The organism is Streptomyces sp. WAC05374, from assembly GCF_004353505.1.
Classification (GTDB): Bacteria; Actinomycetota; Actinomycetes; order Streptomycetales; family Streptomycetaceae; genus Streptomyces.
Genome location: NZ_SMNQ01000004.1, coordinates 339761 through 427195, shown reverse-complemented (window position 1 = coordinate 427195; position 87435 = coordinate 339761). Strand labels below are relative to the sequence as shown.

Here is an 87435-nt window from a genome sequence, read left to right as displayed (position 1 = left end):
CCCACCCCCAGCAGGCACACCAGCCCCAGCACCCGCAGCCGCCCGCGCCCACCCCCGCGTACGGCTACCCCCAGGCCCCTGCCCAGGCCCACACCACCCCGCCGCCCTACGCCGGGCCGAGCCCGGTCACCGGCCCCGTGCCCGCCGCGGCCCCCAGGAAGAAGACCAAGCGGAACGTCCTGCTCGCCCTCACCGCCGCACTCCTGGTCGCCGGACTCGCCGGCGGCGGGGTGTACGCCCTGATGTCCGGCGACGACGGCAAGGGCGGCGGCAGCGCCAAGAGCGGCGACCGGGCAAGCAGCGGTGCCCCGGCCTCCGGTGACCCCACGCCGGAGGAGGAGGCCCCGGCGGACGGCGAGCAGGCCGGCACCACCCCGGCGCCCGGCTCCTCCTCCCAGGCGCCCCCGGAGCCGGTCGCCGACCCGGCGCCCGCCACCTACCAGGGCATCGACCTGACCGACGGCTACCACCTGACGCTCGCCGACGACCCCGTCAAGCCGCTCGGCGACGACGCCAACGTGGACGTCGGCTACGACTGGAACCTGGAGAAGATCTACGTCGAGGACGGGCGGCTCATCCTGCTGCGCACCGGCCAGAAGGGCGACCTGGACACCTGCCGCACCGAGACCCGCTATGCCGACCGGGTCGACCTCGACTCCCTGTCCAAGGGCTCCCAGCTCTGTGTGCTGACCAACGGCGGGCACGTCGGCCTGGTGACCTACCAGGGGAAGTCACCGGAGTCCGACCCCAGCCACTACGTCACGATCGACGTGACCGTGTGGCGCAACGCGATCGCCCCGGAAGCCACCTCCTGAGTTTTCGTCAGAGGAGTGGCGCTCCCCGCCCGCCATGGCGTTAAGTACAGGGACGGGCGCACAACGTAGTGCGGGCGAGGGGCGGGAGAGCTTTTGTTGCGAAGCATGGGACAGAGGCGCGTGGCCGGCAGCGGCGAGGACCCGAGGGTGACGGAGCTGCGCGCCGCCGTCTCCCGCCTCCGCAGGGAACTGGCCGGCCACCCGGCCGACTTCGCCGACCGGGGCATCGCCGAGGACGAACTGGCCGCGCTCGCGGCGATGACCCTCACCGGCGTCCCCGAGGTGCGCCGGCTGCGCCGGTCGCTGCTGCTCATAGCGGGGGCGATCGGTTCGGTGAGCGCACTCGGCGGCGCCCTCACCGGCGTACGCCACGCGGTGGAGCTGTTCGGCGAACCGCACCGCGGCGGCTGAGGGCGGCTAACGGCGGATCAGGCGGCGGGCGGTGGCCGCCGCCACCGCCGCCGTCCGCGAGTCGACGCCCAGCTTGGCGAAGACGTGCACCAGGTGCGACTTCACCGTCGCCTGGCTGAGGAAGAGCCGCTTGCTGATCTGGAGGTTGGACAGGCCCTCGCCGACCAGTTGCAGCACCTCCAGCTCCCGCTTGGTCAGCGCCTGGGCGGGGGTCCGCATCCGGTCCATCAGGCGGTGCGCCACGGCCGGGGCGAGCGCGGACCGGCCGGCCGCCGCCGTGCGGACCGCCGCCGCCAGCTCGTCGGGCGGCGCGTCCTTGAGCAGGTAGCCGCTCGCCCCCGCCTCGACGGCCGCCAGGATGTCGGCGTCCGTGTCGTACGTCGTCAGCACCAGCACCCGGGGCGCCGCGTCACGGGCGGTGATGGCGGCCGTCGCCTCCGAGCCGTGCATGCCGCCGCCGAACTGGAGGTCCATCAGGACGACGTCCACCCCGTGCGCCAGCTCCACCGCGCGCTCCGCCGTGGCGGCCTCCGCGACCACGGTGAAGTCCGGCTCGGTGTCGAGGACGGCACGCAGCCCCGCGCGCACCACGGGATGGTCGTCGGCGAGCAGCAGACGGATGGTCATGCGGCCCCCTCGGCGGGCAGCGGGAGGGACACGGCGACCGCCGTGCCCTGGCCGGGCGACGACTCGACGGTGAACGTGCCACCCAGCGACTCCGCCCGCGAGCGCATCGCCGGAAGCCCGAACCCGCCTCCCGGGGAAGCCGTGCACGAGCGCGGATCGAAGCCCTCGCCGTCGTCCACCACGTCCAGCGTCACCGACGCGTCCATGAAGGTGAGCGTGATCTCGGCCCGCCCCGCGCCCGCGTGCCGCACCGTGTTGGCGAGCGCGGACTGGGCGATCCGCAACAGCGCCACCTCGTACGGCGTGGGCAGCGCGACCGGCGTGCCGCTCAGCGAGAACCGCACCCGCGGACCCTCACCGGCCGGGTCGCACAGCCGCTCCAGCGCCGCCGCCAGCGAACCGCGCGCCAGATCGGCCGGCGTCAGCGCCCGGACGAAACGCCGCGCCTCCGCCAGGTTGTCCTGGGCCGTCCGCCGGGCCCGCTCGATGTGCCCGGCCGCCTCCGGGGAGCCGTCCGGCAGGGCGCGCTCGGCGGCCCGCAGCAGGAGCTGGATCGACGACAGGCCCTGCGCCAGCGTGTCGTGGATCTCCCGCGCCAGGCGCTCCCGCTCGGCCAGCGTGCCCGCGTGCCGCTCGGCCGCGGCCAGCTCCGCCCGCGTGGACGTCAGCTCCTCCACCAGCCGCCGGTGCCGCTCGCTCTCCCGGTACAGCGCCTGGTACCCGAGGACGGTCGCCACGGCGACAGCGGCGCCCAGCAGCGGACCGATGACCGCGCCCGGGTTGAGCGGTGCGCCATGGCGTACGTACGACATGATCGCCGCGCCCGCCGTCCCGGCGACGGCCGGCAGCGACCAGCGCGCGGGCAGCAGGTGCAGGTGCAGGAAGTACAGCGGGAAGGCCAGCCACAGCCCGTCGGGCGTCACGGCCAGCAGCACGAGCCAGGCCGCCGACAGGGCGCCCAGCCACAGGGCGGCGGCGGACCGGGACTCCCGCACGGCGCGCAGGGCCGAGCCCACCGCGTACACCGCGCCCGTCACGGCGGCGGCGGCGACGGCGGCCGCCGTGCCGTCCCGGAGGGCGGCCAGCACCAGCAGCCCCGCCACGAGCAGGTGCAGGCAGACGCGCAGGACGCGCAGGGCGGGGGTGAGCGTACGGGGATCCATGACCCGTCCAGGGTAGGCGGGCCCGGCGCGCACGCCCTCAACCGAAAGTTTGATCAGGGGGCCGTCCGGCGCACGATGCCCGCGCGGGCCGCCCGGCGGGAGGCTGGCCCGCATGTTCGTGGCATGGAGAGACCTACGCTTCGCCAAGGGGCGATTCGCCCTGATGGGCACCGTGATCGTGCTGATCACCCTGCTCGTCGGGCTGCTGTCCGGGCTGACGGCCGGGCTCGCGCGGGAGAACGTCTCGGCGATCACCGGGCTGCCCGCCGACCGGCTCGCCTTCGCGGCCCCGCCGCCCGGCCGCCCGGTGTCGTTCACCGACTCGGCGGTGCCGGACGGGGCCTGGCGGGCGTGGCAGCGGCAGCCGGGCGTCACCGCGGCCGAACCGGTCGGCATCACCACGCTCGACGCGGCCGCCGGTGACCGCACGGCGGCGGTCTCCGCGTTCGGTACGCGGCCGGGCGCGGGGATCGCGCCGGACAGCGCGCGTCTCGGCCCCGGCCGGGTGGTGCTGTCGGCGCCGGCCGCCGAGGAGCTGGGGGCCCGGGCGGGCGACGGGCTGCGGATCGGGCCGCTGGCCGCCACGGTCGCGGCGGTCGCGGGCGACGCCTCGTACAGCCATACGCCGGTGGTGTGGACGTCCCTGGAGGACTGGCGGCGCCTCGGCGGCCGGGGCGGGGCGACCGTCGTCGCGCTCAGGGGGGCGGGCGCGGGCCTGGCGGCGGGCGACGCGGCCGCGGGCACGCGCAGCACGACCGTCGAGGAGGCGCTCGATGCCATCGGCTCCCACCGGGCCGAGAGCGGCTCGCTGGGACTGATGCGCGGCTTCCTGTTCGTGATCTCGGCGCTGGTCGTCGGGGCGTTCTTCACGGTGTGGACGATCCAGCGCAGCGGCGACGTGGCGGTGCTGAAGGCGCTCGGGGCGTCCACGCCGTACCTCCTCAAGGACGCCCTGGGGCAGGCGGTGGTCGTGCTGGGCGCCGGCACGCTGCTGGGCACCGGGCTCGCGGCGGGCGCCGGCGCGCTCGTGGGCCGGGCCGACGTGCCCTTCGTCCTGGAGCCGTCCACGCTCCTCGGCCCGGCCGCCGTGATGACCGTGCTCGGCCTGCTCGGCGCGGCCCTGTCCCTCCGGCGGATCACCGCCGCCGACCCCCTCACCGCGCTCGGGAGCGCCCGATGAGCCTGCACCTCGACGATGTGACCCTGACCTACCCCGACGGCGACGGGCGGCTGACCGCACTGGACGCGGTCGGCCTGGACGTCCCGGCGGGCACCCTCACGGCGGTCGTCGGACCGTCCGGTTCCGGCAAGTCCAGCCTCCTCGCGGTCGCGGCGACGCTGGTGACGCCGGACCGGGGCCGGGTGGTCGTGGCCGGGACCGACACCGGCACGCTGGACCGGGCCGGCAGGGCGGCGCTGCGGCGCGAGCACGTGGGGATCGTCTTCCAGCAGCCGAACCTCCTGCCGTCGCTGACGGCCGCCGAGCAGCTCCGGGTGATGGCGCACCTGTCGGGCCGTCGGCACGGGGACCGGCGGGCCCGGGACCTGCTCGGCGCGGTGGGCCTCGCGGACTGCGCGGAGCGGCGCCCGCACCAGCTCTCGGGCGGGCAGCGCCAGCGCGTCAACATCGCGCGGGCGCTGATGAACGACCCCGCCGTGCTGCTGGTCGACGAGCCGACGAGCGCCCTGGACCACGAGCGCGGCGCGGCGGTCCTGGACCTGCTGGTCACCCTGACCCGCCGGCGCGGCACGGCCACGGTGGTGGTCACCCACGATCGCGCCCACCTGCACCGGGCGGACCGTACGGTCACCGTCCGGGACGGCCGGCTGACGGCCGCCTGAAGCCGCCCGGCGGCCCCGTGCGCCCGGCTGTTCCCCCTGCCGGGCGCCGCGGTGTCAGGACTGGCCGTTGGCGGGGTTGGCCAGGGCCGTGGACAGCTCCTTGGCGATGCCCTGGAGGATCGGGACGATCCGTTCCGTCGCCGCCTCGGTGACCCGGCCCGCGGGGCCCGAGATGGAGATGGCGGCGGCGGTGGGGGAGTCGGGCACCGAGACCGCGATGCAGCGCACGCCGATCTCCTGCTCGCTGTCGTCCACGGCGTACCCGGCCGAGCGGACCAGCTCCAGGGCGTCGAGGAAGCCCTCGGGGGTGGTGATGGTCTTCTCGGTCGCGGCCGGCATGCCGGTGCGGGCGAGCAGCGCGCGTACCTCCTCCGGCGGGGTGTGCGCCAGCAGCGCCTTGCCCACGCCGGTGGAGTGCGGCAGCACGCGCCGGCCGACCTCGGTGAACATCCGCATCGAGTGCTTGGACGGCACCTGGGCGACGTACACGATCTCGTCGCCGTCGAGCAGCGCCATGTTCGCGGTCTCGCCGGTCTCCTCGACCAGCCGGGCGAGGTAGGGCCGGGCCCAGGTGCCGAGGAGGCGGGCGGCGGACTCGCCGAGGCGGATCAGCCGGGGGCCGAGCGCGTACCGGCGGTTGGGCTGCTGGCGTACGTACCCGCAGGCGACCAGCGTGCGCATCAGGCGGTGGATGGTGGGCAGCGGCAGCCCGCTGCTGGAGGAGAGCTCGCTCAGCCCGACCTCGCCCCCCGCGTCGGCCATCCGCTCCAGGAGGTCGAAGGCACGCTCCAGGGACTGGACACCGCCGGTCGCGGCGGCGGGCTTGGCGGCGTCGGTGGTGCTGGCGCTGGACGTCGGCACGTCAACGGTCCTTTCGAGGCGGATGGGCAAGTCAGCAGCCTACCGGGGTCTTCCGTCGGGCACATCGCCCGCAGTGGGGCGTCTTCGCCGGTCAGGCGCTGTTTGTCCGGGTGTCCCCGGGCTTCCGCACAGGTCTGCTGGTGCTCGGCATGTGGGGAGCTACGTTCTCCCTGGTGAAATTCGCTTTCCACTTCATGGAAACATCCAAGTCGTCCGCTCGCCACCCGGCGGTGGGTGGAGGGACTCTTGACGGGGCCGTATCCGGAGTGAAGACTCCTTCAACAGTTCGTTGAAGAATGATGGTCCGACCGGCGATGTGGAAGGCGATGTGGACGGGAACGTGGAGCTGAACGGCAACGTGGAACAGGGTCCGGACGTGGACGCCAACGTGACGCTCGTCCTGCGCTCGACGCGCGTCATCACCCCCGAGGGCACCCGCCCTGCCTCGGTCGCCGTCGCCGGCGGCACGATCGCGGCGGTGCTGCCCCACGACGCCGAGGTGCCCGCGGGCGCCCGGCTCGAGGACGTCGGCGACCACGTCGTCCTCCCCGGCCTGGTCGACACCCACGTCCATGTGAACGACCCGGGCCGCACCGAGTGGGAGGGCTTCTGGACCGCCACCCGCGCGGCCGCGGCGGGCGGCATCACCACCCTCGTCGACATGCCGCTCAACTCCCTGCCCCCGACGACGACGGTCGACAACCTGCGCGTCAAGCAGGACGTGGCCCGCTCCAAGGCCCACATCGACGTCGGCTTCTGGGGCGGCGCCCTGCCGGACAACGTCAAGGACCTCCGTCCGCTGCACGACGCCGGCGTCTACGGCTTCAAGTGCTTCCTGTCGCCCTCCGGCGTGGACGAGTTCCCGCAGCTCGACCAGGAGCAGCTCGCCGCCTCCCTCGCCGAGATCGCCGGCTTCGGCGGCCTGATGATCGTGCACGCCGAGGACCCGCACCACCTCGCCGCCGCCCCGCAGAAGAGCTCGCCCAAGTACGCCGACTTCCTCGCCTCCCGGCCGCGCGACGCCGAGAACACCGCCATCGAGAACCTGATCAACCAGGCCAGGCGCCTCGACGCACGCGTGCACGTGCTCCACCTCTCCTCCAGCGACGCCCTGCCGATGATCGCCGCCGCCCGCGCCGAGGGCGTCCGCATCACCGTCGAGACCTGCCCCCACTTCCTCACCCTCACCGCCGAGGAAGTCCCCGACGGAGCCACCGAGTTCAAGTGCTGCCCGCCCATCCGCGAGGCGTCCAACCAGGACGCGCTCTGGCAGGGCCTGGCCGACGGGACGATCGACTGCATCGTCTCCGACCACTCGCCCTCCACCGCCGACCTCAAGACCCCCGACTTCTCCACCGCCTGGGGCGGCATCTCCTCCCTCCAGCTCGGCCTGCCCGCCATCTGGACCGAGGCCCGCCGCCGCGGCCGCGCCCTTGAGGACGTCGTCCGCTGGATGTCCACCGCCCCGGCCCGCCTCGCCGGCCTGGACCGCAAGGGCGCCATCGAACCCGGCCGCGACGCCGACTTCGCCGTCCTCGCCCCGGACGAGACCTTCACCGTCGACCCGGCCGAACTGCACCACCGCAACCAGGTCACCGCCTACGCGGGCAAGACCCTGCACGGCGTGGTCAAGTCCACCTGGCTGCGCGGCGTACGCATCGCCGACAACGGCACCGTGGCCGAGCCGACCGGTCGGCTGCTCGAAAGGAACAAGTGACACCCGTGACCGTCATACCCTCCTTCACCGGCGACGCCAGCCCGTACGGCGGCGGTGACCCGTACGCGGACTACCGCACCGCCGACTTCCCCTTCAGCGGCCTCGCCGACCTCGCCGACCGCCGCCTGGGCGCCGGTGTCATCGCCGCCAACGACGAGTTCTTCGCCGAGCGCGAGAACATGCTCAAGCCCGAGCCGGCCGAGTTCGACCCGGAGCACTTCGGCCACAAGGGCAAGATCATGGACGGCTGGGAGACGCGCCGCCGCCGCGGTGCCTCCGCCACCGAGCCCCACCCCACGGACGAGGACCACGACTGGGCGCTCGTACGCCTCGGCGCGCCCGGCGTCGTCCGCGGCATCGTCGTCGACACCGCCCACTTCCGCGGCAACTACCCGCAGGCCGTCTCCGTCGAGGCCACCTCCGTGGCCGGCTCGCCGTCGCCCGAGCGGCTGCTGGCCGACGACGTCGAGTGGACGACCCTCGTCCCGCGCACCGCCATCGGCGGCCACGCGGCGAACGGCTTCAGCGTGGACGTGGAGCGGCGCTTCACGCACCTGCGCGTCAAGCAGCACCCGGACGGCGGCATCGCCCGCCTGCGCGTGTACGGCGAGGTCGCCCCCGACCCCGAGTGGCTCGGCGTGCTCGGCACCTTCGACGTCGTCGCGCTGGAGAACGGCGGCCGCGTCGAGGACGCCTCGGACCGCTTCTACTCCCCGGCCACCAACACCATCCAGCCGGGCCGCTCGCGCAAGATGGACGACGGCTGGGAGACCCGCCGCCGCCGCGACAAGGGCAACGACTGGATCCGCTACCAGCTCGTCGAGCAGTCCGCGATTCGCGCCGTCGAGATCGACACCGCCTACCTCAAGGGCAACAGCGCCGGCTGGGCCGCCCTGTCGTCACGTGACGGCGAGACCGGCGAGTGGACCGAGTTCATGCCCCGCACCCGCCTCCAGCCGGACACCAACCACCGGTTCGTCCTGCCGGAGCCGGTCGTGGGCACCCACGTCCGCATCGACATCTACCCCGACGGCGGCATCTCCCGCCTCCGGCTGTTCGGCTCGCTCACGGACGAGGGCGCCAAGCGCCTGGCGGCCCGTCACGAGGAGCTGAGCTGACGTAGACCCGGGCGGCCACGACACCCGCCCGCACAGCGAGGGCGCACCGACCCGACAGCACCGGTGCGCCCTCGCTCCTTTCCGGGCCCCGCCCTACGCGGCGTGGCCGCCGTCCACCGCGAACTCCGCGCCCGTCACGTACGCGGCCTCGTCACCGGCCAGGTAGGCGACCATCGACGCCACGTCGTCCGGCGTGCCGAAGCGGCCGAGCGCCGTCATCGCGCTCTGCCCCTCCGCGTACGGGCCGTCCGCCGGGTTCATGTCGGTGTCGACCGGCCCCGGGTGGACGATGTTGGCCGTGATGCCCCGGGCGCCCAGCTCCCGGGCGAGCGCCTTGTTCAGGCCGGTCAGCGCCGACTTGCTCATCGCGTAGAGCGTGCCGCCCGGGCCCGGCACCCGCTGGGTCATGCACGTGCCGATGGTGACGATCCGCCCGCCCCGCCCCATGCGCGCCGCGGCCGCCTGGGAGGCGAGGAACACGCCCCGCACGTTCACCGCCAGCACCCGGTCGACGTCGGCGAGCGTCAGGCTCTCCAGCGGGCCGAGCACCCCGACCCCCGCGTTGTTCACCAGCACGTCCAGTTGTCCGCCCAGCGCCCCGGCGGCGCGCGCCACGGCGTCCGCCTGGGCCGCCGGGTCCGCCGCGTCGGCGCGCAGCGCGACCCCCCGGCGCCCGGTCGCCTCGATGCCGGCGACGACCTTCCGGGCCGCCGCCTCGTCCCGGACGTAGGTGATCGCGACGTCCGCGCCCCGCCGCGCCAGCCGCAGCGCGGTGGCCGCGCCGATGCCGCGGCCGCCGCCGGTGACCAGAGCCGTCCTGCCGTTCATGGTGTTCCTCCGTGCCTCGTTGCCTCATGGCCACGTACAGAAGTGGTTGACGGATCAATCACACCGGAGGGGCGGTCGTGGCGCTGGCGGGAATCGGACGCCGAACCCGGTGCCCGCCGACCGATGAGTTCCGTGCGCAGGCGCGGTCAGGACTGGTGACCCACGATGGAGAAGACCCGGAAGAAAGGCACCCGCCATGGCCACGCTCACCCTCACCACCTTCATGACGCTCGACGGCGTGATGCAGGCCCCGGGCGGTCCCGAGGAGGACCGCACCGACGGCTTCGTGTACGGCGGCTGGAGCGTGCCGTTCGCGGACGAGGACTTCGGCAGCTTCATGGACGAGGTGTTCGGGCGGGTGGACGCCTTCCTGCTCGGCCGCCGGACGTACGAGATCTTCGCCTCGTACTGGCCGAAGGTCACCGACGAGAACGACCCGATCGCGAGCCGTCTCAACGCCCTGCCCAAGTACGTGGTCTCCCGGACCCTCGAGAAGGCGGACTGGAACAACTCCACCGTCATCGGCGGGGACCTGACCGAGGAGGTCAACCGCCTCAAGGAGCGGTCCGGCCGGGAGGTCCAGGTCCACGGCAGCGCCCGGCTCGCTCAGAGCCTCATCGCCCTCGGCCTGGTCGACGAGCTGAATCTGCTGGTGTTCCCGGTCTTCCTCGGCAAGGGCCGCCGCCTCTTCCCCGACGGCGGCGCCCCCACCGCCTTCGCGCTCACCGGCCACCGCACCACGTCCACCGGCGTCACCATCCAGACCTACCGGCCCACCGGCCCCGCGCAGTTCGGCACCTTCGCCCTCGACGAGTGAGACCCGCGCGGATACCCAGGAGCGGATGGGTACGGATACTCATCCGCGCCCCCCGCTCCGCGGCCACATTGGGTGCATGACCGACCCGCCCTCCCGGCCCGTCCTCCGCAACGCCGGCCTGATCCTCGCCCTGCTGCCCCTGAACGCGCTGATCGCGGGGTACGCCTTCCTCGCCGTGGGCATGGAGGGCTGGGCGGCCGGGAAGAACGGAGAGGCCCCCGAGCCCCCGGTCGCCGAACTGCTGGTGTGCGCGGGCCTGACCACCGGCATCGGTGTGGCGCTGTGGCCGGCGCGGGCGCGCGGAGCCGCCCTCTTCCAGGTGGTGCCGCTGCTCTTCCTGGCCCTGCTCGCCTGAGGGGCGCCGGCCGCCCTACGCCGTGCGCATCCGGTCCGAGGTCATCAGGACCGCGAACCCGACCACCGCGATCACGATGTTGGCGAACAGCTCCCGCCCGTGCAGGAAGCCCACGTTCTCCGTCAGGAAGCGGGTGACGCCCATGAAGGGGAACCATCCCGTCAGCTCGCGCAGCACCCCGCACACGCCGACGATCAGGACCAGGCTGCCGATGACTTCGAGGATCTTCTTCATGACGACCATCGTCGGCCCGGCCGCGGGGCCACCGCGTCCGACGTCGGCATGCGGGCCGGGTCCGGAAGTATGAGCCCGCGCGACTTCGGTAGCGGACCGCCGCTCGCGGACCGCACCGCACCAAAAGCCCGCATAGCTTGGTCGGCATGACGCGTGCGGAGTACCCCTGGCTGCTGCCCTCGGACCTGGCCGACCCGGCCGACCCGGGCGGCTCCGGCGACCCGGAAGGCCGCCGTGCGCGGCGGCGCCGCCGTACCGTGCGCGACTGGATCGTCGACACGACCGCCTTCGTCCTCGCCTCGGTCGTCGGCCTCCTCGCGGTCGACGCGAGCAGCCGGCTCGGCAACTCCGAGGCCGTCGTCGTCGCCGACCAGCTCCTCGGCGCCGCCGCCTGCTGCGCGCTCTGGCTGCGCCGCCGGTGGCCCGTCGGCCTGACCGTCACCCTGTCCGTACTCAGCACCATCGCACCGGCCGCCGGCGGGGCCCTCCTGGTGGCCCTCTTCGGCGTCGCCGTACGCGTGCCGTTTCGGCGACTCGCCCAGGTCGGCGGGCTCGTGCTCGTGTGCGGCGCCGTCCAGGCGTTCGTCCGCCCCGACCCGACCCTGCACCGCCTGGCGTCGATCGCCGTCAGCGTCCTCCTGGTCCTCCTGGTCACCGGCTGGGGCATGCTCGTCCGCGCCCGCCGCCGGCTCGTCGCCGCCCTGCGCGAACGCGCCCGCCGCGCCGAGTCCGAGGCCGAACTGCGGGCCGAACAGGCCCAGCGCGCCGCCCGGGAGGCCATCGCCCGCGAGATGCACGACGTCCTCGCCCACCGCCTCACGCTGCTCAGCGTCCACGCCGGCGCACTCGAGTTCCGGCCCGGCGCGCCCCCGCCCGAGGTCGCCCGCGCCGCCGGTGTCATCCGGGACAGCGCCCACGAGGCCCTCCAGGACCTGCGCGAGATCATCGGCGTCCTGCGCGCCCCCGGCGACCGCGAGGACGGCGACCGCCCGCAGCCCACCCTCGCCACCCTCGACACGCTGATCGCCGAGTCCCGCCGGGCCGGCATGAAGGTCACCCTCGACCACGGCATCGCCGACCCGGCCGGCGTTCCCGCCGCCACCGGCCGCACCGTCTACCGCATCGCCCAGGAGGGCCTGACCAACGCCCGCAAACACGCCCCCGGCGCCGAGGTCACCGTCACCGTGCGGGGCCACCGGGGCGACGGGCTCACCGTCGGCGTCCACAACCCCGCCCCCACCGGCCCCGTCCCGCACGTCCCGGGATCGGGCCAGGGGCTCATCGGGCTGACCGAACGCGCCACCCTCGCCGGCGGCCGCCTCACCCACGGGCCCGCGCCCGACGGCGGGTTCGCCCTCCGGGCCTGGCTACCGTGGCCCTCATGACCATCCGGCTGCTCATCGTCGACGACGACCCCCTCGTGCGCGCGGGACTCACCTTCATGCTCGGCGGCGCCGACGACATCGAGATCGTCGGGGAGGCGGCCGACGGCGCCGACGTCCCCGCGCTCGTGGACCGGGCCGCGCCCGACGTCGTCCTCATGGACATCCGCATGCCGCACGTGGACGGCCTCACCGCCACCGAACGGCTCCGCGCCCGCCCCGGCGCCCCCGACGTCGTCGTCCTCACCACGTTCCACGCCGACGAGCAGGTGCTGCGCGCCCTGCGGGCCGGCGCCGCCGGGTTCGTCCTGAAGGACACCCCGCCCGCCCGGATCGTCGACGCCGTACGGCGGGTGGCGGCCGGCGACCCGGTCCTCTCCCCGGCCGTCACCCGCCAGCTCATGACCCATGTGGCCGGGCACCCCGACCGCGCGGCCACCACCCGCCGCGCCACGGCCGCCGCACGCCTGGACACGCTCGCCGAACGTGAGCGGGAGGTGGCCCTCGCCATCGGCCGGGGCCACTCCAACGCCGAGATCGCCGCCCGCCTCTACATGAGCGTCCCGACCGTCAAGACCCACGTCTCCCGCGTCCTCGCCAGACTCGGCTTCAACAACCGTGTCCAAATAGCGCTGCTGGTCCACGACTCCGGGCTGCTCGACGGGGAGGACGCCACATAGGGTGGACCGATGGCCACGGTTGATCTGAGCGCGTACGGCGAGGAGTTCACCGCCGACCCCTACCCGTACTACGCGAAACTCCGCGAGAACGGACCCGTCCACCATGTGCGCACGACCAAGGACAGCGAGGCCTGGCTGATCGTCGGCCACGGGGAGGCGCGCGCCGCGCTCGCCGACCCCCGGCTGTCCAAGTCGCCCGCCACGGCCGGGTTCCAGATGCTCGACGAACAGGTCATCGGCCCCAACCTGCTGGTCCTCGACCCGCCCGACCACACCCGGCTGCGCAAGCTGGTCGCCGGCGAGTTCACCGGGCGGCGCGTGGAGGCCCTGCGCCCGCGCGTCCAGCGCATCACGGACGAGCTGATCGACGCCATGGCACCGCACGGCCGGGCCGACCTGGTGGCCGCGCTCGCCTTCCCGCTGCCCATCACCGTGATCTGCGAACTGCTCGGTGTGCCCGCCGGCGACCGGGACTCCTTCCGCGCCTGGTCCACCGAGGTCGTGGCGCCGACGAGCGCCGAGGCGGAGAGCGAGGCCGTGCACGCCCTGGCGCGGTACCTGGACGAGCTGATCGAGGACAAGCGGTGCGCAGGCCCCGCCGACGACCTGCTCTCGGCGCTGCTGCGCACCAGCGCGGAGGACGGCGACAAGCTGTCGGCCGCCGAACTGCGCGCCATGGCGTACCTGTTGCTCATCGCCGGGCACGAGACCACGGTCAACCTCATCGCCAACGGCGTCCGGGCGCTGCTCGGTCACCCGGACCAGCTCGCCGCCCTGCGCGCCGACATGGGCCTGCTGGACGGGGCGGTGGAGGAGATGCTGCGCTACGACGGCCCGGTCGAGACGGCCACGGTCCGGTTCGCCCGCGAACCGGTCCCCGTCGCGGACGTGGTGATCCCGCGCGGTGCCACCGTCCTGGTCGGCCTCGGCGCGGGCGACCGGGACCCGGCCAGGTTCCCGGACCCGGACCGCTTCGACATCCGCCGCGACACCGCCGGGCACCTGGCCTTCGGCCACGGCATCCACTACTGCCTCGGCGCCCCGCTGGCCCGCCTGGAGGGCCGGATCGCGGTGCGCGCCCTGCTGGAACGCTTCCCCACGCTGTCCCTCGACCCCGACGCAGGTCCGCCGGACTGGCTGCCCGGCCTCCTCATACGGGGCACCCGCCGCCTTCCCGTCCGGTGGTGACCGCCGGGCGGTGAGCGGCTCCTGTACGCACCTCGCCCGCCAGTCCCCGGCGGCCGGCCCTTCAGCCGGCTCGCCGGCACCCGGGGCGTCAGAGGGCTGACGGCACCTCGTCCAGCCGCACCGGGCGGCGCTCCCGGCGCGACAGCTCGCACGCCTCGGCCACCCGCAGGGCCTGGAGGGCCTCGCGGCCGTCGCAGGGGTTGGCCAGCTCGCCGCGCGCCAGGTGGACGAAGGCGTCGAGCTCGGCCTCGTACGCCGGGGCGAACCGCTCCAGGAAGCCCGGCCACGGCTTGTCCGCCGGGGGAGGGCCGAGCGGTTCGGTGGACGTGATCGGCGTGCGGTCGTCCAGGCCCACCGCGATCTGGTCGAGCTCGCCCGCCAGCTCCATCCGTACGTCGTACCCGGCGCCGTTGCAGCGGGTGGCCGTCGCCGTGGCGAGGGTGCCGTCGTCGAGGGTGAGCAGGGCCGCCGCCGTGTCCACGTCGCCCGCCTCGCGGAACATGGCGGGGCCGCCGTCCGAGCCGGCCGCGTACACCTCGGTGACCTCGCGGCCGGTGACCCAGCGCAGGATGTCGAAGTCGTGGACCAGGCAGTCGCGGTAGAGGCCGCCGGAGAGCGGGAGGTAGGCCGCGGGCGGCGGGGCCGGGTCGGAGGTGATGGCCCGGACGGTGTGCAGCCGGCCCACGCGCCCGGAGCGGACGGCGTCGCGGGCGGCCCGGTAGCCGGCGTCGAAGCGGCGCATGAAGCCGAGCTGGAGCTGGTTGCCGGCGGCCGCGACCTCGCGGAGCGCGCCGAGGGTGCCGGCCAGGTCGAGGGCGATGGGTTTCTCGCAGAAGGTGGGCAGGCCCGCGCGGGCGGCGCGGGCGATCAGCTCGGCGTGGGAGGAGGTCGCCGAGGCGATGACCACGGCGTCCACGCCCCAGGCGAAGACGTCGTCGACGGTCGGCGCGGCCGTGCCGCCGGTGAGTTCGGCGACCTGGGCCGCCCGGCCGGGGTCGGCGTCGGCGACCACGAGAGCCCCCACCTCCGGGTGGCGGCTGAGCACGCCCGCGTGGAAGCTCCCGATACGTCCCGTTCCGATGAGTCCGATGCGCATGGCCCCCAAGGTGGTGCCGCCGCCGTCGCCCTGTCAAGCGTTTGTCCTGACAACATGACTTCACAACTTCCCGTCATCATTTCCTCTGGATAGGCTCGGCGCGTGCCCAAGCAGACCCGAGCAGCCAGAGAAGAGACCGACCCCGTCGTGCGGCTCCCGCTGAGCGTGGACCGCACCAGCCCGGTCCCGCTCTACTTCCAGCTCTCCCAGCAGCTCGAGGCGGCCATCGAGCGCGGGACGCTCACCCCGGGCAGCCTCCTCGGCAACGAGATCGAGCTGGCCGGCCGGCTCGGCCTGTCCCGGCCGACCGTCCGCCAGGCCATCCAGTCCCTCGTCGACAAGGGGCTGCTGGTGCGCCGCCGGGGCGTCGGCACCCAGGTGGTGCACAGCCAGGTCAAGCGCCCGCTGGAGCTCAGCAGCCTGTACGACGACCTGGAGGCGGCCGGCCAGCGTCCCGCCACCACCGTCCTGGCCAACCGCGTGGAGCCGGCGTCCGCCGAGGTCGCCGCCGCCCTGGGCGTGCCGGAGGGTGCCGACGTCCGGTTCGTGGAGCGGCTGCGGTTCGCGCACGGGGAGCCCATGGCCCGGCTGCGCAACCACCTGCCGCCCGGCCTGCTGGACCTGGACACCGAGCTGCTGGAGGGCACCGGTCTGTACCGGATGATGCGGGGCGCGGGCATCACCCTGCACAGTGCCCGCCAGTCGGTCGGGGCGCGGGCGGCGACGGGCCCGGAGGCGGAGCTGCTCACCGAGGAGGCGGGCGCCCCGCTGCTGACGATGGAGCGGACCACCTTCGACGACACCGGCCGGGCGGTGGAGTTCGGCTCGCACATCTACCGGGCGTCGCGGTACGCCTTCGAGTTCCAGCTCCTGGTGCGGCCCTGATGCCCCGCCGCGCCGCGTAAGAATGTTCGGACAAAGTATTGACGGGTCCGCCCCGCCCCCGTAGAAACTCACCCAGCCGCAATCGGGCGGCGCCGGGGAGACAAGGCGGACCACGATGCGTACCACCCGTACGGCGGCAGCGGCCCTGCTGACCGCAGTCGCACTCACCGTCACCGCCGCCGGATGCAGCAGCTCGGGCGGCAAGGACTCCGAGGACAGGCCCCCGGGCGCGTCCGGCGGCGGCAAACCCGCCGCCACCGCCCGTATGACCGTCGCGATGGTCACCCACTCCGGCGAGGGAGACACCTTCTGGGACATCGTCCAGAGCGGCGCCAAGACCGCCGCCGCCAAGGACAACGTCGAGTTCCTCTACGCCGCCCACAAGGAGGGCAAGGAGCAGGCCGCCCTCATCGACTCGTACGTCGCGAAGAAGGTCGACGGCCTGATCGTCACCCTCGCCAAGCCCGAGGCCGTCAAGGCGTCCGTCGCCAAGGCGGTGGCCGCGGGCATCCCGGTCGTGACGATCAACTCCGGCGGGCAGCACTCCAGGGCCTTCGGGGCGCTCAGCCACATCGGCCAGGACGAGGCCGTGGCCGGCGAGGCCGTCGGCGAGGAGCTGACCGCACGCGGGAAGAAGAAGGCGCTCTGCGTGATCCACGAGCAGGGAAACGTTTCCCTCGAGGAGCGCTGCGCCGGGGTCAGGAAGACCTTCAAGGGCACCGTCGAGAACCTCAACGTCGAGGGCACCAACATGCCCGCCGCGACCTCCTCCATCGAGGCCAAGCTCCAGAGCGCCAAGGACATCGACGCCGTCGTCACCCTCGGCGCCCCGTTCGCCGCCGCCTCGGTCAAGGCCCGGCAGAGCGCCGGCTCCGACGCCGAGATCGACACCTTCGACCTCAACGCCGCCGTCGTCGCCCAGCTCAAGGCCGGGCAGATCGGCTTCGCCGTCGACCAGCAGCCCTACCTCCAGGGGTACGAGGCGGTCGACCTGCTGTGGCTCCACAAGGACAACCTCAACGTCCTCGGCGGCGGCAAGCAGGTCCTCACCGGCCCCGCCCTCGTCACCGGGAAGGACGTACCCGTCCTCGAGGAACTGACCGCCCGCGGTACCCGATGAAATCCGGGCACATCACCATGACCGATACTTGGCCGGTACAGCGAGCAGGACGGCAAGAAGGGCACGGCGTCGTGGCAAGGGTTCGGACAGGGGTACGCGCGCTGCGCGCGGTGCTGGCGACGGTGCTCGGGGTCTGCCTCGCGGGGACGGTGGCCGGGTGCAGCGCCACCGGCGGCAAGCGCGCCGAGGACGCCCGCAAGGCGGCCGCCGCCGAGGGCCGGGCCGCCGTGAACACCCCGAGGTGGACCATCGCCATGGTCACCCACTCCGGAGACGGCGACACCTTCTGGGACATCGTCCAGAACGGCGCCAAGCAGGCCGCCGCCAAGGACAACATCAACTTCCTCTACGCCCACAGCGACGAGGGCCAGCAGCAGGCGCAGCTCGTCGACTCCTACATCGACAAGAAGGTCGACGGCCTGATCGTCACCCTCGCCAAGCCCGACGCCATGAAGGCGTCCGTCGCCCGGGCCGTCAAGGCGGGCATCCCCGTCATCACCGTCAACAGCGGCTCACAGCAGTCCAAGGCCTTCGGCGCCCTCGCCCACATCGGCCAGGACGAGACCATCGCCGGCGAGGCCGTCGGCGACGAGCTCGACGAGCGGGGCCGCAAGAAGGCCCTGTGCGTCCTGCACGAGCAGGGCAACGTCGGCCACGAGCAGCGCTGCGCCGGAGTGGCCAGGACCTTCGGCGGCGACGTCCAGAACCTGTACGTCGACGGCACCAACATGCCCGACGTCCAGGCGTCCATCGAGGCGAAGCTCCAGACCGACCGGTCCATCGACGCCGTCGTCACCCTCGGCGCGCCGTTCGCCGACGCCGCCGTCCAGGCGAAGAGGACCGCCGGGTCCGGCGCCGAGATCGACACCTTCGACCTCAACGCCAAGGTGGCCGCCGGGCTGCGGAGCAAGCAGCTCGGCTTCGCCGTCGACCAGCAGCCCTACCTCCAGGGGTACGAGGCGGTCGACCTGCTGTGGCTGTACCGCTACAACGCCGACGTCCTGGGCGGCGGCAGGCCCGTGCTCACCGGGCCGCAGATCATCACCGAGAAGGACGCCGCCAAGCTGACGGAATTCACGGAGCGAGGAACCCGATGACCGCGACCGCACCACCCGTGAAGGACGGCGCCCCCGCCGACGAGCGCCTGCTGCGCACCTCACCGCTGCGCACGCTCCTCGGCCGCCCCGAGCTCGGCTCCGTCGTCGGCGCCGTCGCCGTCTTCCTCTTCTTCTCCCTCGTCGCCGACAGCTTCCTGCGCGCCTCCAGCTTCGGCACGGTCCTCTACGCCGCCTCGACGATCGGCATCATGGCCGTCCCCGTCGCGCTGCTGATGATCGGCGGCGAGTTCGACCTGTCGGCCGGTGTGCTGGTGACCAGCTCCGCGCTGATCTCCTCGATGTTCAGCTACCAGATGACGGCCAACGTCTGGGTCGGCGTCGGCGTGTCGCTCCTGGTCACGCTCGCCGTCGGCGCCTTCAACGGCGTCATGCTGACCCGTACGAGGCTGCCGAGCTTCATCATCACGCTCGGTACGTTCCTGATGCTGACCGGCCTGAACCTGGGCCTGACCAAGCTGATCAGCGGCACGGTGTCGACGAAGACCATCGCCGACATGGAGGGCTTCGCCTCCGCCCGCGCCCTGTTCGCCTCCCAGTTCTCCCTGGGCGGCGTCGACGTCAAGGTCACCATCCTGTGGTGGTTCGCCCTGGTGGCCCTCGCCACCTGGGTCCTGCTGCGCACCCGGTTCGGCAACTGGATCTTCGCGGTGGGCGGCGGCGCCGACGCGGCCCGCGCGGTGGGCGTCCCGGTGCGCGCCACGAAGACCGGCCTCTACATGGGCGTGGCCTTCTGCGCCTGGGTGTCGGGCCAGCACCTGCTGTTCTCGTTCGACGTCGTCCAGTCCGGCGAGGGTGTCGGCAACGAGCTGATCTACATCATCGCCGCCGTGATCGGCGGCTGCCTGATCACCGGCGGGTACGGCTCCGCCATCGGCTCGGCGGTCGGCGCGTTCATCTTCGGCATGACCAGCAAGGGCATCGTCTACGCCGAGTGGAACCCGGACTGGTTCAAGTTCTTCCTCGGGGCGATGCTCCTACTCGCGACCCTGCTCAACGCCTGGGTCCGCAAGCGCGCGGAGGCGACCAAGTGACGGCACTGGTGGAGCTCGACCACGTCAGCAAGTACTACGGCAACATCCGCGCCCTCGAAGGGGTCTCCCTGGAGGTCCACGCCGGGCAGATCTCCTGCGTGCTGGGCGACAACGGCGCCGGCAAGTCCACCCTCATCAAGATCATCGCCGGGCTGCACGGCCACGACGCCGGCACCCTGCGCATCGAGGGCGAGGAGACCACCCTCTCCTCCCCGCGCGACGCCCTCGACCGGGGCATCGCCACCGTCTACCAGGACCTGGCCGTCGTCCCGCTCATGCCCGTCTGGCGGAACTTCTTCCTCGGCTCCGAGCCCACCAGGGGCGCCGGCCCCTTCAAGCGCCTCGACGTCGCGTACATGCGCGAGACGACCCGCGCCGAGCTGGCCCGCATGGGCATCGACCTGCGGGACGTCGACCAGCCCATCGGCACCCTGTCCGGCGGTGAGCGCCAGTGCGTGGCCATCGCCCGCGCCGTCCACTTCGGCGCCAAGGTCCTCGTGCTCGACGAGCCGACGGCCGCGCTGGGCGTCAAGCAGTCCGGCGTGGTGCTCAAGTACGTGGCGGCCGCCCGCGACGCCGGGCTCGGCGTGGTGTTGATCACCCACAACCCGCACCACGCGTATCTGGTCGGTGACCGGTTCGTGCTGCTGAAGCGCGGCGCGATGGCCGCGAGCCACACCAAGGACTCCGTCACGCTCGACGAACTCACCCGCCAGATGGCGGGCGGCAGCGAGCTCGAGGACCTCCGCCACGAGCTGGAAAGGGCCCCCGCCCCGGCCCGCGTCGGCGGCCACGACGTCCCGCCCGCCCCGGCGCCCTGACCACGGCGCGCCCCCGCCCCCGGCGCCGCAACTGGCAGAATCGGGGGCGGCGGGCGCCGTCCGCCGCCGGACCCCCCACCGCCCGGCCCCCCACGACCAGGGACGACAGGCCTCGTGAGCACGTACCGCGACTTCGCCCTCCCCCGAGCTCTCACGGCTCGCGCGGCGGGGACCTCCGGCGGCGCCGCACGCGCCACCGTCCTGCGCACCGTCTCGGCCCGCGAGCGCCGCTCGCACCTGACGGCGCCCCGCGTCCCCACCGTCGGCATCGACATCGGCGGGACGAAGGTGATGGCGGGCGTCGTCGACGCCGACGGGCAGATCCTGGAGCAGATCAAGACCGAGACGCCGGACAAGTCCAAGAGCGCCAAGGTCGTCGAGGACACCATCACCGAGCTGGTCCTCGACCTCTCCGACCGGCACGACGTGCACGCCGTCGGCATCGGCGCGGCCGGCTGGGTCGACGCCGACCGCAGCCGCGTCCTGTTCGCCCCCCACCTGGCCTGGCGCAACGAGCCGCTGCGCGACTCCCTCCAGGCCCGGCTCGCCGTCCCCGTCATGGTCGACAACGACGCCAACACCGCCGCCTGGGCGGAGTGGCGCTTCGGCGCCGGCCGCGGCGAGGACCACCTCGTCATGATCACGCTCGGCACCGGCATCGGCGGCGCGATCCTGGAGGACGGGCAGGTCAAGCGGGGCCGGTACGGCGTCGCCGGCGAGTTCGGCCACATGCAGGTCGTGCCCGGCGGCCACCGCTGCCCGTGCGGCAACCGCGGCTGCTGGGAGCAGTACAGCTCCGGCAACGCCCTCGTCCGCGAGGCCCGCGAGCTGGCGGCGGCCGACTCGCCGGTCGCGTACAACATCATCGAGCGCGTCAAGGGCTCCGTCCCCGACATCACCGGCCCGCTGATCACCGAGCTCGCCCGCGAGGGCGACGCGATGTGCGTCGAGCTGTTCCAGGACATCGGCCAGTGGCTCGGCGTCGGCATCGCCAACCTGGCCGCTGCCCTCGACCCGTCCTGCTTCGTCATCGGCGGCGGCGTCAGCGCCGCCGACGACCTGCTCATCGGCCCCGCCCGGGACGCCTTCCGGCGCCACCTCACCGGCCGCGGCTACCGCCCCGAGGCCCGGATCGCCAAGGCCCAGCTCGGGCCCGAGGCCGGCATGGTCGGCGCCGCCGACCTGGCCCGGCTCGTCGCCCGCCGCTTCCGCCGCGCCAACCGCCGCCGCCTGGAGCGCTACGAGCGCTACGAGCGGTACGCCCAGGCCATCCGCAACGGCCGTACGACCACCACCCAGGAACCGTAGTCATGTCAGCGATCTCCGTGCTGAACCAGCCCGCCTCCCCGGAGGAGCGGCGGCGCATGATCCGCCGCCGATTCCTGACCGCCGTCGTCATCGTGCTGCTCATCGGCATCCCGGCCGGCTACCTGGTCATCTCCGCCCAGCAGTCCCGCGCCAGCGGCCGCGACAAGGAGGCCGAGTCCTCCGTCACCGGCCTCCAGGACAGTTGGCCCTCCAAGATGAAGCGCCGCGTCTTCGAGGTGCCGATCCCGTCCGGCTCCACCGAGGTCGCCTACTTCGAGACGAGCAACTGGAAGACCAGCAGGCTGTACGTCGAGTTCACCACCACCGGCACCGGGCTGGACGACTTCCTCAACGACGTCGGAACCAGCCGCGCCGCCCTCGACGCCCAGGACGTCACCATCGGCGAACGCGACGCCCGCACCGTCGGCTGGACCTTCCCGGCCGACCGCGACTGGTCGGCCACCACCCACCGCCAGAAGGACCCCCGCCCCACCCGCGACATCACCGTCGACCTCAGCGACCCCGCCGCCCCACGCGTCTACGTCGTCTCCACCGCCACCCCCTGACCGGGCGGGGCCGGTTCCGCTCGCTACCCTGGAGCGAGTGAGCCAGACGCAGACGACCGAACCGCAGCCCGCAGCGCCCATGACCCTCCAGTACCGGTCCGACGGCCCCGAGGACGCCCCCGTCCTGATCCTGGGGCCCTCACTGGGCACCACCTGGCACATGTGGGACCGGCAGATACCCGAGCTGGTGCGTCAGTGGCGGGTCATCCGGTTCGACCTGCCCGGTCACGGCGGGGCCCCGGCGCACCCCGCCACCTCCGTCGGCGAGCTCACCGACCGGCTGCTCGCCACCCTCGACGAGCTGGGCGTCCAGCGCTTCGGGTACGCCGGCTGTTCCATCGGCGGGGCCGTCGGCACCGACCTGGCGCTGCGCGCGCCCCACCGGCTCGCCTCGCTGGCCCTGATCGCCTCCTCGCCCCGCTTCGGCACCGCGGACGAGTTCCGCCAGCGCGGGGTGATCGTCCGCACCAACGGCCTCGACCCGATGGCCCGCACCGCGCCCGAGCGCTGGTTCACGCCCGGCTTCGCCGCCGCCCAGCCCGCGATCGTCGAGTGGGCCGTGCAGATGGTCCGTACGACCGACGCCGGCTGCTACGTCGCCGCCTGCGAGGCGCTCGCCGCCTTCGACGTCCGCGCCGACCTCGGCCGCGTGGGCGTCCCCACCCTCGTCCTGGTCGGCTCCGAGGACCGCGTCACCGGCCCCGCCGAGGCGCGCCACCTGGTGGCCGGCATCCCCGACGCCCGCCTCGCCGTCGTGCCCGGCGCGTCCCACCTCGCGCCCGTGGAGCAGCCGGCCGCGGTGACCGACCTGCTCGTACGGCACTTCTCCACGAGCTGGCAGGCGGTGTCCGACTCCTCGACCGGGATGACCGCCCTCGCCGCGCCGCCCGTGGTGCCCGCCATCGCCGCCCCCGTCGCCCCGCAGGTCGCCGTCCCGCCCGCGCCGGCCCCCGACACCGCCGCCCCCGTGCCCGGCGCCGTCCCGCCCGGCATCGTCCCGCCCGGCATCGTCCCGCCCGGCATCGTCCCGCCCGGTGCCGTGCCGCCCGGTGCCGTCCCGTCCGTCGCGGCCCACGTCGCCGGGCCCGTCGCTCCCGCCCCCGCGCCCGCCGCCGAACCGGCCGGCCGGCCCGACCCGTACGACGCGGGCATGAAGGTGCGCCGCGAGGTGCTGGGCGACGCCCACGTCGACCGGGCCATGGCCGGCGCCGACGACTTCACCGGCGACTTCCAGGAGCTGATCACCCGGTATGCCTGGGGCGAGGTCTGGACCCGCGACGGCCTGGACCGCCGCACCCGCAGCGCCGTCACCCTGACCGCCCTGGTCGCCGGCGGCCACCTGGACGAGCTCGCCTTCCACACCCGCGCCGCCCTCCGCAACGGCCTCTCGCCCGCCGAGATCCGGGAAGTGCTCCTCCAGACGGCCATCTACTGCGGCGTCCCGGCCGCCAACTCGGCGTTCCGGGTCGCCCGGAAGGTCATCCTGGAGGAGACCACACCGGAAGTGTGACCCGACCGGGGGAGGATGCCTCCATGAAGCTGATCAAGAAGTCCCACGCGTGCGTGCGGCTGGAGAAGGACGGGCGCACGCTCGTCGTCGACCCCGGCGGATTCAGCGAGCCGGACGCCGCGCTCGGCGCCGACGCGATCCTCGTCACCCACGAGCACCCCGACCACTTCGACGAGGGGCGGCTGCGGGCCGCCCTGGAGGCCGACCCGGGCGCCGAGATCTGGACGCTGCGCAGCGTCGCGGAGAAGATCTCGGCGGCCTTCCCCGGCCGGGTCCGCACGGTCGGCCACGGCGACACCTTCACCGCGGCCGGCTTCGACGTCCAGGCGCACGGGGAACTGCACGCCGTGATCCACCCGGACATCCCCCGGATCACCAACATCGGCTTCCTCGTCGACGGGGCCGTCTTCCACCCCGGCGACGCGCTCACCGTCCCCGACCAGCCCGTGGACACCCTGATGCTCCCGGTGATGGCCCCCTGGAGCAAGATCTCCGAAGTCATCGACTACGTGCGAGAGGTCGGCCCGCGGCGGGCCATCGACATCCACGACGCGCTCCTCACCGACCTGGCCCGGCCCATCTACGACCGCCAGATCGGCGCCCTGGGCGGCACGGACCACGGACGGCTGACGCCCGGCGACGCGACGGAGGTCTGACTGTCACAGGGCCCCATTAGGCTGTGGGGCATGCGCATCGCCACCTGGAACGTCAATTCGATCACCGCCCGGCTGCCCCGGCTGCTGGCCTGGCTGGAGAGCAGCGGCACGGACGTGCTGTGCATCCAGGAGACCAAGTGCACCGCGGAGCAGTTCCCCACCGACGAGCTGCGCGAGCTGGGGTACCAGTCGTCGGTGCACGCCACCGGCCGGTGGAACGGCGTGGCCCTGGTCTCCCGCGTCGGCCTGGAGGACGTCGTCCACGGCCTGCCGGGCGGCCCGGAGTACGACGGCGTCGCCGAACCGCGGGCCATCTCCGCGACCTGCGGCCCGGCCCGTGTCTGGTCGGTGTACGTGCCGAACGGCCGTGAGGTGGCGCACGAGCACTACGCCTACAAGCTGCGCTGGCTGGAGGCGCTCAAGGACGCGGTCGCCGAGGACGCGGCGGGCACCCGCCCCTTCGCGGTGCTCGGCGACTTCAACATCGCGCCGACCGACGACGACGTCTTCGACCGCGCCCTGTTCGAGGGCTCGACGCACGTCACCGAGCCCGAGCGCGCAGCGCTCGCGGGGCTGCGCGACGCCGGGCTGTCCGACGTGGTGCCGCGCCCGCTGAAGTACGACCACCCGTTCACCTACTGGGACTACCGCCAGCTCTGCTTCCCCAAGAACCGGGGCATGCGCATCGACCTGGTGTACGGCAACAAGCCGTTCGCCGGCGCGGTCACGGACGCCTACGTCGACCGCGAGGAGCGCAAGGGCAAGGGCGCCTCCGACCACGCCCCGGTCGTCGTCGACCTGGACGTCTAGCGCGCGCCCTGTAGTGCGTCCGGTGGGTTCGGTGCGACGCTGGGCGGTATGAACATCCCTTTCCTGGACGCCTGGCGCAAGCGGCACGGTGACGGGCGGTCCGCGGTCCCGCGCGCCGCCGCCGAGAGCGACCCGGAGGGCGTGGCGGACATGCTCGCCGAGTGCGACCTGCTGCGCGCCCGGGTCCAGGAGTACGGGGTGCAACTGGACGACACGCCGCGGTCCTTGGAGGCGATCGACCAGCTCCCGCCCCGCTGGCGGGACGACCCCGAGGAGCTGCCCTGGCTGGGCAACGACGCGGGTCTGTACCTCGGTACGGTCATCGTACGGACGGTGCCCGGCGCGCACTGGCACCTGACACCGGGCGGTCACCCGGTCGTCCGGCTGGTCTCGGGCCGGGAGATCCACGTCGTCGAGGCCGGACTGGACTGGGCGATCAGCGGCTCCCCCGAGCTCTCCCAGGTGTACGCGGAAGCCGCCGAGGGGTAGCCGCTCCAGGTGGTAAATACGGCTTATGCCCCCTTTATGCGTGTCGGGGAGCTGAAGTCCCTTTCCGGGCTGGATAGTTTGCGCTGACCTCGTCACGGCTGAGAAGGGGGCAGGGCAGCGTATGGCCGTCGATCCGTTGATCGAGCCGCGTGACGCCGCTCCGGGACGGGTGCCGGCGGACCCGATGAGCCAGGCCCGACCGGCGGCGGCCGGAGATCACTCCTCGCGCAGCGGCACCGACACGTACGACGGGTCGGACGACGGCGAGGAGAAGGTCAGCCGCGCGCCGGACGGGTTGTGCTCGATGTACAGCGGGTCGACGGTGTCGACGACCAGGGCGAGCCGGTGGCCGGCCGGGACGTCGTAGGCGGTGGAGAACAGCTCCAGGTCCACGCTGAACGGCCGCCCCGGCGTCTTGCCGTGGAAGGTGTACGGGGCGTTGCTGACCAGCTTGCCGACGCCGAGCGGGCCCACGTCGTAGAGGTACGCGACGAGGGTGCCGCTCGACGCGGTGCTGGTGACCGTGGTGTGCAGCTTCGCCGTGCCCCGCACGCGCTGCGGGGAGCCGTACCGCTCGGACTGCCAGACGGCCGCGAAGGAGCGGGGGAGCAGGGGGATGGAGGCCATGGGCGGCAGCTTCAGGAACTGGTCGAGGGTGTTGGAGAGCATCACGATGCCGCCGTTGGCGCCCGAGTCGACGTTCGCGTACACCTTCCGCTCGTCGGCGAGGGCGATCTTCCGCTGGGTGGCGCCGACCGACTTCCAGTCGGGGTAGCCCTCGTAGCCGCTGGAGGAGCGGGACGCGAGCTGGACCGGCTGCTCGCGGTCGATGCCGTTGTCCGCGCCCTTGAGGTGGTGGTCGAACCAGCGGTGGGCGTTGGTCCAGGTGTCGTTGGGCAGGCCGAGCAGGCCGGTCGCCTCGGCGGTGGCGTGGTCGCCGGGCCGCAGTTCCAGGCGCTTGGGGCCGGTGAGCTTCTCGTAGAAGGAGGCGTACTGGTTGGGCGGGAAGATGGTGTCGCCCCAGGCGTTGCCGAGCATGATGGCGGCGCCGCCCGCGTTGATCCGGTCGAGCGCGAAGGCGGGGGAGCGCTTGGCGCCCCACGCGATCATCTCCTCCTCCTTGTCCAGGTTGGAGGCGAGGAAGTCCTTCAGGGTCTGCTGGAGTTCGGGGCTCGGGCGGCCGGTGAGGTAGCCGGTGCCGCCGAGCATCGCGGCCGCCTGGAGGTGCTGGGTGCGGCCGCTGTAGATGGAGTCGATGAGGTCGGCCCAGCCGCTCATCGCGACGACGGCCCGGACGCGCTTGTCGTGACCGGCGGCGAGCAGGCTGATGCCCGCGCCGTAGCTGACGCCCGCCATGCCGACCCGCTGGGGGTCGGCGGGGGTGTGGGCCAGGGCCCAGTCGATGACCTTGGAGGCGTCGGCGACGTCCGCCGGGCCGGCGACCTCGATGTGGCCGCCGGACTGCCAGAAGCCGCGCGAGTTGTAGCTGACGACCACGTAGCCGGAGTCGGCGAGCTTCCGGGCCTGGGCGAGGTACTCGACCTGCGGCATGGACCAGCTCGTCGGCAGCACGATCACGGGGTAGCGGCGGGTGCCGTCGGAGTCCGCCGGGGTGACGACGTTGGCCTTCAGGACGGTGCCGCCGTCGCCGGTGATGTCGACGAACCGTATACCGCCGGTCATGACCGTGTCCGTGCCGGTGGCGGCGGCGGGCGGGGCGAAGCCCAGGGCCGTCCCGGCCAGCAGGGCGGCCGAGACGGCACCGGTCGTCGTCGTACGCAGGGCTGTGCGCGGCTTTCCCACGGTTCGTTCCCCCATTCGCCGGTCACGCTTGAAAGGTGAACCGAAGGAAACCATGGGGGCCTTACCGGAGGTAACCCATCAGTAAGTTACGTGCCGGTAACGATTGTTGGACGTCGTGTCAACGAGCCTCGTGCCCAGGCGTCAGCGCAGGGCGCTCTTCGCCTGCCACTCCGCCCACGACAGGTTCCACTCGCCGTACCCGTTGTTCAGCGCCTGCGTGCCCTTGGCGTCGGCGCCCTCCACCTCGAAGGGGTCGCCCACCTGCACCTGGTCGTACACCCACCGGGCGTCCGGGGTGTCCATGCCGATGCAGCCGGAGCTCTTGTTGGCGCTGCCCATGTACCGGGCGTTCCAGGGCGCGGCGTGCGCGTACATCCCGGACCAGGTCAGCCGCATCGAGTAGTCGACCATCTTGTCGTACGCGTCACCCAGGCCGACCGTCTCGGAGCGCATGTTGATCGTGCCCTCCTTCGACATCAGCACGGTCTTGCCGCGCCACGACGCCTTGTCGCCGCCCGGCGTGCCGCCCGACATGGGGATGTCCTTGATCTCCTGGCCGTCCTGCAGCAGCTTCAGCCGGTGGTTGTCCAGGTCGGCCTTGACCACCTGGTTCTTCCCTATGGTCACGTCGGTCGTGTAGTCCCGTACGAACCAGCCGCCGGCCTCGCCCGAGTCGACGCCGTTCAGCTCGGCCCGGAGGGTGACCTTGGTGCCGGGCTTCCAGTACTTCTCCGGCCGCCAGTCGACCCGGTCCTTGCCCGACCAGTCCTGCATCCAGCCCCACGAGCCGACCGTGTTGTTCGACGTCGTCACCTTGAGGTGCTTCTCCACCTCGGCCTTGTTCTTGACCGGGTGGTCGAAGACGATCGACAGCGGGTGGGCGATGCCGACCGTGCTGTTCTTGCCGGGGGCCAGCGTGAGCTTGTTCACCTTCTCGGGCGCGGCCGTGGCGAAGTCCGCCGTGGCGGTGCCGCCGTCCGTGGTGCGCGCCTCGACGGTGTAGCCCGTGCCGGGGGCGGCCTTGCGGGCGGAGGTCCAGGTCAGGCCGTCGCCGGAGACCGTGCCGTCGAGCGTGGCGCCCTTGGAGTCGGTCACGGTGACCTGCTGGAGTTTGCCCTCGGCGAGGGTCACCTTCACCGGCTCACCGGCCTTCGCCTGCTTGCCGGTGAGGTTCACCGAGATCCGGGTGTCCGGCTTGGTGCCCTTCTCGTCGGCCTTCGCGGGGCCCGAACCGCCCGAGCACGCGGTCAGGGCGGCCGCGGCGAGGACCGCGGTGCCGGCCAGGGCGGCGGTGCGGAAGGGGCTGCGCGGGCGTGTGCGGCTCAACTGGAAACCTCCGATGCGTTCTTTCGTCCCCAGGTGAGAGGGGCGTCGGAGGGTGCGGGTTGCCTAGGGGGCGCCGGAAATTTCCGGCTGTGCCGGATCGGTCCGCGCCTCGGCCTGTGGCGCCGGTGACAGTGCGGCCCGGGTCACGTCCGCGACCAGCTCCACGACGTCGGGGCCGTACGCCTGCGAGTTCACCACCTTCAGCAGCAGCACGAACGAGCCGTCGGTCCCGTACTTCCGGGCCAGCTTCTCGTGGTGCCGGACCAGGTAGCGGGTGGCCGCCTGGTTGGTGATCGCGCGCTGGCCGCAGAAGAGGAACACGGGCCGCGCGCCCTCACCGGCGGTGAGCCTGGCGAGTATGACGTACTCGGACGATCCCCCGTCCTCCCGGTAGCGCTCGGCGCCGATCGTGAACGCGCCGCGGTCGGGGCCCGGCTCCACGTCCACGTTGACGTCGACGCCCGGCAGCAGGGTGGCCAGATGCGCGGCCGTCCGCCGGTTGGAATACGGTCCACCGAGGCAGAACTCGGTTCGCTCGCCGAAGCCCTGCTGGGTGGCGTCGTGCGGCACGATCCGCGCGTGCGAGCCGCAGTCCTTGATGAGGGCCGCCAGTTCGAGGAGCGCGAAGACGTCGTAGCGGCGCACCGCGCCGTCGCTGCCCGCGTCGCGGTTGACCACCAGCACGCATTCGGCGTTCCCCGGCAGCCCGAAGAACGCCTGCTTGCGGCGGAGCCCGCGGCGCCACAGGGCGGTGCGGGCCAGCCAGCCGAGCGACGCGCTGACTCCGGTGGCGATGACACCGAGCACGATGTTGAGCAGGTCTTCATACATGGGCGCGCATGGTAGCGGGGGAGCGAAACGTGGCCAGAGGCGGTCCTGGCGGGGGGCTGCCCGCGAAGTTAGGCTGCGCGGACGGTCGTTGACTGGAGGTACGGATGCGTCGGTCCCACGTACGTAACGTCTCGCTCGCCGCTGTCGCCGCCACGGTCCTCTCCGTCGGCGCCGCCGCGCCGCCCACGGAACGTACGACGCCCGTCAAGGAACCGGTGGCGGTGGGGTACGGCGGCGCCGTCGCGAGCGTGGACGCCGACGCCTCCGCCGCCGGGATCGAGGTGCTGCGGCGGGGCGGCAACGCCGTGGACGCGGCGGTCGCCACGGCCGCGGCGCTCGGCGTCACCGAGCCGTACTCGGCGGGCATCGGCGGCGGTGGCTACTTCGTCTACTACGACGCCAGGACCCGCAAGGTCCACACCATCGACGGCCGCGAGACGGCGCCGATGTCGGCGGACGCGTCGCTGTTCCTCGGCGAGGACGGCAAGCCCCTGCCCTTCGAGGAGGCCATGACCAGCGGGCTGAGCGTCGGCACCCCCGGCACGCCCGCCACCTGGGAGGCCGCGCTCGGCGCCTGGGGCAGCAAGTCGCTGCGGGACCTGCTGAAGCCGGCCGAGCGCCTCGCACGGGACGGCTTCACCGTCGACGCAACCTTCCGCGCGCAGACCGCCGCCAACGAAGCCCGGTTCCGGGACTTCCCGGCCTCCACGGAGCTGTTCCTGCCCGGCGGGCGGCTGCCCGTCGTCGGGTCGGTCATCACCAACCCCGACCTCGCCCGCACGTACGAGAAGCTCGGCCGCCAGGGCGCCGGGGCCCTGTACCGGGGCGAACTGGCCCGCGACATCGTCCGTACGGTGCAGGACCCGCCCGTCCGGGAGGGCGCCACCCGCAACGTACGCGCCGGGGACCTGACGGAACGCGACCTGGCCCGCTACGAGACGAAGCGGCAGCGGCCCACGAAGATGTCGTACCGGGGCCTGGACGTCTACGGCATGGCACCCTCGTCGTCGGGCGGCACCACCGTCGGCGAGGCCCTCAACATCCTGGAGCGCACCGACCTGTCGTCCCTGCCGAAGGCCCGGTACCTGCACCGGTTCATCGAGGCGAGCCGCATCGCCTTCGCCGACCGGGGGCGCTGGGTCGGCGACCCGGCCTTCGAGGACGTACCCGTCAAGGGCCTGCTGTCGCAGCGGTTCGCCGACTCGCGCGCCTGCCTGATCCGCGACGACGCGGTGCTCACCAGCCCGCTCGCCCCGGGCGACCCGCGCCGGCCGCGGCCGTGCGCCAGTGGCGGGACGGCGGCGCCGACGACGTACGAGGGGGAGAACACCACCCACCTCACGGCGTCCGACAAGTGGGGCAACGTCGTCGCGTACACGCTGACCATCGAATCGACGGGCGGCAGCGGCATCACCGTGCCCGGACGGGGCTTCCTGCTCAACAACGAGCTGACCGACTTCTCCTTCGCCCCCGCCAACCCGGCCGTCCACGACCCGAACCTGCCCGGCCCCGGCAAGCGTCCCCGCTCCTCCATGTCGCCCACCATCGTCCTGGACGACCGCGCCCGCCCGGTGCTCGCCCTCGGCTCCCCGGGCGGCGCGACCATCATCACGACCGTGCTCCAGACCCTGACCGGCGTCGTGGACCGCGACCTCCCGCTCGTCGAGGCGATCGCCGCCCCGCGCGCCAGCCAGCGCAACCAGACCACCACGGAGCTCGAACCGGCCCTCTACAACAGCCCGTTGCGCACCGAGCTGGAGGCCCTGGGCCACGCCTTCCGCCAGAACCCCGAGATCGGCGCCGCGACCGGCGTCCAGCGCCTCCCGGACGGCCGCTGGCTCGCCGCCGCCGAGAAGACCCGCCGCGGCGGTGGCTCCGCCATGGTCGTCCACCCGGCCGGGCGGCCGTAGGGCGCCGGTCACGGCCGCGCGGCCGGTTCACCGGGTCAGTACGTACCAGTCGGGTGAATCAGGGTCGCCGTACTCGTAGTTCAGCTTCGGGTCGGCGGCCGTCCCGCCCAGGGTCCAGCGGCCGGGCCAGCAGTCGCCGACGGCGATGTCGACAGCCTGGAGCCAGGTGCTGTCGTCCGGCGTGAAGCGCCAGGTGCCGGAGCCCGCGCACCGGCCCTCCGGCTCCCCGGCACGGTCGCCCCAGGTGCCCACGGCGACCGCGCGGCCGTCCGCCCCCAGCCGCAGGGTGCCGCCCCGGCCGTCGCTCCACGTACCGGCCAGGTCCGAGCCCCGCACCCGGGGCGGGGCGTACTCGTCCACCAGCCCGGTGCCGTACACCAGGGCGCCCAGGGCGACCACGCCGGCGGCCGACAGGGCACCGGCCCCGACGACGGTCCGGTACGGACGCTCACGGGTGAGGGCCCAGCGCGTCAGCAACGCCACCGCCGACAGCGCCACCGTCCCGCCCAGCCACGTCCACCACCAGACCGCCGGGCCGCCTCCGGCCACCGCGGGCCACGGCGCCACCACGGCCGCCCCGCACCCGGCCACCACCGGCACCCACCACCAGGCGTGCCGGCCGGTGTACCTGCGCCCCGCCCACCGCGCGGCCGACAACGCCGGCAGGACCGCGAACACCGTGCAGGCCAGCGCCACCGGCCCCCCGCCGCAGAACAGGAAGGGAAGGGCCGGCAAGGACATGCCCGGGCCGTCAGCGCGCATCGGAGACTCGTGGGCCATCTCCACGAAGCCCGCGATCTCGATGGCCGACGGAGCCATCAGCAGCACGGCCAGCGTCGAGACGAGGATCGGCCTGGTGCTCCACACGGCGTGCGGGGCCACGGGCGGCCGCTCACTCCACCGCACCGGCCACGGTCCCCGCTCGTTCACACGTCTGTTCACAGGCACGGGATCCTCGCACGGGGCGGACGGCCCGGCCGGGGCGGGTGCGCCTTCCGGACGCCCGGACCGGTCGGCGAAGATTGAGGCTGTCAGCAACACGGCGGCAGTACGAGCAGCGAGGAGCGTCCACGCAGATGGCCACTTCCGGTTCCGGAGCACGGCCGCCCACGATCGCCGACGTGGCCCGCGCCGCGTCGGTGTCACGGACGACGGTGTCGCACGCCCTGAACGGGATCGGCAAGGTCGACCCCCGGACGCGCGAGCGCATCAAGCAGGTCGCCGCCGAGCTCGGCTACCGGCCCAACCTGCGGGCGCAGCGGCTGCGGCGCGGGGAGGCGAAAGCCATCGCGCTGGCCTCCTCCATGCCCTTCGCGGTGGCCGGCGGGCCGTCCCGGCTCGGGTTCTACATGGAGGTCGCCGCCGCTGCCGCCGAGCGGGCGCTGCTGCACGGGTACGCCCTCGTGCTCGTACCGCCCGTGCAGGACGGGACGGCGCTGTACTCGGTGGACATCGACGGCGCCATCGTCGTCGAACCCGACCGGGACGACATGGCCGTGGCGCAACTGCGCGAACGGGGCCTGCCGTACGTGGCGCTCGGGCGCCCCACGGCGGAGGGGGACGACGCCCCGTACGTCGACCTGCGCGGCGGCCAGGTCGTCGACCTGCTCCTCGCCCACCTGCGCGAACAGGGCGCCCGGCGCCCGGCGCTGCTCATCGGCGCGGGCTCCCGGCACTCCGCCGTCGACGCCCGCGCCGCATACCTGCGGGCCGCCGCCGAGGACGGCCGGCCACCGGTCGTCGCCACGGCGCCCGAACAGGGCGGCGAACAGGCCGGGTACGACGCCTGCGCCGCCCTGCTCGCCGAGCACCCCGACACCGACGCCGTCTGCGCGCTCGTCGACGCCTTCGCGGTCGGCGCCGTCCGGGCGATCCACGACAGCGGGCGGCGCATCCCCGACGACATCCTGGTCGTGACCCGGTACGACGGGCTGCGCGCCCGGACCTGCGAGCCGCCGCTCACCGCCGTGGACCTGCACCTGGACCGGGCCGCCGGCGACGCCGTCGAACTGCTCCTCGCCCAACTGCGCGGCGACGTCCCGGCGGCGACGGCCACGGCGCCCGAACCGCGCGTCGTCCCCCGCGCCTCGTCGCTGCGGGCCGCCTCGCACCGGGACACGGCCCAGATGTGAGCCCACCGGGCCCGTCACAGCCCGAGCATCAGCCCCGTACCCGAGACGAGCGCGAAGACCAGCACGAACAACCGCATCCGGCGCGCGTCGAGCCGCTGGTGCACCAGCCGGCTCAGCCACGCCCCGGCGGCCAGGGCCGGCAGCAGCGCGACCGCCCAGCCGAGCTGGGCCGCGCTGCCCCGGCCGGTGGCGAACAGCAGGGCCAGCGAGGCCACTTCGCCGACGAGGAAGCACACGGCGACCGTGGCCCGCAGCTCCGCCGGCGGCCGGTGCTGGTACACCAGCGCCAGCGGCGGGCCGCCCACCCCCGTCGCCGTCTCCGTCAGCCCGGTGACCACCCCCGCGCCCACGTACGCCCCCCGTCCGGGGATGAACGCGGGTGCCGCGAGGCTCACCACCGCCGCCAGCACGGTCGCCACGCCCACGAACAGCCCCAGCCGCCGGTCGGGGATCACCCACAGCAGCACCAGGCCGCCCGGGGTGGCCGCCAGGCGCGCCGCGGTGATCCACCCGGCGCCCCGCAGGTCCAGCGCGGCCCGCTCGCGCCAGGCGACGTACAGGTTGAGCGGGACCATCGACGCCAGGACGAACACGGGCACCAGGCCCGCGTCCAGCAGCCCCGCCACGGGCGCGACGATCAGGGCGAAGCCCAGACCGCTCGCGCCCTGCACGAACGCCGCGAGGGCGACCGTGACGGCGAGGACGGCCACCGTCTCCGCACTCACGAGCAGGCCGCCCAGGCGTCGCCCGACGTGGGGTGGACCCGGGTCACCGGCGCCCGGAGCACCACCTCCCGGGCCAGTTCGCCCGCCCGGCGCACCAGCGCGGGACCGTCCCAGCCGGTCGGCCACCCGCGCCACAGCCGCAGCCGGCCGGCCACGAACACGGCGCTGATCTGATCGCGGTTGCCGCGCCGCACCAGCTCCCAGGGCAGGTCCCAGGACAGCGCAGTCTCCGGCGCCGACACGTCGACGAGCAGGAAGTCCGCGGCGGCGCCCGCCACGATCCGCCCGGTACGGCGGCCGAGCCCGACCGCGTCGGCACCGCCCCGGGCGGCCCGGTCCAGCCAGGTCCAGCCGGCGCCGCACGAGGAGTCGCCGGTGGCGAGCCCGTACGCAAGGCGCTGCGCGAACTCGGCGGCGTCGGCCAGCCGGAACCCGTCACCCCGCGTGCCGTCCGTCCCCAGCCCGAACCGGATGCCGCGCTCGGCCATGGTCGTCGCCGGGGCGACGGCGTTGCCCTTCCAAGCACTGGCCACCGGGTTGTAGCTGACGGCGGCACCGCTGCCGGCCAGCAGGCTCACCTCCCGGGGCGTGACCAGCGTGGCGTGCGCGGCCAGCAACTGCGGCCCGAGAGCGCCCACTTCGTGCAGGTACTCCAGGGGCCGCAGCCCGTGTTCCACCAGGGAGCGTTCCACGGCGGCGAGGTGCTCGTTGACGTGGATCTGGACGACCGCGCCCGCTTCGGCCGCCAGGCGGGCGGTGTGGCGCAGGGTGCGGGCGGTCGCGGCCTCCGGGACGGAGACGGCGAGGGACGGGTGGATCAGCTCCTCGGTGCCGTACCGGGCGAGGTGCTTCTCGGCGTTCGCCAGGACCGTGCCGGTGTCCCCGTCCACGTCGTTGCAGACCAGGCCGAGGACGCACCGGACGCCGGCGTCCCGCGCGGCGGCGGCCACCAGCTCCACGTCCACGGAGGCGCGGGTGCCCGCCTCGGCGACCGTGGTGAACCCGCCGCGCAGCGACTCGAGGGCGGCCAGCTTCGCCGCCACGTACACCGCCTCCTCGTCCAGGGCGCCCTCGAGCGGCACCCACACCCGGCGGAAGATCTCCGACGGCTCCCCGAAGGCGAGCGCGGCGCCGAAGCTCTGCGTGAGGTGGTGGTGGGCGTCGACGAAGCCCGGCATCAGGACGTGCCCGGGCAGCCGGACGGGCGTGAGGCCCGGGTGCTCCCGCGCCAGTTGCCCGGCCGGTCCGACCGCGCGGAAGGTGTCACCGGCGACGACGGCCGCGTAGTGGTCCTTCAGCCCGTCGGGCGTGAGCACCGCGTCGGGGGCCAGCAGGAGTCCGTTGCCGCCGGCGCGCAGACGGTCGGGGGTGAGCTCGTTCATCGGTCGCTTTCGGTACGGGTACGGGTGTGGGTACGGGGGCGGGGGAGACGGACGTGGTGGAAGAGGACGTTCAGGACGGCGGCCGTGACGGCGCCGACGGCGACGCCGCTCTCCAGGAGGATGCGGGCGTTGGGCGGGAAGCCGCCGTAGACACCGGGGATCAGGATCGGCAGCAGCCCCAGGGCGAGGGCGACGGCGCAGATGAAGGTGTTGGTGTGCCGGTCCAGCTCGCCGGCCCGCCCGAGCATCTGCACGCCGAGCACCGTGATGACGGCGAAGACGACCATGGCCGTGCCGCCCACGACGGCCGACGGGATGACGCTGATCGCCCGGGTGACGGGGGCCAGGAAGCCGATGACGATCAGGACGGCCCCGGCGGCGGCGGTGACGTACCGGCTGCGTACGCCGGTCACGCGGACGATGCCGATGTTCTCGCCGCTGGTCACCATCAGCGGCAGGCCGAAGAAGCCACCGAAGAGGGAGGTGACCGCGTCGCCCCGGATGGTCTTCGGCACGTCGGCCTTCTTGTCGATCTCCTTGCCCACCGCCTCCGCGTTGATCACCGTCTGGCCGGTCGCCTCCGCCATGGAGGCGAGGCTGTACAGCATCAGGGGCAGGGCGGCGAGCAGGTTGAACTCGGGTGACCCGAACGGCAGGGCACGGGGCAGGTTCAGCAGTCCGCCCTCGGTGGCCGTGCCGAAGTCGACGCCGCCGAGGAGGAAGGCGAGGACCGTACCGGCGATCAGGCCGAGCATCACGGCGAGCTGGCGCAGCACACCGGTGAACAGCCAGTAGAACGCGACGGTGAAACCGATCGTCGCCATGCCGAGGAGCAGGTTGACGGGGTCGGCGAACCCGGGCGTACCGGGGCGGCCGGTGACGAGCACGGCCCCGACCTTCACCAGGTTGACGCCGACGATCACGATCATCGTGCCGATGACCAGGGCGGGGAAGAACGCCAGAAGCCGGGAGAACACCGGCAGGACCACGAAGTAGAACGCGGCGGTGAGGATCACCGCCCCGGTGGCGGTGGGCAGCCCGTGCTGCTCGGCGATGGCCAGGAACAGGATGAGCGGCGCGCCCCCCGGCAGCATGACGAACGGCAGCTTCGGCCCGAACTTCCACGGCCCGAACGACTGGATCAGGGAGCCGATCCCGGACAGGACGAACGCGGCCGAGAGCAGGTCGACCGTCAGCCCCGGGTCGAGCCGGAGCGTGGCGCTCATCAGGAAGATCGCCGAGATGGGTGTGGCGGCCATGACCAGCACGTGCTGGAGCCCGAAGAGCAGGATGCGCCCGAGCGGCCGGGACTCGTCCACGGGATGGGGCGCCGCGTCCCCGGTGGACGTGGAACGGTCCCCGGCGGACGGGGGGCGGTCGCCGGTGGACGTGGAGCGGTCGCCGGTGGACGGCGGGCCCGGGGGTTGGGCGGGGGTGTCGGGGGATTCCAGGGCGTCGGGGGCTTCGGGGGCTTCGGGGGCTTCGGGGGCTTCGGGGGAGCGGGGGGCGGACGCCGGGGCGGCGTGGTCGGCGGACCCCGGTGGGGAGGGGACGCGGGGCGTGGGGCGGGGACTGGACACGTTCGAGCTCCGTTCGGCTCGCTCCGGTTTTGGCCGCGCTCCACCCGAGACGGGGGCGGAATCGCAGGGGCCAAATCGATTTGGCCGCCAGTATGTGAGGGCGGGCGGGGCGCGTCAAGGGATCGGTACGGCTCCGGTCCCGCGAACGGGCGGCCCGATTGCCGGGGGCATGGGGGCCACGTTTGATGGAAAGGGAGGCCCGAGCGGCCCGTTGGCCGGAAGGAGAGGCGACCGTGGTTCTCGTACTGCGCCCAGGAAGGCCGGACGACGCCCAGGAGTGCGGCAGGATCTGTTTCGAGGCGTTCGACGGCATCGCCCGCGCACACGGGTATGCGTCGGACATGCCCGGTGCCGAACCGGCCGCGCAGATGTTCCGGATGGTGCTGGACCACCCGGGCTTCTACGTCGTCGTGGCCGAGCAGGACGGGCGGATCGTGGGCAGCAACTGCCTGGACGAGCGGTCACCCGTCGCCGGCGTCGGACCGATCACCGTCGACCCGGCCGTACAGAACGGGGGCATCGGACGCCGGCTCATGCTGGACGTCATGCGGCGGACGGCCGAGCGCGGGGCGCCCGGCATCCGGCTGTTGCAGAGCGGGTACCACTGCCGGTCGTTCGCGCTCTACGCCGGGCTCGGCTTCGAGTTCCGCGAGACGGTCGCCTGCCTCCAGGGCCCGCCCATCGGCGGGGCGGTGCCCGGCCGCGAGGTGCGGGCGGCCACGGACGCGGACCTGGCGGCCTGCAACGACCTGTGCCGGCGGGTCCACGGGGCGGACCGCGGCGGGGAGCTCGCCGACGCGCTCAAGGCGGGCACCGCCCGGGTGACCGAGCACGACGGGCGGATCACCGGATACGCGACGGACCTGTCCTTCTTCGCCCACGCGGTCGGCGAGAGCACCGACGACGTCCGGGCGCTCATCGCCGCGGCACCCTCCTTCGGCGGCCCCGGCATCCTCGTACCGGCGCGCGACAGCGCCCTGTTGCAGTGGTGCCTCGGCAACGGGCTCAAGGTGCGGCAGCTCATGAGCCTGATGACGATCGGCCTCTACAGCGAGCCCGCCGGCGCGTACCTGCCGTCCATCCTGTACTGACCGGCGCCGGCGGTCGCCGTGCCGTCGGGGCGCACGGGCCGTCCGCGCTGCCGGCGCCGCCCGCACGTGCGGCCCGTCACCGCTACCGTGCCGCCCGCACATGCGGGCCGTCCGCGCTACCGTGCCGCCAGCACGTGCGGCCCGTCACCGCTACCGTGCCGTCAGCACGCGCGGCCCGTCCTCCGTGATGGCGACCGTGTGCTCCACGTGCGCCGCGCGGCTGCCGTCCCCGGTGCGGACCGTCCAGCCGTCCTCGGCCGTGACGTGGTCGTCGCCGCCACCGGCCACCAGCATCGGCTCGATGGCCAGCACCATGCCGTGCCGCAGCGGCATTCCCCGCCCCGGGCGCCCCTCGTTGGGCACGCCCGGGTCCTCGTGCATCCGGCGGCCGATCCCATGGCCGCCGAACCCGTCCGGGATGCCGTACCCGGCGGCACGGCAGACGCGGCCGATCGCGTGCGCGATGTCCCCGACACGGTTCCCGACGACCGCCGCGGCGATGCCCGCGTCCAGCGCCTCGTACGCCGTGCCGATCAGCCGCGTGTCCGCCGGGCGGGCCCGCCCCACCGTGAAGCTGATCGCCGCGTCGCCGGCCCAGCCGTCCAGGACCGCGCCGCAGTCGACGCTCACCAGGTCGCCGTCCCGCAGCCGGTAGCCGTCCGGTATGCCGTGCACGACGGCGTCGTTCACCGACGTGCAGATCACCGCCGGGAACGGCACCGGCGCCCACTCCGGGCGGTAGCCGAGGAAGGGCGACCCGGCGCCCGCCCCGCGCAGCACCTCGCGTGCGGTCCGGTCCAGTGCGGTCAGCGTGACACCGGGCGCCGCGGCCGCCCGTACCGCGGCCAGCGCCTCCGCGACGACCCGGCCGGAGGCGCGCATGGCCTCCAGGGAGGCGTCGGTCTTGATCTCCACCATGCCAATTACTATACCGGTATTAGTGTGGGGTCATGGTCCGAACCCCCCTCACCCCCGAAGAGCGCGAACGCGGCGAGCGCCTGGGGCGGTTGCTGCGCGAGGCGCGCGGCCCGCGCAGCATGGTCGAGATCGCGGCGGCGGCCGGGCTCTCGGCGGAGACGCTCCGCAAGATCGAGACCGGCCGCGCCCCGACCCCCGCCTTCTTCACGGTCGCCGCGCTGGCCGGGGTGCTCGGCCTGTCGATGGACGACCTCGTCACCCGGTGCGCGCCGGTGCCCTCCTGAGCGGAGGTCCGCGGAGGTCTCAGGAGCGCCGGTACAGCTCCGGCACCGAGACCTTGACCGGCTCCCGGGTGGTGCGGGCGATCACGACGACCACGGGCTCGTCCGGGTCGGGGTTCTCCTCGCGGTGCGGGACGAACGGGGGGACGAGGAAGAAGTCCCCCGGCCCGCCGGCGAGCCGCACCTCCTGGGTGCCGTCGTGGTACACGAACACCGGGTGCCCGCTCACCACGTAGATCCCGGCCTCCGAATCACCGTGGTGGTGGTTGTCCGTCCTGCTCGACGGGGGGTTCTCCACCAGGCCCATCCAGAGCCTGCTCGAGCCGGTCGTGCCGCCGCTGATGGCGGCGTGGCCGTCCTGGTCGCCGGACCGGACGTGGTGGACCCGGTCGTTCGGCGGTGTGCCCCCATCCGTGCCCCGAGCGGTCCCGGAGTTCTCGTACGCGGTCATCGTTGCCCTCCCGTTTCTCGTCGGCCCGGTCTCGTCGGCCCGGTTCCTCCCCGGTGCGACGGGAACCAGGCTGCGACACGCGCCCCGGCGCGCCAACCGCTGTTGCCGTTACGGCAATACGCGCGTTCGGGGCCTGGGGGCGCGCGGGACCGGGTCGGGGGCGTAGGGTCGCGGCCGTGATACCTGAAGGGTTGCGGCACGGCCGCTATGTCAGCCTGACCACGTTCCGCAAGGACGGCACGGGGGTCGCCACACCGGTCTGGTACGCCGTCGACGGCGACGAGATGTACGTCTGGACGCGCGCCGACTCCTGGAAGGTGAAGCGGCTGCGCCGGGACAGCCGGGTCGTCGTCACCGCGTGCGACGTGCGGGGCCGGGTCGCGGAGGGTGCCGCCCGCGCCGAGGGCACGGCGCGGCTGCTGGACGACCTCAAGGGCGTACGGAAGCTGCTGTCCCGCAAGTACGGCGTGCAGTTCTGGCTGGTCGACCTGCCGGCGGCGCTGGTGCGGCTGGGGAAGCGGCCGCACGTGGGCATCGCCGTGAAGTTCGCGCCCGAAAAGCTCCCGTAGCCCGGCCGTAACACGGCTGCGGTCGAATGCCTCCGGACCGGAGGATTCCCGTCGGCTGTGGGGCAGGGGCGTACATGACGGTGCATCACCTCCCGGAGGAGGTTGCGGCGTTCGCGCGCCGCCTCGGCGGGCTGGTCGCGGAGCTGGACGAGGGTGCCGGATGGTACGGCGTCTTCCGGCAGCGCGACCCCGACGGCATGCGGGCCTGCCTCGACGGCACGGAGGTGCCGCCCTGGGACGTCGTCGAGGCGCTGCTCCAGGACCTCGCGGCGGCCCGGGAACGGACGGCCGGCGCGGGAACGGTACCTGCCGAGACGGTACGCGTCCGGGAACTGCACGCCGCCGCGGTCGCCGCGTACGACCGGCGCCCCGGCGGGCGGGCGGCCCTGCACCGGAGGCTGGCCCTGATGGAGCGCGAACAGGCCGGCGCCGCCCGGCGCGGCCAGGAGCTGGTCGCCCTGCTGGCGACGGTGCCGGAGGGGTCGCCGGAGGCGGACCGCCTGGCCCACGACCTTGCCTGGGTGCGCGACGACCATGCGAGGGCGACGGCGCGGGTCGAAGAGCTGGGCGCCCGCCTGGCGGCCCTCCCCGAACCGCCCGCGCCGCCCCCGCCCCCGCCCGCCCCCGCTCCGGCCCGGCCCGCCCGCCGACGCCCCCGGGGCGCCCGGTACGCCTGGCTCGACGACGAGGACGACGCGGGCACGGACGCCCCCGACCCCGTCCCCGCTCCCGAGCCCGTGCCCGACCTGCCCGCGACCGCCCCCGCCCCGCGCGGCGCCCGCTTCGGAGGCGGCGCCGCAGCCCACGAAACCCCGCACCCCACCGATCACCCCACGCCCCACACCACCCCCCACCACGCCGATCACCCCACCCCCGCCACCCCCACGCCCCACGACACCGTCACCGCGCTGCTGCGCCTCCGGGCCGAAGGCCGGAGCGGTGAGGCGCACGCCCTGCTCTGCGAGGCCGCCACCTGGCCCGCCGCCCGGCTGCCCGAACTCGCCGCGGCACTCGACCGGGCCGGGCTGGGCCCCGACTGGGCCACCCTCCTGTGGGAGGCCGCCGCAGCGCTCCCGCCCGAGCGGCTCGTCGACCTCGTCGGGGCGCTGAGCGCCGACGGCAGGGACCTGGACGCCCGGCAACTGCTGCACCAGGGCGTGGCCCGGCCCACGGCCGAGACGGCGGCCGCCGTGCTGGCGCTCGACGAGAGCGGCCGCACCGAGGAGGCCCGGGTGCTGATCGCCGCGTTCGTCCGGAGCCGTACCGCCGAGGACGCCGCCCGCCTCGCCGCGTACGCCCCCCACCGTCTGGTGCCGCACCTGCTGGCAGCCGCCCGGGAGGCGGCCGCCACCTCGCCGTCGCACGAGCGGGACCTCGTGCACGCCCTGCGCGTCGCCGGCCTGACCGCGCCATGAGGCCCCCGCCCGCCGACGGCACAACCGATCACGAGGCTCCCCGCCCGCCGCGTACCTGACCACCCCGTGAAGCCCCCGCCCACCGCGCGCGTGACCGCCCCACACGCCACCCCGTGCGTGACCGTCCGAGTCGGCCCGGAAGCTTGCGCCTGTGGACCAGTCGGGTACGAAACATGATCGACTCCGACGGTTGACGGCGGCGGTCTTGCCCAGGGGTGTGACGAGGCTTACGTTCGCTTTCTACGCACCTGGTCTACGTGCGTAGAGGCTCTCTGACGCCGTGCCGAAGGAGCAGCTCATGTCCCACATCGTGCGCGCCGCCCTCGTCCAGGCGACCTGGACGGGCGACACCGAATCCATGATCGCCAAGCATGAGGAGCACGCCCGGGAGGCGGCCCGGCAGGGCGCCAAGGTCATCGGTTTCCAAGAGGTCTTCAACGCTCCGTACTTCTGCCAGGTCCAGGAGCCGGAGCACTACCGCTGGGCCGAGTCGGTACCCGACGGCCCGACCGTCCGGCGCATGCGGGACCTCGCCCGCGAGACCGGCATGGTGATCGTCGTCCCGGTCTTCGAGATCGACACCCCGGGCTTCTACTACAACACCGCCGCCGTGATCGACGCCGACGGCACCTACCTCGGCAAGTACCGCAAGCACCACATCCCGCAGGTCAGGGGCTTCTGGGAGAAGTTCTACTTCCGGCCCGGCAACCTCGGCTGGCCGGTGTTCGACACCGCCGTGGGCCGCGTCGGCGTCTACATCTGCTACGACCGCCACTTCCCGGAGGGATGGCGCCAACTCGGTCTGAACGGCGCCCAGCTCGTCTACAACCCCTCCGCCACCCACCGGGGCCTGTCCTCCCACCTCTGGCAGCTCGAGCAGCCCGCCGCCGCCGTCGCCAACGAGTACTTCGTCGCCGCCATCAACCGCGTCGGCCGCGAGGAGTACGGGGACAACGACTTCTACGGCACCAGCTACTTCGTCGACCCGCGCGGCCAGTTCGTCGGCGACCCCGCCTCCGACAAGGAGGAGGAACTGCTCGTCCGGGACCTCGACTTCCGGCTGATCGACGACGTACGGCAGACCTGGGCGTTCTACCGCGACCGGCGCCCCGACGCGTACGAAGGGCTGGTGAAGCCCTGATGGCCGACCTCCACACCACCGACCTGTACGCACGCCACAAGGCCGTCATCCCCGACTGGGTCTCCCTCTACTACCGGGACCCGATCGAGATCACCCACGGCGAGGGGCGGTACGTCTGGGACGCAGGCGGCAAGCGGTACCTCGACTTCTTCGGCGGCATCCTCACCACCATGACCGCCCACGCCCTCCCCGAGGTCACCAAGGCGATCAGCGAACAGGCCGGGCGGATCATCCACTCCTCCACCCTCTACCTCAACCGCCCCATGGTGGAGCTCGCCGAGCGCATCGCGCACCTCTCCGGCATCCCCGACGCCCGGGTCTTCTTCACCACCTCGGGCACGGAGGCGAACGACACCGCCCTGCTGCTGGCCACCGCGCACCGCCGCACCAACCAGATCCTGGCGATGCGCAACAGCTACCACGGCCGGTCGTTCTCGGCCGTCTCGGTCACCGGCAACCGCTCCTGGTCGCCGACCACCCTCTCCCCGCTGCAGACGCTGTACGTGCACGGAGGCGTCCGGGGCCGCGGCCCGTACGCGCACCTGACCGACGCCGGGTTCATCGAGGCGTGCGTCGCCGACCTCGAGGACCTGCTCGGGCACACCGGTGACGTCGCCGCGCTGATCGCCGAGCCGATCCAGGGCGTCGGCGGCTTCACCTCGCCGCCCGACGGGCTGTACGCCGCCTTCCGTGACGTCCTCGCCCCGCGCGGCATCCTCTGGATCAGCGACGAGGTGCAGACCGGCTGGGGACGCACCGGCGAGCACTTCTGGGGCTGGCAGGCGCACGCCGCGAGCGGCCCGCCCGACATCCTCACCTTCGCCAAGGGCATCGGCAACGGCATGTCCATCGGCGGCGTCGTCGCCCGCGCCGAGGTCATGAACTGCCTGACCGCCAACTCCATCTCCACGTTCGGCGGCTCGCCCATCACCATGGCCGCCGGCCTCGCCAACCTCTCCTACCTCCTCGAACACGACCTCCAGGGCAACGCCCGGCGCGTCGGGGGCCTCCTGTTGGAGCGGCTGCGCGCCATCGGGGCGAGCAGCGACCTCGTGCGCGAGGTGCGCGGCCGCGGCCTGATGGTCGGCATGGAACTGGTGAAACCCGGTTCGGACGAGGCCAACCCGGAGGCGGCCGCCGCCGTCCTCGAAGCGGCCCGCGAGGGCGGCCTGCTCCTCGGCAAGGGCGGCGGCCACAACACCAGCGCCCTGCGCATCGCCCCGCCCCTCTCCCTGACCGTCGCCGAGGCCGAGGAGGGCGCGGCGATCCTCGACCGGGCCCTGCGCTCCATCCAGCCGAAGGGGGCGACCCACCCATGAGCACCACCCGCACCCTCGTCCGGGGCGGTCTCGTCATCACCGCCACCGACGAGACCCACGCGGACATACTGATCGAGGACGGCCGCATCGCCGCACTCGCCGCCCACGGCTCCACCGTCTCCGCGTCGTGGACCGCCGAGCGGGTCATCGACGCCACCGGCAAGTACGTCATCCCGGGCGGCGTCGACGCCCACACCCACATGGAACTGCCCTTCGGCGGGACCTTCGCCTCCGACGACTTCGAGACCGGCACCCGCGCCGCCGCGTGGGGCGGCACGACCACCATCGTGGACTTCGCCGTCCAGTCCATCGGCCACGCGCTCCGCGACGGGCTGGACGCCTGGCACGCCAAGGCCGACGGCAAGTGCGCCATCGACTACGGCTTCCACATGATCCTCTCCGACGTCGACGAGTCCTCCCTGAAGGAGATGGACCTGCTCGTGGAGGAGGGCGTCACGTCCTTCAAGCTCTTCATGGCCTACCCCGGCGTCTTCTACAGCGACGACGGGCGCATCCTGCGCGCCATGCAGCGCGCGTCCGTCAACGGCGGACTGGTCATGATGCACGCGGAGAACGGCATCGCGATCGACGTCCTCGTCGAACAGGCCCTCGCCCGGGGCGAGACCGACCCCCGGTACCACGGAGAGGTCCGCAAGGTCCTGCTGGAGGCGGAGGCCACCCACCGCGCCATCCAGCTCGCGCGGGTCGCCGGCGGCGCCCCGCTGTACGTGGTGCACGTCTCCGCCGAGGAGGCCGTCGCCGAGATCGCCGCCGCCCGGGACAAGGGCCTCGACGTCTTCGGCGAGACCTGCCCCCAGTACCTCTTCCTGTCCACCGACAACCTGGCCGAGCCCGGCTTCGAGGGCGCCAAGTACGTGTGCAGCACGCCGCTGCGACCGCGCGAGCACCAGGCGGCGCTGTGGCGGGGCCTGCGCACCAACGACCTCCAGGTCGTCTCCACCGACCACTGCCCCTTCTGCTTCACCGGTCAGAAGGAGCTGGGCCGGGGCGACTTCTCCAAGATCCCCAACGGCCTGCCCGGGGTGGAGAACCGCATGGACCTCCTCCACCAGGCCGTCCTCGACGGCCACATCAGCCGCCGCCGCTGGATCGAGATCGCCTGCGCGACCCCGGCCCGCATGTTCGGCCTCTACCCGAAGAAGGGCACCCTGGCGCCCGGCTCCGACGCCGACGTGGTCATCTACGACCCGCACACCGAGCAGACCATCTCCGCCGCCACCCACCACATGAACGTGGACTACTCCGCCTACGAGGGGAAGACCGTCACCGGGCAGGTGGAGACCGTCCTCTCGCGCGGCCATGTCGTCATCGACCGGCGCACCTACACCGGCCGGCCCGGTCACGGCATCTACACCCCCCGCTCCACCTGCCAGTACCTCGACTAGGAGGCGACGAAGTGGACTTCGGACTCGTTCTCCAGACCGACCCTCCCGGCTCCGCCGTCGTCGGCCTGATGCGGCGCGCGGAACGCAACGGCTTCCGCTACGGCTGGACCTTCGACTCCGCCGTGCTGTGGCAGGAGCCGTTCGTCATCTACAGCCGCATCCTGGAACACACGAGCAGACTGATCGTCGGTCCGATGGTCACCAACCCGGGGACCCGGACGTGGGAGGTCACCGCCTCCACCTTCGCCACCCTCAACGACATGTACGGCAACCGCACCGTGTGCGGCATCGGGCGCGGCGACTCCGCGATGCGCGTCGCGGGCCGCAAGCCCAACACGCTGGCCCGGCTCGGCGAGGCCATCGAGGTCATCCGCGACCTCGCCGAGGGCCGCGAGGCGCTCGTCGACGGCAACCCGGTCCGCATCCCCTGGGTGAAGGAGGGCCGGCTCCCCGTCTGGATGGCCGCGTACGGCCCGAAGGCCCTCGCCCTGGCCGGACAGAAGGCCGACGGCTTCATCCTCCAGCTCGCCGACCCGTTCCTCACCGAGTGGATGATCAAGGCGGTGCGCAAGGCGGCCGAGGAGGCCGGCCGCGACCCGGCCTCCCTCACCATCTGCGTCGCCGCCCCCGCGTACGTCGGCGACGACCTGGAGCACGCCCGCGACCAGTGCCGCTGGTTCGGCGGCATGGTCGGCAACCACGTGGCGGACCTGGTGGGCCGGTACGGCGAGCACTCCGGGCTGGTGCCCGAGGCCCTCACCGACTACATCAAGGCCCGGCAGGGCTACGACTACAGCCACCACGGCCGCGCCGGGAACCCCTCCACCGACTTCGTCCCCGACGAGATCGTCGACCGCTTCTGCCTGCTGGGCCCGCCGGCCGCCCACATCGCCAGGCTCAAGGCGCTCCGGGCCCTGGGCGTCGACCAGTTCGCGGTGTACGACATGCACGACGCCAAGGAGGCGACGATCGACGCGTACGGCTCCGAGATCATCCCCGCGCTGACCGCGTAGACGCGTAGACGCGTACGGCTCCGAGATCATCCCCGCGCCGACCGCCTGGACGCGCACCGGACACGAACCCCCCCCCACGCCCCGCACGGCCTCGTTCCGTCCCCGAGCGAAGGGTTCCGCCGTCATGACCGAAACCGCTCCGATACGCGTCGGCCTCGCCTCCCACGACATCCCCGCCGACAGCCCGTTCGTGAACGAGGACCTGCTGCCCGTGCCGGTGGAGCGGCGCCGCTGGACCACGTACAACTTCGCGGCCCTCTGGGTCGGCATGGCCCACAACATCCCGTCGTGGATGCTCGCCTCGGGGCTGGTGGCCCTGGGCATGGACTGGAAGCAGGCCGTTCTCACCATCGCGCTGGCCAACGTCATCGTCCTCGTACCGATGCTGCTCACCGGCCACGCCGGCCCCAAGTACGGCATTCCCTTCCCGGTCCTGGCCCGGGCGTCGTTCGGGCTGCGCGGTGCCAACCTGCCGGCGCTGATCCGGGCCGGGGTGGCGTGCGCCTGGTTCGGCATCCAGACGTGGATCGGCGGTCAGGGCGTCTTCGTGCTGGTCGGCAAGCTCGTCGGCGGCGACGGCTGGGCGGAGGCGGCGCGGATCGGCGGCCAGCCGTGGACGCTCTGGCTGTGCTTCCTGCTCTTCTGGGCGCTCGAACTCGCCATCATCCTGCGGGGCATGGAGGCGCTGCGCCGGTTCGAGAACTGGGCGGCGCCCTTCGTCATCGTCGGCGCGCTGGTGCTGCTGGTGTGGATCACGGTGAAGGCCGGCGGGTTCGGCCCGCTGCTGGACCAGCCGTCGGCGCTCGGCTGGGGAGCGGACTTCTGGCCGGTCTTCTTCCCCTCCCTCATGGGCATGATCGCCTTCTGGGCGACCCTGTCCCTGAACATCCCGGACTTCACCCGCTTCGGCGCCGGACAGCGCGCCCAGGTGCGCGGACAGGCCCTCGGACTGCCCACGACCATGACGCTGTTCGCGCTGCTGTCCGTCCTCGTCACCTCCGGCTCGCAGGTGGTGTACGGGGCGGCCGTCTGGGACCCGGTGGCGCTCGCCTCCCGCACGGACAGCGTCTTCGGGCTGCTGTTCGCGCTGGTGACCGTGCTGGTCGCCACCATCTCGGTGAACATCGCGGCGAACGTCGTCTCGCCCGCGTACGACCTGGCCAACCTCGCCCCCAGGCTGATCGACTTCCGTACGGGCGCGCTGATCACGGGGGTGGTCGGGGTGCTGATCATGCCGTGGAAGCTGACCGAGACGCCCGAGCTGTACATCTTCACCTGGCTGGGGCTGGTGGGCGGCATGCTGGGGACGGTGGCGGGCATCCTGATCGCCGACTACTGGCACGTGCGCCGCACCGTCCTGGACCTCCCCGACCTGTACCGGCGCGGCGGCCGCTACTGGTACGCGGGCGGCTGGAACCCGGCGGCGGTGGCGGCGTTCGTCGTCGGGGGCGTGCTGGCGGTGGGCGGGTCGCACTCGGCGCCGGGCAAGGGCCCCTTCCCGCGGGACGGGCTCATCCCGCCGCTGAGGCCGCTCGCGGACTACGGGTGGGCGGTCGGGCTGGCGGCGTCACTGCTGCTGTACGTGGTGCTGATGGTGCCGAAGGTGCGGCGGACAACCCCCTGACAGCGTACTTACTCTCCAGTAGCCTGCCTGCCATGTCCTTCGACGGAATCACGTCCATGCGCGCTGCCCTGACGGCGGGTCAGGTCACCTCGGCCTCCCTCGTGCTCGACTCGCTCGAACGGATCGAGGCCACCCAGAGCACGCTGAACGCCTTCCGCTGCGTCCGCGCCGAAGCCGCCCTCGCGGAGGCCGAGGACGCCGACCGGCGCATCGCGGCGGGGGAGACGCTGCCCCTCCTGGGCGTGCCGGTCGCCGTCAAGGACGACACCGACGTGGCGGGGCTGCCCACCCGCTTCGGCTGCGCCGGCGACATACCGCCCGCCGCGTCGGACGGCGAGGCTGTGCGCCGGCTGCGTGCCGCCGGGGCCGTCGTCGTCGGCAAGACCAACTCCTGCGAGCTGGGCCAGTGGCCGTTCACCGAGGGCCCCGCCTTCGGCGCCACCCGCAACCCCTGGAACCACGGCCACACCCCGGGCGGCTCCTCCGGCGGCTCGGCCGCCGCCGTCGCCGCCGGGCTCGTGCCCGCCGCCCTCGGCTCCGACGGCGCGGGCTCCATCCGCATCCCCGCCGCCTGGACCCACCTGGTCGGCATCAAGCCGCAGCGCGGCCGGGTCTCCGTCCACCCGTACACCGACTGCTTCGAGGGGCTCACGGTCAACGGCCCGCTCGCCCGCACGGTCGCCGACGCGGCCCTCCTCCTCGACGCGGCCGCCGGACCGCACCGGTCCGAGTCGCAGGGCCCCGCGCCCATCGACGCCTCGGCCGCCGCCCGCCGCGAGCCGGGCCGACTGCGCATCGCCCTGGCCTGGCGCTCCCCGTTCACCGCCACGCACAACCCGCTGCACCCCGGTATACGCCGGGCCGTCACCGAGCTGGCCGAGGCCCTGGCCCGCCTCGGGCACACGGTCGAGGAGGCCCGCCCCCGCTACGGCCTCATCGGCCTGAGCTTCCTGCCCCGCGCCACCGCCGGGATCGCCGCCTACGCCGACCGGCACCCCGACCCCTCCCTGCTGGACCCCCGCACCCGCAGCGCGACCCGCACCGGCCGCCGCCTCGGGGGCCGCCTGCTGCGGGCCGCCCGGGCCCGCGAGGCCCACCAGCACCGCCGGATCGGCGCCCTGTTCGCCACGTACGACGTCCTCCTCGCCCCCACGACGGCGGCGCCCCCGCCCCGGATCGGCGCCTTCGACGCCCTCCCCGCCTGGCGCACCGACCTCACCATGGCCGCCGCCTGCCCCTACGCCTGGCCCTGGAACGTCCTGGGCTGGCCGGGCGTCAACGTCCCCGCCGGGTTCACCCCGGACGGCCTGCCGGCCGGTGCCCAGCTCCTGGGGCCGGCGGGCAGCGAGGAGCGGCTGATCTCCCTGGCCGCCCAGCTCGAGGCCGACCGCAAGTGGTACGAGCGGACGCCTCCGGCCGCCGGTCGCTGAGCACGCGCGCGCCTCGGCGGGGCGGCCCGTTCACGGCAGGGGGCGCGACGCGGCGGGCGGCGGCCGGTCCGCGGCGCCCGCACCGGTGTCCGCGTAGACGGACGCCTCCTTCGCGGTGGCCGCGATGCCGTTCGCGCCGTGGAAGATGCGCCGGCCCCACGTGGTCAGCGCGGCCGGGTCGAAGCCGGCGGCCATGTCGAGGTACTCGACGCCGTCGGTGTTGCCGCTCCACGACCAGCCCAGGTAGCCCACGCCCAGATCCTCGGCGGTGGCCAGCACGGCCTCCTCGTCGGGGTCGCCGTCGGTGTGCTCGTGGCCGAACTCGCCCACGACCACCGGGAGCCGGGCCGCGACGAAATGGCTCAGATAGGCCCTCACCTCGGCGGCCGTGTCGAAGACGCCGTACATGTGGACGGAGAAGACGGTGTTGCGCTCCGGGTCGGCCGCCAGGACGGACGCCGCGTTGTCCCGCATGGTGAAGGTCCAATCCTGGCCCCAGTCCGGCGCGTCCACCATCAGGGTGTGGGTGAACCCGGCCGCGCGCAGCTTCTGGACGGCGGCCTTGGTGTCGGCGGTCCAGCCGCTCGCGCCGGTCCTGCCGTACGGCTCGTTGGCGACGTTGATGATGACGTACCGCTCCTGGCCCGTCAGCGCGCTCCTGACCCCGATCCAGTAGTCCACCGCGCGGGAGAGCGGGACGGCGCCGCTCTCCTCCCCGTACCCGGTGGTGTCGTGGACGTCCAGCACGCAGATGAGCCGGTTCGCCCGGCACCGCTCCACGACGGCCGCGACATCGGCCGCATCGCTGCGCGTCCACCGGTCACCCGTCCCGAGCACCACCCGTACCGTGTTGGCGCCCAGCGACTTGACGTCCGCCATGGACGCACCCGTCCGGCCCGGGTACCAGGCGTGGGCCAGGTTGACGCCCCGCATGACGAAGTCGCTGTCGTCGGACTCGACGAGGCGGCCGCTGTCGCTGACGCGGAACCCGTCCGGGGCGGTGGGCGCGGCGGCGGGGGTCGTACCGCCCGGGGCGGACACGAGCAGTGCCGCCAGCAGGGCGGCCACGGCGAGAACGGCCGCCGAGAGGGCTCGGGGGTTCATGCGCGCTCCTGTGGGGGTGGGTCGGCCGCCCGGCCGCGCACCGGGCGTCCCCACTGACCCTTGTACCCCGCTACGACACGCCCGATCGCACCGCGGGCCTCCCTTCCGGAGCCGTGGGAGCGATCCCGTGCCGCGCGGTGACCGGACCGTGCCACAGGGGCGTCACGGCACCCGAGCGGTCCACTCCGGCGAGCCGAACTTCACCCGCGCCAGCTCACGCGCGCGTGCCATCTCCTCGTCCGTGACCCCGCCCTCCGACAGGCCGTACCGCTCACGGAACGAGCCGATCATCCGCTCGATCACCGTCCCGCGCGGCAGACCGGTCTGGCGGCGCAACGGGTCCACGCGCTTCTTGGCGCTCTTCGTGCCCTTGTCGGAGAGCTTCTCGCGGCCGATCCGCAGCACCTCCGTCATCTTGTCGGCGTCGATGTCGTACGCCATCGTCACGTGGTGCAGCACGGCCCCCTCCCCGCCGGCCAGCCGCTTCTGCGCCGCCCCGGCGATCTTGCCCGCGTCGGTGGCGATGTCGTTGAGCGGCTGGTACCAGGCCTTGATGCCCATGTCGCCGAGCGCGCCCAGCACCCAGTCGTCGAGATACGCGTAGCTGTCCGTGAACGACAGCCCCTGCACCAGGGCGTCCGGCACGGAGAGCGAGTACGTGATGGTGTTGCCCGGCTCGATGAACATGGCGCCGCCCCCGCTGATCCGCCGTACGACCGTGATGCCGTGCCGCTCGGCCGCCTCCGCGTCCACCTCGTTGCGCAGCGACTGGAAGCTGCCGATCACCACGGCGGGCGCGCCCCACTCCCACACCCGCAGCGTCGGCGGGCGGCGCCCGGCGGCCACCTCGGCCGTGAGCACCTCGTCGAGCGCCATGTGCAGCGCGGGCGGCTGGGCCCCCTCGTGGACGAGCTGCCAGTCGTAGTCGGTCCAGTCGGTGGCGTGCGCCAGGGCCCGCCGCACGGCGACCCCGATCCCCTCGGTGGTGAGCCCGAACATCTGCGTCCCGGGCGGCAGCGCCGCGTCGATCCGCGCCGCCAGCCCCGACGCGTCGGTGTCGGCGGGCGCGCCCTCCAGCGCCCGGTCGATGGCGAGCAGAGCCTCGTCGGGCTCCAGGAAGAAGTCCCCGCCGACCCGCACACGGCGCAGTACGCCGTCCTCCGTGTCGAGGTCGACGACCACGAGCTTGCCGCCCGGAACCTTGTATTCGCCGTGCACGTCCGCGTCTCCCGTCCCAGAACCGACCGTCATGTCAGCCTATGCCCGACTCCCGGAGGGCAGGAAGTCGCAACCGAGGGGCACGGGCAGCTCCGTACGGCGGGCGCCACCGCCGCCCCCGCCGCCCCGGACGGCTCCGCCCGGCCGATAGCCTGCCCGCCACGAGACCCACCGGACCCAGCCCCCGGGGGCCACGCGAACCACCGCGTCGACACAGCGAGGTGACGGGCCGTAATGTTCACCACCCGACCGACCCTCCAGGGCACCTTCGGGATGGTGTCCTCCACCCACTGGCTGGCCTCGCAGTCGGCCATGGCCGTCCTGGAGGACGGCGGCAACGCCTTCGACGCCGCCGTCGCCGCCGGGTTCGTCCTGCACGTCGTCGAGCCGCACCTCAACGGACCGGCCGGTGAGGTGCCGGTCCTCCTCGCACCGGCCGGCGGCGAGGTGCGGGTGCTGTGCGGACAGGGCCCCGCCCCCGCCGGGGCGACCATCGACCACTACCGGTCGCTCGGGCTCGGCCTGGTACCCGGCACCGGCCCGCTCGCCGCCGCCGTGCCCGGCGCCTTCGACGCGTGGATGCTCCTGCTGCGCGACCACGGCACCAAGCCGCTCGCCCAGGTGCTGCGGTACGCCATCGAGTACGCGGAGGCCGGGCACGCGCCCGTGCGGCGGGTCGGCGAGACCGTGGAGACCGTACGGGCCCTGTTCGTCAACGAGTGGACCTCCTCCGCCGACCTCTACCTCCCGGACGGCCAGCCCCCCGCCCCGGGGCGGCTCTTCCGCAACCCCGCGCTCGCCCGCACCTGGCGCCGACTCGTCGACGAGGCGACCGCCGCCGCCGGCGACGACCGGACCGGCCAGATCGAGGAGGCCCGCCGGATCTGGCGCGCGGGCTTCATCGCCGAGGCCCTGCTGCGGCAGTCCGCGCGGCCCACCATGGACACCAGCGGCGGCCACCACACCGGCACGCTCACCGCCGCCGACCTGGCGGGCTGGTCCGCGACGTACGAGAACCCCGTCACCCACGACTGGAACGGCTGGACCCTCTGCAAGGCCGGCGGGTGGAGCCAGGGCCCCGTGTTCCTCCAGCAACTGGCCCTCCTGCCGGCCCGCCTGCCCCCGTACGGCTCCGCCGACTACGTGCACGTGCTCGTCGAGGGCTGCAAGCTCGCCATGGCCGACCGCGAGGCGTGGTACGGCGACGCCGCCGACGTCCCGCTCGACACGCTGCTGTCGGCCGCGTACAACGCCGGGCGCCGCGCCCTCGTCGGCGACCGGGCCTCCCACGAGCTGCGCCCCGGCAGCCCCGACGGCCGTACGCCGCGCCTGAGCGCCCACGCCGCCGCCGTCGCCGCCGGGCGGCCGGGCCCCGGCGCCCCGGCCGTCGCGGTCGCCGCCGGGGCCGGTGAGCCGACCGTCGCCGGTGACGTCCCGGGCACCGGCGGGCCCGCCGTCGGCCGCGACGGCACCACCCGGGGCGACACCTGCCACGTGGACGTCGTCGACCGGTGGGGCAACATGGTCGCGGCCACGCCCAGCGGCGGCTGGCTCCAGTCCAACCCCGTGGTGCCCGAACTCGGCTTCCCGCTCGGCACCCGGCTCCAGATGGCCTGGCTGGACCCGGGCCTGCCCAACTCCCTGACGCCCGGCCGCCGTCCGCGCACCACGCTCACCCCGACCCTGGCGCTGCGCGACGGGGTGCCGGTCATGGCGTTCGGCACACCGGGCGGTGACCAGCAGGACCAGTGGCAGCTCCACTTCTTCCTCGCGCTCACCCACGGCGGACTGGACCTCCAGGCCGCGATCGACGCGCCCAACTGGCACAACGAAAGCTTCCCCGGCTCCTTCCACCCGCGCGGCATGCGGCCCGGCGGGCTCACCGTCGAGTCCCGCATGGACCCGGCCGTCGTCGAGGAGCTGCGCCGCCGGGGCCACGACGTCACGGTCGGCGGCCCGTGGACCGAAGGACGGCTGTGCGCCGTCGCCAGGGACCCGCGCACCGGCATCCTCTCGGCGGCGGCCAACCCGCGCGGCATGCAGGGGTACGCGGTCGGCCGGTGACCTCCCCGGTTCCCCGGTCCCTTTCCGCGATGTCAGTGGGCCGTGCTTAGCTGGACGCATGATCGATGAACTTCTCGACGGTTCCGGGTCCCAGTCCGATGCGGCGTCCGCCGCGGTCGAGGAGGCGGTGCGCAAGGCGGCCGCCGCCGAGATCGTGCCGCGCTGGCGGCAGCTCGCCACGCACGAGATCGTCGAGAAGAGCGGCCCGCACGACCTCGTGACGGTCGCCGACCGGGCCGCCGAGGCGCACCTGACCGCCTCGCTCACCGCGCTGCTGCCCGGCTCCGTGGTGGTCGGCGAGGAGTCCGTCCACGCCGACCCGGAGGTGTACGAGGCGCTGAAGGGCGACGCGCCGGTGTGGATCGTCGACCCGGTCGACGGCACCTGGCACTTCGCGCACGGCGACCCCGGGTTCTGCACGCTCGTCGCGCTGGCGGTGCGCGGCGAACTGCTGGCGTCGTGGACGTACGCCCCGGCGCGCGAGGAGATGGCCGTGGCGGTGCGCGGGCGCGGCGCGCGGCTCAACGGCGCGTCGATACGGTCCGGGTCGCCCGAGCCCGGCGCGGCGCTCCGGGTCGCCACGTCCCACCCCGACTACACCACCGCCGACCAGAAGGCCGCGCTCCTGGGCCTGGACACCGAGGGCGTCCACGCCCGCCCGTGCGGATCGGCCGGGCTGGAGTACCTGGCGGTCGCCCGGGGCGAGCTGGACGCCGTCGCGTTCTCGTGGGAGTACGCCTGGGACCACGCGGCGGGCCTGCTCCTGGTCGAGGAGGCGGGCGGCGCCCACGCCACCCTGACGGGCGCCCCGTTCCGCGTCACGGGTGCCAACGCGCTGCCGTTCACCGCCGCCCGCGACCGGGCCACCGCCGACCGGATACGGACGCTGCTGGCCGCCCGGTAGGCACAGGCGCCCACCGGCCCAATATCCTGAGACGACGTGGCGATCGGCTGACGAAGGAGTCCCAAGGTGCCGTCGATGCTGGATGCCGTCGTCGTGGGGGCGGGGCCCAACGGACTGACCGCTGCCGCCGAGCTGGCGCGCCGGGGGTTCTCCGTCGCCGTGTTCGAGGCCCTCGACACGGTCGGCGGCGGGGCCAGGACCGAGGAGCTGACGCTGCCCGGCTTCCGGCACGACCCGTGCTCCGCCGTGCACCCGCTGGGCGTCGGCTCGCCCGCCTTCAAGGACATGCCGCTCGACCGGTACGGCCTCGAGTGGCTGCACGCCGAGCTGCCGATGGCGCACCCCTTCGACGACGGCACGGCCGCCGTGCTGTCCCGGTCCGTCTCCGAGACGGCGGCCTCCTTCGGGCCCCGGGACGCCGGCGCGTACCGCCGCCTCGTCGCGCCCTACCTCGGCACCTGGGACACCCTCGTCCGCGACTTCATGTCCCTGCCCCTGACCGCGCTTCCACGGGACCCGGTCACCCTCGCCCGCTTCGGCGTCGACGGCCTGCCGCCCTCCACCTGGCTGATGCGCCGGTTCCGCGACGACCGGGCCCGCGCGCTGTTCGCCGGGCTCGTCGCCCACGTCATCGCCCCGCTCGGCGGACTCGCCACCGGCGCCATCGGGCTCGTCTTCGCGCTCGCCGCGCACACGGGCGGCTGGCCGCTCCCGCGCGGCGGCTCCCAGGCGATCTCCGACGCCCTCGCCGCGTACGTGAAGGACCTCGGCGGCACCATCCACACCTCCTACGAGGTCAAGCGCCTGGACGACCTGCCACCCGCCCGCGCCTACGTCTTCGACACCTCGCCGACCGCACTGGCCCGCATCGCCGGTTTCGGCCGGTTCTACGACCGGTACCGCTACGGCGCCTCGGTCTACAAGATCGACTACGCGCTGGACGGCCCCGTGCCCTGGACCGCCGCCGAACCCCGCCGCGCCGGCACCGTGCAGATCGGCCCCGGCAGCCGCGAGATCGGTGCCGCCCTGCACCAGGTCTCCGTCGGCACGCCGCCGCGCACACCGTTCCTGATCACCGCTCAGCCCAGCCTCGTCGACCCCTCCCGGGCCCCCGGGGGCAAGCACGTCTTCTGGGCCTACGGCCACGTCCCGCACGCCTGGGAGGGCGACCTCACCGAGGCGATCGAGCGGCAGATCGAGCGGTTCGCCCCCGGCTTCCGCGACCTGATCCTCGCCCGCGCCACCGCCGGCCCGCCCCAACTCGCCGCGCGCAACGCCAACTACGTCGGCGGCGACATCGCCTGCGGCGCCGCGAGCGGCCTCCAGCTCCTGCTGCGCCCCCGGATCTCCCTCTTCCCGTACCACACCCCCCACCCGGCCGTCTTCCTCTGCTCCTCCGCGACCCCGCCCGGCCCCGGCGTGCACGGCATGTCCGGGCACAACGCGGCCAAGGCGGTCTGGCGCCACCTGCGAAAGGCCCGACGGTGAACATCACCCTCGTACGCGGCGACATCACCGAGCAGCACGCCGACGCCATCGTCAACGCCGCCAACTCCTCGCTGCTGGGCGGCGGAGGCGTCGACGGCGCCATCCACCGCAAGGGCGGCCCCGACATCCTCGCCGCGTGCCGCGCCCTGCGCGCATCCCACTACGGCCGCGGTCTGCCCACCGGTCAGGCCGTCGCCACCACCGCCGGCCGCCTCGACGCCCGCTGGGTGATCCACACCGTCGGGCCCGTCCACTCCCCGGACGAGGACCGCTCCGCGCTCCTCGCCTCCTGCCACCGCGCAGCCCTCCGCGTCGCCGACGAACTCGGCGCCCGCACGGTCGCGTTCCCCGCCATCTCGACCGGCGTCTACCGCTGGCCGGTCGACGACGCCGCCCGGATCGCCGTACGAGCCGTACGGGAGGCCGAGACCTCCGTGGAGGAGGTCCGGTTCGTCCTCTTCGACGAGCGCGCCTACGAGGCGTTCGCCGCGCACGTGCGCTGAGCGGCGCCGCGCTACCCGGTCACGTACAGCGCGCTGGGCGTGCTGGCGATGAGCGACGGCACCGGCGGACCGGGCGGCCCCGCGAGACGCAGGCGCGGGAACCGCTCGAACAACGCCCGCAGCGCGACGCGCAGTTGCAGTCGGGCCAGCGGGGCGCCCACACAGAAGTGCGGCCCGTGCCCGAAGCCCAGGTGCCGTGCGCGCTCACCGTCCCGGCCGGTGTCGAACCCGCCCGGGCCGAGACGCGGGTCCCGGTTGGCCGCCGCGAAGCACAGCAGCAGCGCGTCCCCCGCGCGCAGCGGCCTGCCGCCCAGCTCCACGTCCTCGGTGGGAAAGGCGAAGGGCAGGGCGTACACGCTCGAGTCGTGGCGGAGGCCCTCCTCCACCACCGCGTCCCAGCCGGCCTCGCCGCTCAGCACCCGGCGCAGCTCCCCGGGGTGGGTGAGCAGGGCGTGGGCCGTGTTCACCAGCGCCCCGGCCGTCGTCTCGAACCCGGCGCCCAGGAACAGCCACAGCATGTCGAGGAGTTCGGTTTCGGACAGACCGTCGGGGCCGCCGCGCAGCAGGTCGCTGACGAGGTCGTCGCCGGGTGCCGCCGACCGGCGCCCGACCAGGTCCGCCAGGTACGCGTTGATGTCGCCCGTCAGCCGCGCCGACTCCTCCGCGCTCAGCGTCGAGCGCGCGAACGCCCGGCCGACCAGCGCCACGACGTCCGGCTGCTCCTCGGCCGGGATGCCGAACAGGGCGCAGAGCGTACGCAGCGGAAGCGGCAGCGCGTACGCCGAGCGGAGGTCCGCCGGGCGGCCGTCCGCCAGGGCCGGCTCCAGGCCGGCCAGCAGCGCGTCGACGGTCCCGGTGATCGCGGGCGTGAGCCCCTCGACGCGGCGCGGGGTGAACGCCGCCGACACCGCGCGCCGCAGCCGCCGGTGGTCCGCGCCGTCGGCGGTCAGCATCCACCGCCGGGTCAGGTGCGCCAGCATCGGCCAGTCCCGCGCCACCTCACCGTCCCGCAGCGCCCGCCAGTGCGCGGGGGAGCGGGCGAACCGCGGATCGGTCAGCACGGTCTCCAGCTCGGCGTGGCCGGTGACCGCCCAGCAGTGGACCCCGCCCGGCCACTCGGCCGGAGCCACCGGCCCGCCCCGCCGCAGCTCCTCCGCCTGCGCCCGGTGGTCCGTGGTGCGGGGGTCGAGGAGGACCCGTTCGGTCGTCCGCTCGGTCATCATGCATCCCCTGGGGTGTCGTGGATCGCGACGTGCCGTGACGGGATGATCCCACGCCGTGACCGGCGCCGACCCGGGGATCGTGAGGTGAAACGGCGCACCGCTGGCAGCGGGACGTTGATGTCGTTTTCCCGCCAGCGCCCGCCCCTCGCCGTCCCCGATGCTGGACCCATGCACACCGACACCGAGCGCTGCGTGCGGGCCGTCCGGTCCAAGGACGCCCGATTCGACGGATGGTTCTTCACCGCCGTCCTGACCACCCGCATCTACTGCCGGCCCAGTTGCCCGGTCGTGCCGCCGAAGCCCGAGAACATGGTGTTCTACCCGAGCGCCGCAGCCTGCCAGCAGGCCGGGTTCCGCGCCTGCAAGCGGTGCCGGCCCGACACCAGCCCCGGCTCGCCGGAGTGGAACGCCCGCGCCGACACCGTCGCCCGCGCCATGCGCCTCATCCGCGACGGCGTCGTCGACCGCGAGGGCGTGCCCGGTCTCGCCGCACGGCTCGGCTACTCCACCCGGCAGATCGAGCGCCAGCTCCTCGCCGAACTCGGCGCCGGACCGCTCGCCCTGGCCCGCGCCCAGCGCGCCCAGACCGCACGCGTCCTCATCGAGACGACGGACCTGCCGATGGCGGACGTGGCGTTCGCCGCCGGATTCGCCTCCGTACGCACCTTCAACGACACCGTCCGCGAGGTCTTCGCCCTCACACCGGGCGAGTTGCGCACCCGCGCCGCCCGGCCCGCCTCGGCCGCGCCCCGGACCCCCGGCGTCATCGCGCTCCGCCTCCCGTACCGGGCGCCGCTCAACCCCGACAACCTCTTCGGCCACCTGGCCGCGACCGCCGTCCCCGGCGTGGAGGAGTGGCGCGACGGCGCCTACCGGCGCACCCTGTCCCTCCCGCACGGCCACGGCACCGTCGCGCTCACCCCGCACCCCGACCACATCGCCTGCCGCCTCTCGCTCACCGACCCCCGCGACCTGACCCTCGCCATCAGCCGCTGCCGCTGGATGCTCGACCTGGACGCCGACCCCGTCGCCGTCGACGACCAGCTCCGCACCGACCCGCTGCTCGCGCCCCTGGTCGACAAGGCGCCCGGCCGGCGCGTCCCGCGCACCGTGGACGCCGCCGAGTTCGCCGTACGCGCCGTCCTCGGCCAGCAGGTGTCCACCGCCGCCGCCCGCACCCACGCGGCCCGCCTGGTCACCGCGCACGGCACCCCGGTCGACGACCCCGGCGGCGGGCTCACCCACCTCTTCCCCGGACCCGAGGCGCTCGCCGCGCTCGACCCGGAGGCGCTCGCCCTGCCGCGCAGCCGCCGCACCACGCTCACCACGCTGGTCGGCGCCCTCGCCGACGGCTCGCTCCGGCTCGGCCCCGACAGCGACTGGGACCGGGCCCGCGCCCAGCTCGCCGCACTGCCCGGCTTCGGCCCCTGGACGGTCGAGGTGATCGCCATGCGCGCCCTCGGCGATCCCGACGCCTTCCTCCCCACCGACCTCGGCGTCCGGCGCGCGGCCGCCGGTCTCGGCCTGCCCGCCACCCCCGCCGCCCTGACGGCCCGCGCGGCCGCCTGGCGGCCCTGGCGCGCGTACGCCGTCCAGTACCTGTGGGCGACCGACAGCCACCCCATCAACCACCTGCCCGCGTAACCCCGTCAAGGAAGCCCGCCCATGAACCGCCGGCACACCGTCACCGACAGTCCCTACGGCCCGCTCACCCTCGTCGCCACCGACGGCGTCCTCAGCGGGCTCTACATGACCGGCCAGCGCCACCGCCCGCCCGAGGAGACCTTCGGCGACCCCGACCCCCGCCCCTTCGGCGAGGTGATCCGCCAGCTCGACGCCTACCACGCCGGCGAACTCACCGAGTTCGACCTGCCGCTGCACCTCGCCGGTACGCCGTTCCAGCGCGGCGTCTGGGAGCTGCTGCGCACCATCCCGTACGGCGAGACCCGCTCGTACGGCGAACTCGCCGAGGCCCTCGGCAAGCCCGCGGCGTCCCGTGCCGTCGGCCTCGCCAACGGGAAGAACCCGATCGGGATCATCGTTCCGTGCCACCGGGTCATCGGTACCGGCGGCGGCCTCACGGGATACGGCGGCGGCCTGGACCGCAAACGGAGCCTGCTCGTGTTCGAAGGCGCCCTCGGCAGCGGTGTCCCCGCCGGTGACGCGCTCTTCTAGAGCCGCTTCGGAGCCGACACCCGCACGCAGCAACCCCGCTCGGGACCGGGCCCCGGCCTCTCGCACGTACGGCCCGGTCGCCGCACCTGCCCGGGCTCCGGGTCAGGCCGCCCCGCGGCGCCTGAGGGCGTAGACGGTGATGCCGCCGAGCAGGAGGACCCCGGCGCCGGCACCGGCCGACAGCGCGAGCGTACCCACAGGAGAGTCGTCGTCCTTCGCGGCAGACGGTGTGCCGCCGGTCCCGGCCTGTTCGCCGGTTCCGTTCGCACCGGACGGCGAGGGGCCCCGGGCGGTGTCGTCACCGAAGAAGAACACCGGGCCCTTCTCGGAGCGCGGCGTGCCGGAGACGTCCACGGTCAGCGACATCGGTACGACGACGCCCTTCGCCTCGTCGTCCGGCTCGGCGACCTGCGCCTGGATGTAGTACGTGCCCGGCACGTCGTATCCCTTGGGGTCGGCGTTCCCCGCGTCGTCCCGCTCGGTGATCTCCCAGGGCCCGCAGACCCGCTCGATGCGGCCGGTCCTGCCCGCGAACAGCTCGGTCACGCCGTTGTCATTGCACTGCGTCTCCTGGCGCTGGGCGTTGTAGAGGGTGACGCCCCATCCGGTGGTCCCGGAGTCCGGGAAGCCGTCCGGGATGTCCACACTGCCCTTGACCGTCAGTTTCTGGCCCGGCTTCAGCTCCACCCGCCAGAAGGGGGCCTCACCGACGGCGATGGACTGCCGGTGCGTGCCCGGCCCGATGGGGGTGGCGCTGTTGAAGGAGAACCCGCCCTCGGCGTCGGCTCCGGTGCGGGGTTCCGGAGCCCGCGCGCCGGCCTCCTGGGTCGCCTTGTCGGCGATGCCGACCAGAAGCTCGACGGGCATCGGCCTGTCGCCGGACCCGGTCACGTCGTTCTCGACCCTGATGCATCCGATGTCGTCCGGCGCGGGCTTCTCGTTGCCCGCTCCGGGCCTGCTGCGCCCCCCGGTGGTGATGATGTTCGCCCACCCCATCGACTGGTCGAACTCGCGCAGCCAGTCCCGGGGTTCGCCGTCACCCGCGGGGCCGGCCGCGACCGTGATGATCGAACCGCGCGGGTAGCCCTGCTCGGCGACGGCGGTGGCGCTCACCTGGAGCCGCTGGTCCGGCCGCTTCTTGACCCGGTAGTAGAGGTCGCGTCCGCCGGTGAACGTGTCCAGGTACTGGCCGGGTGTGACCAGCGGAGCCCCCTGGCAGCCCTCCCTGGAGCCTTCGACCGGCTTTCCGGTGGCGTGGTAGGTCCGCCACCCCTTGCGGAACAGGGCGCCCAGGTCGGCGGTGAGCGAGTCGGCGTCGTCGGCGTCCGCGTACGACCCGTCGGTCACGTCGGCGATGCACTTCAGTTGCGCCCGTGCCGAGGAGGGCGCCCGGAACCCGACCACGTCCACGGCGAGGTCGACGCCCTGCGCCTTGAGCTCGCGGGCCACCTCACAGGGAGGTGGCGGCGCACAGGTGTCGTCACCGTCCGAGACCAGGATGATGCGGCGCTCGCCCGTCGCGCCGAGGTCCTTGGCGGCTTCGCGCAGCGAGACGCCGATCGGTGTGAAGCCGACCGCCTTGAAGCCCGCGACCCGCTCCTTGGCATCGGCGCGCGCGGCCCGGTCCATCGGAGTGACCGGCAGGACCTGCTGTGTGTCGGCGCAGCCCTGCTTCTTGTCCCGCCCGGGATACGTGGCGCCGTAGACGCGCAGTCCCAGCGGGGCCTGTTCGGGGGCGCTGTCGATGATCCGGGTGACCGCCTGCTTGGCGGCGGCGAGGCGGGTCCGGCCGCCGGCGTCGTTCTCGTTCATCGAACCGGACAGGTCCAGAACCAGGTTGATCCGGGCGGGCTCGGGTGCCTCGGGTGTCGCGGGTGCCCCCGGGGAGGCGCTCGCGGTCGCCGCCGGGGACAGGAGCGCGCCGAGCGACAGGACGGATACGGCGGCGAGCACGCGTCGTCGGCGTGGTCTCGGGTACATGAAGGTGATCTCCACGGGATTGGTCCGTCGGCCCTTGACCCGTGCCAGTGGCGGAACGGGCGCCTGGGGACGGGTGGGACGTGTTCCGGGTCCGGACGCCGGCGGAGCGGACATCCCGCGCCGGCCCGGTCTTCGGGCGCTGCCGGGTCCGGGCGGCCCGGAGCGCTGTGCCGGGCAGGGCACCCCACGGCGTGGGCAGCGGGCGGACCCGGAACGAGTCTTGCCCTGTGTGATCAACTTTTCCAGGGTCTGTCGGTGCAGATAATGGGGGCCGCCTCGGCCACCGCCCGGGCGCAGCCCGAGTGAAAGGTGCCGGATGAAGCTGTCGGCCAGTGATCGGGGCCGCCTCAAGGCGCTCCTTCAGGCACGCCGAGCCGCGATCGACCCTGTGAGGCTGGGGTTCCCCGAGCGCAGGCCCGGTCCCGGTCGGCGGGCTTCCGGTCTGACCCAGGAACAGATGGACGTGCTGCTCACGCGCACCCCGGGCACCTACAACCGGTTCGAGAACGGTCAGATCGCCGGCCCCGGCGCCGATCTCCTCACCGCCGTCGCCAGGACGCTGCAACTGGACGAGCAGGAGTGGGCGTTCCTGTGGCTGATCACCCGCCGGGCGAGCCCGCCCCATGCCCTGCACGGCAGCTCCGGGACGTCCATAGCCGGAGCGTGGCAACGGGTCGCCGACCACATCCACGGTGCGTTGGCGTTCGTCAACGACGCCGAATGGAACGTCGTCGTCCACAACGAGGACTTCCGGCGGCTCTTCCCTCGCGGAGACACCCCCGCCAACATCATGCGCTGGATGCTCCTGGACCCCGAGGCCCGCACCGACGTCCTGATGCATTGGGAGACCCACTGGGTTCCGGCCATGATGCCCCACCTGAAGCACAGCGTGGAGCTGCGTCCGGAGAACCCCGCGCTCGGCCGTCTCGCGCACGACGTCCTCCACGACCCCGTGGCCGGACCGCTCTATCGAGAACACGCCGTGGCCCCGATTCCCTATTTCGACGGCTCGGAGCTTCCCGTCCGCCACGCCGTGCACGGACCCGGCCGGCTGACGACCTGCCTCGCCGAACCCGTCACAGCACCCGGAGCCCGCCTCAATCTCAGCTTCTACACACCGGGGGAGCCCGTTCCGCGGAACTGACGGGTCGAAGGGGCGCCGAGGAGCCGCGCACGGTTCCGCGGTGAACAGGGCCGGCTCACGGTGAGCGGCCCACGCAGTCGGAGCCGGCCCCGGAGAGGGACGCTTCCGGACGCTGAACGGCAACCGGCTCAGAGCACGACAAGCGGCTCAGAGCCGCTTCAGCAGCGCCGGCAGCGCCGTCCCGATGGGCTCGCGCACGACCTCGTCCGCCAGCTCGTCGTACGGCGTCGGTTCGGCGTTCACGACGATCAGCCGCGCCCCGTGCTCCGCCGCCATCCCGGCGAGGGACGCGGCGGGCTGCACCTGGAGCGACGAGCCGACCGCGACGAACACCTCGGCGGCCTTGGCGATGCCCATCGCCTCACCCAGCACCACCGGGTCCAGCCGCTGGCCGAACATCACCGTCGCCGGCTTCAGGATGCCGCCGCACGCCTCGCACGCCGGGTCCTGTTCGCCCGCGTCGACCCGGGCCAGCGCCTCCTCCATCGACGAGCGCGCGTGACACCCCGTGCACACCACCGCCCGTGCGGTGCCGTGCAGTTCGAGGACCTTGCGCGGGGGCATCCCGGCGAGCTGGTGCAGCCCGTCCACGTTCTGCGTGAGCACGCGCACCGCGAACCCCGGCGTCCGCTCCAGCTCAGCGACCGCCCGGTGCGCCGCGTTCGGCTCGGCCCGCAGCGCCGGGGTGTCGCGCCGCATCAGCCAGGCCCGGCGCCGGATCTCCGGGTCGGCCATGTAGAAGTCGTAGGTGACCAGCTTCTCGGCCTCCGGGTCGCGCCGCCACAGCCCGGCCGGACCCCGGTAGTCGGGAATGCCCGAGTCGGTGGAGATACCGGCACCGCTGAGGATCGCGACGAGAGTCATGCCGCCGAGGTTACGCAGCGTGTCCCCGCCCCCGCGAACGAATTGAGCGGGCCCCGTCGCTCACCCCACGGGGCGGCCGTTCTCCAGTTCCAGCGCGCCCCGGCCGGTCGCGAGGGCGTCCAGCGAGGCCGCCACCCGGAACGCCAGCGAACCGAGCAGATACGTCGCCAGCTCCTCGGGCTCCACCAGCTTCCAGGAGATCAGCTCCTCCTCCTGGACCCGGATCGCCCGGAACTGCTCCCCGCTCAGCACGCCGCCGTCGTACACGTACGCCACGATCGGCGGACGGCCCGTCCCGTGCACCCAGTCCACCGCCAGCAGCCGGCCGGGCTCCACGTCCAGACCGATCTCCTCCAGCGTCTCCCGCCGCGCGGCCTGCCGCGGGGTCTCGCCGGTGGCCGACTCGATGGTGCCGCCGGGCAGCGCCCAGCCCTCCCGGTAGTTGGGCTCGACCAGCAGGACACGGCCCTCGCCGTCGCGGAAGAGCGCTGCCGCTCCGGCCAGCACCCGGGGGAGCCCGGCGATGTACGACGCGTAATCGTTCGTGGTCACGCTGTCAGCTTAGTGCGAGAGTCCGCTCGGCCAGATCACCGATCCGGGCGCCGTCGAAGCCGAACACCGCGCTGCGCACCCGGTCCTCGAGCGGGTCCGTCCAGTGGCGGGGGATGCCGGACGCCCCGCACAGCACGCCCGCGACCGACCCGGCCGTCGCGCCGTTGGAGTCGGTGTCCAGGCCGCCGCGGACCGTCAGGGTGATCGTGCGGGTGAAGTCGCCGCCCCCGTACAGCAGGCCCGCCGTAATGACCGCGGCGTTCGGCACGGCGTGGATCCAGTGCAGCCCGGCCGTCTCGCGTTCCGCCTCGGCCAGCGCGTCGGACCAGGTCACGCCCGCGTCGTGCAGCGCCACCATGTGCCGGACCGTGCGGGCCAGGCGGCAGCCCGCGGGGACCTGCTCCAGCGCCGTCTCCACGGCGGCGCGCGGGCCGGGCGCGGTGAAGGCCGCCGCGACCAGCGCGGCCGCCCACATCGCGGCGTACACGCCGTTGCCGGTGTGGGACAGCACGGCGTCACGGCGGGCCAGGGAGGCGGCGCGGCCGGGGTCGCCGGGGGAGGTCCAGCCGAACACGTCGGCGCGGATGAGGGCGCCGATCCACTCCTGGTGGGGGTTTTCGTGGGTGGCGGTGGCCGGGGGTACGAGGCCGTTGGCGAGATTGCGGTAGGCGGCCCGCTCGGCGGTGAACGTCTGGAGGTAGGGCAGGCGCAGCAGCCACACTTCGCCGACCTGCCCGGTCGTGAAGGCGAAGCCGTACGTCTCCAGCAGGTGCAGGGCGAGAATCGCGTAGTCGACGTCGTCGTCCCGGCAACTGCCGTGGACGCGGCCGCGGACGCACTCCCGCCACTCGGGCCGCAGCTCGAAACCGCCTCCGCCGGCCGGAGGGCCGGGCAGGTAGTCGGCCAGCGGGAGGGCGCCGGTCGCCCGCAGGTAGCGGTCGATCCGGTCACGGGTCCAGTAGTCGCCGCGCTCGACGGGCTTGCCGAGCATGTTCCCGGCGATCCGGCCCGACCAGCCGCCCAGGACCCGGTCCCGCGCGTCCGGCCGCGCCCGTCCGGAGGCGGTCTCCGCCCGTACGGTCACGGCCGCGCTCAGGGAGACGGCAAGGAGGGGGAGGGCACGACGGCCCCGCCACCCGCCCGTACGGCCTCCACCACGGCCTCGTGCAGATCCCTGCTGTCCTTCTCCGAACCGCACGGCACGGGGCTGCCCGTCATGGTGAACCAGTCGGACGCCCCGCTGTACTGGACGGCGATCTGTGCCTCGCCGCCCGCGAATGTGGTGTGCACGGTGACATTTCCCGTGACGATTCCGAGCTCGTCGGTCCGAACCCCGCCACGCCCCGTGTACACATCGGTCGTCGTCCACGATGCCCACGTCATGATGGCAGCGTCACACGAATGGCCCATGCCCGCGACTCGGGCGGCAGGCGCTTCGAAAATCCGTGGCGCTCGAACACGTGCCTGCCTAGAGTCGTGGACGTCCAGGTGCGAAGGCAGGACCTACTTCCACTCATCATGGGGCGGCCGCGGGTTCGAGTCCCGTCATCGGCTTCGGGCCGGTGTAGCTCAGCAGGTAGAGCACCTTTGTCGGTTCCGCCGGCCCTGAACTCTGGACACCTGTACACCACGCACCTCCCGGTGCGCGGGCCACGGCTCCTTCTTTCCCTGAAACGACGCCGCGGCCACCTTGATCTCGGGAGGCGTGGTGGACGGGGGCCCGGTGCGCGGGCGACGGGAACTTCGAGGGGACAGCAGGTCGCGGGTCGAATCCCGCCTCCGGCGCACGCCGGTGTGGCTCAGCGGTGAGAGCGGCCGTTGTGACGACCGTCGCCGGCTTGTCGACCCCGGGCCCTCCCTCCACCGCGCGTCCCCACCGAATTCGGGGGGATTCACATGGCACGTTTCAACATCCGCCGGGCCGCGACGGCCGCCGGCCGCGCGGTCTCGCCCGTCCGGTCGACCGCGCCCACCACCACCCACCAGGGCGGCGCCGGTGTGCTGCGCGACCCGCGTTCCGAGCTGTTCCTGCTCGCCGTCGCCAACTTCGTCACCCAGACGACCTTCTACGAGTCCGGCGGCGCCCGCGACGACCGGTTCAGCGCGCTCGTCCGCGAGCTCGCCGTCGAGGACCCCGAGTGGACCGCCGGCCTGCTGCGCTGGCTGCGCGGTGAGGGCAACATGCGGACCGCCTCGATCGTCGGCGCCGCCGAGTACGTCAAGGCACGCCTGGAGGCCGGCGCCGGTGACGGGCCCACGGGCCGCCAGGTCGTCGCCTCCGTCCTCCAGCGCGCGGACGAGCCCGGTGAGCTGCTGGGCTACTGGACCTCCCGGTACGGGCGCAACGTGCCCAAGCCCGTCAAGCGGGGCGTCGCGGACGCCGTCCGGCGCCTGTACACCGCCCGGTCGCTGCTCAAGTACGACACGGCCGGCAAGGACTACCGCTTCGGCGACATCCTCAACCTGGTGCACGCCTCGCCCGACCCGGCGAAGCAGCCGTGGCAGGGCGAGCTGTTCCGGTACGCCCTGGACCGCCGCCACCACCCCGAGACCGCGCTCACGCCCGCCTCCAGCCGGATGCTCACCGCCCACCGGGCGCTGATGGAGCTGCCGGTCGCCGAGCGGCGAGCCGTGGTCACCGGCCCGGACGGCGCGGCGCGGCTGGCGGAGGCCGGCATGACCTGGGAGGCCCTGGCCGGCTGGCTCCAGGGCCCGCTGGACGCGGCCGCCTGGGAGGCCGTCATCCCCTCCATGGGCGTCATGGCGCTCCTGCGCAACCTGCGGAACTTCGACGAGGCGGGCGTGAGCGACGAGGTCGCGGCGCGCGTCGCGGCGAAGCTCTCCGACCCGGGGACCGTCGCCGCGTCGCGCCAGTTCCCGTTCCGCTATTTGGCCGCGTACCAGCACGCGCCCTCGCTGCGCTGGTCGTACCCCCTGGAGCGGGCCCTCGGCCACTCGCTGGCCAACGTCCCGGAGCTCCCCGGCCGCACCCTGGTCCTGGTGGACCGCTCCGGCTCCATGTGGGCGCCGCTGTCGCAGCGCTCCCGGCTGAACCGCGCCGACGCGGCCGCCGTCTTCGGCACGGCGGTGGCCATGCGCGCCGCCGACGCCGACCTGGTGGAGTTCGGCACGAGCAGCGCCCCCGTGCCCCACCGGGCGGGCGAGTCCGTCCTCACGGTGCTGGGCCGCTTCCACCAGTTGGGCGGCACCAACACGACCGAGGCGGTACGCGCCCACTACCGCGGCCACGACCGGGTGCTGATCGTCACCGACGAGCAGGCCTCCTTCAGCCACTACGGCAACCCCGTGCGGCAGGTCCCGCCGCACGTGCCGGTCTACACGTGGAACCTGGCGGGCTACCGCCCTGGCCACGCCCCCTCCGGCAACGCCGGCAGGCACACCTTCGGCGGACTGACGGACACGGCGTTCCGGATGGTACCGCTGCTGGAAGCGGGGCGAAGCGCCCACTGGCCGTGGTCGGCGGCGGCCTGACCAGCGGGTCCGTACGCCGGACAGGGGTGGCACAGCGTCTCACCCTCCGGATAGGGTCGGCTCGGCGCGACTGCCTGTTCGAAAGCAAGGGATGCAAGGGTGACGGACGGAGCAGTAACTGAGGCCGCGCGCGTGCTCGTCGCGGCTGACAAGTTCAAAGGTTCGCTCACGGCCGTACAGGTCGCGGAGCGGGTGACGGCCGGGCTCCGGCACGTCGTCCCCGGGCTCGAGGTGGAGACCCTGCCCGTGGCCGACGGCGGTGACGGCACGGTCGCCGCCGCGGTGGCCGCCGGGTTCGAACGGCGTGAGGTACGGGTCACCGGCCCGCTCGGCGCGCCGGTGACCGCCGCGTACGCACTGCGCGACGGGACGGCCGTGGTGGAGATGGCCGAGGCCTCGGGTCTCCAGCTCCTCCCGGAGGGCGTCTTCGCACCGCTCACGTCCACCACGTACGGCTCCGGCGAGCTGCTGCGCGCCGCGCTGGACGCGGGCGCCCGCACCATCGTCTTCGGCGTGGGCGGCAGCGCGACCACGGACGGCGGCGCCGGCATGCTGGCCGCGCTGGGCGCCCGGTTCCTGGACAAGGACGGCGAGCCCGTCGGGCCGGGCGGCGGGGGCCTGCGGGACCTCGCGACCGCCGACCTGTCGGGCCTCGACACCCGCTTCGCGGACGTGGACCTCGTCCTCGCCAGCGACGTGGACAACCCGCTGACCGGCCCGAAGGGCGCGCCCGCGGTGTACGGGCCGCAGAAGGGCGCCTCGCCGGAGGACGTGGCGGAGCTGGACGCCGCCCTGGCCCACTTCGCGGCCGTCCTCGCCGGCGCGATCGGCCCCAGGGCCACCGAGCTGGCCGAGTCGCCGGGCGCCGGCGCGGCGGGCGGCATCGGGTACGGGGCGCTCGTCGCCCTGGGCGCGAGCTTCCGCCCCGGCATCGAGGTCATGCTGGACGTCCTGGGCTTCGCCCCGGCCCTGTCCCGCGCCACGCTGGTCATCACCGGCGAGGGTTCCCTCGACGAGCAGACCCTGCACGGCAAGGCACCGGCCGGCGTCGCGGCGGCGGCCCGCGCGGCGGGCATCGAGGTCGTCGCGGTCTGCGGCCGCCTCGCCCTGCCGCCCGAGGCCCTGGGCAGGGCCGGCATCCGCCGCGCCTACGCCCTGACCGAGCTGGAGCCGGACCCGGCCAGGTCCATGGCCGAGGCCGGCCCGCTGCTGGAGCGCCAGGCGGCGAACATCGCCCGCGACTTCCTGTCGTAGGAGCGTCGCGACCCGCTTCCGGATCCCCCCGCACCGACGGGTGCGGGGGGATCCCGTCGTTTCCAGCGGCCCCCGGTGAGCCTGGCCGGTGTCGCCGCCCTCGGCCCGGCCCCGGCCCGCCGGCTGCCGCTCACGGGCCCGAGTGCCCCGCCGTCAGCCGGAAGGCGTCCAGAGCCAGCGTCATCTCCGTCAGGTCCCGCGGCCGGGAGAGCGACCGGGACGTGAGCTGCTCCAGGCGGCGGAGGCGGTTGAACACCGTGTTCCGGTGGCAGTACAGGCGGGCCGCCGCCCTGCCCGCCGAGCCCTCGCAGTCGAGCCACACGTCCAGCGTCTCCATCAGCACCGCCCGGTCCGCCGGGTCCAGCTCCAGCAGAGCGCCCAGCACCTCCGCGACCAGCAGGGACGACAGCTCCGGCTGGCTCACCACCAGCGCGCCGGGCATCCGGCGGTCCAGCCGGACGATCGCGGGCGCCTCGGCCGGGCACGTACGCAGGGCCAGTTCGGCCAGGCGGCGCGCCCGGCCGAGCTCCGTCAGGCCCACCACCACCGGGCTGATCCCGCCCGGCCCCGGGCACCGGCCCGCCATCAGCTCCGCCAGCGCGTCGAGCCCCGTGCCCTCGTCCAGCGACACCACGCCGACCTCGCAGTCGGTCCGCATGCGCCACACGAACCGCAGCCCCTCCGCCGCCAGCCGCCGGTGCGTCAGGTCCCGCCTGGCGGTGCGCAGCACCACCACCGCGTAGCGCCCCCGCTCCGGCAGGTCCAGCCCCGCCGCCGCCCGCGCCGCCACCTCCGCCGACCGGCCGCCCTCCAGCAGCGCGTCGAGCAGCGCCTGGAGCTGCTCGTCGGTACGGCGCCGCAGCTCCAGCTCCGTCACCCGGTACGCCTCCGAGGCCGTGTCCGCCTGGGTGTCCACCGCCGACCACACCATCGTCGCCGCCTGCATCAGCGCCGCGAGCCGCCGCGCGTCGGCCCCGGCGTCCTCCAGCAGCGTGTCCCACACCAGGTGCCCGGCCAGCCGGTAGGCGTGCACCACCAGCTCCAGCGGCAGCCCCTGTTCCGCCCGCCGCCGCCCCAGCCACTCCGCGTGCTCCAGGTCGCGGCGCGGTGCCGCCCTCGGCGCCGAGATCATCTCGATGCCGATCCGCATCGCGTCCCGCGCCTCCTGCCAGTGCTGGTCGTAGCCGATGACCCGCCCGTAGGCGGGGGAGTACGCGTGCAGCTCCCGCACGTGCTCGTCCACCAGTTCCGGCAGCCGCTCGAGCAGCGCCGTACACGCCCGGCCGAGCAGCTTCCAGTCGTCTCCGCTACGCGGTCCACGGGCTCCCATGGCCCGGAGGATGCCACCTTCGCCCCCGGTCCGGCACGCCCCTGACACGCGGTCTTGTGCGCGTGCACAACCCGCCGCCACGCCCGCTGGGCACCGGCAGCGATTCCCGCCGCGAACGTGGACGTGCGGCCGGGCCCGGTGCTGGGGTGAGCGCCACCGAACAGACAGACGAGGGGAAATCCATGAGCGCTGCCGCCCTGCACGTGCGGGGGCTGACAGCCGGGTACGGTCCGGTGACCGCCCTGCGTGACGTTTCGCTGGACGTACCGGAGGGCGCCTGCGTCGCCGTCCTCGGCGGCAACGGTGCCGGCAAGTCCACGCTGCTGCGCGCCCTGTCGCGCACGCTCGCGTTCCACGGCGGCGCGGCCCGCGCGGGCACCGTCACCTTCGCCGGCCGCCCGCTGCACGGCCTGCCGCCCGACCGGATCGTCGTCGCCGGGCTGTGCCACGTCCCCGAAGGACGCCAGGTGTTCGCCCGCATGACGGTCGAGGACAACCTCCGCGCCGGCGCGCTCACCGCCGCCCGCAGCGGACGGGCCGCCGCCCTGGCCCGCGTCCACGAACTGTTCCCCGTCCTCGCCGACCGCGCCCGCCAGCGCGCCGGCCTGCTGTCCGGCGGTGAACAGCAGATGCTCGCCGTCGGCCGCGCCCTGATGGCCTCCCCGCGCCTGCTGCTGCTCGACGAGCCGTCCCTCGGCCTCGCCCCGCTGATGGCCGCCCGGATCGCCGACACCGTCCGCGAGATCAACGCCCAGGGCACCTCCGTCCTGCTCGTCGAGCAGAACGCCGCCCTCGCGCTGCGCCTCGCCTCCCACGCGTACGTCCTGGAGGTGGGCGAGGTCGCGGCCGAGGGACCCGCGGCGGAACTGGCCGCCTCCGACGAGGTGCGCCGCCGCTACCTCGGCGTCGTCGACGAACAGGCCGCCGCCGACTCCGCACCCGCCCGGGTCCCCCACCTTGCCCGCTGGGAGGACGCATGACGACCCTCGACGTCCGCGGCCTCACCGTCCGCTTCGCCGGCCTCACCGCACTCGACCAGGTGGGCTTCACCGTCGAGCCGGGCACCGTCCACGCCGTCATCGGCCCCAACGGCGCCGGCAAGTCCACCACCTTCAACGTGCTGTCCGGCGTCTACCGCGCCACCTCCGGCAGCGTCCGGTTCGACGGCCACGAGCTGACCGGACTGCCCCCGCACCGCATCGCCGCCCTCGGCGTCGCCCGGATCTTCCAGAACCTCGCCCTGCCTCCGTACGCCACCGTCGCCGAGGCGCTGATGCTGGGCCGCCACCGCCTCACCCGCGCGGGCTTCCTCGCCACCGGACTGCGGCTGCCGTCCGCCGCCCGCGAGGAGGCCCGCCACCGCGCCCGCGTGCGCGAGATCGCCGACTTCGTGGGCCTCGCCGACAAGCTGGACCACCCGGCGGCCTCCCTCCCGTACGGCCAGCAGAAGCTCGCCGAACTGGCCCGCGCCCTGTGCATGGAGCCCAGGCTCCTCCTGCTCGACGAACCGGTCGCCGGCATGACCGGCGACGAACGCCGCCGCACCGCGGCCGTCATCGCGGGCGTCCGCGACAGCCTCGGCATCTCCGTCGTCCTCGTCGAGCACGACATGGGCGTGGTGATGCGCCTCGCCGACCACGTGACCGTCCTCGACTTCGGCCGCCGCATCGCGGACGGCGCCCCCGCCGACGTACAGAGCGACCCGGCCGTCGTCCGCGCCTACCTCGGACAGGAGACCGCCGAGTGACCACCTTCGCCGAACTCCTCCTGGGCGGAGTGGCCCTCGGGTCCGTCTACGCCCTCATCGCCCTCGGCTTCGTGATCATCTTCCGCGCCACCGAGGTCGTCAACTTCGCGCACGCCTCCCTGCTCCTCGCGGGCGGGTACGTCACCGCCGTCCTCCACGAGCGTCTCGGCTTCTGGCCGGCGCTCGCCGCCGGCGTCGCGGGCGCCGCGCTCGTCGGCGCCGCCGTCGAGTTCCTGGTGATACGCCGCTACCGGGGGCGGGACCACAGCGTGCTGGCCATCGTCACGATCGGCGTCGACATCCTGCTGACCACCGAACTCACCCGCCGCATCGGCACGGACGTGCTCTCCCTCGGCGACCCCTGGGGGGACGCGGTCGTCACCATCGGGTCCGTCACCGTCGCCCAGACGCGGATCGCCGCGTTCCTCGCCGCCGCGCTGCTGATCACCGCGTTCCTGCTGGCCTTCCGGTTCACCTCCTGGGGCGTCGCCATGCGCGCCGCGGCGGAAAGCCCCCCGACGGCCGCCCTGATGGGCGTCCGGCTCGGCCGGGTCTCGCTCGGCGCGTGGGCCGTCGCGGGCGGGCTCGCCGCCGTCGCGGCGCTCTTCCTCACCGTCTTCCCGACACCCGGGCTGGAGCGCTCCACCTCCCTCGCCGCCCTCAAGGCCTTCCCCGCCGCCATCCTCGGCGGACTCGACTCCACCACCGGGGCGCTCGTCGGCGGACTGCTCGTCGGCATCACCGAGTCCCTCGCCACCGGCTACCAGGGCGACCTGACCTTCCTCGGCCGCGGCATCGGCGACCTGGCGCCCTACCTCGTCATGGTCGCGGTCCTGCTGATCCGCCCCGCCGGACTCTTCGGCACCAAGGAGCTCGCCCGTGTCTGAGACCTTCTCGAAGAGGCTCACCCGGCCCCGTACGCTCCTGTGGGCGCTCGGCGCCGTCCTCCTCCTCGCCCTGCCCTTCTACCTCGAACGCTTCTGGCTCCAGGCCGGGCTGTTCGCGATGGCCGCCGCCATCGGCGCGATCGGCATCAACCTGCTGACCGGCGCCACCGGCCAGTTGTCCATGGGGCACGCCTTCTTCCTCGCCGCCGGCGCGTACGGCTACTGCGCGTTCGCCGGCGACGGGAGCGACGGACTGAGCGGCCTCGGCCTGCCCGGCTGGCTCGCCGCGGTGGGCGCGGTCGCCCTGGCGGGCGTGGCGGGCGGCCTGTTCAGCCCGATCGCGGGCCGGCTGCGCGGCGCGTACCTCGGCATCGCCACCCTGGCACTGATCTTCATCGGCCAGCACGTGCTGTTCAACGCCCACGACCTGACCGGCGGCTACAACGGCCGCGCCGTCCCGCCGCTGAGCCTGTTCGGCATCACCTTCGACGAGAGCGAACTGCTGGTCGCCCGGGTGCCCTTCGGTGCCGCCGAGAAGCTCTGGTACCTCGGCCTCGCGCTGCTCACCGGCTCCGCCCTGTTCGCCCGCGGCGTGCTGCGCGGCCGGCCGGGACGGGCCCTGAACGCCGTCCGCGACCACCGCGTGGCGGCCGGCGTCCTCGGCATCCCCGTCGCCCGCTACCGCGCCGCCGCGTTCGTGCTGTCGTCCATGTACGCCGGGCTCGCCGGCGTCCTGCTGGCCCTGGTGTTCCAGCGGACCGTGCCGGAGTACTTCGGCATGCTGCTCTCCCTCGAGTACCTCGCCATGATCGTCATCGGCGGCCTGGGCTCGGTGGCGGGCGCGGTCGTCGGGGGCGTCTTCGTCTCCCTGCTGCCGCAGCTCCTCAACCGCTACAGCGACGCGCTGCCCCTGGTGTCCGCCCCCGGAACGGGCGGGATCGCACCCGGCGAGGCGTCGCGCTACCTGTACGGCGCCGCCGTGGTGGCCGTCGTGCTCTTCCTGCCCGGGGGCCTGGTCCGGCCGGCCTCCAGGCGTCCCGCACCACCCTCAGGCACCACAGCGGAGGAACGATGACCATGCGCAGACACCGGCGGCTCGCCGCCGCCCTCACCGCGCTCGTCGCACTGACGGCGGCGGCCGGATGCAGCTCCAAGGCGAAGACCGGCGACGACTCCGGCGGGCAGGGCGCCGACGGGGTGAGGGCCGGCAAGGGCGTCGACGCCAGGACGATCCGGCTCGGCGTCCTCACCGACATGACCGGGGTGTACGCCACCCTCGGCAAGAGCGTCACCCAGGCCCAGCAGCTCTACGTGAAGCAGATGAACGCCGCGGGCGGCGTGTGCGGGCGCACGGTGGAGCTGACCGTCCGCGACCACGGCTACGACCCGCAGAAGGCGCTCGCCGCCTACACCGAACTGGAGCCCGAGGTGCTGGGCTTCCCCCAGTTCATCGGCTCGCCGTTCGTCGCGGCCGTCAAACAGCGCGTCGACGGGCAGGACAAGGGTCTCGTCCTGCCCCAGGCCTGGTCGGCCTCCCTGCTGGGCAGCGAGCACATCCGGGTGATCGGCTCGACGTACGACATCGAGACGATCAACGCGGTGGACTTCCTGCTGAAGGAGAAGGGGCTGAAGAAGGGCGACAGGCTCGGCCACGTCTACTTCGAGGGCGACTACGGCGAGAACGCGCTCAAGGGCTCGAAGTACGCGGCGGGGAAGGCGGGGCTCACGGTCGTCGAGCAGAAGATCAAGCCGACCGACAACGACATGTCGGCGCAGGTCGCCGCCCTCAAGCAGGCCGGGGTGAAGGCGATCGTCATCAGCGCCGGTCCGCGCCAGGCCGCCTCGCTCGTCGGCGTGGCCGCCGCGGTGAAGCTTACCGTCCCGGTGATCGGCAACAACTCGGCCTTCGCCCCGCAACTGCTGGCCACCCAGGCGGGGCCGGCGCTGGAGCGCATGTACCACGTGGCCACGCCCAGCCTGCCGATCGGCGCCGACACCCCGGTCGCCAGGAAGCTGGTCGCCGACTACCGGGCGGCCTACCCCGAGGACGCCCTCGACAACGGCGTCGTCGCCGGCTGGTCGGCCGCCCAGGTCTTCGGCGAGGCCCTGAAGAAGGCGTGCGCGGCCAAGGACCTGACCCGCGAGGGCGTCGGCAGGGCGCTGCTGACGCTGGACTCCCACGACGCGGGCTTCGGCATGACGCACGACTTCTCCGACCCCCAGGCGCCCTCCTCCCGGCAGAGCGCCATCATCCGGCCCGACAAGTCCGTCCCCGGGGGCGCCCGGGTGGCGCGCGGCCCGCAGGTCTCCGACGCGGCCGAGACCTTCACACCGGGTGGCTGAGCGGAAGGGATGACCCCGTCATACCGGCGAAACGCCGCCGTGTGAAGCTCTGATCATGAGCGACGACCTTCGCACCGAGTACCGGATCGAGCCCCTCACCGCCCAGCAGGTCCACGACCGGGCGGCCGAGGGGCTCGCCCTGTTGCTGCGGGACGCCGTCGACGGCGGTGCCTCCGTCGGCTTCCTGGCCCCGCTCGGCCACGCCGAGGCGGCCGCCTGGTGGCGCGGCGTGGCCCGGCAGGCCACCGAGGGCGTGCGGAGCGTCTGGGCGGCGTACGGGCCCGGCGGAGCCCTCTCGGGCGTGATCACCCTCGTCCGCGCGAGCATGCCGAACCAGCCGCACCGCGGCGACATCGCCAAGCTGCTGGTCCACCGCGACGCCCGCGGCCGGGGGCTGGGCTCCCGGCTGCTCGCGGCGGCCGAGGCGGGGGCGAGGGAGGAGGGCCTCACGCTGCTGGTGCTGGACACCGAGACCGGCAGCGCCGCGGAGGGCCTGTACCGCAAGGCGGGCTGGACGCGCGCCGGGACGATCCCGGACTACGCCCTCGACCCGTCCGGCACCCCGCACCCGACGACGTACTACTACAAGCGGCTGACCCGGGGCTGAGGACGCGGAAGGGCCCGGGCGCTTCCCCGAAGCACCCGGGCCCTTACCTCATCCATGTCCCTGCCGTGCGGCTACGGGAGCTGTGCCGCCCGCGCCTCCCGGCTCTCGCGCCGGTTGTCACGGAAGGTGTTCACGCGCCGGGCCGTCGCGAAGAGGGGGATCACGGCGCCCAGCACCACCTGGAGCGCGCAGCCCGTCTGGAGCAGGAGCTGGCCGCCCGGGGCGTCGAACGCCCAGGCCGCCAGCAGCCCCATCGCGCCGACGATCCAGCTCAGCATCGCCACCGCGAGGACACCCCGCGGCTTGGGGTACTCGACCCGGCTCACCATCAGCCACGCCGTACCGATGATCGCCAGCAGCGTCGGGATGAACGGCAGCTCCAGCAGCACGATCGAGACGACCGTCAGCGCGCCGAAGGGGGACGGCATGCCCTGGAACATGCCGTCCTTCATGGTCACGCAACTGAATCTGGCCAGCCGCAGCACCACCGCCAGCAGCACCACGATCGCCGCCACCGCGGAGACCCGCTGGTGCGCGTCGTCCGCGACCATCCCGTACACGAGCACGAAGTAGGCCGGGGCCAGACCGAAGCTGATCAGGTCCGACAGGTTGTCGAGCTCGGCTCCCATCGGCGAGCTGCGCAGCTTGCGCGCCACGAGCCCGTCGAAGAGGTCGAACACGGCCGCGCAGAGCATCAGGATCACGGCGGTCGCGGCGGAGTGCCGCGCCATGCCGGTCTCGTCACTCCCCGTGAGGTGCGGGATCAGGATGCCGGTGGTGGTGAAGTACACCGCCATGAAGCCGCAGGTGGCGTTGCCCAGCGTGAGGGTGTCCGCTATTGAGAGACGCAGCGACAGCGGCATCTCCTCGGCTTCCTCGGCGATGTCCGCCTCGGCGTCGGCGACCCAGTCGGCGGCCCGTGTGTCGGGATCAATCACGGTCAATTCGAGTCACCCCCGCGGTCGTGGTCTGACCGACCTCGACAGCGACGTCGACACCTTCCGGAAGGTAGATGTCAACGCGCGATCCGAAGCGGATCAGACCGATGCGCTCGCCCTGCTCGACCTTGGTCCCCTGGGGGATGTACGGCACGATGCGGCGGGCGACCGCACCCGCGATCTGCACCATCTCGATGTCGCCGAGCTCGGTGTCGAAGTGCCAGACAACGCGCTCGTTGTTCTCGCTCTCCTTGTTGAACGCCGGCACGAAACCGCCCGGCACGTGCTCGACGGACGTCACCGTGCCCGCGAGCGGGGCGCGGTTGACGTGGACGTTCAGCGGGCTCATGAAGATGGCGACCCGGGTGCGACCGTCCTTCCACGGCATGATGCTCTGCACCACACCGTCGGCGGGCGAGATGACCCTGCCCTGCGCGATCTCGCGCTCGGGGTCGCGGAAGAACCACAGCATGCCCGCCGCCAGAGCGGTGGTGGGCACAGCGATGGCCGCTGCGCGCTTGGAACGGCGCGAGCGGGCAAGACTGAGTGCGGCGGTGGCGACGGTCGGCAGAAGCCACGGCGATGCTCCGCGAGCGATACGTACGCCAAGGAGGCTGTCGCGAGGTGCAGAGGTTTGGCTGTGGGGCATGGATGACCTTCGTAGCGGATGATGCCGCGCGGATGCGGGGGACGGCGGCTTTTCGGCGATGCTATCGGTTGCGGGCGGCAACTGGGCAAGCCAGAAGCCGAGTCGGCGGCCGGAAGACGATGACAGGGTGTGATCTTCTTCGCGGCCGAACCGACTCAAAAGCGACAATCACCCCTGGAATCGGTACTCCTCGAGCAACCGACGCCCAATGATCATTTTCTGGATCTCGGCGGTACCTTCGCCGATGAGCAGCATGGGTGCCTCCCGGTAGAGACGCTCGATCTCGTACTCCTTCGAGAACCCGTAGCCGCCATGGATACGGAAGGCGTCCTCGACGACCTCCTTGCAGTATTCGGACGCGAGGTACTTCGCCATCCCTGCTTCGAGGTCGTTTCGCTCCCCGGAGTCCTTTTTGCGTGCTGCGTTCACCATCATGGCATGAGCGGCCTCGACCTTGGTAGCCATTTCGGCCAGCTTGAACTGGATCGCCTGGTGCTGGGCGATCGGCTTGCCGAAAGTGTGGCGTTGCTGGGCATACGAGATGCCCAGCTCGAACGCACGCTGTGCCACGCCGCAACCACGTGCCGCTACGTTCACGCGGCCGACCTCGACGCCGTCCATCATTTGGTAAAACCCTCGGCCGGTGACCCCGCCGAGGACACGATTGGCCGGAATGCGCAGTCCGTCCATGATGAGTTCGGTGGTGTCGACCCCCTTGTAACCCATCTTGTCGATCTTCCCGGGGATGGTCAGGCCGGGCCGGACCTCTCCGAAGCCGGGCTCCTTCTCGACCAGGAAGGTCGTCATCGACTTGTGGGGCGCGCTGCCCTCGGGGTGTCCTTCGTCACTTCGGACGAGAACGGCGACGAGCGTTGACGTGCCGCCGTTCGTCAGCCACATCTTCTGGCCGTTCAGGACGTACTCGTCGCCGTCCTTGACCGCCTTGGACGTGATGGCCGACACATCCGACCCGAGGGCCGGCTCCGACATCGAGAACGCGCCGCGCACCTCGCCGGCCGCCATCCGGGGCAGGAAGGTGTCCTTCTGCTCCTGCGTGCCGTGCTGCTTGAGCATGTACGCGACGATGAAGTGGGTGTTGATGATGCCGGAGACCGACATCCAGCCGCGCGCGATCTCCTCCACGCACAGCGCGTACGTGAGGAGGGACTCGCCCAGACCCCCGTACTCCTCCGGGATCATCAGCCCGAAGACACCCAGCTCCTTGAGCCCGTCGACGATCTCCTGCGGGTACTCGTCACGGTGCTCCAGCTCCGTCGCGACCGGAATGATCTCCTTGTCCACGAAGTCCCGGACCGTGGACAGGATCTCCTGCTGGACGTCGGTCAGACCGTGGGTCTGCGCGAGTCGGGCCATGGCTACTTCTCCTGCGCCTTCAGTTCCGGGCGGCCGGGCTGCTCGCCGCCGCGCTCCTTGATGTACGTCTCGGTGGGGACCATCACCTTGCGGCGGAACACGCAGACCAGGGTGCCGTCCTGCTTGTAGCCCTTGGTCTCGACGTACACGATCCCGCGGTCGCTCTTCGACTTCGACGGAGTCTTGTCGAGGACGGTGGTCTCGCCGTAGATGGTGTCGCCGTGGAAGGTCGGCGCCACGTGCCGCAGCGACTCGATCTCCAGGTTGGCGATCGCCTTGCCGGAGACGTCCGGCACGGACATGCCCAGCAGCAGCGAGTAGATGTAGTTGCCCACGACGACGTTCTTCCCGAAGTCCGTCGTCTTCTCCGCATAGTTGGTGTCCATGTGGAGGGGGTGGTGGTTCATGGTGAGCAGACAGAAGAGGTGGTCGTCGTACTCGGTGACCGTCTTCCCGGGCCAGTGCTTGTAGACCGCGCCGACCTCGAACTCCTCATAGGTGCGTCCGAACTGCATGGTGCTCAGGCCTCCGGGGCTTCGAACTTCGAGGTACGGGTCATGCCGGCGGCGCGGCCCTTGCCGGAGATGACCAGGGCCATCTTGCGGCTGGCCTCGTCGATCATCTCGTCGCCGAGCATCGCCGAGCCCTTCTTGCCGCCCGCCTCGGACGTGTAGTACTCGTACGCGTCCAGGATCAGCTCGGCGTGGTCGAAGTCCTCCTGCGAGGGCGAGAAGACCTCGTTGGCGGCGTCGACCTGGCCCGGGTGCAGCACCCACTTGCCGTCGAAGCCGAGCGCGGCCGCGCGGCCGGCCACCGCGCGGAAGCCGTCCACGTTCTTGATCTGGAGGTACGGGCCGTCGATCGCCTGGAGGTCGTTGGCGCGCGCCGCCATGAGGATCTTCATCAGGATGTAGTGGTACGCGTCGGCCGGGTAGCCGGGCGGCTGCTCGCCGACGACCAGCGACTTCATGTTGATGGAGGCCATGAAGTCCGCCGGGCCGAAGATGATCGTCTCGATGCGCGGCGAGGCCTGGGCGATCGCGTTGACGTTGTTGAGGCCCTGGGCGTTCTCGATCTGCGCCTCGATGCCGATGCGGCCGACCTCGAAGCCCATCGTCTTCTCGATCTGCGTCAGCAGCAGGTCCAGCGCCACGACCTGCTCGGCGTTCTGGACCTTCGGCAGCATGATGCAGTCCAGGTTCGGACCCGCGCCCTCGACGACGGTGACGACGTCGCGGTAGGTCCACTCCGTCGTCCAGTCGTTGACCCGCACGACCCTGGTCTTGCCCGTCCAGTCACCCTCGTTGAGGAACTTGACGATGGTGTGCCGGGCCTCCGGCTTGGCCAGCGGCGCGCACGCGTCCTCCAGGTCGAGGAAGACCTGGTCCGCGGGCAGGCCCTGGGCCTTCTCCAGGAACCGCGGGTTGGAGCCGGGGACCGCCAGGCAGGAACGGCGCGGGCGGAGACGGTTGACGGTCGTCATGCGGGGACCTCCGTGCTTTCGAGGTGGTTGAGCTTGTTGGCTGTACGGATCTCGTCGACGATACGGCCGATGATCTCCGTGATGCCGAAGTCCTTCGGCGTGAAGACGGCGGCCACTCCGGCCCGCTTCAGTTCGGCGGCGTCGGCGCTCGGGATGATTCCGCCGACGATGACCGGAATGTCGGCGGCGCCGGCCGCGCGCAGCCGGGCCAGCACGTCCGGCACCAGCTCGGCGTGCGACCCCGACAGGATCGACAGCCCCACGCAGTGCACGTCCTCCGCGAGCGCGGCGTTCACGATCTGCTCGGGGGTCAGCCGGATGCCCTGGTAGACCACCTCGAAACCAGCGTCACGCGCGCGTACGGCGATCTGCTCGGCGCCGTTGGAGTGACCGTCCAGGCCCGGCTTGCCGACCAGCAGCCGCAGCCGCCCGGCGCCCAGCTCGTCGGCCGTCCGCGCCACCTTCTCGCGCACGGCGGCCAGTGGGGTGCCCGCCTCGGCGGCGATCGCCACCGGTGCGGACGACACACCCGTCGGCGCCCGGAACTCGCCGAACACGTCCCGCAGCGCCCACGACCACTCGCCGGTGGTGACGCCCGCCCGGGCGCACTCCAGGGTGGCCTCGAACAGGTTGGCGTCCCCGGCGGCGGTGGCCTTGAGGCGGGCCAGCGCCTCCTGGGCGCGGGTCTCGTCACGGTTGTCGCGCCACTCGTGGAGCCCCGCGACCACCCGTGCCTCGTTGGCCGGGTCCACCGTCATGATCGCGGTGTCCAGGTCCGCGGTCAGCGGGTTGGGCTCGGTCGACTCGAAGCAGTTGACGCCGACGATCTTCTCCTCGCCGGCCTCGATCCGGGCCCGCCGCTCGGCGTGCGAGGACACGAGCTGCGACTTGAGGTAGCCGGACTCGACGGCCGCCATCGCGCCGCCCATCTCCTGGATGCGGTCGATCTCCGCCAGGCACTCCTCGACCAGGGCGTCCACCTTGGCCTCGATGACGTGCGAGCCCGCGAAGATGTCCTCGTACTCCAGCAGGTCGCTCTCGTGCGCCAGGACCTGCTGGATGCGCAGGCTCCACTGCTGGTCCCAGGGCCGGGGCAGGCCCAGCGCCTCGTTCCAGGCCGGGAGCTGGACGGCACGCGCGCGTGCGTCCTTCGACAGCGTCACGGCCAGCATCTCCAGCACGATGCGCTGGACGTTGTTCTCCGGCTGCGCCTCGGTCAGGCCGAGGGAGTTGACCTGCACGCCGTAGCGGAAGCGGCGGTGCTTGGGGTCCTCGATCCCGTACCGCTCCCGAGTGATCTTGTCCCAGATGCGGCCGAAGGCGCGCATCTTGCACATCTCCTCGACGAAGCGGACGCCCGCGTTCACGAAGAAGGAGATCCGGGCGACCACATCCCCCCGGCGGTCCGCCGGGACCTGGCCGGAGTCGAACACCGCGTCCAGGACGGCGATGGCCGTGGACATGGCGTACGAGATCTCCTGGACCGGGGTGGCACCCGCCTCCTGCAGGTGGTAGCTGCAGATGTTGATCGGGTTCCACTTGGGGATGTGGTTCACCGTGTAGGTGATCATGTCGGTGGTCAGCCGCAGCGACGGACCGGGCGGGAAGACGTGCGTCCCGCGCGACAGGTACTCCTTGACGATGTCGTTCTGCGTCGTCCCCTGGAGCTTGCCGATGTCCGCGCCCTGCTCCTCGGCCACGACCTGGTACAGCGCCAGCAGCCACATGGCGGTGGCGTTGATGGTCATGGACGTGTTCATCTGCTCCAGGGGGATGTCCTGGAACAGTCGGCGCATGTCACCGAGGTGGGAGACCGGGACCCCGACCCGGCCGACCTCGCCGCGGGCGAGGATGTGGTCGGGGTCGTAGCCGGTCTGCGTCGGGAGGTCGAACGCGACCGACAGGCCGGTCTGGCCCTTGGCGAGGTTGCGGCGGTACAGCTCGTTGGACGCCTCGGCCGTGGAGTGGCCGGCGTACGTCCGCATGAGCCAGGGGCGGTCCTTCTTCCGCTCGGCCGCCGGACGCTCCACGGCCGGACGTTCCGCCGTCGGACGTTCCGTCATCAGATGTTCCGGAAGCGGTTGATGGCGTCGATGTGCTTGTCGCGCATCTCCTGGTTCTTCACGCCCAGGCCCTCCCCGGGGGCCAGGCACAACACGCCGACCTTGCCCTGGTGGAGGTTGCGGTGGACGTCGTACGCGGCCTGGCCGGTGTCGTCCAGCGAGTACACCTTGGACAGGGTGGGGTGGATCTTGCCCTTGGCGATCAGGCGGTTGGCCTCCCAGGCCTCGCGGTAGTTGGCGAAGTGGGAGCCGATGATGCGCTTGAGCGACATCCACAGGTAGCGGTTGTCGTACTCGTGCATGTAGCCCGAGGTGGAGGCGCAGGTGGTGATGGTGCCGCCCTTGCGGGTGACGTAGACCGAGGCGCCGAAGGTCTCCCGGCCGGGGTGCTCGAAGACGATGTCGATGTCCTCGCCGCCGGTGAACTCGCGGATGCGCTTTCCGAAGCGCTTCCACTCCTTGGGGTCCTGGGTGCGCTCGTCCTTCCAGAACTTGTAGCCCTCGGCGCTGCGGTCGATGATCGCCTCGGCGCCCATGGACCGGCAGATGTCCGCCTTCTGCTCGCTGGAGACGACACAGATCGGGTTGGCGCCGCCGGCCAGTGCGAACTGCGTCGCGTAGGAGCCGAGGCCGCCGGAGGCGCCCCAGATGAGGACGTTGTCGCCCTGCTTCATGCCGGCGCCGTTGCGGGAGACGAGCTGGCGGTAGGCGGTGGAGTTCACCAGGCCCGGTGCCGCGGCCTCCTCCCAGCTCAGGTGGTCCGGCTTGGGCATGAGCTGGTTGGACTTGACCAGGGCGATCTCGGCCAGGCCGCCGAAGTTGGTCTCGAAGCCCCAGATGCGCTGCTCGGGGTCGAGCATCGTGTCGTTGTGGCCGTCGCTCGACTCGAGCTCGACGGACAGGCAGTGCGCGACGACCTCGTCGCCGGGCTGCCAGGCGTTGACGCCGGGACCCGTGCGCAGGACGACGCCCGCCAGGTCGGAGCCGATGATGTGGTACGGCAGGTCGTGGCGCTTGGTGAGCTCGGAGAGCTTGCCGTACCGCTCCAGGAAGGAGAAGGTCGAGACCGGCTCGAAGATCGACGTCCACACGGAGTTGTAGTTGACCGAGGACGCCATCACGGCCACCAGGGCCTCGCCCGGGCCGAGCTCGGGCAGGGGCACGGTGTCGACGTGCAGCGACTTGCGCGGGTCCTTCTCCCGGGTGGTGAGACCGGCGAACATCTCGACCTCGTCCTTGTGCACGGTCACCGCGCGGTAGGACTCGGGGAGGGGCAGGGCGGCGAAGTCCGCGGACGTGGTGTCCGACGACTGAATCGCGTCCAGGATTTCCTTCACGGTGTTGCCTCCGGCGAGAAACGTCTTGAGGACAGACGTTGAGGGGAACGTCGGGGAAGTACTGCTGTGGAGGTGTGCCGTCGGTTCGGCCGGGGTGGTGCTGGCAGCGCTGGGTGGTGCGCGGGGGTGCCTGTGACGCAGGCGTCCGGGCGCGCGAGGCGCGATGGCCTTGCGGGGACAGCCGGCGTACGAGAGATCTCTGCACGCCGGCCGCCCGGACAACATCAACGTATGACACCGCGTGCCAGGCCGCAAGACACTGAGTGCCAACAATTTTCCTCAGATGTCATCCGCCGTTCACAGATGAGCGATGATCGATCGACCGGGGGGAGGAAAACGGGCCGAAGAGCAACAGAACGCCCGCTCCTCCCGGCGGACAGCGTCGGGAGGAGCGGGCGTCGACAGGGGGCCGCCGGGGCGGCTCAGCGGGCCTTGAGGGTCTGCTCGATGGTCCGCATGATCTCGTCCAGCGGCGCGTCCGTGCGGGCCACGGTGACCAGCACGTCGCCGGTGGTGCTCGCCGTCGCGGCGGGGGGCTTCGAAGGGGCCGTCGCGCCGGCGGCGCGCCCCGCGCCTATGCCCGTGCCGAACGTGTCCCGCACGATCGCGAAGGCGTGGTCGAGCTGTGCCTCCACGTCCCCCTGGCCACCGGCCCTCAGCCAGCGGCGCAGCACGTGGTTGTGCGCCGTCACCACCGCGGACGCCGCCACCTCCGCCAGCAGCGGGTCGTCATTGCCGTCGTGGTGGTCCCGCTCGTCGAAATGGCCCAGCAGATACCGCGTGAACAGCCGCTCGTAGCGGGCCACCGAGGCGATCTCGCGCTCCCGGAGGGTGGGCACCTCCCGGGTGAGGCGGTACCGCTCCACCGACACCGCGGGGGACGCCGCGTACATCTTCATGACTTCCTTGATCCCCCGGCACACCGTGTCGAGCGGGTGCTCGTGGGCCGGTGCGGCGTTCAGGACCGCCTCCGCCCGCACCAGGGTGTCGTCGTGATCGGGGAAGATCGCCTCTTCCTTGGAGCGGAAGTGGCGGAAGAAGGTGCGCCGGGCGACTCCGGCCGCGGCGGCGATCTCGTCGACCGTCGTCGCCTCGTACCCCTTCGTCGCGAACAGTTCCATGGCGGCGGCGGCCAGTTCGCGGCGCATCTTGAGCCGCTGGGCGGCGGCACGGCTGCCCGCGGCGCTCTCGGGGGCATCGGACGAGGCGGTGGCACGGGAGGGCCGGCGGGCGGAGTCAGCGGGCTGGGACATGACCTGAACGTACTGCATCCGTGCAGGAGACCGCGCCTGTGGGGCCGACCGGGAGGCCGGGCCGCCCGCACCGTCGAGCAGCCCGCCCCACTCCCCGTACGGCTCAGCGCCGGGCATATTCGCGGAAGCCGCGCCCCGTCTTGCGCCCGAGGCAGCCCGCCGCCACCAGGTGCTCCAGGAGCGGCGCCGGGGCCAGCCCCGGATCGCGGAACTCGCGGTGCAGGACCCGCTCGATGGCCAGCGACACGTCCAGCCCGACCACGTCCAGCAGCTCGAAGGGTCCCATCGGGTACCCGCCGCCGAGCTTCATCGCGGCGTCGATGTCGTCGAGCGAGGCGTAGTGCTGCTCGACCATCTTGATCGCGTTGTTCAGGTACGGGAAGAGCAGCGCGTTCACGATGAAACCGGCACGGTCGCCGCAGTCCACCGGGTGCTTGCGGATCCTGGCCGTGACCTCGCGGACGGTGGCGTGGACGTCGTCGCCGGTCAGGACCGTACGCACCACCTCGACCAGCTTCATGGCCGGGGCCGGGTTGAAGAAGTGCATCCCGATCACGTCCTGCGGGCGCGAGGTGGCGCGGGCGCAGGCGACGACGGGCAGGGAGGAGGTCGTGGTGGCCAGCACCGCGCCCGGCTTGCAGACCTTGTCCAGGGTCGCGAAGAGCTGCTGCTTGATCTCCAGGTCCTCGGCGACCGCCTCGACCGCCAGATCGACCTCGGCGAAGGCGTCCAGCGAGCCGGCCGGGGTGATGCGGGCCAGGGTCTCGTCCCGCGCCTCGGCCGTCATCCGCCCCTTGTCGACGGAGCGGGCCAGGGACTTGGCGATCCGCGCCGCGGCCGTCTCCGCCTTCTCCAGGGAACGGGCCGCGAGCACCACGTCGTAACCGGCCTTGGCGAACACCTCCGCGATGCCGCTCGCCATGGTGCCGGACCCGGCGACGCCCACCGAGCGGACCTCGCGGGCCGCCGCGCCCGTACCGGCCGCGTCCAGCGGGGTCAGCGCGTCGCGCACCACCACGCCGCTGCCCGGCGCCTCGTACGTGTAGAAGCCACGCCCCGACTTGCGGCCGGTCAGACCGGCCTCGCTGAGCTGCTTCAGGATCGGCGCGGGCGCGTGCAGCCGGTCGTGGGACTCGGCGTACATGGCGTCGAGCACGGTACGGGCGGTGTCGATGCCGATCAGGTCCAGCAGGGCCAGCGGCCCCATCGGCAGGCCGCAGCCCAGCTTCATGGCGGCGTCGATGTCCTCGCGGGAGGCGTACTTGGCCTCGTACATCGCCGCGGCCTGGTTCAGGTAGCCGAAGAGCAGCCCGTCCGCCACGAATCCGGGCCGGTCGCCCACCGCGACGGGCTCCTTGCCGAGCTGGTGGGCCAGGTCGGTGACGGCGGCGACGGCCTGCGGGGCGGTCAGCACCGAGGAGACCACCTCGACGAGCTTCATCGCCGGCGCGGGGTTGAAGAAGTGCAGGCCGAGCACGCGCTCCGGGTGCGCGGAGTCGGCCGCCAGCCGGGTCACGGACAGGGCGTTCGTGCCGGTGGCGAGGATCGCGCCGGGGCGGACGATGCCGTCCAGCGCCCGGAAGACCTGCTGCTTGACCTCGTACGACTCGGGCACGACCTCGATGACCAGGTCGGCGTCGGCCGCCGCCTGGAGGTCGGAGAAG

General features: G+C 73.2%; 81 protein-coding genes and 1 pseudogene (1 of these 82 running past the window's edge). 49 read left to right on the top strand and 33 right to left on the bottom strand.

Annotated features, from left to right (window positions below; translation table 11 throughout):
* Both E2B92_RS32650 and E2B92_RS12360 read left to right on the top strand, forming a co-directional pair.
* Nucleotides 1-815, top strand: a pseudogene (locus E2B92_RS32650) (serine/threonine protein kinase); the annotation flags it as partial.
* Between the two features lie 105 nt (nucleotides 816-920).
* The gene (locus E2B92_RS12360; RefSeq protein ID WP_185923816.1) at nucleotides 921-1226 is read left to right on the top strand and encodes a DUF5955 family protein; all 306 of its coding nucleotides are present in this window, start codon (nucleotides 921-923) and stop codon (nucleotides 1224-1226) included.
* 6 nt (nucleotides 1227-1232) lie between these two features.
* On the opposite strand, the gene E2B92_RS12355 is transcribed toward E2B92_RS12360, so the two are convergent.
* Together E2B92_RS12355 and E2B92_RS12350 are read right to left on the bottom strand one after the other, a co-directional pair.
* Complete coding sequence (locus E2B92_RS12355; RefSeq protein ID WP_126889510.1) at nucleotides 1233-1853, bottom strand: response regulator; 621 nt, start codon at nucleotides 1851-1853, stop codon at nucleotides 1233-1235.
* Nucleotides 1850-3016, bottom strand: coding sequence for a sensor histidine kinase (locus E2B92_RS12350; protein WP_126889509.1), 1167 nt, complete (start codon nucleotides 3014-3016; stop codon nucleotides 1850-1852). Before E2B92_RS12350 ends, E2B92_RS12355 begins: the two co-directional genes overlap by 4 nt.
* A 112-nt stretch (nucleotides 3017-3128) precedes the next feature.
* Here E2B92_RS12350 and E2B92_RS12345 point away from each other — a divergent pair, with 112 nt between their 5' ends.
* Together E2B92_RS12345 and E2B92_RS12340 are read left to right on the top strand one after the other, a co-directional pair.
* Nucleotides 3129-4196, top strand: a complete 1068-nt coding sequence (locus E2B92_RS12345) for an ABC transporter permease (RefSeq protein WP_133087511.1) — start codon at nucleotides 3129-3131, stop codon at nucleotides 4194-4196.
* Complete coding sequence (locus E2B92_RS12340) at nucleotides 4193-4858, top strand: ABC transporter ATP-binding protein (RefSeq protein ID WP_126887947.1); 666 nt, start codon at nucleotides 4193-4195, stop codon at nucleotides 4856-4858. Before E2B92_RS12345 ends, E2B92_RS12340 begins: the two co-directional genes overlap by 4 nt.
* 54 nt (nucleotides 4859-4912) lie before the next feature.
* Here E2B92_RS12340 and E2B92_RS12335 read toward each other — a convergent pair whose 3' ends face one another.
* A complete protein-coding gene (locus E2B92_RS12335; protein ID WP_126887948.1) occupies nucleotides 4913-5719 on the bottom strand; it encodes an IclR family transcriptional regulator in 807 nt (268 codons plus the stop codon).
* A 328-nt stretch (nucleotides 5720-6047) separates the two neighbouring features.
* On the opposite strand from E2B92_RS12335, the gene allB reads away from it, so the two are divergent.
* Together allB and alc are read left to right on the top strand one after the other, a co-directional pair.
* Nucleotides 6048-7436 carry an allantoinase AllB gene (gene allB, locus E2B92_RS12330; RefSeq protein ID WP_235023794.1) on the top strand — a complete coding sequence of 463 codons (1389 nt, stop codon included), beginning with the start codon at nucleotides 6048-6050 and terminating at the stop codon, nucleotides 7434-7436.
* Nucleotides 7437-7441: 5 nt separating this feature from the next.
* Nucleotides 7442-8554, top strand: coding sequence for an allantoicase (alc, locus tag E2B92_RS12325; protein WP_126887949.1), 1113 nt, complete (start codon nucleotides 7442-7444; stop codon nucleotides 8552-8554).
* A 93-nt stretch (nucleotides 8555-8647) separates the two neighbouring features.
* On the opposite strand, the gene E2B92_RS12320 is transcribed toward alc, so the two are convergent.
* Nucleotides 8648-9382, bottom strand: coding sequence for an SDR family oxidoreductase (locus tag E2B92_RS12320; protein ID WP_126887950.1), 735 nt, complete (start codon nucleotides 9380-9382; stop codon nucleotides 8648-8650).
* A gap of 196 nt (nucleotides 9383-9578) precedes the next feature.
* Between E2B92_RS12320 and E2B92_RS12315 the strand changes: the two genes are divergently transcribed.
* Together E2B92_RS12315 and E2B92_RS12310 are read left to right on the top strand one after the other, a co-directional pair.
* Nucleotides 9579-10199: a dihydrofolate reductase family protein gene (locus E2B92_RS12315; protein ID WP_126887951.1), complete on the top strand. Its 621-nt coding sequence runs from the start codon at nucleotides 9579-9581 to the stop codon at nucleotides 10197-10199.
* A 76-nt stretch (nucleotides 10200-10275) separates the two neighbouring features.
* Nucleotides 10276-10554, top strand: coding sequence for a hypothetical protein (locus tag E2B92_RS12310; RefSeq protein ID WP_126887952.1), 279 nt, complete (start codon nucleotides 10276-10278; stop codon nucleotides 10552-10554).
* 15 nt (nucleotides 10555-10569) lie between these two features.
* On the opposite strand, the gene E2B92_RS12305 is transcribed toward E2B92_RS12310, so the two are convergent.
* Complete coding sequence (locus E2B92_RS12305; RefSeq protein WP_126887953.1) at nucleotides 10570-10788, bottom strand: hypothetical protein; 219 nt, start codon at nucleotides 10786-10788, stop codon at nucleotides 10570-10572.
* Nucleotides 10789-10934: 146 nt separating this feature from the next.
* Between E2B92_RS12305 and E2B92_RS12300 the strand changes: the two genes are divergently transcribed.
* Genes E2B92_RS12300 through E2B92_RS12290 form a run of 3 tightly spaced genes read left to right on the top strand, consistent with a single transcriptional unit; the run spans nucleotide 10935 to nucleotide 14038 of the window.
* Complete coding sequence (locus tag E2B92_RS12300; RefSeq protein WP_126887954.1) at nucleotides 10935-12173, top strand: sensor histidine kinase; 1239 nt, start codon at nucleotides 10935-10937, stop codon at nucleotides 12171-12173.
* Nucleotides 12170-12850, top strand: coding sequence for a response regulator transcription factor (locus E2B92_RS12295; RefSeq protein WP_126887955.1), 681 nt, complete (start codon nucleotides 12170-12172; stop codon nucleotides 12848-12850). The genes E2B92_RS12300 and E2B92_RS12295 overlap by 4 nt, the downstream gene beginning before the upstream one ends.
* A gap of 9 nt (nucleotides 12851-12859) precedes the next feature.
* The gene (locus E2B92_RS12290; protein WP_126887956.1) at nucleotides 12860-14038 is read left to right on the top strand and encodes a cytochrome P450 family protein; all 1179 of its coding nucleotides are present in this window, start codon (nucleotides 12860-12862) and stop codon (nucleotides 14036-14038) included.
* 88 nt (nucleotides 14039-14126) lie between these two features.
* Here E2B92_RS12290 and E2B92_RS12285 read toward each other — a convergent pair whose 3' ends face one another.
* A complete protein-coding gene (locus E2B92_RS12285) occupies nucleotides 14127-15134 on the bottom strand; it encodes a Gfo/Idh/MocA family protein (protein ID WP_126887957.1) in 1008 nt (335 codons plus the stop codon).
* Nucleotides 15135-15299: 165 nt separating this feature from the next.
* On the opposite strand from E2B92_RS12285, the gene E2B92_RS12280 reads away from it, so the two are divergent.
* From E2B92_RS12280 to E2B92_RS12230, 11 genes are all read left to right on the top strand, one after another.
* Nucleotides 15300-16019, top strand: a complete 720-nt coding sequence (locus tag E2B92_RS12280) for a GntR family transcriptional regulator (RefSeq protein WP_126887961.1) — start codon at nucleotides 15300-15302, stop codon at nucleotides 16017-16019.
* Between the two features lie 115 nt (nucleotides 16020-16134).
* Complete coding sequence (locus tag E2B92_RS12275) at nucleotides 16135-17139, top strand: substrate-binding domain-containing protein (RefSeq protein WP_126887958.1); 1005 nt, start codon at nucleotides 16135-16137, stop codon at nucleotides 17137-17139.
* Between the two features lie 71 nt (nucleotides 17140-17210).
* A complete protein-coding gene (locus E2B92_RS12270; RefSeq protein ID WP_126887959.1) occupies nucleotides 17211-18236 on the top strand; it encodes a sugar ABC transporter substrate-binding protein in 1026 nt (341 codons plus the stop codon).
* Entirely contained in the window at nucleotides 18233-19288 is a 1056-nt protein-coding gene (locus E2B92_RS12265; RefSeq protein ID WP_133087510.1) for an ABC transporter permease, read from the top strand. The genes E2B92_RS12270 and E2B92_RS12265 overlap by 4 nt, the downstream gene beginning before the upstream one ends.
* Nucleotides 19285-20109, top strand: coding sequence for an ATP-binding cassette domain-containing protein (locus tag E2B92_RS12260; RefSeq protein WP_133087509.1), 825 nt, complete (start codon nucleotides 19285-19287; stop codon nucleotides 20107-20109). Before E2B92_RS12265 ends, E2B92_RS12260 begins: the two co-directional genes overlap by 4 nt.
* A gap of 114 nt (nucleotides 20110-20223) precedes the next feature.
* On the top strand, nucleotides 20224-21417 hold the full coding sequence (locus tag E2B92_RS12255) for an ROK family glucokinase (protein ID WP_399432258.1): 1194 nt from the start codon (nucleotides 20224-20226) through the stop codon (nucleotides 21415-21417).
* 2 nt (nucleotides 21418-21419) lie between these two features.
* Nucleotides 21420-21983, top strand: coding sequence for a hypothetical protein (locus E2B92_RS12250; RefSeq protein WP_235023793.1), 564 nt, complete (start codon nucleotides 21420-21422; stop codon nucleotides 21981-21983).
* Between the two features lie 79 nt (nucleotides 21984-22062).
* Nucleotides 22063-23493, top strand: coding sequence for a bifunctional 3-oxoadipate enol-lactonase/4-carboxymuconolactone decarboxylase PcaDC (gene pcaDC / locus E2B92_RS12245; protein WP_133087514.1), 1431 nt, complete (start codon nucleotides 22063-22065; stop codon nucleotides 23491-23493).
* A gap of 23 nt (nucleotides 23494-23516) precedes the next feature.
* Nucleotides 23517-24149 carry an MBL fold metallo-hydrolase gene (locus E2B92_RS12240; RefSeq protein ID WP_126888173.1) on the top strand — a complete coding sequence of 211 codons (633 nt, stop codon included), beginning with the start codon at nucleotides 23517-23519 and terminating at the stop codon, nucleotides 24147-24149.
* Between the two features lie 30 nt (nucleotides 24150-24179).
* Nucleotides 24180-24959, top strand: a complete 780-nt coding sequence (locus tag E2B92_RS12235; RefSeq protein ID WP_126888172.1) for an exodeoxyribonuclease III — start codon at nucleotides 24180-24182, stop codon at nucleotides 24957-24959.
* A gap of 48 nt (nucleotides 24960-25007) precedes the next feature.
* The gene (locus tag E2B92_RS12230; protein ID WP_126888171.1) at nucleotides 25008-25448 is read left to right on the top strand and encodes a DUF6278 family protein; all 441 of its coding nucleotides are present in this window, start codon (nucleotides 25008-25010) and stop codon (nucleotides 25446-25448) included.
* Nucleotides 25449-25664: 216 nt separating this feature from the next.
* Here E2B92_RS12230 and E2B92_RS12225 read toward each other — a convergent pair whose 3' ends face one another.
* The 3 genes from E2B92_RS12225 to E2B92_RS12215 form a co-directional block, all read right to left on the bottom strand.
* Nucleotides 25665-27251 (bottom strand): CocE/NonD family hydrolase, encoded by a 1587-nt coding sequence (locus E2B92_RS12225; RefSeq protein ID WP_126888170.1) that lies wholly within the window; start codon nucleotides 27249-27251, stop codon nucleotides 25665-25667.
* Nucleotides 27252-27392: 141 nt separating this feature from the next.
* Complete coding sequence (locus E2B92_RS12220) at nucleotides 27393-28577, bottom strand: L,D-transpeptidase (RefSeq protein WP_126888169.1); 1185 nt, start codon at nucleotides 28575-28577, stop codon at nucleotides 27393-27395.
* 63 nt (nucleotides 28578-28640) lie between these two features.
* On the bottom strand, nucleotides 28641-29408 hold the full coding sequence (locus tag E2B92_RS12215) for a hypothetical protein (protein ID WP_126888168.1): 768 nt from the start codon (nucleotides 29406-29408) through the stop codon (nucleotides 28641-28643).
* 104 nt (nucleotides 29409-29512) lie between these two features.
* Between E2B92_RS12215 and ggt the strand changes: the two genes are divergently transcribed.
* Nucleotides 29513-31318: a gamma-glutamyltransferase gene (gene ggt, locus E2B92_RS12210; protein ID WP_185923716.1), complete on the top strand. Its 1806-nt coding sequence runs from the start codon at nucleotides 29513-29515 to the stop codon at nucleotides 31316-31318.
* Between the two features lie 27 nt (nucleotides 31319-31345).
* Here the strand turns inward: ggt and E2B92_RS12205 are convergent, their stop codons facing one another.
* Nucleotides 31346-32260, bottom strand: a complete 915-nt coding sequence (locus E2B92_RS12205; protein WP_126888166.1) for a hypothetical protein — start codon at nucleotides 32258-32260, stop codon at nucleotides 31346-31348.
* Nucleotides 32261-32394: 134 nt separating this feature from the next.
* Between E2B92_RS12205 and E2B92_RS12200 the strand changes: the two genes are divergently transcribed.
* On the top strand, nucleotides 32395-33450 hold the full coding sequence (locus tag E2B92_RS12200) for a LacI family DNA-binding transcriptional regulator (RefSeq protein WP_126888165.1): 1056 nt from the start codon (nucleotides 32395-32397) through the stop codon (nucleotides 33448-33450).
* A 14-nt stretch (nucleotides 33451-33464) separates the two neighbouring features.
* On the opposite strand, the gene E2B92_RS12195 is transcribed toward E2B92_RS12200, so the two are convergent.
* The 3 genes from E2B92_RS12195 to E2B92_RS12185 are packed head-to-tail and all read right to left on the bottom strand — an operon-like array spanning nucleotide 33465 to nucleotide 36816.
* Entirely contained in the window at nucleotides 33465-34175 is a 711-nt protein-coding gene (locus E2B92_RS12195) for a sulfite exporter TauE/SafE family protein (RefSeq protein WP_126888164.1), read from the bottom strand.
* Nucleotides 34172-35557, bottom strand: coding sequence for an amidohydrolase family protein (locus E2B92_RS12190; protein ID WP_126888163.1), 1386 nt, complete (start codon nucleotides 35555-35557; stop codon nucleotides 34172-34174). The genes E2B92_RS12195 and E2B92_RS12190 overlap by 4 nt, the downstream gene beginning before the upstream one ends.
* Nucleotides 35554-36816 carry a uracil-xanthine permease family protein gene (locus E2B92_RS12185; RefSeq protein WP_443070279.1) on the bottom strand — a complete coding sequence of 421 codons (1263 nt, stop codon included), beginning with the start codon at nucleotides 36814-36816 and terminating at the stop codon, nucleotides 35554-35556. The genes E2B92_RS12190 and E2B92_RS12185 overlap by 4 nt, the downstream gene beginning before the upstream one ends.
* 554 nt (nucleotides 36817-37370) lie before the next feature.
* On the opposite strand from E2B92_RS12185, the gene E2B92_RS12175 reads away from it, so the two are divergent.
* Nucleotides 37371-38228 (top strand): GNAT family N-acetyltransferase, encoded by an 858-nt coding sequence (locus E2B92_RS12175; RefSeq protein WP_200836954.1) that lies wholly within the window; start codon nucleotides 37371-37373, stop codon nucleotides 38226-38228.
* Nucleotides 38229-38378: 150 nt separating this feature from the next.
* Here E2B92_RS12175 and map read toward each other — a convergent pair whose 3' ends face one another.
* Entirely contained in the window at nucleotides 38379-39146 is a 768-nt protein-coding gene (gene map, locus E2B92_RS12170) for a type I methionyl aminopeptidase (protein ID WP_126889469.1), read from the bottom strand.
* A gap of 32 nt (nucleotides 39147-39178) precedes the next feature.
* On the opposite strand from map, the gene E2B92_RS12165 reads away from it, so the two are divergent.
* Nucleotides 39179-39430 (top strand): helix-turn-helix domain-containing protein, encoded by a 252-nt coding sequence (locus tag E2B92_RS12165; protein WP_126889470.1) that lies wholly within the window; start codon nucleotides 39179-39181, stop codon nucleotides 39428-39430.
* Nucleotides 39431-39449: 19 nt separating this feature from the next.
* Here E2B92_RS12165 and E2B92_RS12160 read toward each other — a convergent pair whose 3' ends face one another.
* A complete protein-coding gene (locus E2B92_RS12160) occupies nucleotides 39450-39878 on the bottom strand; it encodes a cupin domain-containing protein (RefSeq protein ID WP_126889471.1) in 429 nt (142 codons plus the stop codon).
* 176 nt (nucleotides 39879-40054) lie between these two features.
* On the opposite strand from E2B92_RS12160, the gene E2B92_RS12155 reads away from it, so the two are divergent.
* From E2B92_RS12155 to E2B92_RS12120, 8 genes are all read left to right on the top strand, one after another.
* Entirely contained in the window at nucleotides 40055-40447 is a 393-nt protein-coding gene (locus E2B92_RS12155) for a PPOX class F420-dependent oxidoreductase (RefSeq protein WP_126889472.1), read from the top strand.
* Between the two features lie 74 nt (nucleotides 40448-40521).
* Entirely contained in the window at nucleotides 40522-41862 is a 1341-nt protein-coding gene (locus E2B92_RS12150; RefSeq protein WP_133087508.1) for a hypothetical protein, read from the top strand.
* 298 nt (nucleotides 41863-42160) lie between these two features.
* Nucleotides 42161-43003 carry a nitrilase-related carbon-nitrogen hydrolase gene (locus E2B92_RS12145; RefSeq protein WP_126884305.1) on the top strand — a complete coding sequence of 281 codons (843 nt, stop codon included), beginning with the start codon at nucleotides 42161-42163 and terminating at the stop codon, nucleotides 43001-43003.
* On the top strand, nucleotides 43003-44322 hold the full coding sequence (locus E2B92_RS12140) for an aspartate aminotransferase family protein (protein WP_126884304.1): 1320 nt from the start codon (nucleotides 43003-43005) through the stop codon (nucleotides 44320-44322). The genes E2B92_RS12145 and E2B92_RS12140 overlap by 1 nt, the downstream gene beginning before the upstream one ends.
* Nucleotides 44319-45728 (top strand): dihydropyrimidinase, encoded by a 1410-nt coding sequence (hydA, locus tag E2B92_RS12135; protein WP_126884303.1) that lies wholly within the window; start codon nucleotides 44319-44321, stop codon nucleotides 45726-45728. Before E2B92_RS12140 ends, hydA begins: the two co-directional genes overlap by 4 nt.
* Before the next feature lie 11 nt (nucleotides 45729-45739).
* Nucleotides 45740-46741 carry a TIGR03842 family LLM class F420-dependent oxidoreductase gene (locus E2B92_RS12130; RefSeq protein ID WP_126884302.1) on the top strand — a complete coding sequence of 334 codons (1002 nt, stop codon included), beginning with the start codon at nucleotides 45740-45742 and terminating at the stop codon, nucleotides 46739-46741.
* Nucleotides 46742-46865: 124 nt separating this feature from the next.
* Nucleotides 46866-48365 carry an NCS1 family nucleobase:cation symporter-1 gene (locus E2B92_RS12125; RefSeq protein ID WP_126884301.1) on the top strand — a complete coding sequence of 500 codons (1500 nt, stop codon included), beginning with the start codon at nucleotides 46866-46868 and terminating at the stop codon, nucleotides 48363-48365.
* Nucleotides 48366-48397: 32 nt separating this feature from the next.
* Nucleotides 48398-49795: an amidase gene (locus tag E2B92_RS12120; protein ID WP_126884300.1), complete on the top strand. Its 1398-nt coding sequence runs from the start codon at nucleotides 48398-48400 to the stop codon at nucleotides 49793-49795.
* Nucleotides 49796-49825: 30 nt separating this feature from the next.
* On the opposite strand, the gene E2B92_RS12115 is transcribed toward E2B92_RS12120, so the two are convergent.
* Together E2B92_RS12115 and E2B92_RS12110 are read right to left on the bottom strand one after the other, a co-directional pair.
* Nucleotides 49826-50899 (bottom strand): glycoside hydrolase family 5 protein, encoded by a 1074-nt coding sequence (locus E2B92_RS12115; protein WP_126884299.1) that lies wholly within the window; start codon nucleotides 50897-50899, stop codon nucleotides 49826-49828.
* A gap of 162 nt (nucleotides 50900-51061) precedes the next feature.
* The gene (locus tag E2B92_RS12110; protein ID WP_185923539.1) at nucleotides 51062-52117 is read right to left on the bottom strand and encodes a lipoate--protein ligase family protein; all 1056 of its coding nucleotides are present in this window, start codon (nucleotides 52115-52117) and stop codon (nucleotides 51062-51064) included.
* A 234-nt stretch (nucleotides 52118-52351) separates the two neighbouring features.
* On the opposite strand from E2B92_RS12110, the gene E2B92_RS12105 reads away from it, so the two are divergent.
* From E2B92_RS12105 to E2B92_RS12090, 4 genes are all read left to right on the top strand, one after another.
* Nucleotides 52352-54181 carry a gamma-glutamyltransferase family protein gene (locus E2B92_RS12105; RefSeq protein ID WP_126884297.1) on the top strand — a complete coding sequence of 610 codons (1830 nt, stop codon included), beginning with the start codon at nucleotides 52352-52354 and terminating at the stop codon, nucleotides 54179-54181.
* A 58-nt stretch (nucleotides 54182-54239) separates the two neighbouring features.
* Entirely contained in the window at nucleotides 54240-55085 is an 846-nt protein-coding gene (locus E2B92_RS12100) for an inositol monophosphatase family protein (RefSeq protein WP_126884296.1), read from the top strand.
* A 66-nt stretch (nucleotides 55086-55151) separates the two neighbouring features.
* Nucleotides 55152-56573 carry a phytoene desaturase family protein gene (locus E2B92_RS12095; protein ID WP_133087507.1) on the top strand — a complete coding sequence of 474 codons (1422 nt, stop codon included), beginning with the start codon at nucleotides 55152-55154 and terminating at the stop codon, nucleotides 56571-56573.
* The gene (locus E2B92_RS12090; protein WP_133087506.1) at nucleotides 56570-57076 is read left to right on the top strand and encodes an O-acetyl-ADP-ribose deacetylase; all 507 of its coding nucleotides are present in this window, start codon (nucleotides 56570-56572) and stop codon (nucleotides 57074-57076) included. The genes E2B92_RS12095 and E2B92_RS12090 overlap by 4 nt, the downstream gene beginning before the upstream one ends.
* An 11-nt stretch (nucleotides 57077-57087) precedes the next feature.
* Here the strand turns inward: E2B92_RS12090 and E2B92_RS12085 are convergent, their stop codons facing one another.
* Nucleotides 57088-58296, bottom strand: coding sequence for a cytochrome P450 family protein (locus tag E2B92_RS12085; protein ID WP_160159749.1), 1209 nt, complete (start codon nucleotides 58294-58296; stop codon nucleotides 57088-57090).
* A 171-nt stretch (nucleotides 58297-58467) separates the two neighbouring features.
* Between E2B92_RS12085 and E2B92_RS12080 the strand changes: the two genes are divergently transcribed.
* Together E2B92_RS12080 and E2B92_RS12075 are read left to right on the top strand one after the other, a co-directional pair.
* On the top strand, nucleotides 58468-59943 hold the full coding sequence (locus tag E2B92_RS12080; protein ID WP_126884293.1) for an AlkA N-terminal domain-containing protein: 1476 nt from the start codon (nucleotides 58468-58470) through the stop codon (nucleotides 59941-59943).
* Nucleotides 59944-59964: 21 nt separating this feature from the next.
* Entirely contained in the window at nucleotides 59965-60474 is a 510-nt protein-coding gene (locus E2B92_RS12075; RefSeq protein ID WP_126884292.1) for a methylated-DNA--[protein]-cysteine S-methyltransferase, read from the top strand.
* Nucleotides 60475-60576: 102 nt separating this feature from the next.
* Here E2B92_RS12075 and E2B92_RS12070 read toward each other — a convergent pair whose 3' ends face one another.
* Nucleotides 60577-62427, bottom strand: a complete 1851-nt coding sequence (locus E2B92_RS12070; protein WP_160159748.1) for a vWA domain-containing protein — start codon at nucleotides 62425-62427, stop codon at nucleotides 60577-60579.
* A 343-nt stretch (nucleotides 62428-62770) separates the two neighbouring features.
* On the opposite strand from E2B92_RS12070, the gene E2B92_RS12065 reads away from it, so the two are divergent.
* On the top strand, nucleotides 62771-63598 hold the full coding sequence (locus E2B92_RS12065) for an MmyB family transcriptional regulator (protein ID WP_126884290.1): 828 nt from the start codon (nucleotides 62771-62773) through the stop codon (nucleotides 63596-63598).
* Between the two features lie 147 nt (nucleotides 63599-63745).
* Here E2B92_RS12065 and E2B92_RS12060 read toward each other — a convergent pair whose 3' ends face one another.
* The 4 genes from E2B92_RS12060 to E2B92_RS12045 form a co-directional block, all read right to left on the bottom strand.
* The gene (locus E2B92_RS12060; RefSeq protein ID WP_126884289.1) at nucleotides 63746-64462 is read right to left on the bottom strand and encodes an SIR2 family NAD-dependent protein deacylase; all 717 of its coding nucleotides are present in this window, start codon (nucleotides 64460-64462) and stop codon (nucleotides 63746-63748) included.
* A gap of 60 nt (nucleotides 64463-64522) precedes the next feature.
* Nucleotides 64523-65014: an NUDIX domain-containing protein gene (locus E2B92_RS12055; protein WP_126884288.1), complete on the bottom strand. Its 492-nt coding sequence runs from the start codon at nucleotides 65012-65014 to the stop codon at nucleotides 64523-64525.
* Between the two features lie 4 nt (nucleotides 65015-65018).
* Nucleotides 65019-66005: an ADP-ribosylglycohydrolase family protein gene (locus tag E2B92_RS12050; RefSeq protein WP_235023797.1), complete on the bottom strand. Its 987-nt coding sequence runs from the start codon at nucleotides 66003-66005 to the stop codon at nucleotides 65019-65021.
* A gap of 101 nt (nucleotides 66006-66106) precedes the next feature.
* Nucleotides 66107-66397 (bottom strand): hypothetical protein, encoded by a 291-nt coding sequence (locus E2B92_RS12045; protein WP_126884287.1) that lies wholly within the window; start codon nucleotides 66395-66397, stop codon nucleotides 66107-66109.
* Between the two features lie 513 nt (nucleotides 66398-66910).
* On the opposite strand from E2B92_RS12045, the gene E2B92_RS12040 reads away from it, so the two are divergent.
* Together E2B92_RS12040 and E2B92_RS12035 are read left to right on the top strand one after the other, a co-directional pair.
* Complete coding sequence (locus tag E2B92_RS12040; RefSeq protein ID WP_126884286.1) at nucleotides 66911-68506, top strand: TROVE domain-containing protein; 1596 nt, start codon at nucleotides 66911-66913, stop codon at nucleotides 68504-68506.
* A 99-nt stretch (nucleotides 68507-68605) separates the two neighbouring features.
* Nucleotides 68606-69760 (top strand): glycerate kinase, encoded by a 1155-nt coding sequence (locus tag E2B92_RS12035; RefSeq protein ID WP_126884285.1) that lies wholly within the window; start codon nucleotides 68606-68608, stop codon nucleotides 69758-69760.
* Nucleotides 69761-69890: 130 nt separating this feature from the next.
* Here the strand turns inward: E2B92_RS12035 and E2B92_RS12030 are convergent, their stop codons facing one another.
* Nucleotides 69891-71090: a PucR family transcriptional regulator gene (locus tag E2B92_RS12030; RefSeq protein ID WP_126884284.1), complete on the bottom strand. Its 1200-nt coding sequence runs from the start codon at nucleotides 71088-71090 to the stop codon at nucleotides 69891-69893.
* 182 nt (nucleotides 71091-71272) lie between these two features.
* On the opposite strand from E2B92_RS12030, the gene E2B92_RS12025 reads away from it, so the two are divergent.
* Genes E2B92_RS12025 through E2B92_RS12000 form a run of 6 tightly spaced genes read left to right on the top strand, consistent with a single transcriptional unit; the run spans nucleotide 71273 to nucleotide 76674 of the window.
* Nucleotides 71273-72070: an ABC transporter ATP-binding protein gene (locus E2B92_RS12025; RefSeq protein WP_126884283.1), complete on the top strand. Its 798-nt coding sequence runs from the start codon at nucleotides 71273-71275 to the stop codon at nucleotides 72068-72070.
* Nucleotides 72067-72837 carry an ABC transporter ATP-binding protein gene (locus tag E2B92_RS12020; protein ID WP_126884282.1) on the top strand — a complete coding sequence of 257 codons (771 nt, stop codon included), beginning with the start codon at nucleotides 72067-72069 and terminating at the stop codon, nucleotides 72835-72837. Before E2B92_RS12025 ends, E2B92_RS12020 begins: the two co-directional genes overlap by 4 nt.
* The gene (locus E2B92_RS12015; protein ID WP_126884281.1) at nucleotides 72834-73724 is read left to right on the top strand and encodes a branched-chain amino acid ABC transporter permease; all 891 of its coding nucleotides are present in this window, start codon (nucleotides 72834-72836) and stop codon (nucleotides 73722-73724) included. Before E2B92_RS12020 ends, E2B92_RS12015 begins: the two co-directional genes overlap by 4 nt.
* On the top strand, nucleotides 73717-74799 hold the full coding sequence (locus E2B92_RS12010) for a branched-chain amino acid ABC transporter permease (protein WP_126884280.1): 1083 nt from the start codon (nucleotides 73717-73719) through the stop codon (nucleotides 74797-74799). Before E2B92_RS12015 ends, E2B92_RS12010 begins: the two co-directional genes overlap by 8 nt.
* Nucleotides 74796-76067, top strand: a complete 1272-nt coding sequence (locus E2B92_RS12005) for an ABC transporter substrate-binding protein (protein WP_126884279.1) — start codon at nucleotides 74796-74798, stop codon at nucleotides 76065-76067. Before E2B92_RS12010 ends, E2B92_RS12005 begins: the two co-directional genes overlap by 4 nt.
* A 55-nt stretch (nucleotides 76068-76122) precedes the next feature.
* Complete coding sequence (locus tag E2B92_RS12000) at nucleotides 76123-76674, top strand: GNAT family N-acetyltransferase (RefSeq protein ID WP_126884278.1); 552 nt, start codon at nucleotides 76123-76125, stop codon at nucleotides 76672-76674.
* Nucleotides 76675-76745: 71 nt separating this feature from the next.
* Here E2B92_RS12000 and pssA read toward each other — a convergent pair whose 3' ends face one another.
* The 9 genes from pssA to E2B92_RS11955 all read right to left on the bottom strand — a co-directional run.
* Nucleotides 76746-77612 carry a CDP-diacylglycerol--serine O-phosphatidyltransferase gene (gene pssA / locus E2B92_RS11995; RefSeq protein ID WP_126884306.1) on the bottom strand — a complete coding sequence of 289 codons (867 nt, stop codon included), beginning with the start codon at nucleotides 77610-77612 and terminating at the stop codon, nucleotides 76746-76748.
* Nucleotides 77605-78261, bottom strand: a complete 657-nt coding sequence (locus E2B92_RS11990) for a phosphatidylserine decarboxylase (protein ID WP_126884277.1) — start codon at nucleotides 78259-78261, stop codon at nucleotides 77605-77607. Before E2B92_RS11990 ends, pssA begins: the two co-directional genes overlap by 8 nt.
* Before the next feature lie 168 nt (nucleotides 78262-78429).
* Entirely contained in the window at nucleotides 78430-79635 is a 1206-nt protein-coding gene (locus E2B92_RS11985) for an acyl-CoA dehydrogenase family protein (protein ID WP_126884276.1), read from the bottom strand.
* Between the two features lie 2 nt (nucleotides 79636-79637).
* A complete protein-coding gene (locus E2B92_RS11980; RefSeq protein ID WP_126884275.1) occupies nucleotides 79638-80150 on the bottom strand; it encodes a MaoC family dehydratase in 513 nt (170 codons plus the stop codon).
* Between the two features lie 5 nt (nucleotides 80151-80155).
* On the bottom strand, nucleotides 80156-81118 hold the full coding sequence (locus E2B92_RS11975; RefSeq protein ID WP_126884274.1) for an HpcH/HpaI aldolase/citrate lyase family protein: 963 nt from the start codon (nucleotides 81116-81118) through the stop codon (nucleotides 80156-80158).
* Nucleotides 81115-83103, bottom strand: coding sequence for a protein meaA (locus E2B92_RS11970; protein WP_235023796.1), 1989 nt, complete (start codon nucleotides 83101-83103; stop codon nucleotides 81115-81117). The genes E2B92_RS11975 and E2B92_RS11970 overlap by 4 nt, the downstream gene beginning before the upstream one ends.
* A 77-nt stretch (nucleotides 83104-83180) precedes the next feature.
* The gene (gene ccrA / locus E2B92_RS11965; protein WP_126884272.1) at nucleotides 83181-84518 is read right to left on the bottom strand and encodes a crotonyl-CoA carboxylase/reductase; all 1338 of its coding nucleotides are present in this window, start codon (nucleotides 84516-84518) and stop codon (nucleotides 83181-83183) included.
* 422 nt (nucleotides 84519-84940) lie between these two features.
* Nucleotides 84941-85771, bottom strand: a complete 831-nt coding sequence (locus E2B92_RS11960) for a TetR family transcriptional regulator (protein ID WP_126884271.1) — start codon at nucleotides 85769-85771, stop codon at nucleotides 84941-84943.
* A gap of 103 nt (nucleotides 85772-85874) precedes the next feature.
* Nucleotides 85875-87435 carry the 3' portion of a 3-hydroxyacyl-CoA dehydrogenase family protein gene (locus E2B92_RS11955; protein ID WP_126884270.1) on the bottom strand. 224 nt of this gene lie beyond the right edge of the window, so the window shows 1561 of its 1785 coding nt (coding positions 225-1785); the start codon falls outside the window, past its right edge; the stop codon is at nucleotides 85875-85877.

Excerpts from the sequence above, each read along its gene's own strand:
- E2B92_RS12240 (WP_126888173.1), top strand. The coding sequence starts at position 23,517 with ATGAAGCTGATCAAGAAGTCCCACGCGTGCGTGCGGCTGGAGAAGGAC.
- E2B92_RS11985 (WP_126884276.1), bottom strand. The coding sequence starts at position 79,635 with ATGGCCCGACTCGCGCAGACCCACGGTCTGACCGACGTCCAGCAGGAG.
- E2B92_RS12360 (WP_185923816.1), top strand. The coding sequence starts at position 921 with ATGGGACAGAGGCGCGTGGCCGGCAGCGGCGAGGACCCGAGGGTGACG.
- E2B92_RS12185 (WP_443070279.1), bottom strand. The coding sequence starts at position 36,816 with ATGGCCGCCACACCCATCTCGGCGATCTTCCTGATGAGCGCCACGCTC.
- E2B92_RS12355 (WP_126889510.1), bottom strand. The coding sequence starts at position 1,853 with ATGACCATCCGTCTGCTGCTCGCCGACGACCATCCCGTGGTGCGCGCG.
- E2B92_RS12060 (WP_126884289.1), bottom strand. The coding sequence starts at position 64,462 with ATGACTCTCGTCGCGATCCTCAGCGGTGCCGGTATCTCCACCGACTCG.
- map (WP_126889469.1), bottom strand. The coding sequence starts at position 39,146 with ATGGTGGAGATCAAGACCGACGCCTCCCTGGAGGCCATGCGCGCCTCC.
- E2B92_RS12300 (WP_126887954.1), top strand. The coding sequence starts at position 10,935 with ATGACGCGTGCGGAGTACCCCTGGCTGCTGCCCTCGGACCTGGCCGAC.
- E2B92_RS12285 (WP_126887957.1), bottom strand. The coding sequence starts at position 15,134 with ATGCGCATCGGACTCATCGGAACGGGACGTATCGGGAGCTTCCACGCG.
- E2B92_RS11975 (WP_126884274.1), bottom strand. The coding sequence starts at position 81,118 with ATGACGACCGTCAACCGTCTCCGCCCGCGCCGTTCCTGCCTGGCGGTC.
- E2B92_RS12040 (WP_126884286.1), top strand. The coding sequence starts at position 66,911 with ATGGCACGTTTCAACATCCGCCGGGCCGCGACGGCCGCCGGCCGCGCG.
- E2B92_RS12100 (WP_126884296.1), top strand. The coding sequence starts at position 54,240 with ATGATCGATGAACTTCTCGACGGTTCCGGGTCCCAGTCCGATGCGGCG.
- E2B92_RS12295 (WP_126887955.1), top strand. The coding sequence starts at position 12,170 with ATGACCATCCGGCTGCTCATCGTCGACGACGACCCCCTCGTGCGCGCG.
- E2B92_RS12190 (WP_126888163.1), bottom strand. The coding sequence starts at position 35,557 with ATGAACGAGCTCACCCCCGACCGTCTGCGCGCCGGCGGCAACGGACTC.
- E2B92_RS12075 (WP_126884292.1), top strand. The coding sequence starts at position 59,965 with ATGAACCGCCGGCACACCGTCACCGACAGTCCCTACGGCCCGCTCACC.
- E2B92_RS12120 (WP_126884300.1), top strand. The coding sequence starts at position 48,398 with ATGTCCTTCGACGGAATCACGTCCATGCGCGCTGCCCTGACGGCGGGT.
- E2B92_RS12065 (WP_126884290.1), top strand. The coding sequence starts at position 62,771 with ATGAAGCTGTCGGCCAGTGATCGGGGCCGCCTCAAGGCGCTCCTTCAG.
- E2B92_RS12275 (WP_126887958.1), top strand. The coding sequence starts at position 16,135 with ATGCGTACCACCCGTACGGCGGCAGCGGCCCTGCTGACCGCAGTCGCA.
- E2B92_RS12030 (WP_126884284.1), bottom strand. The coding sequence starts at position 71,090 with ATGGGAGCCCGTGGACCGCGTAGCGGAGACGACTGGAAGCTGCTCGGC.
- E2B92_RS12250 (WP_235023793.1), top strand. The coding sequence starts at position 21,420 with ATGTCAGCGATCTCCGTGCTGAACCAGCCCGCCTCCCCGGAGGAGCGG.
- E2B92_RS12150 (WP_133087508.1), top strand. The coding sequence starts at position 40,522 with ATGACGGTGCATCACCTCCCGGAGGAGGTTGCGGCGTTCGCGCGCCGC.
- E2B92_RS12345 (WP_133087511.1), top strand. The coding sequence starts at position 3,129 with ATGTTCGTGGCATGGAGAGACCTACGCTTCGCCAAGGGGCGATTCGCC.
- E2B92_RS11990 (WP_126884277.1), bottom strand. The coding sequence starts at position 78,261 with ATGCCCCACAGCCAAACCTCTGCACCTCGCGACAGCCTCCTTGGCGTA.
- E2B92_RS12085 (WP_160159749.1), bottom strand. The coding sequence starts at position 58,296 with ATGACCGAGCGGACGACCGAACGGGTCCTCCTCGACCCCCGCACCACG.
- E2B92_RS12310 (WP_126887952.1), top strand. The coding sequence starts at position 10,276 with ATGACCGACCCGCCCTCCCGGCCCGTCCTCCGCAACGCCGGCCTGATC.
- E2B92_RS12020 (WP_126884282.1), top strand. The coding sequence starts at position 72,067 with ATGACGACCCTCGACGTCCGCGGCCTCACCGTCCGCTTCGCCGGCCTC.
- E2B92_RS12125 (WP_126884301.1), top strand. The coding sequence starts at position 46,866 with ATGACCGAAACCGCTCCGATACGCGTCGGCCTCGCCTCCCACGACATC.
- E2B92_RS11960 (WP_126884271.1), bottom strand. The coding sequence starts at position 85,771 with ATGTCCCAGCCCGCTGACTCCGCCCGCCGGCCCTCCCGTGCCACCGCC.
- E2B92_RS12050 (WP_235023797.1), bottom strand. The coding sequence starts at position 66,005 with ATGCTCGGCAAGCCCGTCGAGCGCGGCGACTACTGGACCCGTGACCGG.
- E2B92_RS11980 (WP_126884275.1), bottom strand. The coding sequence starts at position 80,150 with ATGCAGTTCGGACGCACCTATGAGGAGTTCGAGGTCGGCGCGGTCTAC.
- E2B92_RS12005 (WP_126884279.1), top strand. The coding sequence starts at position 74,796 with ATGACCATGCGCAGACACCGGCGGCTCGCCGCCGCCCTCACCGCGCTC.
- E2B92_RS12025 (WP_126884283.1), top strand. The coding sequence starts at position 71,273 with ATGAGCGCTGCCGCCCTGCACGTGCGGGGGCTGACAGCCGGGTACGGT.
- E2B92_RS12235 (WP_126888172.1), top strand. The coding sequence starts at position 24,180 with ATGCGCATCGCCACCTGGAACGTCAATTCGATCACCGCCCGGCTGCCC.
- E2B92_RS12350 (WP_126889509.1), bottom strand. The coding sequence starts at position 3,016 with ATGGATCCCCGTACGCTCACCCCCGCCCTGCGCGTCCTGCGCGTCTGC.
- E2B92_RS12145 (WP_126884305.1), top strand. The coding sequence starts at position 42,161 with ATGTCCCACATCGTGCGCGCCGCCCTCGTCCAGGCGACCTGGACGGGC.
- E2B92_RS12340 (WP_126887947.1), top strand. The coding sequence starts at position 4,193 with ATGAGCCTGCACCTCGACGATGTGACCCTGACCTACCCCGACGGCGAC.
- E2B92_RS12200 (WP_126888165.1), top strand. The coding sequence starts at position 32,395 with ATGGCCACTTCCGGTTCCGGAGCACGGCCGCCCACGATCGCCGACGTG.
- E2B92_RS12215 (WP_126888168.1), bottom strand. The coding sequence starts at position 29,408 with ATGTATGAAGACCTGCTCAACATCGTGCTCGGTGTCATCGCCACCGGA.
- E2B92_RS12045 (WP_126884287.1), bottom strand. The coding sequence starts at position 66,397 with ATGACGTGGGCATCGTGGACGACGACCGATGTGTACACGGGGCGTGGC.
- E2B92_RS12140 (WP_126884304.1), top strand. The coding sequence starts at position 43,003 with ATGGCCGACCTCCACACCACCGACCTGTACGCACGCCACAAGGCCGTC.
- E2B92_RS12160 (WP_126889471.1), bottom strand. The coding sequence starts at position 39,878 with ATGACCGCGTACGAGAACTCCGGGACCGCTCGGGGCACGGATGGGGGC.
- pcaDC (WP_133087514.1), top strand. The coding sequence starts at position 22,063 with ATGACCCTCCAGTACCGGTCCGACGGCCCCGAGGACGCCCCCGTCCTG.
- E2B92_RS12265 (WP_133087510.1), top strand. The coding sequence starts at position 18,233 with ATGACCGCGACCGCACCACCCGTGAAGGACGGCGCCCCCGCCGACGAG.
- E2B92_RS12105 (WP_126884297.1), top strand. The coding sequence starts at position 52,352 with ATGTTCACCACCCGACCGACCCTCCAGGGCACCTTCGGGATGGTGTCC.
- E2B92_RS12305 (WP_126887953.1), bottom strand. The coding sequence starts at position 10,788 with ATGAAGAAGATCCTCGAAGTCATCGGCAGCCTGGTCCTGATCGTCGGC.
- ggt (WP_185923716.1), top strand. The coding sequence starts at position 29,513 with ATGCGTCGGTCCCACGTACGTAACGTCTCGCTCGCCGCTGTCGCCGCC.
- E2B92_RS12230 (WP_126888171.1), top strand. The coding sequence starts at position 25,008 with ATGAACATCCCTTTCCTGGACGCCTGGCGCAAGCGGCACGGTGACGGG.
- E2B92_RS12080 (WP_126884293.1), top strand. The coding sequence starts at position 58,468 with ATGCACACCGACACCGAGCGCTGCGTGCGGGCCGTCCGGTCCAAGGAC.
- E2B92_RS12000 (WP_126884278.1), top strand. The coding sequence starts at position 76,123 with ATGAGCGACGACCTTCGCACCGAGTACCGGATCGAGCCCCTCACCGCC.
- E2B92_RS12165 (WP_126889470.1), top strand. The coding sequence starts at position 39,179 with ATGGTCCGAACCCCCCTCACCCCCGAAGAGCGCGAACGCGGCGAGCGC.
- E2B92_RS12290 (WP_126887956.1), top strand. The coding sequence starts at position 12,860 with ATGGCCACGGTTGATCTGAGCGCGTACGGCGAGGAGTTCACCGCCGAC.
- E2B92_RS12315 (WP_126887951.1), top strand. The coding sequence starts at position 9,579 with ATGGCCACGCTCACCCTCACCACCTTCATGACGCTCGACGGCGTGATG.
- hydA (WP_126884303.1), top strand. The coding sequence starts at position 44,319 with ATGAGCACCACCCGCACCCTCGTCCGGGGCGGTCTCGTCATCACCGCC.
- E2B92_RS12115 (WP_126884299.1), bottom strand. The coding sequence starts at position 50,899 with ATGAACCCCCGAGCCCTCTCGGCGGCCGTTCTCGCCGTGGCCGCCCTG.
- E2B92_RS12320 (WP_126887950.1), bottom strand. The coding sequence starts at position 9,382 with ATGAACGGCAGGACGGCTCTGGTCACCGGCGGCGGCCGCGGCATCGGC.
- E2B92_RS11970 (WP_235023796.1), bottom strand. The coding sequence starts at position 83,103 with ATGCGGACGTACGCCGGCCACTCCACGGCCGAGGCGTCCAACGAGCTG.